Source organism: Caulobacter segnis, assembly GCF_019931575.1.
GTDB classification, from domain to species: domain Bacteria; phylum Pseudomonadota; class Alphaproteobacteria; order Caulobacterales; family Caulobacteraceae; genus Caulobacter; species Caulobacter segnis_C.
Genome location: NZ_CP082923.1, coordinates 620,449 through 730,141 on the forward strand (window position 1 = coordinate 620,449; position 109,693 = coordinate 730,141).

Here is a 109,693-nt window from a genome sequence, read left to right on the forward strand (position 1 = left end):
GACATCGCCGCGCCCAGCGGCGCGCTGGTCAAGGTCGCCGCCGACGGCGTGGTCAAGGCCACGGGGATCAGCCCGACCTACGGCCGCTACGTCCAGGTGCTGCACAAGGGCGGCCTGACCACCCTCTACGCCCACCTCGCCAAGCCGGCCAAGAACGTCAAGCGCGGGACCTATCTGCATCGCGGCGACACCGTCGCCTTCGTCGGCAATTCGGGTCGCTCGACCGGCTCGCACCTGCATTTCGAGATCCGCAAGGGCGACAAGGCCCTGAACCCCACCTTCTTCCTGGGGCGCAGCTTCGCCGAGGCTTCGGATCTTCCGCTCAAGGCCGCCGGCCGGGTTCCGCGCAAGGTTCATGTGGCCACGGTCTCGAAATGGCCGCCCGGCATGACCGCCAAGGGCGGCGTCAAGGTCGCGCGGCTGAAGAACGGCCGCGTCCGCGCCAGTATTCCGGTCGCCTCTACGCCGGTCGCCACGGTTCCGGCGCCGGCCGCCCAACCGGCGATCGGATCGAACGGCCTGGCGATTTAAAACGCCGTCCTCGGCGCAACGCGCCTCGACGCGTCACGAAGCCTCACTACATTGAACGCCATGATCCAGTTCCTCGGTCGTGGCGTCGCGGGCCTCACGCTCCTTCTTGTGTCCTATATCGCCGTCGGCGGGCTGATGAGCGCCGCCGGGGCGCCCAAGCCCCGAGGCCAGATGGTCGAGATCGAGCCGGGGCGAAAGCTGCGGCTGGTCTGCGAGGGGCCCAGGAGCGACCGGCCGGTGATCTGGCTGGAGGCCGGGGCCTTCGGCTTCGCCGCCGACTGGGGCGGAACCCAGGAGGCCCTGACCGCCGCCGGCTGGCGCTCGTGCGCCTACGACCGGGCCGGCATGGGCTATTCGCCCAAGGGGCCCAGCCCGCGCGACGGGATCGCCATCGTCACCGACTTCGAGAAGCTGGTCGCCGCCTCGGGCGAGCCGGGCCCCTACATCCTGGTGGGCCACTCGATGGCCGGCCTGCGCCTGCGCGAATACGCCGGGCGCAATCCGGACAAGGTGGCGGGCATCGTCCTGGTCGACGCCGCCACGCCCGAGACCGCCCAGAACCCTCAGATGCAGGGCTTCATCAAGACCTTCGCCAGCGTCTCCAAGTGGGCCGCGCGCGGGGCTTCGCTCGGGCTCTACAAGCCGCTGGTCCACACCCGCCTGGGCGACAAGATCGACCTGCCGCCGGCCGCCAAGGCCGAGAAGGGCTGGGCCTTCGCCAACGGCCGCCACAACCGCACGGCGGCCGAGGAGGTGGGGCTGTGGAAACAGGCCTCGGACCAGGCGGCCGCCCAGCCCCCGTTCGATCCCAAGTGGCCGGTGGCCGTGGTCACCGCCGGACCAGTGGCCGGCCGCGAGCTGCGCAAGGAGATGCAGGCCGCGCCCGCCCGGCGCTCGGAGCACGGCCTGGTCGACCATGTCGAGGCCGCCAGCCACACCCTGCTGATCGGCCGGCGCTTCGCCGACCACATCGTCCGGGCGGTGGCCTTCGTCGCCGACGCGTATAAAAAGGGCTGAGATAACGACGATCGGTCGGGAGGGCTCATGGTCAACGCGGTCAGCCTGGAGGGCGTCAGCAAGACCTATGATGACTTCCATGCCGTGCGGGACGTCAGTTTCGACGCGCCCGCCGGCCGGATCACCGGCTTCCTGGGCCCCAACGGCGCGGGCAAGACCTCGACCATCCGCATGATCCTGGGCCTGCTGCCGGTCAGCGCCGGGCGGATCACGGTGCTGGGCGGCGGCGACGCCACGCGGGTGCGCCAGCGGATCGGCTTCCTCCCCGAGGAGCGCGGCCTCTACAAGCGCATGACCCCGGTCGACGCCATCGCCTTCTTCGCGGGGCTGAAGGGCGTGCCCGAGGCCGAGGGACGCAGGCGGGCCAAGGCGATGCTGGAGGCCCAGGGCCTGGGTCACGTCCTGAAGAAGCCGATCAAGGACCTGTCCAAAGGCATGGCCCAGAAGGTCCAGTTGCTGTCGGCCCTGGCCCACGAGCCCGAGCTGGTGGTGCTGGACGAGCCGTTCTCGGGTCTGGACCCGGTCAACCAGCAGGCCCTGGAGACCATGATCCGCGAGATCGCCGCGCGCGGGGCCACGGTGCTGTTCTCGACCCACGTGATGCAGCACGCCGAGCGGCTGTGCGACAAGGTCGTGCTGATGGCCAAGGGCCGGAAGGTGTTCGACGGCGACGTCGCCACCGCCCGCTGCGCCGCGCCCCGAGTTTTGGTGCTGGAGGGCGACCTGTCGGCCGCCGACGTCGCGGCCCTGCCGGGCCTGGGCGTGGTGACCTCCGAGCCCTCGCCCGACGGCGGCTGGCGGCACGTGGCCGAGCTGCCGCAAGCCGGTGCGCGGGCCGGCGTGGGGCAGGACGCCCTGAAGGCCGCCTTCGCCCGCGACCTGGCGCTGCGACGGTTCGAGCTGAAGGAGCCCAGCCTGCACGACGCCTTCATCGTCCTGACGGGAGGCCAGGCATGAGCCGTCTCTTGAAGATCGCCCGCCGGGAATACCTGGCCTATGTCCGCACGGTGGGCTTCTGGCTGTCGATCGTCGCCCTGCCGGTGGTGATCGGGGTCAGCTTTCTGGCTCCGGTGATGATGATGAAGTCGGCCCATCCCGAGCGGCTGGCCATCGTCGACCTGACCGGCCAGGCCTTTGGTCCGGCCGTCGCCAAGGCCCTGGTCGAGGAGCAGAACCGGGCCAATGCCCGCGCCCTGCGCGCCGCCGCCCTGTCCGCCGCCGGGCCCCAGGCCCAGGAGGCGGTCCGCAAGGCCCAGGAACGGGCCGGGGACGCCGCCGGCCGCGAGGCCCTGGCCCGCTACAACCCCAACGCCGCCGCCCGCTTCAAGCCGCCCTCGGCCAAGGCCATCGTCCTGCCCGCGCCGTCCGAGGCGCTGGCCGCCGCCACGCCGCGCGAGGCCGGCCTGATCGCCCGGCGCGAGGTCGCCGAGAAGCGGCTGGATTCGGTGCTGGTCCTCAGCGGCCGCGACGAGGCGATCACCCTGGACCTCTGGAGCCGCAACCTGGCCGCCCCGGTGCTGGAGAACGACTTGAAGACCACGGTGGGCGAGATCATGCGCGAGCGGGCCCTGGCTCGCGCCGGCGTCTCGGCCGCGACCCTGAAGGCGGCCGACGACCTCAAGCCCGCCTTCAACAGCCTGTCGCCCAAGGCCGCCTCGGGCGAGAAGGTCAGCTTGCGCGACCGCCTGCCGGCCATCGTCGGCTTCGCGGCCGGCATGCTGCTGTGGTCGATGGTCCTGACCGGGGCCAGCATCCTGCTGAACAGCGTGATCGAGGAGAAGTCGAGCAAGATCCTCGAGGTGCTGCTGTCCTCGGCCTCGGTTCCGGAGATCCTGGGCGGCAAGGTCCTGGGCGTCGCCGGCCTGACCCTGACGGTGCTGAGCATCTGGGCCCTGGGCGGCTGGGTCGCCCTGATCAACGTCGCGCCGGGCCTGGCCGGCGACATCCTGGCCGTGCTGCTGGGCAAGGGCCTGGTGTTCTATTTCGGCGCCTATCTGGTCGGCGGCTACCTGATGTACGCGGCGCTGTTCGCCGGGATCGGGGCCTTCTGCGAGAGCCAGCGCGACGCCCAGACCCTGCTGGGGCCGATCATGATGGTGATGACGATCCCGGTGGTCTTCATGAGCCAGGCGATCCGCACGCCCGACGCGCCGATCCTGGCCGCGCTGTCGTGGATCCCGCCGTTCACGCCGTTCCTGATGCCGGTGCGCATCGCCGGCGACCCGCCGCTGGTCCAGGTGGTGGGCACGACCCTGCTGATGATCGTGACCATGATCGCGATCGTGACCTTCTCGACGCGGGCCTTCCACGTGGGGGCGCTGTCGACGGGGAAGGTGGACCTTCGCACTCTCATTGGGAGGATCACGCGGAAACAGGTCGGCTGACCTAATCCTGCCTTCCTAGGCCTTGCGCCTAGGACCCAGGGGGCGGCTTGGCTGCAAGACAGAGGGCAGAGCGCCGCCGGTGTGGGCGCGCATCCTGCGCTTCAATGGGAGCGGACGCATGGGTCCTGGGCACAAGGCCCAGGAAGGCCGGTATTCTAAGTCCAGACCCGAGGGCAGAATCGGGCCCAAACCCCAGACATGACAAAGGCCGCGCGGATCGCCGCGCGGCCTTCGAAAATCTTCAGCGATGTGAAGAGGCCTGGTTCTACCGGGCCGGCTTCTTCGGCATCGGCAGCAGGCCTTCGCGCTGAGCGCGCTTGCGGGCCAGCTTGCGAGCGCGACGGACCGCTTCGGCCTTTTGACGGGCGCGCTTTTCCGACGGCTTTTCATAGTGCACGTGCCGCTTCATTTCGCGGAACGAGCCTTCGCGTTGCATCTTCTTCTTCAGGGCCTTCAGCGCCTGATCGACGTTGTTGTCGCGGACGAAAATCTGGACCAGGGGTATCTCTCCATTCGACAGCCCGACCAATTTCCCAAGTCCCTCTTGAGGGGCCGGGCGGGCGAACAAAACCGGGTAACCTGGAAGGGGTGCTCCCAGGCGATGAGGCGGGGCTGATAGCAGAGCGAAGGCGCTCTGTCCATGCGCGACGCGGCCTAAACGCCGGTGTAGACTCGGATTTATGAGCCAAACCGCCCGTACCTTCAACGAGACCTCCGCTCAAGCTTCCGGCCAGCGGGAGGGAACCTGGGCCGACGACGCCGAACAGCGCGTCCTGGACGAGGCCGTGCGCCTGGCGCCCAAGGCCGGCTGGAACGCGGGCCTGGTCTCGCGCGCCCTGGCCGCGGCGGGCCTCACCGAAGCCGAGGGTCAATTGTTGCTGCCCGAAGGGGCCCGCGACCTGGCCGCGCTGCTGTCGCGACGCCATGACGCGGTCGCGCTGGAACGCCTGAAGGCCTTCGACGTCGCCGCCCTGAAGATTCGCCAGCGAATCCGCGAGGGGGTGATCGCCCGCCTCGACGCGGCCCAGCAGCACGCCGACGTCCTGCGCCCGCTGGCGGCGTTCCTGGCCTTTCCGACCAACCTGGCCCTGGCCCTGCGGCTGACCTGGGAATCGGCGGACGTCCTGTGGCGCTGGGCGGGTGACACGGCGACCGACGAGAACCACTATTCGAAGCGGGCGATCCTGTCGGGGGTCCTGGTCTCGACCCTGGCCGTCGACCTGGCCTCGGGCCGCGCCTCGGCGCTGTCGCACCTGGACGCGCGCATCGACAACGTCATGGCCTTCGAGAAGTGGAAGGCGGGCCTCAAGCCCATGGACCTGGCGGGCGAGGTGGTCTCGGCGTTGGCCAAGATGCGCTACGGGAAGTAGGGCGGTTCTGGTCCCCCGCTCGCGGGGGAGGGGAACGACTCAGCCCCCGAACGCGGCCGTCAGGCGGTCGAAGTGGGCCTGCACGGGACGCGGGGCCTCTTCGTTCGGCGATTCCACGTACATGCGGCGGTCCAGATGGCGAACGCGCTCGTACAGGCGCTCGCTGCGCGTCAGCAGATTGGTCAGGCCGAAGGGCAGTTCCTCGATGGCGGCCGGCTCGCCCGCGGCTTCCTCGCCCAGGCGATACGATTCGGCGCAGGCGGCTTCCGGCGGCATCTCGCCTTCGCGGACCGCGCGTTGGACCAGCAGCCACGAGGCCACCTGCATCAGGCGGGTGGTCAGGCGCATGCTCTCGGTGGCGTAGCCCAGGGCGGCGTTACGGGAGAGGATCTTGCTGTCGTGGCGGCCGGCCCCGTCGAGATAGGCGGCGGTCTCCTCGACCAGCTGCATGCCTTCCTCGAACGTGCGATCGAAGAGTTCCGATCGCGCGAAGTCCTGGATCACTCCGGCGCGCCAAGGCGTGTCCGCGAACGCGTTCACTTCGGTCATAGCTACCCAATGCCCCTTCGAAAGGCCGCGAGGACGTCCCGCTTGGCGACACAGCTGCAATGCCCGTGCCAGAACAAACCGTCCCGTTTCGCGACCCGCCCCCTTTCGAATCGACCGTACGTACTGAAAACGCGGCGTCCGAAAGCGGGTGAGCGCTTAAGACGCCAGTAACCTCACCGAAACCTTAAAAGAACCCTTAGTCGAGGCGACCAAACAGCGCATTGGCCGCGTCCCGGCCGGCCTTCTTCTTGGTCAGCTGGGCCTTGGTGCGTTCGATTTCGGCCTGCAGGGCGGCGATCCGCTCTTCCAGTTCCGCGACGCCATAGGCTTCCAGATCTTCGTGGGTCGTCTCGTTCAAGGCGCGTCCGCTGAAGGCGCGGGGTTCCGCAGGCTCTTCGAACATCGGCTTTTTCTCCCTTTTCCGTCGGATATCTGACGCCTACCTAGGCTTCAAGGCAAGCTTGACGAGGATCCGGACCCATGACCGAGACGATGACGGCGATCGCGATCGAAGACGGAAAAGGCCCGGCCGAGGCCCTGAAGGCGGTCCAGCTCGAGCGTCCCACGCCGGGACCGGGACAGATCCTGATCAAGGTCGCCGCCGCCGGGGTGAACCGTCCGGATCTGTTGCAGCGCCTGGGGTTCTACCCGCCGCCGCCCGGCGCGCCGACCACCCTGGGCCTGGAGGTCGCGGGTGAGGTCGTCGCCCTTGGGGAGAGCGCCGCGGGCCGCTGGAAGGCCGGCGACAAGGTCTGCGCCCTGCTGGGCGGCGGGGGCTATGCCGAATACGCCGTGGTCGACGCCCGCCACGCCCTGCCGATCCCGGGCGGCCTCGACCTGGTCCACGCCGCGGCCCTGCCCGAGACCGTCTTCACCGTCTTCGCCAACGTGTTCGAGCATGGCGCGCTCAAGGCCGGCGAGACCCTGCTGGTTCATGGTGGGACGTCCGGAATTGGGACGACCGCGATCGCCATGGCCAAGGCGGCGGGCGCCAGGGTGATCGCCACGGGACGCGGTCCCGACAAGAAGGCCAAGGCGCTGGCGCTGGGCGCCGACATCGCCATCGACGCCAAGGCCGAGGACTTCGCCGAGGTGGTCAAGGCCGCCGGCGGGGCCGACGTGGTGCTCGACATGGTGGGGGCCAGCTATTTCGAGAAGAACCTCGACGCCCTCAAGACCGGCGGCCGCATCGTCTACATCGCCAGCCTGGGCGGCGCGGTGCTGGAGGTCCCGGTGATGAAGATCATGCAGAAGCGCGCCGTCATCACCGGCTCGACCCTGCGTCCCCGCTCGGCCGACGAGAAGGCCCGCCTGGCCGCCGAGGTCGAGCGCGTGGCCTGGCCCTGGGTGGCGACCGGCCAGCTGAAGCCGATCGTCGACGCGACCTTCCCCCTGGCCGACGCCGCCAAGGCCCACGCGCACCTCGAGGCCGGAGAGCATGTGGGCAAGGTGGTGCTGGTGGTGTGAGGGAGACAAGAATAGAGACCGGCGACTCAAGACTCTGACACTGCTCTCCGTTGCTTGATCCCCGTTCCCTTTTCATGAGAACCGGATTATAGCGTTGACCAACATCCCGCCCGGCCGAAAGGCCGGGCGCCGTCATTTCTGGAGGACCGCATGTCCGACATCCTGATGCCCAAGGCGACCGCCGTCTGGTTGGTGGACAACACCTCGCTGAGCTTCGAGCAGATCGCCGACTTCTGTGGTCTGCACCCGCTGGAAGTGCGCGGCATCGCCGACGGCGAAGTGGCGCGCGACATCCGCGGCGCCGACCCGATCGGCAATGGCCAGCTGACCCGCGAGGAGCTGGACCGCGCCCAGGCCAATCCCGACTACCGCATGAAGGCCCAGGTCAGCCGTCACGCCGAACTGCTGAAGCCGCAGAAGAAGGCTCCGCGCTACACCCCCGTGTCGCGCCGCCAGGACCGTCCGGACGCCATCGCCTGGTTCCTGCGTCACCACCCCGAGGTGACCGACGCCCAGATCTCGAAGATCCTGGGCACCACCAAGGCCACGATCGAGCAGGTCCGCGCCCGCACGCACTGGAACGCCGCCAACATCAAGCCGATCGATCCGGTGACCCTGGGCCTGGTCGGCCAGCTGGAGCTGGACGCCCTGGTCAAGAAGGCCGCCGAGAAGAAGGCCAAGGACGACCTGAAGAAGGGCATCGTTCCGGAAGATCCGACCCTGCGCCCTGCTTCGGAAGCCGGTCAGTTCGAGCCGGAAGTCGAGGAAGAAGAAGATTTCCGCGCCCCGCGCGGCGACATCAAGGCCGAGGACGTGTTCGGCAAGTCGTCTGGCTATGTCGACGAGGAAGACGAGGACTAGTCCTCGGCTCCAGCGCCTGAAAAAGCAGAGGCCCCGCTCCTTGCCGGAACGGGGCCTCTCGTTTTTCGGCTGCTAATAGCAGCTAGTGAAGTCGCGCCCTCAGGCCCTCGATCTCCTCCTTCAGCCGAAGCTTCTGCCGCTTAAGCTCCCTAAGCATCGTTCCGTCGCTACCCGGTCGACTGGTCTCCTCCTGGATCTTGCGGTCGAGAGTCTCGTGACGGGACCCAAGCTCGCGGATACGGGATTCGATGGCCATGGCTGTCGGCTCCTTGCTGTTGGAGACGAAAGTGAACACCCGCTGCGCGAAGCTGTCAGATCACATATGATTGCAACCGGCCCCGCTTGACGTGGCTCCGCTTGCTCCCATGACGGACGAAAATTCACCATGACCGAGGCTTCGAAGACCGTTGATCGCCCAAGGGATCCGGCGCGATTGGTGGTCGGGATCACGGGCGCTTCGGGCGTGGTCTACGGGCTGCGGACGCTGGACGCGCTGCGCGAACTGGGCGTCGAGAGCCACCTGGTCGTGTCGAAATCGGCGGCGCTGACGCTCACGCAGGAGGCAGGGCTGAGCATCGCCGAGGTCAACGCCAAGGCCGACGTCGTGCACCGCGCGGCCGATGTCGGGGCCGCGATCGCCTCGGGCTCGTTCCGCACCCTGGGCATGATCGTCGCGCCCTGTTCGGTGCGGACGATGAGCGAGATCGCCACGGGCGTAACGTCCTCGCTGCTGACCCGGGCCGCCGACGTGACCCTGAAGGAGCGCCGCAACTTGGTGCTGATGGTGCGCGAGACGCCGCTGCACCTGGGCCACCTGCGCACCCTGACCAAGCTGGCCGAGATGGGCGCGATCATCGCCCCGCCGCTGCCGGCCTTCTACGCCAAGCCGGCCTCGATCGCCGAGATGGTCGACCAGTCGGTCGGCCGGGCGCTGGACCTGTTCGACCTGTCCTGGACGCCGGTGAAGCGCTGGGGCGAGGACCTCGAAACGATCGCCGGCAAGGGGGAAGGTTAACGCGCATGCGCCCCTCGAAGGGACTTTGGGACTGGGCCTTGGACGTCTATGCGCGACAACCTGTCGCGGAGGCCTGCCTGCACCTGCAGGACGCCCACGGCCAGAACGTGCCGTACCTGCTGTGGGCCGCCTGGATGGCCGGGGAGGGGCGCGCCGCCGACCTCAAGGACGCCGCCCGGATGATGCGCGTCTGGGACGCCGAGGTCGGCGCGCCCCTGCGCGGCGTGCGCCGGGCCTTGAAGCCTCCGCGCCCTCCGGTCGACGAGGCGGCCAAGGAAGCGCTGCGCGACGCGGTGAAGGCCGTCGAGCTGAAGGGCGAGCGGGTCCTGATGGAAAGTCTCGAGGCCTTGAGCGGCCCGCCAGGCGCGCCGATCGCGGTTCTGGACGGTCTGGTCGCCGCCGCCGAGGCCTCCGGCGATCCACCGCGCCGCGCCGCGTTGGAAAAGCTGGCCGCCGCCCTTGCAAAGCCGGCCGGGTGAGCGCCTTTACCGGTCGTCAGCCTTTGCTATCTATCACGCTGATTGGGGCCACCTGAGACCATGTCCATGAACGACGATGATCCGTCGGACGACACCGACATCGCGATCGAACGTCGCCTCGCCGACCTGCGCGAGGAGCACAAGGATCTCGACGACGCGATCCGGGCCCTGGAAGAGCGCTACCAGCCCGACATGCTGCAGATCGCCCGCCTGAAGAAGAAGAAGCTGGCCCTCAAGGACGAGATCGGCCGGCTGGAAGACCGGCTGACCCCGGACATCATCGCCTAGGATCCGGAAGGGTCAGGCCGCCTCGCGGGCGGCTTCCAGCGCGCGGACCGTCTGCAGCAGGCGGCCGGGGGTGATGGGCTTTTCCAGGCGCGCGTCGGCATGCTGGTCGGCCTTCAGGAGGCGCGGGTCGCAGGCCGAGGCCATCAGGGTGGCGGTGTCGGGGCGCGCCTTGCGCACGGCGCTGACCAGCTCGCCGCCGTTCATGCGCGGCATCGAGTGGTCGGTGATCACCAGGTCCGGCGCGAAGCTCTCCAGGGCCTCGAAGGCCTCCTGGCCGTCCAGGCACAACAGAACCTCGAACCCCGCCTCGGTCAGGGTGATTTCGTAGATCATCGAGAGGACGGGATCGTCCTCGGCGACCAGAATACGCTGCATGCGACCCGCCCAGTCATGCTTAACAGACCATGAACGTGTTACCGCACCCAACGGGTTCCAGTCGCCGTGCGATAAGGTCGCATGACCGGCGGTTGTGAGCTTAGCCTTTGAACGTGTTCGCGGTTTTCCGGGCGCCTCGAAGGCTCAGCCGGCCAGGGCCTTGCGCTTGCGCACGAACATGGCCGCGTCGGCCTCGGCCAGCGAGACCTCGGGATCGGCCCCAGGCTCGATCTCGCGCACGCCGAACGACACGTGCAGGGGCGCCGACCACTCGCCGAACTCGACCGGCTTGGAGCGGATGGCGTCGGCCAGGGTGTGGGCCTTGGCCATGGCCGTCTCCTTGTCGGCCTGAGACAGCAGCACGGCGAACTCGTCGCCGCCCATGCGGCCCACCAGGTCGCTCTCGCGGACATTGGCCAGCAGGCGCTTGGCCACCGCCTTCAGCGCCTCGTCGCCGGCGGCGTGGCCGAAGCGGTCGTTGACGCTCTTGAAGTTGTCCAGGTCGAAGAACACCAGGCTGGCGGATGAGCCGTAACGCTGGGCGAAGGCCGAGACGCGCTTGGTCTCGCGCAGGAACGCCCGGCGGTTGAGCACCGGGGTCAGGGCGTCCATGTCGGCCAGGCCCTGGGCCTCGTTCAGGCGCAGCTTCAGGACCGAGACCTCGTTTCGCAGATCCTCGATCTCGCTCATCAGGGTCGTGAGGGCCTCGACCACCTTCGGGGTCAGATCGGTCTCGCCGAGGCCGAGGAAGGCGGCGCTGTCGGGCGCGGAAACCTCGCGGGTGGCCACCTGGGCCCCGGCGCGGACCAGAGCGCGCTTGCGGATGGCGGCGAAGGGTTCGGTCCGGGCGCCGGTAATCTTCATGACCTTACGGGGAATCGATATGGCACAGCTTCAGCATGGTTAACGGGAACCGTGTTCGATGCAATTGGGGGCGCCGATAAGTCGCACGAGCATGGCGACGCTTGCCTGCTTATGACGCGACTTGTGTCGTTTTGGGCTTGCGCCGAGGGGACGGCGCGCATACGGGGCGGCTTTCCTTCGCCCAGCGCCGAGAGGAACGACGCCATGGCCGCCACCACCCCGCCTGTCGCCATCATCATGGGCAGCCGCTCGGACTGGCCGACCATGAAGGGCGCGGCCGACGCGCTGGACAGCCTGGGCGTGCCCTACGAGGCCAAGGTCGTCTCGGCCCACCGCACCCCGCAGCGCCTGTTCGACTTCGCCACGGGCGCCGAGAAGGCGGGCTACAAGGTGATCATCGCCGGGGCCGGCGGCGCGGCCCACCTGCCGGGCATGGCCGCCTCGATGACCAACCTGCCGGTGCTGGGCGTGCCGGTGCAGTCCAAGGCCCTCAGCGGCCTGGATTCCCTGCTCTCCATCGTCCAGATGCCGGGCGGCATTCCCGTGGCGACCCTGGCGATCGGCGAGGCCGGGGCCAAGAACGCCGGCCTTCTGGCCGCTCAGATCCTGGCGCTGTCGGATTCGGCCCTGGCCCAGCGCCTGTCGGCCTTCCGCGCCGCCCAGACCGACAGCGTCGCCGAGAGCGTCGAGGACTGACAGACATGCCTTCGTTCCCGCTCGTTCCCGGCTCGACCATCGGCATCCTCGGCGGGGGACAGCTGGGCCGCATGCTGGCCCTGGCCGCCGCCCGCCTGGGCTTCGACGTCGTCATCCAGGACCCGGAGGAGAACGCGCCCGCCGGCCGCGTCGCCGCCCGCCAGATCGTCGCGGCCTATGACGACCGCTGGGCCCTGAAGCGCCTGGCCGAGGCCTGCGACGTCGTCACCTACGAGTTTGAGAACGTCCCGGCCGACACGGTGTCGGAGCTGACCGCCCTGGGCGCGGTGGTCTCGCCTGGCGCCAAGGCCCTGGCCGCCGCCCAGGATCGCGTGGTCGAGAAGAGCTTCCTGGCCGAGATCGGCGTGCCGACCGTGGCCTTCGCCGCCGTCCACGACAGCGACAGCCTGGCTGCCGCCGTCGCCAAGATCGGCGCCCCGTCGCTGCTGAAGACCCGCCGCGAGGGCTATGACGGCAAGGGCCAGGCCTGGATCCAGAAGGCCAAGGACGCCGAGGCCGCCTTCGACAAGATCGGCCGCCAGGCCGCGATCCTCGAGGCCCCGGCCGACTTCGGGCGCGAGCTGTCGGTGATCGCCGCGCGCGGCCGCGACGGCGAGATCGCCTGCTATCCGGTCAGCGAGAACCATCACGAGGGCGGCGTCCTGCGTCGCACCGTGGCCCCGGCCAAGATCACGCCGACGACCCGCGACCAGGCCGAGTCGATCGCCGCCAAGATCCTGACCGCCCTGGACTATGTCGGCGTCATCGGCGTCGAGCTGTTCGAGCTCTCCGGCGGCAAGCTGCTGGTCAACGAGTTCGCCCCGCGCGTCCACAACACTGGCCACTGGACCCAGGACGGCTGCGAGGTCGACCAGTTCGAGCAGCACATCCGCGCCGTCGCCGGCTGGCCGCTGGGCCCGACCGCGCCGCACCACCATGTCGAGATGACCAACCTGCTGGGCGCCGACGTCGACGCCTGGAAGAAGCTGGCCGCCGAGCCCGAAACCCGCGTCCATCTCTACGGCAAGGGCCAGGCGCGCCCCGGCCGCAAGATGGGCCACGTCAATCGGTTGCGGTCCCTGAAGGACTAGCCAACGGACGGATCGCCGGCGCCTCGTCTCCACCCAGGCGGGCCTTGAGGCGCAGGGCCGGCTTCTCGACCAGGAACCAGGACAGGGCCGCGAACGGCAGGGTCAGGGCCAGCGAGGTCGCGAGGTTCAGCTGGCGCCCCTCGGCCAGCCATTGCTGCAGCGGGAAGCTGTAGATGTAGAGGCCGTACGACAGGTCGGCCGGCGGCTTGGGCAGGTCGACCTGGCCCAGTCGCAGCACCGCCAGCGGCAGGCCCAGGAACCAGGCGGGCGTGGCCAGCAGGACCAGCGAGGCCAGCACCATCCAGAGCCTGGGCCGAACCCGCCCGAGGTGCAGGGCCGCGCCGGTCAGGAATAGGAAGCCGTTCAGGGCGGCGAGGTGGGCGATGCGGAAGAGGTCGCCGCGCGCGTCCAGGCCGCTCAGGTGAAGCGCGGCCGCCACGATCGCCGCCAGGCCGGCCAACGCCGCCAGGGTCCGGGCGTTCACCTGGCGCGCCGCGCCAAGGACGGCCAGGGCGAGATAGGCGGTGAACTCCAGGCGCAGCGTCCAGAGCGAGCCGTTGACGATCCCGGCCACGGGCGCGGCCAGGAAGACCCCGGGCAACGCATAGGTCACCGCGTACAGCGACAGGTTCCTCAGCACATAGCCGGAGGGCTCGGGGTCCAGCAGATAGGCGCGGGGGCTCAGCGACGTAACAAGCGGCCCCAGGACGAAGGCGGTCAGGACCAGGGCGACCAGCAGGCCGGGAAAGATCCGCAAGGCCCGCTTGGCCAGGAAGGTCGAGGTCTTCGGCGCGCGCTCCAGGCTGCCGGCCACCAGGGCCCCGCTGATCACGAAGAAGATCCCGACCCCCAGCGCGCCGGGATCCAGGCCCGACCCCAGCATCAGCGGCGGCTGTCCGTTCAGGACGCGCGCGTGATGGGCGACCACCAGGATCGCCGCGATCAGCCGTAGATAATCGAAACCGCCCATCGTCCCCTTGGTCCCCGCTCCCGCTTAGATCGCGACGAGGGCGCGAGAGCAAGCTCGGCGGGAGGGGCGAACCCGTCGCCTCCCTACTCACCTTCAGCGGCCAGCCGCGTGAAGCGGCGGGCGTGCGTCCTCGCGAGCGGTCATGCTATGGCCGCCCTGGAAAGGCGGTACACCATGGCCGAACAGGCGCTCATCGGATTGATCGGCGGCATGAGCTGGGAAAGCTCGGCCCAGTACTATCGGCTGATCAACGAGGCCGTACGCGATCGCTTGGGCGGCGTGGCCTCGGCGCGGACCCTGATGTGGTCGTTCGACTTCGCCGAGATCGAGCGCCTGCAGCACGCCGGGCGCTGGCCCGAGCTGGCGCGCCGCCTGGCCGACGCGGCCCGGGCGCTGGAAGCCGGCGGGGCCGACTTCCTCGTGCTCTGCACCAACACCATGCACCGCGAGGCCGACGAGATCGAGGCGGCGGTCCATATTCCGCTGCTGCACATCGCCGACCCGACCGGCGCGGCGATCACGGCCGCGGGCCTGTCGACCGTCGGCCTGCTGGGCACGGCCTTCACCATGGAGCACGACTTCTACCGCGGCCGCCTGGAGAAGCGGCACGGCCTGACCGTGCTGACGCCCGAGGCCGAGGACCGCGCCGCCGTGCACCGGATCATCTACGAGGAGCTGGTCGCCGGCCGCGTCCTGGACGCCTCGCGCGAGGTCTACAAGGCGGTGATCCAGAGACTGGTGGAGCGCGGGGCCCAGGCGGTCATCCTGGGCTGCACCGAGATCATGCTGCTGATCTCGCAGGAGGACAGCCCCGTCCCGGTGTTCGACACCACGACCCTGCACGCCCTGGCGGCGGTGGACCGGGCGCTGGCCCAGGCCTAGTCGGGCGTCGTCGGCGGGCCGGGCTCGGGCTCCGGCGGCGGGGCTCCGGCGTCCTCCAGTTCGGCCGCGGCGCGGGCGAACTCGGCGGCCAGGGTCTCGTAATAGCCGTTGCGCGGGTCAGGCTGGGTCTCGACCACGGGGTCGGGCAGCAGCCAGTCGAAGTCGCGGATCGCCAGGGTCTGGTGGGCCGTGACCATGAAGCGCCGCCACAGGGTGGCCGGGATGTCGCCGCCGACAATCCGGTTCATCGGCTTCTCGTCGTCATTGCCGACCCAGACGCCGGTCACATAGTCGGGCGTGAAGCCGACGAACCAGGCGTCGCGCCAGTTCTGGCTGGTGCCGGTCTTGCCCGCCGCGGGGCGATCGAAGGCGGCGCGCTTGCCCGTGCCGTCGGTGATCACCTTCTGCATCATCCGCACCATGATGCTGGCGTTGCCGATGTCGTAGACCCGGCGCTCGCCGACCGGCGGCTGGTGGGCGTAGAGCGGGTGGCCGCCCTGGGTCGAGATCGACTCGATCAGATAGGGCTCCACCCGCACGCCACCCTGCTGGAAGACCTGGAAGCCCGAGGTCAGCTGCAGCAGGGTCACCTCGTACGAGCCCAGGGCCACCGACAGGTCGGGGGCGGGCGGCAGGGTGGTGATCCCGAAGCGGCGCACCAGGTCACCGATCGCCGCCCCGCCGACCTCCTGGCCCAGCTTGACGGCCACGGTGTTGGTCGAGGTGATCAGGGCCTGCTCGACGGTCATGGGTCCGGCGTAACCGCCGCCGTAGTTCTCGGGCGCCCAGTCGCCGATCTTGATCGGTTCGTCGACGCGGATGTCGGTCGGCAGCACGCCCCGCTCGACGGCGGCGGCGTAGATGAACGGCTTGAAGCTCGAGCCCGGCTGGCGGCGGGCCTGGACGGCGCGGTTGAACGGGCTTTCGCCATAGCCCGTACCGCCGACCATGGCGCGGATCGCCCCGTCGGTCCCCAGCGACAGCAGGGCCGCCTGGCTGGCGCCCGACCGCTGGGCCTCGGTGGTCATGGTCTGGCGCACGGCCTCGGCGCCCTCGCGCTGCAGGACCGGGTCGATGGTCAGGCGCACCACCAGGTCGGGGGCGTTCTGGCCGGCGACCTTGACCGCCTCGGCGGTGGCGTAGTCCAGCACCCAGCCGTAGTCGCCCTCGTCCTGCAGGGCGAGGCCGGAGAGCTGCGGGGTGTCTTCCAGGGCGAGCCGCTCCTGCTGGGCGGTGATCCAGCCTTCCTTGCGCATGTTGGCCAGGATCAGGCGGGAGCGGGCCAGGGCGCGCTGCATGTCCTTGTTCAGGGCCAGGCGCGAGGGGGCCTTGGGCAGGCTGGCCAGCAGCGCCGCCTCCGACAGCGTCAGCTGGCTGGCGGGCTTGTCGAAATAGGTCTGGGCCGCGCCGTCGATCCCATAGGTGCCGGCCCCGAAATAGATGCGGTTCAGATAGAGCTCGAGAATCTCGTCCTTGGAGAGGACCTGCTCCAGCCGCCAGGCCAGCAGCATCTCCTGCAGCTTGCGCTTCACGACCCGGTCCGGGGTTAGGAACAGGCCCTTGGCCAGTTGCTGGGTCAGGGTCGAGGCGCCCTGCACAGTGCGTCCGGCGCGCCAGTTGACCCAGGCGGCCCGGGCGATGCCCGGGACGTCGATCGGCCCGTGCTGGTAGAAGCGCCGGTCCTCGGCGGCCAGGAAGGCGCGGGGCACATGGGGCGGCAGCTCGCCGACGGTGATGCGCCGGCCATAGCGCGGACCGCGGGAGGCGATCACCTGGCCGTAGCGGTCCTCGAATCGGATGCCGGGCGCGCGGTTGACCGCGAACAGCGCCTGGCGCGAGGGCAGCTGCGGCGTATCCTTCAGATAGGTGTTCCAGACGTAGTACGCCCCCGCGCCGGCCGTGATCAGGCCCAGCAGCAGCGTGGCCGCCAGCACGCCCAGGATCCACGCCCAGACGCGCGAACGCTTGCGGGCGGCGGCCTGCTTCAGGTCGGCGCGGAACGGCGTCTCGGGCCCCTCTGGGGCCTCGAGCGGCGGCTTGTCTTCGGGGGCTGGCGTCCAGTCGGTCACGATCTCGAGTCAGGCTCCATTTGGTCGCCAACTAAATCGGGTTTAGGACGGCGCCATGACGCTGCGCAAACCTTTCTGGGAGACCAAGACGCTCTCCGAGATGACCGTCCCCGAATGGGAGAGCCTGTGCGACGGCTGTGGTCTCTGCTGCCTGGTCCGCTTCGAGGACGAGGACACCGGTGAGATCATCCCGACGCGGGTGCACTGCCAACTGTTCGACGAGCATCTCTGCCGCTGCAAGGACTATCCGAACCGCAAGAAGACGGTGCCGGACTGCATCAAGCTGACGCCGTACAACATCGAGGAGCTGGAGTGGATGCCGCCCTCCTGCGCCTATCGCCGGCTGTACGAGGGCAAGGACCTGCCCTTGTGGCATCCGTTGATCACCGGCGACCCGGAGAGCACCCACAAGGCCGGCGTCTCGGTGCGCGACCAGACGGTGTCGGAGCTCAGCTTCGACGACGCCGAGGACGCCCTGGACTTCACGGCGACCGACCTGATGCGCGATCGCGGGGACGATCCCTACGAGCCGGACGCGGAAGACTGACGGCGCCTTGCGCCGAACGTTGTTCTCCCCATCTCCGGTAGAGCTTCCCCGGAGCAACGCATGTCGCTGCTGATCGCCGCCCTGATCGGGCTGCTCGCCGTTCTCGTCTCACGAAATCCGGGCGGATGGCTCTGGCGAGTGCTGGTCGAGGCGCCGGCGCGCAAGCTGAGCGCGATGACCGGTCGCCAGATGCTGATCACCGCCATCGTCCTGGTCATGGCGATCGGCGCGTCCGAGCTGGTGCTGATGGACCTGGCGTGGGTTCTGGCCGCCGACATCGTGGCGTGGATCGAACTCTTCGCGAGCGTGCTGATCTTCACGCGGCTGTTGCCCGGCTGGCGGGCGTTCAAGGGGCGGGCGGGGCGGACCTTGCCGGTCATGTTGCGCGGCAGACCTCGAGCATCCCGCGCCCGGCGGGCTCGGCGTCCGGCCGCCAAGCCGTCCGACGATCCCGACTCCGCGGGCGCGTTTCTTGGGGGCCCGGCTTTCGCCTGATGTCCAGATACAGAAAAAGCCGGCCCGCGATGCGCGGAGCCGGCTTTCCGTCGCCCTTACGGCGAGAAGCGGAAAGCTTCTTACTTCTTGCCGGTGAAGCCGGCGAACTTGGCGTTGAAGCGCGAGACGCGGCCGCCACGGTCCATCAGCTGGGCGTTGCCGCCCGTCCACGCCGGATGGGTGCGCGGATCGATGTCCAGCGCCAGGGTCGCGCCTTCCTTGCCGTAGGTCGAGCGGGTTTGATAGCTCGAGCCATCCGTCAGGGTGACGTTGATGAAGTGATAGTCGGGGTGAATGTCTTGTTTCATGGCGGCGATCCAGACCGACTAAGCCGGCGAGAGTGAATTGGGTAAGCGCCATCCGCGCACGCGCGGGGTGGCCCTCGAAGACGCGCGGCTATAAAGAACCCGCGCGATTTTGGCAAGGGACTGTTGATGACCGACGTGAACGCCGGCGAGCAAAAGGCCGATGGCCGCCCCGGCGCGGGAGCCGAATTGGTCCAGGGCATGGCCGAGGCCAAGGCCCGGCGACCGCGCCGCAAGGACATCCGCCCGCTGGCGCATCTGCTGCCCTTCGTCGCCGCCCACAAGGGCGACGGCTTCGCGGCGGTCTTCTTTCTGCTGTTCTCGACGGGCGCCACCTTGGGCCTGACGGCGGCCTTCAAGGAAGTGATCGACCACGGATTCGCCCGAGGGGCGGAAGCCGAGATCAATAGCTCGTTTGTCGCGCTGGGCGCTGTGGCCATGGTGCTGGCGATCGCCACGGCCCTCCGATTCTTCTTCATCACCCGCCTGGGCGAGCGGGTCGTGGCCGACGTGCGGCGCGCGCTCTATGGCCACACCCTGGGCCTGGACCAGCAGTATTTCCTCAAGACCCGCACCGGCGAGGTGCTGTCGCGCCTGACCACCGACGTCAGCCTGATCGAGCAGCTGGTCGGCGCCTCGGCCTCGATCGCCCTGCGCAACATCCTCAGCCTGGTCGGCGGCCTGGGCTACATGGCGGTGGTCTCGCCCAAGCTGGCGGGCTTCATCGTGCTGATGGTGCCGGTGATCCTGGCCCCGATGTTCCTGGTCGGCCGCCGCGTGCGCAAGCTGACCGTCACGGCCCAGGACCGGTTCGCCGACGCGGTCGGCTACGCTGGCGAGAGCCTGGACGCCCTGGAGACCGTGCAGGCGTTCGGTCGCGAACAGGCCTCGTCGGCCCGCTTCGGCGGGGCGGTGGAGGCGGCCTACAAGGCCTCGGTCCGCCGGATCACCACGCGGGCCAGCATGACCGCCATGGTCATCGTCCTGGCCTTCGGCGGCATCACCCTGCTGCTGTGGACCGGCGCGCGCCTGGTGCTGTCGGGCGAGATGACCGGCGGCACCCTGGCCCAGTTCGCCATGCTGGCGGTGATGGCGGCCGGCTCGATCGGGGCCCTGGGCGAGGTCTGGGGCGACGTCCAGAAGGCCTCCGGCGCCATGGACCGCATCTCCGAACTGCTGAACGCCAGGCCCGACATCGCCGCCCCGCCGGCGCCGAAGGCCTTGCCGGTCCCGGCCAGGGGCGCGATCGCGTTCGAGAATGTCGTCTTCGCCTATCCCGGACGCCCGGACCTGCCCGCTCTGAACGGCTTCGACCTGGCCGTGAAGCCCGGCGAGACCGTGGCCCTGGTCGGCCCCTCGGGGGCGGGCAAGAGCACGGTGCTGCGGCTTCTCCTGCGGTTCTATGACCCGCAGGCCGGCGCTGTTCGGCTGGACGGCGTCGATCTGCGCGACGCCGCGCCGGAAGAGGTGCGCGCCCGCATGGCCCTGGTGGCCCAGGACTCGCCGCTGTTCTCCGGCTCGGCCCTGGACAACATCCGCTTCGGCCGCGAGGACGCCAGCGAGGCCGAGATCCGCGCCGCCGCCGAAGCCGCCCAGGCCGCGGGCTTCCTCTCGGCCCTGCCGCAGGGCTTCGACACCCCGGTCGGCGAGCGCGCCAAGACCCTGTCGGGCGGTCAGCGCCAGCGTCTGGCCATCGCCCGCGCCCTGGTCCGCGAGGCCCCGATCCTGCTGCTGGACGAGGCCACCAGCGCCCTGGACGCCGAGAGCGAGCGTCTGGTCCAGCAGGCCCTGACCGCCGCCATGGAAGGCCGCACCACCCTGGTCATCGCCCACCGCCTGGCCACCGTGCTCAAGGCCGACCGCATCGTGGTCATGGACGAGGGCCGCGTGGTCGAGCAGGGCACCCACGCCGAGCTCTTCGCCAAGGGCGGCCTCTACGCCCGCCTGGCCAGCCTGCAATTCGGGGGCGAGGCGGCTTAGGCGCCCTGCTCGCGCTTGATGACGTCGACGTGTTCCAGCTGCAGGCGCAGGGCCTTGATAGCCGGATCGTCCTTCGACGGACCTCCCGGCTGGGTCTGCGCCCAGTCCAGCAGGACCTCCAGCGCGTCGCCGATGCGTCCGATCTGGCGGCCGTAGCTGCCGACCTCCGCCAGCACCCGGCTCTCGACGTCGGGCGCGGCGGACTGGCCGAGGTTGACGGTGAACAGGCTGATGTCGCCGAAGGTCCAGCTCCACGGATTGATGGTCTGGCTCAGTTGACGCGGGGCGAGGGAGACTTGAAACGCGCTGGGCATGGGAAGTCCTCCGATGGGAGCCTCCAGCATGCGACCGGCGGCGCCAGGACCGCCGGCCAAAAACGCCGCTTTCAGCCAGAAAGACCTACTTCGCCAAATCCGCTGGCGTGGTCGGCTCGCTGATCACCCGCTCCATGGCCTTCCAGCGGGCGTCTTCGGTCTTGCCGGCGCGGTGGACATGGGCGCGGACCATGTCCTGGCCGATGTTGTAGTTGATGACGTACGAGCGGTAGGTCTCGATGAACGACACCCGCTTCTCGGCCGCGCCGCGCGAGTAGAGGCCGTACTTCATCAGCGCCAGGACGGCTTGCTCCTTGGTCATCCGGCCGCCCAGATACTCGGCCGCCACGGTGTTACCGCTGCTGGAGAGGGCCCCCTTGGCCTCCTGCAGCTCGCCATAGGCCTTGGCCGTCTTGGGATCCAGGCCGGCCAGCAAATAGAGCTTGTCGCGCTCGAACGCGGTCTTGGCCTGGCCGGGGAAGGCCAACTCGATGCCGAAATTGGCCGAACCTTCGGCGATCAACGACTGCGGCGAGAACAGCGGATAGACCGAGAACTCGACCCAGCCCTTGCCCTTGGTCAGCTTCTCTTCCAGCAGGGCGTTCAGCACGTGGTGGCCGGGGTAGCCCTCGTGGCAGCCCAGGTCGAGGGCGCGGCTGATATAGATCGGCAAGTCGGTGTTGATCTGGATCAGGCTGTGGGCGCCGCCCTTGTACCAGTTGTAGCCGCTCCAGGGCTTCTTGGTGACGAACTCCAGGTCGAAGCGCTCGCCGGCGGGCAGCTTGATGTGCTGCTCGGTCTTGGCCTTGCACGCGGCAATGCCGGCCTGCATCACGGCCTCGACCTTGTCGGTCGGGATCACGTACTGGTTCTGGAAGGCGTCGACGCGGGCGGCCAGGTCGCCCTTGCCGGGGACCAGCTTGTCGATGCGGGCCAGGATCGGGTCGTAGCTCTTCAGGGGCTTGATCACCGGGCGGACGCCGAACAGGCCCTGGGCCTCGTCCTCGAAGCTGAACTTGTCGCCGGCGATCATCGCCAGGCGCGTCTGGGCCGCGCGAAGCTGGCCCTTCAGGAACAGCTTGCGGCGGCGCTGGTCGGGGGTGAGTTGCTTGTCCGGCACGTGGGCCAGCAACTGCTGCAACCGGTCGGCCTCCTTGCGCAGCAGATAGACCGGACGCGGCGCGACCTTGGCGGCGGTCAGGTATTCACGCGGCCCGTAATAGGCGTCGACATAACCCGGCTCGCGCTCGCCGGCCTCCAGGGTCATGCGCACGAAGTCGCCGGCGATCTTGTCCAGAAGCTCCGATCCGGGGGAAGCGAAAGCGGGCGCGCCCAGCAACAGGGCGGCGGCGAGAGCGACTGCGGAAACGGCGTGGCGGATCTTCATGGGCTTCCCCAGCGAGCGTCGAAAGGCGGCACGCTGCACCGCCTCGCCCCGGTTCGGCAATATCGAGGAACGATTTTCCCCCGGTCAGCCGCGGGCGGTCGCCGCCAGGCCCGGGAAGTCGCTGAACACGCCATCGACGCCCGCTGCATACAGCGCCTTGAACACCGCCGCGACGTCGCCGTGCTGGGCCAGGAAAGCCGGGCTCTGGGCGTCGCCCCGCCGCAGCGCAGCGGGCAGGAAATAGTTCTCGGCGCGAACGGTCCACGGGTGGACGGCCAGGCCGGCGGCGTGGGCGTTCTTCACCAGGTCGGTGGCCGGCAGCAGGACCTGCTTGTCGTTGGGGACCACCAGGCTCCAGTTCGGGCCCAGGCCGTCGGCGTAGACGGCGACGTCCTTCAGGCCCTGGGCGGTGATCAGGTCGGCGTACTTGACGCCCGGCAGGTCGGCCGGGCCGCCCTCGCCATCGACCAGCAGGACGAGGCGCGCGGCGGTCTTGGCCTTCAGGCGCTTGAGCGGGCCGACCTCGAAGCATTGCACGAAGACCGGCGCGGTCGCCGCGTTCAGGTCCAGGGCCTTCAGCTTGGCCACCAGCCGATCCTCGGTCGGCAGGCCGATCGAGGCGAAATAGGTCGGGTGCTTCAGCTCGGGATAGACGCCGATCGTCCGGCCCGTGCGCTGGGTTCCGGCGCGGGCGATGGCGACCACCTCCTCAAAGGTCAGAACCTGGGCCTGGCCGTCGAAGGCGGCGCTGGCCGGACGCAGCTGCGGCAGCCGCTCGCGGGCCCGCAGGGTCTTGATCTCGGCCAGGGTGAAGTCCTCGGTGAACCAGCCGGTGATTGGCTGGCCGTCGATGGTCTTGGTCGCCTTGCGGTCAGCGAATTCGGCGCGCCCCGCCACATCGGTCGTGCCGCCGATCTCGTTCTCGTGGCGGGCGACGAGATGGCCGTCCTTGGTCGGGACCAGGTCCGGCTCGATGAAGTCCGCGCCCTGCTCGATGGCGCGCTCGTAGGCGAGGGCCGTATGCTCGGGCCGCTCGCCGCTGCAGCCCCGGTGGCCGATGACGATGGGCTTCCTGGCCTGGGCGCGGGCGAAGCCGGGCAGCAGTGTGCCGGCGAGCGCGGCGGTGGTCATGGCGCGACGGGTGAGCAGGGTCATGGGCGCGGATTTAGCGCCGGGATGTGACGGTTTGGCGAGGGTCTTTCGGCCCTCGCCATCACAAAAGACTACGCCGCGCGCAGGCGTTCCAGGATCAGCGGGTAGAGGTCCTGGTTGCTGGCCAGGATCGACTTGCCTTGCACCACATCGTGGTCGCTTTCGTCGATCGTCGAGACCTTGCCGCCCGATTCCTGGATCATCAGCACGCCGGCGGCGACGTCCCACGGATTGAGGTTGCGCTCCCAGTAGGCGTCGAAGCGGCCGGCGGCGACCCAGGCCAGGTCGAGGGCGGCGGAGCCGAAGCGGCGGACGCCGGCTACCTTCTGGCTGACCTGGTGCAGCTCCTTCAGGAACTGGCCGTGGCCCGGCTTGCCGGCGAACGGCACGCCGGTGGCCAGGACGCTCTCGTCCAGGTGACGGCGGGCGGCGACACGCAGGCGCTTCTCGGCGCCCAGGAACGCGCCCTTGCCCTTCTCGACCCAGAACAGGTCGTTGGTGATCGGATTGTAGGTGACGCCGGCGACGACGCCCTCGCCCTCGCGCTGCAGGGCGATGTTGACCGCGAAGTGCGGGATGGCGTGCATGAAGTTGGTGGTGCCGTCCAGCGGGTCGACGATCCAGGTGTGGGTCTTGTCGGTGCCCTCGATCATGCCGCGTTCCTCGCCCAGGAAGCTGTAGCCCGGGCGAGCCTTGGTCAGGATCTCGAACAGGGTCTGTTCGGCCTTGATGTCGGCGTTGGTGACGAAGTCGGCCGCGCCCTTCTTGGAGACCTGCAACTCTGTGACTTCGCCGAAGTCGCGAGCCAGGCCGCGGGCGGCTTTCCGAGCCGCGTCGATCATGACGTTCAGGAGGGCGGAAGGCGTGGCCACGGGCGGACTATCCTCAATGAAAGCCGTCGACGCCCGCCGGAAAGTCCGGCGGCGGAGCGGTAGGTCGACGGTGTGAAAGAACGGGCGCGGAACCTAGTCGTCCACAGGCGGGAAAGCAAGTTGGGCCTCCGCGCCCGCTCGGGCGCCTATGGCAGCTCGACCTTCGGCAGGGTGTCCTTGCTCTCGCAGACCAGCTTGCCCGCCTTGCCGACCGCGCCGGAGATGTCCTCGATCTTGGCCTCCTTGCGCCAGCCCTTGGGCAGGCCCTTGGTCCCGTCGAAGTCCATGCCCAGGTCCATCCATTTGTCCGCCGCGCAATCGAGGGCGAAGATCAGGATGGGACCCTTGTTGGCCGCCCAGTTCCTGTAGGGGCCGTTGGCCTTGCCTTCGGCGATGCGGGTGACGATCAGCCCGGTGGCCTGGTCGACGCGGGTGAAATCCTCGTCGTAGTAGGTCTTGGTCTCGCCGGGAGCGAGTTTCCAATTCTCCGCAGTCGCGGCCGTCGAGAAGGCCAGGACCGATACGCCAAGCAAACATACTATGAGCCGCTTCATGACGAGCGCCCTCCCCAGTTCTTGTTCGCTGGAGACGACGCTAGGCCTGTGTGCGGCGCGTCACAAGGCGCGGCGGTTACCTCGTTCTACTTACGGGCGGCCAAGCCTTCGGCGATCGCGGCGTTGAGGGCGGCGACGGCGGCGTCAGGACCTTCTGGATAGGCCCAGACCCCGGCCGAGACGGCCAGGAAGTCGGCCCCAGCCGTGGCCAGCGGCGCGGCGTTGGCGGCGGTGATCCCGCCGATGGCCACGCAGGGGACCTCCATCGTCTCCTGCCAGATGGTCAGGATCTCGGGATCGGCGGTGGTCGGGGCGTCCTTGGTCGTGGTCGGGAAGAAGGCCCCGAACGCCACGTAGTCGGCCCCGGCCTCGGCGGCCTCCATGGCCAGGTGCCGGCTGTCGTGGCAGGTGACGCCGACCATGCGTTCGCCCATCAGTTTGCGGGCGTCGCGATAGGCCATGTCCGACTGGCCGACATGGACGCCGTCGACCGGCAGGCGGGCGGCCAGATCGGGACGGTCGTTCAGGATCACCGCCACGTCGCGGGCCTGGGCGATCGGACCCAGGGCGTCGACGGCCGCCTTCACCACGTCGTCCGGGACGTCCTTCAGGCGGATCTGCAGGGCGGCCACGTCGCCGCCGTCCAGCGCCTTGGCCAATTGGCGGCCGAAACCGGTTAAGTCGTCCAGGGCGGGCGGGGTGATCAGGTAGAGGCGGCAGGGAAGCGTCATGAGCCGGGCTTTACTGGAAATCCTCTCCCTGTGGGAGAGGTGTCGGCGAAGCCGACGGAGAGGGGAGGGGCGGGTGTAACAGGACTTCCCCCTCCGGTCCTTCGGACCACCTCCCCCGTTTGGGGGAGGATCTGCGACCTCTGGCCGCTGCTAACCAGAGTGAGAGTCAGTTGCAAAGTCCGTCGAGACGAGCTAGATGAGAATGACACTCAATCGGGTAGGGCGTTCGTTCCTTGTACGTCTGCAACTGTAACGGCATCCGCGAGCGCGAAGTACGCGCCGCCATTGACGCTGGGGCGACCCGGCCCGCCGAGATCTTTCGCCACAAGGGTTGCCAGGCCCAGTGCGCCAAGTGTGTCTGCGAGATGCGCCAGATGATCCAGGAAAACCGCGAAGCGCTCGCATTCGCGGCCGAGTAACGGCCAAAACGTCGATCATTCCGGCGATCGCGAGGCACTCGCACGGATTTCTGTGAGAGCGCGAGACACTCGCACACATTCAGGTTGAAGCCCGTTTCGGCTTGCCTCAGGTTCCCGCCGAACAAGCGAACTTCGAGGAGGCCGCCATGCAGGGCGATCCCGGCATCATCCGACTGCTCAACGCGGTGCTCACCAACGAGCTGACGGCGGTCAACCAGTACTTCCTGCACGCGCGGATGTACGACAACTGGGGCTTCAAGCGCCTCGGCAAGATCACCTACGACGAATCCATCGGCGAGATGAAGCACGCCGACATGCTCATCAACCGCATCCTGTTCCTGGAAGGCCTGCCCAACCTGCAGGACCTGCACAAGCTCAAGATCGGCGAGACCGTTCCCGAGTGCCTGAACAGCGACCTGCAGGTCGAGCTGGCCGGCCGCGAGACCCTGATCCCGGGCATTGTCCAGTGCGAACAGGCCCGCGACTATGTCAGCCGCGAGCTGCTGCGCGTGATCCTCAGCGACACCGAGGAGCACATCGACTTCCTGGAGATGCAACTGGGCCTGGTGAAGTCGCTGGGCGAGCAGAACTACCTGCAGTCGGCGGTCGGCGAACTGCCGGCCTAAACCGCTCTTTCCATGAACACGCGGAGGCTCTCGTCGAGTCCCCGCGCCAGGTGCTCGCGCCGGATCTCCATGAGGTCCGGCGCTAGTTTTTGGTCGTCGAGGTCGACGAAGCCCAGGCGTCGGTACCAGGGCGCGTTCCAGGGCACGTCGCGGAAGGTCGACAGCGTCAGACGGGCCAGACCGTCCGACCGCGCCCGCTCGGCCACGGCCTCGATCAGGCGCGCGCCGATGCGCCGGCCCGCGAAGGCCGGCAGCACGTCGATCTGTTCGATATAGAGGCCGTCCCCGACCGGGCGGAACATCACGAAGGCCGCCAGTTCGCCGCCGACTTCCGCGACCAGCAGGCCGTCGGTCGCGATGCGCGCGGCCAGCACCGGGGCGGGCGAGGGCTCGTCGGCGGCCAAGGCGTCCATCAGGCCGATGAAGCGCTGGGCCGAGACGCGCTCGAGCGCGCGCACGGCCTCGATCTCGGACGTCAGGGCGGGGCGGATGGCGAGGGTCACGCGGCCATGCTGGCCCGGACCGCCCCCAAGGCCAAGGGGGCGGCCAAAAGGGGCGGGAGGATCAGGCGGCGCGCGAGGCGGGGCCGGACGCGGCGGAGGGGATGTCGAACCGCTTGACCAGCTCACCCAGGCGGGCAGCCTCGCCCTTCAGCGAGTGGGCGGCGGCCGTGGTCTGCTCCACCATGGCCGCGTTCTGCTGGGTCATCTGATCCATCTGGTTGACGGCGGTGTTGACCTCGCGAAGACCGGTCGCCTGTTCCTGCGCGGCCGTGGCGATCTCGGACACCAGCGTCGAGATCTCGCTGACGCGGGTGATGATGTTGCCCAGCGCGACGCCGGACTGGTCCACGAGGGTGACGCCGACATCGACCTTGGCCGTGGTCGCGTTGATCAGGACCTTGATCTCCTTGGCGGCGTCGGCCGAGCGCTGGGCGAGGGCGCGGACTTCCTGGGCGACGACCGCGAAGCCCCTGCCGCTCTCGCCGGCGCGGGCCGCCTCGACCCCCGCGTTCAGGGCCAGAAGGTTGGTCTGGAAGGCGATCTCGTCGATGACCCCGATGATCCGGCCGATCTGGGCCGAGGCCTCCTCGATCTCGCGCACGGCGGCGACGGCGTCGCGCACCGAGGCCTCGGTCGAGCGGGCCTCGTCGCGGGCCACGTCGACCATTTGGTTGGCCTTGACCGCGCCGTCGGCGGCCTGGCGCACCGCGCTGGTGATCTGGCCGAGCGCGGCGGCGGTCTCTTCCAGGCTGGCGGCCTGCTGCTCGGTGCGGCGCGACAGGTCGTCGGCGGCCTGGGCGATCTCGGCCGCCCCGCAATCTACGCCGCGCGAGGCGCCGCCGATGTCGCCCATGGTGGCGTTCAGGGTCTGGGCGGTGGTGTTGAAGTCCTGGCGCAGCCGCTCGTAGTCCGAGGCGAAGGCCTGGGTCAGGCGCACGCCCACCTGGCCGTCGGCCAGTCGGCGCAGGCCGTCGGCCAGGCCGTCCAGCGCCTCGCGACGACTTTCCTCTTCCGACAGCCTGTCGGCTTCGGCGGCGGCGCGTTGACGATCAGCGTCGGTGCGCGACTGCTCCTCGCGGTCGCGCAGAGACCGGCGCTCCAGCAGGCTCTCGCGGAAGACGGCGATGGCCTTGGCCATCTCGCCCAGTTCGTCCTTTCGGTCGGCGAACGGCACGGCGGCGGCGTAGTCGTCGCTGGCCAGGCCCGCCATATAGCGCGTGATCGCCTGCACCGGCCCCACCACGGCGCGGCGCATGGCCCAGACGCCGCCCAGGATCACCGCGCCCAGCAGCAGCGTGAGGCCGGCCATCAGCGACAGGTCGGTGACCTGGCGGCGATGGGCGTCGGCCTCGACGGCGGCGTTGCCGGCGGCGATCACCGGCACGGCCTTGTCGACGGCGGCGCGGTGCGTGGCGTAGGCGCTGGACATCTCGGCATAGGCGGCGTCGGCGGCGGTCTGGTCGTTGGCCTCCAGCGCCGTGACCAGCTTGCGGGCGGCGGCCCGCACCCGCAGGGCGGCGACGTCGGAGTCGTGAAGCAGGGTCTGGCTGATCTCGGGGGAGAGGGTCTGCTTGCGCCAGTAGACGAGACGGGCGTCGTACTCACCCGACAGCCGGTCGATCTCCTTGGCGGCCTCGGCGATCTTCTCCGGCGTGTGGGTCAGGTAGGCGGTCTGGGCGTCGAGATAGGTCTCGATGACGTACATCGGCGGGGGCAGGATGTCGGCCGTCAGGTCCTTGCCGGCGACGATCTCGTCATACAAAGGGCCGCCGATGCGCTGGCTGGAGATGGCTTTCCAAGAACCGGCGGCCAGCAGGATTAGGCCTACCGCCAGGGCGGCGCCGAACAGATTCATCGCCCCCGACAAATTCAAGCGCATGGCTTCCTCCCCCCAGCAAACCACTCGAACAAGAATCGTGCGCGAAGATGCGCTTCGCAGGTGAAGCACGCCTTAACCGCATTACTCGCTCTGCTCAGATCGGGGAGTCTGATCGCGATCAAACGCCTCGGAGAAACAGGATCCTTGTCATCGCGTTCAGGCCCGGTCAGGCCGCCCGCGCGCCTGGCCGTCCGTGGCCGCGCGTGCTGGTCTGGATCTCTCCGGTCTTGAAGCGCTTCATCAGGTCGGCCAGCTCGTGGGCCTCGGTGCGCAGGTTGGACGCGGCGGCGGTGGTTTCTTCGACCATGGCCGCGTTCTGCTGGGTCACCTGGTCCATCTGGTTGATGGCGCCGTTGACCTGGTTGAGGCCGGTGGCCTGTTCCTGCGACGAGCGGGCGATCTCGGCGATCAGGCCGTCGATCTCGCCGACCTTGCTGACGATGCCGTCCAGGGACGCGCCGCTTTCGCCGACCAGCTTCACGCCGCGATCGACCTGGGCGGTCGAGTTGGCGATCAGGGTCTTGATCTCCTTGGCCGCGTCCGCCGAGCGCTGGGCCAGAGCCCGCACTTCCTGCGCGACGACCGCGAAGCCGCGACCGGCGTCTCCGGCCCGCGCCGCCTCGACGCCCGCATTCAGGGCCAGCAGGTTGGTCTGGAAGGCGATCTCGTCGATCACGCCGATGATCTGGCCGATCTGGGCCGAGGACTTCTCGATCTCGCCCATGGCCGCGACGGCCTGCTGGACGACCTCGCCCGAGCGCCCGGCGTCGATCCGGGCGGCCGAGGCGGCTTCCGAGGCGCGGCGGGCGCCCTCGGCGCTGCGCACCACGGTGGCGGTGATCTCGTCCAGGGCGGCGGCGGTCTCCTCCAGGCTGGCGGCCTGCTGCTCGGTGCGGCGCGCCAGGTCGTCCGAGGCGTAGGAGATCTCGTCGACCCCGGCCTGCATGGTGTTGGTGCGCTGGGTGATGGTCGAGACGGTGTCGCGCAGGCAGTCGATGGCGGTGTTGAAGTCGGCCTTGATCTGCTGGTAGCGCGGATCCATCGCCGCCTCGATGTGCTCGCTTACATCGCCGCGGGACAGGCGCCCCAGGCCGTCCGCCAGCACGGCCACTACGTTGTTGTCCTGGTCGGCCTTTTTGCGGGCGGCCTCGGCGGCGGCGCGCTCCAGCTCGACCTGGGTGATGTCCGAGGCGAACTTGACGACCTTCACCGGCTTGCCGGCCTTGTCGAAGATCGGGTTGTAGGAGGCCTGGATCCAGATCTCCTTGCCGCCCTTGCCCAGCCGCTTGAACTTGTCGGAGAAGAACTCGCCGGCGTTCAGGCGATGCCAGAATTCACGATACTCGCCGCTCGATCCGTAGTCGCTTTCGACGAACAGGCTGTGGTGACGCCCCTGGATTTCCGAGAGGCCATAGCCCAGCGTCTTCAGGAAGTTGTCGTTGGCCGTGATGATCGTGCCGTCGAGGTTGAACTCGATGACGGCCTGGCTGCGATGGATGGCGGCGATGATCGCCTCCATCTCGGCGATCCGGCTGGCGGCCTTGGTGTCGTCCTGACGCGACCGGAACAAGGACATGGGTGGTTTCCCCTGGCGAAGGTCCCGACCGGCCCACCACCCTGGCGGTACCGCTTCTTCGCGTTTCTGCGGAAGGTTGCGTAGGGAACTGCCAAGGGAAGATTAACGCGCGACAACCTTGGCCATGAGCTTGAGTTTGATTTTCATCAATAAAAACAGAGACGGCGATTTTCCTCGCGCCAGGGGTGTTGTCGCGCGTCAACACGCCACAGGGGGCGGTCCGCTCGGGCCGCGCGTGTCGGGAGCGTGTGTTTTCGGCTGGCGCCGGGCGCGGATCACGCCATCATGGCCGGACGTCCTGCTCACGCTGGAACCAAGGCCCAGCTGGACTGTTTGACCTTGCGAGTTCACGAGGGAGTCCCGCCATGCATATCGCCAACGGAAAGTCGCGCGAGCGCGCCCTGGCCGGCCGCGAAGCTTTCGAGCTGGAACAGCGGGAGGGCTTCCATCCCGCGGCGCAGATCGCTGTCGGCGCGGCCCTGGCCGGCGGGACGATCATCGCGGCCCTCCTGATGGGTCGCCGCCACGAGCGGGCGCTGGACGACGAGATGTACGCCGTCGAGTTCGCCGAGATGCACGAGCCGGTCGCCCATCAGCCCAAGCCGCTGACCAGTCTGCTGCTGCCGCCGCTGTTCATCGCCATGACCCTGTCGGGTTTGCGCACCTGGAATGCGCCGTCCAGCCCGGCCCGCACTCGGGCCCTGACGATCTGGAGCCTGGTGCAGGGCTTCAACGCCCTGTGGCTGGGCCTGGGCGCCAAGCGGGTCGGCGGCCAGCTGGGCGCGGCGACGGCCTCGCTGGCGGCCTCGGCGGCGTATGCTCTGGAGGCGCGCAAGGTTGGTGGCGGGTCGGCGCCGGATTTCGGCTGGATCGGCATCGCCAACGCCCTGACGTCCCAGCTGTGGCGCCGTCCCGTGCCGCGCGCGCCGACGCTCCACTAAGGTTCAGGCGATCTTCAGCGCGCGGTCCAGGCTGAACTTGCCGCCGCCGCGTGCGATCAGGAACAGCAGCAGGCCCGCCCAGGACAGGTGGGTCGGCCAGGCGTCGGGATAGACGAAGATCTCGATAACCGCCGTCATGCCCAGGAACGCCAGGGCCGAGAGGCGGGTGAACAAGCCCAGCACCAGCAGGATCGAGAACAGGTGCTCGGCGTAGGTCGCCGCGTGCGCCGCCACGACCGGCGGCAAGAGCGGCACGTGGTACTCGCTCTCGAACAGCGCGTAGGTCCCGTCGGTGATGTGCAGCACGCCGTCGACCTTGGTGCGCCCCGACTGGAAGAAGATGGCGGCCACGCCGAGGCGGGTGACCAGGGCCAGGACGTCCTCGGTCAGGACCTTGCGGGCGGTCTGGGCGAACAGGTCGAAGGGCGCGCGGAGCGAGAGAGCGGTCATCGGTTGGTGTCCATGAAGGCGCCCTGGGCGATCAGGGCGGCGAAGAGGGGGGCAAGCGGCACATCGGGTTGGGCCACAGCCGCGCGCTCGGCGGCCTCCGCGGAGGTCTGGCCGTCGCGGCAGGCGCGCAGGAACTCGGTCTCGGCCGCGCCGACCACGCGGGCGGCGACGGTCCCGGCCTGGCGGACCAGCAGCAGGGTCTCGGGCGTCCCGGACAGGTCGAGATCCTCGCGCCCGTCGCGGGCGGCGGACCACAGGCTGGGCAGGCCGGCCTCGAAGGCGGCGAAGCGGGCGCTGGGATGCAGGGGCAGCGACGTCGCGGCCAGGGCCTCGGGCGACAGCGCCGCCAGCGCCTCGGCCGTCAGGACCGGCGCGTCGGCGGCGAACAGGGCCTCGGTCCACAGGCGGTCCAGATGGGCGATCCCGGCCAGATAGGGCAGGTCGCCGGCCGGCGGGAAGCGCTCCAGCCAGGCGGGAAAAGCCTCGCCATAGTCCAGCAAGGCGGCGCTGGTCGGCGGGGCCTCGCGGGCGAACAGGGCGGCGGCGGCCCGGAACCAGTCTTCGCCGACCATCGACAGCACGGTCGGGAAGTTGGCGGCCAGGGCGTCGACGCAGCCCTTGGCGATGGTGTTGCGGTAGACGGCCAGTCCAGCCTGGCCCTCGCCGGGCGTCAGCCACGGCGACAGGGCCGAGGGGCTGCCGGCCAGGGCGGCGACGAAGGCGTCCTGGAAGTCCAAGAGCTCAGGCATGGACGACCTCCAGCGCGGCCAACTCGCCGGCGGCGCGGTCGCGCTCGGCCATCAGCGTGGTGAAGGCGGGAATGTCATCGTCTCGCTCGATCAGCGTCGGACGCGGGCCGATGCGGCGGATCAGGCGACGATAGAGGGCCCAGACGGGCTCGGCCACCGGCGCGCCGTGGGTGTCGATCAGGAGGTCGGAACCGCCGGCGTCGGGGCCGTGACCCGCCAGGTGGATCTCCCCGACCGCCTCGGCCGGGATGGCGTCCAGATAGACCTCGGGCGAGTAGCCGAGGTTGCTGGCGCTGACGAAGACGTTGTTGACGTCGACCAGCAGGCCGCAGCCGGTCTTGGCGACCAGGGCCTTCAGGAACTCGACCTCGTCGAGGTCGTGGCCCTTCAGCGGCAGGTAGAGGGACGGGTTCTCGATCAGCACGCGGCGGGAAAGGGCGTCCTGCATGCGACCGATATTGGCGGCGATGCGGGCCAGGGCGGCGTTCGTGCGGGGGAAGGGCAGGAGGTCGGGCTGGTGCGCGCCGCGATGGGTCGACCAGGCCAGGTGCTCGGACACCACGAACGGCTCGAACCGGTCGACCAGGCGCTTCAGGGCGGCCAGGTGTTCGGCGTCCGGATCGGCGTCGGCGGCCAGGGACAGGCCCACGCCGTGCAGCGACAACGGGCGGCGGGCGCGGATCTGCTCGAGGGCGGCCAGACGCGGGCCGCCGGCCGACATGTAGTTCTCGGGATGGACCTCGAACCACAGGCCTTCGGCGTCGCACGCGAGGGCTTCGTCGTAGTGCTGGGACTTGAGGCCGAGGCCGGCGGTGGGGGTCATCATCGACACACCATCATTGTCATCCCGGCCGCAGCGAAGCGGAGAGCCGGGACCCAGGGGCGACTTCACTGCGCGTGGCCCCCGGGTCCCGGATAGCCTCTGCGAGGCTTCCGGGATGACACGGATTTTGGGAAACGGATCAGGCCTTCGGGGTCAGCGAGCCCATGCCGTTCGGCGTCTTGATCGTGACGCACGTGCCCTTCTTGACCATCTTCCAGGCGTCGCCCTGGTAGTCGACCTTCGAGGTGCCGGCGCACGAGGTGCCCGCGCCGGCCTTGCAGTCGTTCTCGCCGGCCTTGGCGACGCCGTAGCACTTTTCCTGGTCGCCCTTGCCCTTCATGTGCTCGTCGGCGGCGGCCATCGAGACGCCGGCCGAGAGGGCCAGGACGGCGGCGAGGGCGGCGGTGGTGGCGGTGCGGTTCATGGGGTTTCTCCTTGAAGTGTTTTCTCGCCGAAAACGGCGTCTCTCACCGCTCGGTCGAGGGGAAGTACGAAGCGACACCAGACAAGGTTACATCGGTCGGCGAACAAAATTTCGGCGTCGTTTCGCGGTTCAGGTTCCGGCGCGGCGCGCGGGCGTGTAACCATCCGCCCCTCGCGCGCGAATAGGGGCAGGCGTGACGGATACCGAAACCCGTTTGAAGGCGCTGATGCTGCGCGGGATGGATGGCGACGCCGCCGCCTATCGCGAGTGTCTGGCTGTCCTGGGGGGTCGGCTCCGCGCCTATTTCGCGCGGCGGATGTCCGGCGCGCCCGGCGATGTGGAGGATCTTGTGCAGGAGACGCTGCTGGCGGTGCATCTCAAGCGGTCGACCTGGGACTCGTCCCAGTCGTTCACCGCCTGGGCGCACGCGGTGGCGCGCTACAAGCTGATCGACCACTGGCGGCGGCGGAAGGTTCGCCAGACCTTGCCGATCGAGGACCACATCGAATTCCTGGCCGCCGACGAACCCGAGCCGGGTGTCGGGCTGGAGCTGGACCGCGCCCTGGCCAGTCTGCCCGAGCGGCAACGGATCCTGGTCTCCGACGTCAAGCTGACCGGGCTTTCCCTCGCCGAGGCGGGGGCGCGCGCGGGCATTTCCGAGGGCGCGGCCAAGGTCGCCCTGCACCGGGCGCTGAAGGCCCTGGCCGAAAGGATGCGCCGTGCGGACGGATGACCTGATCGACGCCCTGGCCAGCGATACGGGTGCGACCCGCCGGTCGCCGCCGCGCCGCCTGGTCCTGGTCGCGGGCCTGGGCGCCCTGGCGGCGCTGGCCTTGGTGCTGACCGTGCTGCACGTGCGCCACGACCTGATGCCGGCCATGCGCGGCGGCATGTTCTGGATGAAGGCGCTCTATACCGGCGCGCTGGGCGTGGCCGGCTACCTGGCGATCGAACGCCTGGCCAGGCCGGGTGGTTCGGGCCGTCGCGGCTGGATCCTGGGCCTGGCGGCGCTGGCCGTCTTCGCCGTGGCCGGAACGGTCCAGGCGATGGTCAGCCCCCACGTCGCCCATGCCCTGCACATGCTGCGCGGCCACTCCTGGACCCATTGCAGCCCCAACATCCTGTTCCTGGGCCTGCCGATGCTGGCGCTAGGGCTATGGGCCGTGCGCGGCATGGCGCCCACGCGTCCCATCGCGGCCGGCTTCGCCACCGGCCTGTTCGCCGGCGGGGTGGCGGCGACGGTCTATGGCCTGCATTGCGCCGAGAACACCTTCACCTTCGTGGCCATGTGGTACAGCCTGGGCGTGCTGATGGTCGCCGCGCTGGGCGCGATTATCGGGCGCTGGGCGCTGCGCTGGTAGGCGCCACACCCCAGAGATCCCCCGTCATGGGACCGCTAACGATCAAGTTTTGTTCCGTCGCCTTTCGGTCGATTGACAAACCGTCGTTCCGCCAATGAAGTGCCGTCCGCTTTTCGCGAATGAGACGCGATAGGCATTCCGGCAACCGCCATACGACTCTGTGGGGAGGGCGCATGACGATCGACGACACCCTCGCCGCGTCGGCGAGCGGCGGAGGGAATGGCGCGCCCATCTGGTCGGCGGCGACCCTGCCCTGGCGGCTGGCCGAGATCGCCGCCGCCGGCGCCCTTGCGGGCGTGCTGATGATCTTGCTGTGGCTGACGCCGAGGCCGGACCTGCCGATCGCGGTGACCGATTCCTTCTTCTGGATCAAGGCGGCCTATCCCGCTGCCGTGGGGGCCTGCGCCCTGGCGGCGGCCACCTGGCTGGCGCGCGGATGCCGAGGCGGCGTCGCGATGCTGGCCGTGGCCGGCGCGCTGGCCTGCGCCATGCTGCTCGCCGCCGCGATCCAGGCCTCGACCCTGACGCCGGCGGCCGCGGCGATCCTGCTCTGGCCCGGCGGCGCAACGTGCCTGGGCGATATCCTCGTCATCGCCGCGCCGATGCTGGTCCTGACCGTGGCCGGCCTGCGCGATGTCGATCTTCCGCGGCCGGCCCCCACGGGCTTCGCCTGCGGCCTTTTCTGCGGGGGCGTCGCGGCGACGGTCGACGGCTTGCACTGCTGGCAGGGGACCTACGCGTTTGTCGGTCCCTGGTTCACCCTGGCCATGCTGGCCAGCGGCGGACTCGGGGCCGGCGCCATCAAGCTGCTCGCCCGTCGCCGCCGCTTTCTCGCGGCCGAATAGTATGGGGGCGTAACGAAAGGGCCTCCCGGATCGCTCCGGGAGGCCCTCTCTGTCCTTCAGCCGACCGGTCGCCCTATTCGGCGGCGGCCTTGGCCGCGCCGGCGCCGAACTTGGCGTGCAGTTCGCCCGAGGCGTAGCGCTTGGCCATGGCGGCGGTCGAGATCGGCTTGATCTTGTCGGCCCAGCCGGCCGAGCCGAACTCGGTGAAGCGGGCCTGGCAGACCTTGCGCATGGCTTCCTTGGCGGGCTTGAGGTAGGCGCGCGGATCGAACTCCGCGGGCTTCTCCATCAGCACCTTGCGGATGGCGCCGGTGATGGCCAGACGGTTGTCGGTGTCGACATTGACCTTGCGCACGCCGTGCTTGATGCCGCGCTGGATCTCTTCCACCGGCACGCCCCAGGTCTGGGGCATGTCGCCACCGTACTGGTTGATGATGTCCTGCAGGTCCTGCGGAACGCTGGACGAGCCGTGCATCACCAGGTGGGTGTTGGGCAGGCGGCGGTGGATCTCCTCGATCACGTTCATGGCCAGGACGTCGCCGTCCGGCTTGCGCGTGAACTTGTAGGCGCCGTGGCTGGTGCCCATGGCGATGGCCAGGGCGTCGACGCCGGTCTGGGCGACGAAGTCGACCGCCTGATCGGGATCGGTCAGAAGCTCGTCATGCGACAGCTTGCCCTCGAAGCCGTGGCCGTCCTCGGCCTCGCCCATGCCGGTCTCCAGCGAGCCCAGCACGCCGAGCTCGCCTTCGACCGAGACGCCGCAGCTGTGGGCCATCTGGACCACCTTGCGGGTGACCTCGACATTGTACTCGTAGGTCGCCGGGGTCTTGGCGTCCTCCATCAGCGAGCCGTCCATCATCACCGAGGTGAAGCCGTACTGGATCGCCGTGGCGCAGGTCGCCGGGCCGTTGCCGTGGTCCTGGTGCATGCACACCGGGATGTTCGGATAGATGTCGACCAGGGCGTCGATCATCCTGGCCAGCATGATGTCGTTGGCGTAGCTGCGCGCGCCGCGCGAAGCCTGGATGATGACCGGCGAGTTGACGGCCTCGGCCGCCTCCATGATCGCCAGGCCCTGTTCCATATTGTTGATGTTGAAGGCCGGTAGTGCGTACTCATGCTCGGCGGCATGATCCAGCAACTGTCGCAACGTGATGCGAGCCACGTAATTCTCTCCTGCAAGCGTGAAGTGAGGTTGGGTCGTTTCTTGTTGTTGGGGCCGTGACGCTTGTGCGTTCTCTGCCCGGGTAGTCACTCTGACACAGGCTGAACGCGGATCTGCACGATCCGCGCCAGCAAAGTAGTTTTAGTTTTCGAGCGCCGCGACGCCGGGAAGCGTCTTGCCCTCCATCCATTCGAGGAACGCGCCGCCGGCGGTCGAGACGAAAGTAAAATCGGCCGACACGCCCGCGTGGTTCAATGCAGCGACAGTATCACCGCCGCCCGCGACAGCCACAAGTTTACCTGATTTGGCCAGGGACGCAGCGTGTTTCGCCGCCGAAACGGTCGCTTCATCGAACGGAGGGACCTCGAAAACACCAAGCGGGCCGTTCCAGATCAGGGTGATGCTTGCGTCCATGGCCGCCAGCAGGCGCTTGGCGCTTTCCGGGCCCGCGTCGAGGATCAGGTCGTCGGCTTGGACTTCGTTGAGTTGACGGACAGCGGTTTCCACGCCCGGCGCAACCTTCTTGGCCACCACCACGTCGACCGGCAGCAGCAGTTCGCAGCCGGCGGCGGCGGCCTTGGCGATGATCTCGCGGGCGGTGTCGGCCAGGTCCTTTTCGCAGAGCGAGCCGCCCACGTCGTGGCCCTGGGCGAACAGGAAGGTGTTGGCCATGCCGCCGCCGATAGCCAGGCGGTCCAGCTTCGAGACGAGGTTGTTCAGCAGGTCGAGCTTGGTCGAGACCTTGGAGCCGCCGACGATACCGATCACCGGCTTCTTCGGATTGCCTAGCGCGGCGTCCAGAGCCTCCAGTTCGCGCTGCATGGACAGGCCCGGATAGGCCGGCAGCAGCTTGGCCAGGCCTTCGGTGGAGGCGTGGGCGCGGTGAGCGGCGCTGAAGGCGTCATTGACATAGACATCGCCGTTGGCGGCCAGGGCCTTGGCGAAGTCGGCGTCGTTCTTCTCCTCGCCGGCGTGGAAGCGGACGTTTTCCAGCAGGGCGACGCCGCCGTTCTCCAGGCCGTCGACGACCTTGGCGGCCTCGGGACCGACGCAGTCGCTGGCGAAGGCGACCGGCTGCTCCAGCAGCTTGGACAGCGGCCCGGCCACGAAGCCCAGGCTCATCTCCGGCACGACCTTGCCCTTGGGGCGGTCGAAGTGGGCCAGCAGCACGACCTTGGCGCCTTGCTTGGACAGGTAGTGGATGGTCGGCAGCGCCGCGCGCAAGCGGGTGTCGTCGGTGATCTTGCCGCCGTCGACGGGGACGTTGAAGTCCACCCGGACCAGGGCGCGCTTGCCGGCGAGGTCGGCGGTGTCGAGGGTGCGGAAAGGCATGGAGCTTCCTGACGATGAGGAACAAGGAAAACCCCCGCTCCTTGCGGAGCGGGGGCTGGGTCTTTCAGTTCCTTAGAGGAACTTGGCCATCTCGAGGGCCGTGTCGCTCATGCGGGTCGCGAAGCCCCACTCGTTGTCGTACCACGACAGCACGCGGACCAGCTTGCCCTCGATGACCTGGGTCTGGGGCAGGGCGGCCGTCGAGCTGGCGGCGATGTGGTTCAGGTCCGTCGAGACCAGCGGATCGGTCGTCGTGAACAGCACGCCCTTCATCGGGCCGTCGGCGGCGGCCTGCAGGGCGGCGTTGACCTCGGCGACGTCGGTGTCGCGCGAGGGCACGACCTTCAGGTCGATGACCGAGACGTTCGGGGTCGGGACGCGGATCGACGAGCCATCCAGCTTGCCCTTCAGGGCCGGCAGGACCAGACCCAGGGCCTTGGCGGCGCCGGTCGAGGTCGGGATCATGCTCAGGGCCGCGGCGCGGGCGCGATAGAGGTCCTTGTGCATGGTGTCCAGCGTCGGCTGGTCGCCGGTGTAGCTGTGGATCGTGGTCATGTAGCCACGCTCGATGCCGACCAGGTCCTGCAGGACCTTGGCCACCGGGGCCAGGGCGTTGGTGGTGCACGAACCGTTCGAGACGATGATGTCGTCGGCGGTCAGGGTCTCGTGGTTGACCTTGTAGACGATGGTCTTGTCGGCCCCGTCCGCGGGAGCGGACACGAGCACGCGCTTGGCGCCGGCCTTCAGGTGGGCGGCGGCCTTATCCTTGGCGGTGAAGATGCCGGTGCACTCGAAGGCGATGTCGACGCCCAGGTCCTTGTGCGGCAGTTCTTCGGGGTTACGGATGGCCGTGACCTTGATCTTGCCCAGGCCCACGTCGATCCAGTCCTCGCCCGAGGTGACGACGCCGGGGAAGCGGCCGTGGACGCTGTCGTAGCGCAGCAGGTGGGCGTTGGTCTCGACCGGCCCGAGGTCGTTGATCGCGACGACCTCGATGTCGCGGCGGCCATGCTCGGCGATGGAGCGCAGGACCAGACGTCCGATGCGGCCGAAGCCGTTGATGGCGACGCGAATAGCCATGGGTCTTTCTCCTGATGTGGCCGCCGGATCGATGTCGACCGGCGTTCCCTATTTGGGTGCGCGTTTTGCGGGGGAAAGACGCGAAGTCAAGTCCGAGAAATTGAGACCGACCCCATGAATGCTGCTATGGGCTGCGCGTCGCCCAAATGTCGCCCCGTGCCGCTGGCTTACAGGGCCTCGATCTGTATGTTGCGTTGCATGATGGAAATCCGCCGATGATCCCGGCCGACGGTACGGCCCTAGACCTCGCCGTGCGCCGCCTGGAACGGGCGGTGAGCACGCTCGAACAGCGCCTGGCGGCCAAGGCGCTCGAAGCTGCGCGGGCGCCGTCGCCCGCCGCCGGCGCATCCGCGCCAAGCCTGTTCCCGGAAGCCTTTGGGGACGAGGAGCGCGCGCGCCTTATCGCCGATCTGGAGGCCGCTCACGAGCGGGAAAAGGCGCTGGAGGAGGCGGGCGAACAGGCCTCGGTGGCCCTGGGCCGCGCCATCGCCGAGATCCGCGCCGCCCTGGGCGAGGAGCCCGTGGCCAATGACGACCACGAGCACGACGAGCACGAACGCCGTGCTGGAAATGCCGTCTCGCCCGAGCAGGACGAGGACCTGTTCGACGATCCCAAGGAGGGCTGACCTATGGCGCAGGTGACCATCCACGTGAACGGCCGCCCCTACACGGTCGGCTGCGAGGACGGCCAGGAGCCGCATCTGAAGGAGCTGGCCCGCCTGTTCGACCGCCAGGTCCGCCAGGTCAGCAGCGACGTCGGCCAGCTGGGCGAGACCCGGCTCTTCCTGATGGGCGCCCTGCTGCTGGCCGACGAGCTGTCGGACATGAAGCTGCGCCTGGCCCACGCCAACGCCGAGATCGCCCGCCTGAACCAGGAAGGCACCAAGGCTGAAATCGCCGCCATCCGCGCCCTGGACGCGGCCGCCGAGAAGATCGAGAAGCTGGCGGCGGAGTAAGTCTTTCCAATAGGTAGGGGGAAGGTGCGACAGCCAGCCCCTGGCTTTCCGGCTCCCGAGTCCCTATCTTGATCCACGGCGGGTCATGCTGTGGCTCTCGTCGAAGATTTCTATTCCCAGGGACCTTAATCTCTCTATCGGGACCTGTTCCCTCCCGTGGCCGTGGCTGCGGGAATACGGGGCCCACCTGTTACTGACAGGTTCGAGTGGATTGAAACGTCTTCACGGTTCTTCGCGGCGCCGCCACCCTTTTCCCTCGAAAGCGCTATAGATGGTCGATGACCATCGCTGACCCCCTCGCGGCCAAGATCGCGCTGCGCGTCTTCCTGCGGAGCCAGCGCAAGCAACTGGCGCTCGACCACCCTGAAGCCGACTGGATGATCGCCGATGTGGCGCGCGAGCCGCTGGCCAGGCTGTTCCCGCACCCAGAGGGCAAGGTCGCCGCGCTCTATCACGGGCTTGGTTCGGAGGTGTCGCCGCGCATCTTGGCCGACCAACTGGCGGAGGCGGGCTGGATCCTGGCGCTGCCGGCGGTGCTGGACAAGGACGATGGCGAGATGGTGTTCCGGCGTTGGGACCGCGCGACGTCGCTGGTCCACGACGCCATCGGCCTGCGCAGTCCCCCGCTGGAAGCGCCGATAGTCCAGCCTGATCTGGTGATCACGCCGCTGCTGGCCTTCCAGCGCGATGGGCTGAGGTTGGGGCAGGGGGGCGGCTATTACGATCGGGCGTTGGAGGACCTGCGGGCGCGCAAGCCTGACGTCTTCGTCCTGGGCCTGGCCTACAGCGGCCAGCAGGTGGAAAATCTGCCGCACGAGCCGCACGATCAAAGGCTGGACGCCATTCTCACCGAAAAAGAGTATATGGCCGTCAACGACAGGGGCCGCTGAGGCCCGATCCAAGGACTTTCGATGCGTTTCGCCTTCTTCGGCGATGTCGTCGGCAAGTCGGGCCGCGACGGCCTGGCCGACCATCTGCCCGATCTTCGCCGCCGGCTCTCCCTCGAGTTCGTGATCATCAACGCCGAGAACGCCGCGGCCGGCTTCGGCATCACCGAGAACACGGCGCGCGAGCTGTTCGAGGCCGGGGCCGACTGCCTGACCCTGGGCAACCACAGCTGGGACCAGCGCGAGGCCCTGACCTACATCGTCCGCGAACCGCGCCTGATCCGCCCGGCCAACTATCCGATCCTGTCCGACGCCCCGGGACGCGGCAGCCACCTGTTCCAGACCGACAGCGGCAAGACGATCTACGTCGTGAACCTGCTCGGCCGCGTCCACATGGACGCCATGGACGATCCGTTCGCCGCCGTCGACCGCGAGCTGGACAAGGCCCCGCTGGCCCAGGTGGCCGACGCGGTGGTGGTCGACATGCACTGCGAAGCGACCTCCGAGAAGATGGCCATGGGCCACTATTGCGACGGCCGCGCCTCGCTGGTGGTCGGCACCCACACCCACGTCCCGACCGCCGACTGTCAGATCCTGCCGGGCGGCACCGCCTACCAGACCGACGCGGGCGCCTGCGCCGACTACGACAGCGTGATCGGCAACCAGAAGGACGAGCCGCTGCGCCGCTTCACGACCAAGATCAGCGGCGGGCGCTACCAGCCGGCCTCGGGTCCGGCGACGGTGTGTGGCGTGTTCGTCGAGACGGACGACCGCACCGGCCTGGCGACGCGGGTCGAGCCGATCCGCGTGGGCGGGCGGCTGAAGCCGACCATTCCCGAGGCCTGATCCAAAGCGCGATTGCTTTCGTCATGCGTTGGGCGTTGGCTGGGACCACCTCAAGAGGAGCCTCTCCACCATGACCGACGCCACCGTCTACACCGCTCACGCCCACGCCGTCGGCGGTCGCAATGGGACCGCCAAGGCCGATGACGGCCATCTGGACGTTAGGCTGGCGTTCCCCAAGTCGATGGGCGGCAGCGGCGACGGCACCAATCCGGAGTCGCTGTTCGCGGCTGGCTATTCGGCCTGCTTCCTGGGCGCGCTGGGCCTGGTGGCCCGCAACCAGGGCGTCAAGCTGGGCGAGCACAGCCTGGACGCCGAGGTCGACCTGATCAAGGACGACACCAGCTTCCACGTCGGCGTGCGCCTGAAGCTGACGGCGCCGGAGCTGGATCGCGACACCGCGCTGAAGCTGCTGCACGCGGCCCACGAGGTCTGCCCCTATTCCAAGGCCACGCGCGGCAATGTCGACGTGCAGCTGGACGTGGCCTGAACTAGCCCTCCGGGAAGTACTTGAAGAACGGCTCGGCCTCGGTCAGAACGCGCTGGACCGAGGGCCGGGTCTTCAGTCGCTCCAGATAGGCCAGGCTCAGTGGCCAGCGCTCGGCCAGGGCCTGGACCTTGTCTGCATAGAACAGCGCCGGCATGGCCGCGCAGTCGGCCAGGCCGAAGTCGCCGCTCATCCAGACGCGGCCGTCGGCCAGTACGTCTTCCAGGTGATCGCAGGCCTGGGCCAGCTGACCATAGGCCTCGTCGACGCCGAAGCCGTCCTTGGCCTCCGGCGGTCGCAGGCGGTCGGCGACGATCCGCTGCATCGGGTGGTGGATGTAGTGGTCGAAGAACCGATCCCAGAACCGCGTCCGCCAGGCGAGGTCCGCATCGGCCGGCGTGAACCGGACCGGGCCCGGATAGTGGAGGTCCAGATAGTCGAGGATGACGCTGGTCTCGTTGACCGTCTCGTCGCGGGCTTCGTCACGCAGGGCCGGCATCTTGCCCATCGGCGACAGCTTCCGGAACGCCTCTCGGACGGCCGGGTCGCCCAGATTGACCATCACGTTCTCGAAGGCGATGTCGTTCTCGTACAGGCCGATCAGCACCTTCCAGCAGAACGAGGACAGGGGGTGGGCGTGCAGCGTCAGGCTCATCGTGTCGGCTCTCAAACACTTAAGTCATTGCCTAACTATATCGCTGTGCACGGTGATGCAAGCCCCGCCGACAGGCCCTTGGGGGTGACAAAACCCGCCCCCGGACGCTAGAAGCGCGCACACTCCATTTTCAGACCAGAGACAGAGCCTCCGAATGGCCGGCCACTCGAAATTCAAGAACATCATGCACCGCAAGGGCCGCGCCGACGCCGCGCGCTCCAAGCTGTTCTCCAAGCTGTCGCGGGAAATCACCGTCGCCGCCAAGGCCGGCCTGCCCGACCCGGCCATGAACCCGCGCCTGCGCCTGGCCGTGAACAACGCCAAGGCCGAGAGCCTGCCCAAGGACGTCATCGACCGCGCGATCAAGAAGTCGCAGATGGGCGACGCGGCCGACTACTCGGAAATCCGCTATGAAGGCGTCGCCGCCGGCGGCGTCGGCATCGTTGTCGAGGTCCTGACCGACAACAAGAACCGCGCCGCCGCCAATGTCCGCTCGTACTTCACCAAGATGGGCGGCAACATGGGGGCCACCGGCTCGGTGACCTTCAACTTCGACCGCGTCGGCCAGATCAGCTATCCGGCCAAGGCCGCGTCGGAAGACGACATGATGGAAGCCGCCATCGAGGCCGGCGCCGACGACGTCACCTCGGACATGGACGAAGAAGGCGAAGGCCACACCGTCTACACCGCGTTCGAGAGCCTGAACGAGGTGGCCGCCGCCCTGGAGGCCAAGTTCGGCCCGGCGACCAACACCAAGATCGCCTGGCGTCCCAAGATGCAGGTGCCGGTCACGGGCGACAGCGTCGCCACCCTGATGAAGCTGCTCGACATGCTGGACGAGGACGACGACGTCCAGGCCGTCTATTCGAACGAGGACATCAGCGACGAAGACCTGGCCAAGCTGGGCTGACGCTTTTTCGAGGGAGGTCCGCTGGACCTCCCTTTCCTTTGTGCATTGCCTAGAGACCGAGGCCCTGGTGACCCTCTTCGCTCCGAACGCCCTGGCTGTCGTCGACCTGCCCGGCCTGCCCAACCACTATCGCGGCAAGGTGCGGGACAATTACGACCTGCCGGACGGCCGCCGGGTGATCGTCGCCTCGGACCGGCTCAGCGCCTTCGATCGGATCCTGTGCGCCGTGCCGTTCAAGGGCCAGGTGCTGACGGAGACGGCGCGCTACTGGTTCGACGCCACCGCCGACATCTGCCCCAACCACGTCCTGTCCTATCCCGACCCGAACGTGCTGATCGGCCGTCGGCTGGAGATGCTGCCGGTCGAGCTGGTGGTGCGCGGCTATCTGGCCGGGACCACCTCGACCTCGATCCTGACCCTGTACAACAAGGGCGAGCGCGAGATGTACGGCGTGACGCTGCCCGACGGCCTGCGCGCCAACCAGCGCCTGCCCCAGCCGATCCTCACGCCCACCAGCAAGGCCGCCGACGGCGACCATGACGCGCCGCTGTCGCCCGCCCAGATCCTGGAGCAGGGCCTGCTGACCGCACAGCAGTGGGACCAGCTCAGCGCCTACGCCCTGGCCCTGTTCGCGCGCGGCCAGAAGCTCGCCGCCGAGCGTGGGCTGATCCTGGCCGACACGAAGTACGAATTCGGCCTCGACTCCGACGGCCGCATCGTCCTGGCCGACGAGATCCACACGCCAGACAGCAGCCGCTTCTGGAAGGCCGCGACCTACGAGGCCAGGTTCGAGGCCGGCGAGCGTCCCGACAGCTTCGACAAGGATTTTGTCCGCGCTTGGGTCGCTGAACGCTGCGACCCCTACGGCGACGCGATTCCGGAGATCCCCGAGGCGCTGATCGCGCAGACCTCGGAGGTCTATATCGAGGCGTTCGAGACGATCACCGGCCAGGTGTTCCAGCGTCCTGACACGGCCGAGCCCGTCCTGGACCGCGTGCGGCGCAACCTGGACAGCTACCTGGCCGGCTAGGGGATCGCCCGAGCGCCCCGCCCGTTACAGCGGTCATGGACTGGCTGGCTCCCGGCGAACTTCTTCCCATCCTCGGCGCGGTGATCGCCGGCGGGGTGATCGGCTTCGAACGCGAGTACCGCAGCCGGCCCGCCGGCTTGCGCACCCACGTGCTGGTCAGCCTGGCCTCGGCCCTGCTGATGCTGGCCGCGGTGCACCAGGTGCGCTGGATGCCAGAGACCTCTTCCGAGGTGCTGCGCATCGACCCGGTCCGCATGGCCCACGGCGTGCTGACCGGCGTCGGCTTCCTGTGCGGCGGGGTGATCTTCCAGCAGGGGGTGTCGGTGCACGGCCTGACGACCGCGGCCTCCCTGTGGATAACTTCGGCGATCGGCACCCTGTTCGGCGTCGGCCTCTACGATCTGGCGATCCTGGGCACGCTGCTGGCGGTGGTCACGCTCAGCGCCGCCCGCTGGCTGGATCGCACCCTGCCGCAGAAGAACTTCACCGAGATCAGCGTCCGTTCCCGTCGCGAGACGCCGCTGGACGAACCGGAACTGCGGGCCCTGCTGGCCGACTACGACCTGAAGGGCGCGCGTCTGAACCACTGCCTGAGCGATGGCGGGACGGTGTTCGAGTTGGCCGGCGCGTTCTCGGGTAAGGGCGCGCTGCGCCTGCGCGAAGTGGCCCATCGCCTGCGCGACGACCCCCGCGTGATCGAGTTCGATATCCTGCCCAGGAAGGATTGAGGGCAAGGACCGAGCTTCTCGCCGTCACGCCGCCCGGCTAGACTGAACGCATGGTTCTGCGGGTTCACATCGACACCGATTGCGGCGTGGACGACGCCCTGGCGCTGGCCTTGCTGGCGCGCTCGCGCCAGGCCGTCGAGGTGGTCTCGGTCTCGGCCGTGTTCGGCAATACCTATGTCGACCAGGCGGCCGCCAACGCCCGCGGCGTGCTGCGGCTCGCCGGCTGCGGGGCGGAGGTCTATATCGGCGCCGGGGCGGGCCTGGCCAAGCGCCGGGTCGAGCGCATGCGCCCCGCCCACGGCGTCGACGGCCTGAACGGCAGCGGCTTCTCGCAGCGCTGGAAGCTGCCCGAGCTGGAGCGTGGCCATTCCGCCAATTTCCTGGCCTTCGCCGCGCGCCGCAAGCTGAGCGGCCTGTTCCTGGGGCCGCTGACCAATCTGGCCAAGGCCTCGCTGGAGGATCCCGCCGCCTTCCGCGACTGGCGCCCGACGATCATGGCCGGCGCCTTCGCGGTCGAGGGCAAGGCCGCCGGCGGCGCGGACTTCAACACCTGGAGCGATCCGGAGGCCTTGCAGCGCACGCTGGAGGCCGGCGCCACGCCCCGGCTGACGCCGCTGGACGTCACGTCGCGGGTGACGATCACCGCCGACGATCTTTCCAGGGGCGCGGTCTGCTGCGGCTCGCCGCTGTCGGCGCGGCTGACCAAGGCGGCGGGCCCCTATATCGCCTTTCACCAGCAGGTCTGGGGCGGCGAGGGCTGCCGGCCGCACGACGCGGTGGCCGCCGCCAGCCTGGTGGCGCCCGAACTCTTCACCTTCGAGCCCGCCCGCCTGCGGGTCATCGTCGATGGCGAGCGCCTGGGCCGGGTCGAACAGGTCGACGGAACCCCGAACGCCGAGGTCTGCACGGGACTGGATGTCGACGCGGTCAAGCGCCTGATCCTGGGCGGCCTGTTCGGCTGGAGCGCCGTCGAGGCGGCCTGAGGGCGATCAGTGCGGCTGGCCCCACTGGGCGGCGCGCTCGCGGACGAGGTCGCGCATGAACTGGTCGAGCTCGGCCAGGCGGCGGTCCATCTCAGCCACCGGCACGCCGTTCCAGACGGCATGGTCGTAGGCCGATCGCGCCTCCCGCACGTTCTCACCGGCTCGGTAGCGCTCGGATATGTAGAGGGTTTCGAGGAGCTTGGTCGGGCGGTCGATCTTCTCGTGCTTCATCGACCAGTAGCTGACCATGTACTCGGTCAGGATCCCATCGTCCGACGTACTCACCATCGTCCGTCTCCCTTGTCGTTGAAGGCAAGATAGGGAGACGGAGCGACGGTTCCAGACCCGGAAACGGAGGTTATTTTCCGCCCGCGTAGTCCTTGATCAGGGCGTAGAGGAAGTCGCGGCCGTCGTAGAGTGACTTGACCCGGACGCGCTCGTTCAGGCCGTGGATGCCGTCGCCGTCCGAGCTGCCGAAGATGCCGGAAACGCCGTAGGTCGGGATGCCGGCGGCGTTGGTGTGGACGCCATCGGTGGCGCCGGTCAGCAGGATCGGCACCACCGGCACGCCAGGCCACAGCTTGGCGGCTTCCTTCTCGATCGGGCCCATGATCGCCGGGGTGAGCGGCGGAGGCGGCGAGACGGTGTTGGGCTCGTGGGCCAGGGTCACGGCGACGGGATCGCCGGCCAGCTCGGCCAGCTTGGCCTTGATCTCCTCGACCGGCGAGCCGGGCAGGATGCGGCAATTGACGTTGGCCGTGGCGCGCTGGGGCAGGGCGTTGGGCGCGTGGCCGGCGTTGACCATGGTCGCCACGCAGGTCGTGCGCAGCATCGAGTTCCACATCGGATCGGCCGTGACGGCCTTCAGCGCCGCCGGATCGTTGATGTCGGCCACCAGCGCCTTCATCGCCGACGCCTGCTGGGGCGAGACGCGGGCCTGCATCTTGGTGAAATAGCCGCGCGTGGCGTCGTTGAAGCGTGGCGGGAAGCCATAGGCGCCGATGCGGTCCAGCGCCGCCGACAATTGATAGATAGCGTTGGCGGGCGTGGGACGGCTGGAGTGGCCACCGGGATTGGTCACGGTCAGGGTGAAGTCCTGATAGACCTTCTCGCCGCCCTGGACCTCCAGCACGACCGGCTTGTCGTGTTCGTCCAGCAGGCCGTCGGCGCCCTCGTTCAGGGCGAATTCGGCGTCCACCAGGGGGCGGTGGTTCTTCACCAGGTCCTCGATGCCGTTATAGGCCTCGCTCTCCTCGCCGCAGGTCAGGGCCAGCTTGATGTCGCGCCCCGGCTTATAGCCGGCCTGTTTCAGGCGGATCAGGCTGTCGACCCAGATGGCCGCCTGGGCCTTGTCGTCCGACGTGCCGCGCCCGAAGAAGTAGCCGTTCTCCTCGACCAGCTTGAACGGATCGCGGGTCCAGTCGGCGCGGTTGGCTTCCACGACGTCGATGTGGGCCAGCAGCAGCATCGGCTTCGATTTGGGATCGGTCCCGTGGAGGATGGCCACCAGGCTGCCCTCCTTGGGATGGCCGTCGGCGACGACCACCTTGATGTCGGCTTCCGGATAGCCCGCCGCCCTCAGCCGCGCGCCCATGGCCTGCGCCGCGGTGGTGCAGCTGCCGACCGACAGGGTGGTGTTGATCTCGACCAGCTCCTTGTAGAGATCGCGGAAGGCCAGCTGGTCCGGACGGACGGTCTTGGGGGGCTCGGCCGTCTGGGCCGCCGCTCCGGTCGCCAGCGCCATCAGCGCGCCCGCCGTCATCATCACCGCCCGCTTCATCCGCGCTCTCCCCATGAACTTGAGCGCAGAACAGAGCTTGCCTCGTCGACCGGCGCAAGGGGCGGCGTTTACCGCTCGTTAGCAATACAGGGGCTTTTCCTCGGGGGCGGATCAGACGATGTTGCGAGAACACATGATGAACGCCATTCGCATCCCCACCCGTATCTTGGGACTCGATCCAGGCCTCCGCCGCACCGGCTGGGGCGTCGTCAGCGTGCTCGGCTCGCGGGTGACGCACATCGCCCACGGCGTCATCGCGCCCGACGAGAAGGCCGCCTTTTCCGATCGTCTCCTGACCCTGTTCGAAGGGATCTGCGCGGTGATCGAGCAGCACAAGCCCGACGAGGCGGCGGTCGAGGAGACCTTCGTCAACACCAACGCCCAGTCGACCCTGAAGCTGGGCCACGCCCGCGCGGCCGCGATGATCGCCCCGGCCCGCGCCGGCCTGATCGTCGCCGAATATTCCGCGCCCGTGGTCAAGAAGGCGGTGGTCGGCACCGGCGCGGCCGACAAGAACCAGGTCGCCTTCATGATCGCGCGCCTGCTGCCCACCGCGGGCTCGCCGACGGCCGACGCCGCCGACGCCCTGGCCGTGGCCATCGCCCACGCCCACGCCCGCACCGCGCGCAACCTGTCCATCAGGGGCGCCGCATGATCGGCAGACTCCGCGGTGCCGTCGCCGAGGTCGGCGAGGAAGAGGCCCTGATCGACGTCATGGGCGTCGGCTACGTCGTCCGCTGTGGCCACCTCACCCTCCAGCGTCTGCCGGCCCTGGGCGAGGAGACGCTGCTGCACATCGAGAGCCAGTGGAGCGAGAGCGCGGGCCTGCGCCTCTACGGCTTCGCTACGCGCGAGGATCGCAAGGCCTTCGTGCTGCTGCAGGCCATCCAGGGCGTCGGGCCCAAGGCCGCCATGGCGGTGCTGGACGTTCTGTCGCCAGCCGAACTGGCCAGCGCCGTCGCCCGCGAGGACAAGGCCGCCGTCGGTCGCGCCAACGGCGTGGGGCCCAAGCTGGCTTTGCGCATTGTCACCGAGCTGAAGGACAAGCCGATCACCGACGGGCCGGTGCTGATGACCGCCCCGACCTCGACCTCGGCGTCGTCCGCTCCGGCCAAACCGGCGCCCACCGGCGACGCCGTCGCCGCCCTGATGGGCCTGGGCGTGGCCGAGGTGAACGCCCGTCGCGTCGTCGAGGCCGCCGCTGATCGCCTGGGTGAGGAAGCCACCGTCCAGGCGCTGATCAAGGCCGGTCTGCAGGAGCTGGGGCGGTGACCCGTATTATCTCCGGCGATCCGCAACACGGCGACCAGGTTCCCGCCACCGACCGTGCGCTGCGACCCCAGACCCTGGCCGAGTTCGTCGGCCAGGAGCAGGCCAAGGGCAACCTGCGGATCTTCATCGAGGCCGCGAAGGGCCGGGGCGAGTCGCTCGACCACGTGCTGCTGTTCGGCCCGCCGGGCCTGGGCAAGACCACCCTGGCCCAGATCGTCGCCCGCGAGCTGGGCGTGAACTTCCGCGCCACGTCGGGTCCGGTGCTGAACAAGCCCGGCGACCTGGCCGCGATCCTGACCAATCTCGAGCCGAACGACGTCCTGTTCATCGACGAGATCCACCGCCTGTCCTCGAACGTCGAGGAGATCCTCTATCCGGCCATGGAGGACCATGTGCTGGACCTGGTGATCGGCGAGGGGCCGTCGGCGCGCTCGATCCGCATCGATCTCGCCCCCTTCACCCTGGTGGCCGCGACGACGCGGGCTGGCATGCTGGCCACGCCCCTGCGCGACCGCTTCGGCATCCCGATCCGGCTGGAGTTCTACACCCCCGCCGAGCTGCGCCACGTGCTGCTGGGCGCCGCCCGCAAGATGGGCGCGCCGCTGTCCGACGACGGGGCCGACGAGATCGCCAAGCGCGCCCGGGGCACGCCGCGCGTCGCGGGCCGCTTGCTGCGCCGGGTTCGCGACTTCGCCACCGCCGACGGCGCGAGCGTCATCGACCGCAAGGCCGCCGGCCTGGCCCTGGCGCGTCTCGAAGTCGACGAGGTCGGCCTCGACAGCCTGGACCGCCGCTACCTGCGGGCCATGATCGAGCACTATGGCGGCGGCCCGGTGGGCGTGGAGACCATCGCCTACGCCATCGCCGAGGCCCGCGACGCCGTCGAAGACGTCATCGAGCCCTATCTGATGCAGCAGGGCTTCATCCAGCGCACGCCGCGCGGCCGCATGGCCTGCGGCAAGGCCTATCTGCACCTGGGCCTGACCCCGCCCGCCGCGCCGCCAGGGACGGCGCAGGGCGTGTTGTTCGACGAGTAAATGGCGACCGCCGCGCTCCGGACCATCGTCGCGCAGGTCGTGGGGACCGTGCTGGTCTCCACGCTCGCGATCCAATGCGCAGGCGGATCACGGTCAACCCTGGCGCTGCAGATCGCCGCCGCGGTGGTGGGCGGCTTCGTGGCCGTCGCGGCCGGACGCTGGGGCAGGTCGCCTGGTCTGGGCGCGGCTCGCGTCCTCCTGGGCGTGACGTTCGCCGTCGAGGTCTATGTGCTGCTGGTGGGCGTTCCGATGGAAGGCGTCCGGCGCTGGATCGCTTTGGGGCCGATCCAACTGCACCCGGCCTCGCTATTGGTCCCGCTGGCCGCCTGGATCGCGGCGCGGCGTCTGGACGGGATCGCCGCGGCGTTGCTCGCTGGGCTGTTTCTGGTTCTAGCCGCCCAGCCCGACGCGGCCTCGGTCCTGGCGCTCACCCTGGGCGTCGCGATCGGGATGATCACCACGCGCGAGACCCGACGCGGCGTCGCGGCGCTGGCGCTTCTGGGCGTGGCCTGCTCGGCCTACGCCTTCACGCGCCACGATCCTCTCCCGGCGGTGGCGCATGTCGAGCGGGTCATCGTCAACGCCTTCGCCGTCTCGCCTTCAGTCGGTATCCTGGCGGCCCTGGCCATGGCCGTCCTGCCGCTGGCCATGGTCTGGCGCCGTCGTTCCCCCGAGACCCTGGCCCTGGCCTGCGTCTGGACAGGCTTCGCGCTCGCCAACCTGTTGGGCAACTATCCCGCCCCGGTCATCGGCGCCGGCGCCTCGCCGATGCTGGGCTGGTTGCTGTCGATCGGGCTGGCGTATGTCGCGCGGGATAAGGCGGATTTGAGGGCTGACGCTCGTGACCGCAACGGCTAAGCATCCCCCATGACGACCCCGCCCGAACCCACCGCCGGCGTGTTCTCCGGCCGCGAGCATCAGTTGCCCGTGCGGATCTATTACGAGGACACCGACTTCTCGGGGATCGTCTATCACGCCAACTACCTGCGCTACCTGGAGCGCGGGCGCAGCGACTTCTTCCGGCTGGTCGGCATCTCGCACACCGAGCTGGCCGAGCAGGACACCGCCTTCGCGATTATCCACATGACGCTGGACTTCAAGCGCTCGGCGCGGGTCGACGACGCCCTGGTGGTGCGCACGACCTACGATCGGGTGAAGGGCGCGCGGCTCTATGTGACCCAGAGGATCACGCGCGGCGACGAGGTCGTGCTGGAGGCCAAGGGCGAGGCGGTGTGCATCAGCCTGAGCGGCCGTCCGCGCCGCCCGACCGCGCAGATGCTGGCCCAGCTTTCGCCCTGGCTGGTCGAGCAGCCGGGCGCCTGAGGCGCGAGCGCGGGCTTTTTTCGGATCCCTCTAAGTTTGTCATAGTTTCACCCAAGCGCCGCTTCATGCCATACGGCGCTTATCTGTTCTGATCAGACGCCCCAACGGAGCCATTCCCCGCATGGACGCCTCGGCCGCCGCCCCCAATTTCTCGTTTTTCGCGCTGTTCATGCAGGCCGACTGGGTCGTCAAGGGCGTGATGATCGGCCTGATCCTGGCCTCGCTGGGCTCCTGGGCCGTGATCCTCGACAAGCTGTTCCGCTTCCAGACCCTGAACCGCGCCGCCGACCGCTTCGAGGAGCAGGTCACGGGCGGCCGCTCGCTGGAGGATGTCGCGGGCGAGGCGGGCGCCAATCCGCGCCACGCCCTGCCGCGCATGCTGCAGGCGGCGCTGAAGGAATGGCGCGACGCCAAGGCCAAGGGTGCGATGAGCGAGAATCAGGCCGCCTTCCTCGTCGCCCGCATCGACCGGATCCTGGACACCCAGATCGCCCGTGAGACCAGCAAGGTCGAGGAAGGCCTGGGCAGCCTGGCCATCGTCGCCACCGCCAGCCCGTTCATCGGCCTGTTCGGCACGGTCTGGGGCATCATGCACGCCTTCCAGAACATCGCCCTGTCGAAGAACACCTCGCTGGCCGTCGTCGCCCCTTCGATCGCCGAGGCGCTGTTCGCCACCGCCGTCGGCCTGATCGCCGCCATCCCGGCCTATATCGCCTACAACAAGTTCTCGACCGACGCGGGCAAGTACGCCGGCCGCCTGGAAGGCTTCGCCGACGACCTGTCGACCGCGATCCAGCGCCGCCTGTCGGAACGGGTCTGATCCCATGTCGATGTCGTCGAGCGACGCCTTCGCCACCAACAGCGGTCGTGGCCGCCGCCGTCGCGGCCGCCGCTCGCGCGGGGCCCTGTCCGAGATCAACGTCACCCCGCTGGTCGACGTGATGCTAGTGCTGCTGATCATCTTCATGATCAGCGCCCCGTTGCTGACCGCCGGCGTGCCGCTGGAGCTGCCCAAGACCGAAGCGGCCGCTCTGCAGAACCAGGAGGAGCCGATCACCGTCTCGATCCGCAAGGACGGCGGCATCTTCGTCGGCGAGACCCAGATCCCGTTCGAGAATCTGGCGCCGCGCATCAGCGCCATCGCCGGTGACGGCTATGACAAGCCGATCTTCGTCCGCGCCGACGGCGGGGCGACCTATTCGGTCGTCGCCCAGGTGATGGCCGGCCTGTCGAACGCCGGCTTCAACAAGATCAACCTGATCACCGAGACGGGCGGCCCGTCCTCGGGCGCCTCGTCTTCCGGCGCGGCGCCGCGCGACGCCCGGCCGGAGGGCTCGGCCGACCTGCGTCCGGCGCAGTAGGGGCCTCATGAGCGCTCGCCGCGAACAACAGGTCTCCCCGGCGCTGCTGGGCTCGATCGCGCTGCACGGCGTCGTGGCGGCGCTGATCGCGTTCGGCCTGCCGTGGAAGTCGACCAAGCCGATCACGATCGGCGAGTCGGTGCCGGTGACCATTGTCACCAATGGTCCGACCAATGTCCGCCCGGCCGAGGAAGCTCCGGTCGAGCAGACGGCGCAGACGCCGGACCCGACGCCGGAAGCCACCCCACAGCCGCCGGCCCCGACGCCCGCGCCCACGCCGACCCCGGCGCCCGCGCCGCCGCCCAAGCCGACGCCGGTCCCCAAGCCCGCGCCGACCCCGACGCCGGCCAAGCCGACCCCGACCAAGAAGAACGACAACGACTTCTTCGCCTCGCTGGAGGCCTCGATCGCCAAGACCAAGAAGGCGACGGGCAAGCCGACGGCCAACGCGCCCAAGGGCCCGGCCCGCGCGGAGACCTCCGTCTCGGCCCGCCCGGCCATGGGCGCGGCCACCGGTCTCTCCGCCGCCGCGCTCGGCAGGTTGCAGGGCGAGGTGCAGGACCGCTGGAACCCCAACTGCGAGGTCGAGGGCGGGGCCAATGTCAATGTCCGCGTGGTGTTCGTGATCGGCCCGGGCGGCCGCGTCGTCGGCCAGCCGGAGTCGCCGGGCACCTCCTCGCCCGACCCCGTCACCAAAGCGGCCTCAGACCGCGCCATTCGCGCGCTGTTCGCCGCTTCGCCGTTCGCCTACCTGCCGTCCGACCTGTACGGTCAGAAAATCGCCCTCAACTTCAACGCAAAACAGGCCTGTTCGCGTTGATGTCGGGACAGAAGGAGAAGGAAACCCCGATGCGCCAGCAAGCCTTCAAGGGCATGAAAGCCTTGGTGCTCATGGCCGCCGTCCTGCTGGGCGGCGCGGCGTTCGCCGTTCCGGCCGCCGCGCAGATCGAGGTCGACATCAACGCCGGCGCGGTCAAGCCGCTGCCGATCGCCATTCCCGCCTTCTCGGGCGCCACGCGCGGCGCCGAGATCTCGCAGGTCATCTCGGGCAATCTGGAGCGCTCGGGCCTGTTCCAGCCGCTGAACGTCTCGGGCGTCGCCGACAAGCTGCAGGACGTCAACGTCCAGCCGCGTTTCCCCGACTGGCAGGCGACCGGGGCCCAGGCGCTGATCAACGGCCAAGTCACGGTCGGTCCCGACGGCGGGCTGCGCGTCGACTTCCGCCTGTGGGACGTGTTCAGCCAGCAGCAGCTCTTGGGCCTGCAATTCTCCTCTACGCCGGACAACTGGCGCCGCGTGGCCCACAAGATCAGCGACGCCGTCTATGAGCGCCTGACCGGCGAGAAGGGCTATTTCGACACCCGCGTGGCCTTCGTCGCCGAGAGCGGTCCGAAGCTCTCCCGCGTCAAGCGCCTGGCGATCATGGACCAGGACGGCGCCAACCCGCAGTACCTGACCGACGGCTCGTACATCGTGATGACGCCGCGCTTCAGCTCGACCAGCCAGGAACTGACCTACATGGCCCTACGGCCGACGGGGTCGTCGATCTACCTGTTGAACCTCGAGACGGGCCGCCAGGAGACGATCGGCAAGTTCCCGGGCATGGTCTTCGCGCCGCGCTTTTCGCCGGACGGCGGCAAGGTGGCGTTCTCGGTCGAGAAGGCCGGCAACAGCGACATCTACATGATGGACCTGCGCAGCCGGTCGTCGAACCGCATCACGACCGACCCGGCCATCGACACCTCGCCGTCGTTCTCGCCGGACGGGACCAAGATCGCCTTCAACTCCGACCGCGGCGGCCAGGCCCAGCTCTATGTGATGAACACCGACGGCTCGGGCGTGCGGCGCATCTCGTACGGCGGGGGCCGCTACACGACCCCGGTCTGGAGCCCGCGCGGCGATTTCATCGCTTTCACCAAGCAGACCGGCGGCGAGTTCCACATCGGCGTCATGCGTCCCGACGGCAGCGACGAGCGCCTGTTGACCACCAGCTATCTGGACGAAGGCCCGACCTGGGCCCCGAACGGCCGGGTTCTGATGTTCTTCCGCGAGGGCTCAAGCGGCAATCCCAAGCTCTGGACGGTGGACATCACCGGCCGGATCCTGCGGCCGGCGGCCTATAGCGGCTCGGGCTCCGACCCGGCCTGGTCGCCCCTGCTGGACTGATTGACACGAAGTCCCGGCAACCTGAGCCAAAGGTGAGCGTTGATGGCTCAGGTTCGGCGGCGCGGGTTCGCGCGCGCCGTAAGTGCTTTCGCATCATCTGACGAGCATCTGACATCATTGTGAGGTTTGCTCAGACATTTAGAGGGTCCATTCCCGGCGCTGCGCAGGTATGGATCAGGTCCAGAGTTTGTAGACTGAGGAGAAACTGGATGAGCTTCGACACCCAGCGCGCCGTTAGACTGGCGCTCGTCGGCGTGGCCGCCGCTTCGCTCGCCGCCTGCGCTTCGCGTCCGAAGCCCCAGCCTGTCGCGCCGACGCCGGAACCGCCGCCGGCCGCTCCGAGCACCCCCTACACCCCGCCGCCGGCCCCGCCGGTCTCGAGCGGCGTGCTCCCGGGCTCGGTGCAGGACTTCGTCGTCAATGTCGGCGACCGCGTCTATTTCGACACCGACGAATACTCGGTCCGCGCCGACGCCCAGCCGGTGCTGGCCGGCCAGGCCCAGTGGCTGAACCGCTATCCGGCGGTGAAGGTCCGTATCGAAGGCAACGCCGACGAACGCGGCACCCGCGAATACAACCTGGCCCTGGGCGCCCGTCGCTCCAACGCCATCCGCGACTTCCTGATCGGCCAAGGCGTGGCCGCGGCCCGCATCGAGACGATCTCGTTCGGCAAGGAAAAGCCGATCGATCCGGGCACGACCGAAGAGGCCTGGGCCAAGAACCGTAACGGCCACACGGCCATCACGGACGGCGCCCGCTAAGCGCTAAAGCTAAAATGGGGCGGCGTCTCGAACGAGATGCCGCCCTAGTTTTGTCCGCGTCCTATCGGTACATCACGGTCATGAAGCTGAAATCCGCCCTGCTCGCCGTCCTGTTCGCCTCGGCTGCCGCCGTGGCCGTGGCCCAGACTCCGCTGCCGCCCGCCGATCCGTTGGATGACCGCTCGGCCAAGCGCGTGGAGCGGATGGAGAAGGTGGTGCGCGAGCTGCGCGCGATCGTCTTCCAGGGGCGCGACACCGGCAAGCCGGTGGTGGTGCAGCCGGCGGAGACCGATGCTCAGATCGCCGCCCTGAACGACCGGGTCACCGATCTGGAACAGACGCTGACCAAGCTGAACGGTCAGAACGAGGCCGCCAATTTCGAGCTGACCAAGGCCAACCGGGCCGCGGCCGAGCAGAAGAACCGCGCCGACGCGCTGGAGCAGCGCCTGGCCGCCCTCGAGAAGACCGTGGCGGACCTGCAGGCCGCCAGCGCCGCCCAGGTCGCCGCGCCGCTGGCCGGCGGGGCCCCGCCGCCGCCCGTCCCGCCGGCCGATCCGGCCGTGGCCTTCAAGCAGGCCAAGGACCTATTGCTGGCCGGCGACTACGCCAACGCCGAGCAGGCGTTCTCGGCTTACGTCAACAACTACCCCGACGACGCCAAGACGCCCGAGGCTCGCTACTGGTGGGGCGAGACGCTGTTCGTGCGCGAGGCCTATGCCGACGCCGCTGGCGCCTATATCGGCGCGATCCGGGGTTGGCCGAAGACCACTTGGGCGCCCGACGCCACCTTGAAGCTGGCGCGTTCGATGGTGGCGCTGAAGAAGACCACCGAGGCCTGCCGCACCCTGGACGAACTCCCCAAGCGCTATCCCAAGGCTCCGGCCCAGGTCACCTCGCGCGCGGCCTCGACCCGCGTCGCGGCCAAGTGTTCCTAGATCCGGTCCGAGCCGTCTTCGACCGGCGGCTCGATCCGACCTGCGCCGCCCCGCTGGCCGTCGGCTTCTCGGGCGGCGGCGATTCCATGTTCCTGTTGAAGACGGTCCTGGACTGGGCGCGGCCGCGCGGCAGACCGGTGCTGGCCCTGGCCGTGGATCACGCGCTGCAGCCCGGCAGCGACCGCTGGACCGCCGAGGCTATCGCCAAGGCGCGGAAGCTGGGGGCCGAGGCGCAAGCCCTGACCTGGACCGGCGACAAGCCCAGCATGGGCCTGCCCGCCGCCGCCCGCCACGCCCGCCACGCCCTGCTGGCGCGGGCCGCCCGCGCGGCCGGGGCCAGGGTCCTGCTGCTGGGCCATACCGCCAGCGACCTGGCCGAAGGCGCGGCCATGCGGGCCGAGGGCTCCAGCGTCTCCGACCCGCGCGAATGGGCGCCGTCGCCGGTCTGGCCCGAGGGGCGGGGAGTCTTCCTGCTGAGGCCGCTGCTGTCGCTGACTCGCGAGACGATCCGCCAGGCCCTGACCGCCGACGGCGAGACCTGGCTGGACGACCCCGCCAACGCCGATCTCCGCTACGCCCGGGCGCGGGCCCGCGCCGCCGGGGCGGGCGAGGTCTCGTCGGCCGAGACGCCCGCGCTCGCGCCGCCGGCCTTCTCCGTCGACGCCGCGGGCGCCATCCGCCTGCCGCGCGACGTCGCCGCCGCGCACCTGGCCGCCGCCCTGCTGTGCGCCGCCGGAACCGAACGGCCGCCGCGCGGCGAGCGGCTCGAACGGCTCGTCCAGCGCCTGCGGTCGGGCGAGACCTTCGCCGCCACGCTCTGCGGCGCGCGGGTCGAGGCCGGGCGGGACGTCCTGGTCTGTCGCGACGCCGGCGAGACCGCGCGGGGCGGCCTTGCGCCGCTGGACCTGGCGCCCGGCGAAACCGGCGTCTGGGACGGGCGTTGGGAGATCACCGCCGGGAATGCGCCGCTGACCGTCATGGCCTTGAAGGGCCGGGCGGCGGGCCTGTCCCCGGACCAACGCGCGCGGCTGGCGGGCGTTGCGGCGCCCGCGCGCCCCGCCTCGCCGCTGATTTCGCGGCAAGGCGTCGCGCCGGTTTCGCCCGCGCTTGACGGCCCGGACCTTGCAGTCGAAGGAGGAGGGCGCGCGCGCTTGCTCGTTCTGGATCGTTTCAGGGCCGCTGTCGGCCTTTGCGACCAAGAATCCGTGACCTGATGTCACGCGCATGGCGTAAGCGCTCGCGACCCCTTATCTTGATGGGTCAAGACCTATCGTTGGGAAGACGAAGCGTATGAATTTCCGGAACCTGGCCATCTGGCTGGTGATCATCGCGGTGTTGGCGGGCGTCTTCGTCGTCAGCCAGAACCAGCGCACGCGCAATGGCGGCGAGATCAGCTATTCGCAGCTCCTCAAGGACGTCGACGCCGGCAAGGTCAAATCGGCCGAGATCGCGGGCCAGACGGTCGTCGCCAAGACCGCCGACAACAAGGTGCTGACGGTCAACGCGCCGCTGAACTCCGACGAGCTGGTCAACCGCATGGTGGCCAAGAACGCCGACGTGAAGTTCAAGAGCGGTTCGATCAGCCTGTTGGCCATCGTGGTCCAGCTGCTGCCGATCCTGCTGGTCGTGGGCGTCTGGCTGTTCTTCATGCGCCAGATGCAGGGCGGGGCGAAGGGCGCCATGGGCTTCGGCAAGTCCAAGGCCCGCCTGCTGACCGAGAACAAGAACCGCATCACCTTCGAGGACGTCGCGGGCGTCGACGAGGCCAAGGAAGAACTGCAGGAGGTCGTCGACTTCCTGAAGGATCCGGCCAAGTTCCAGCGCCTGGGCGGCAAGATCCCCAAGGGCGCCCTGCTGGTCGGCCCTCCCGGCACCGGTAAGACCCTGATCGCGCGCGCGGTCGCGGGCGAGGCCGGCGTGCCGTTCTTCACCATCTCGGGCTCCGACTTCGTCGAGATGTTCGTCGGCGTCGGCGCCAGCCGCGTGCGCGACATGTTCGAGCAGGCCAAGAAGAACGCGCCCTGCATCATCTTCATCGACGAAATCGACGCCGTCGGTCGCCATCGCGGCGCTGGCCTGGGCGGCGGCAACGACGAGCGCGAGCAGACCCTCAACCAGCTGCTGGTCGAGATGGACGGCTTCGAGGCCAACGAAGGCATCATCCTGATCGCCGCCACCAACCGTCCCGACGTTCTGGACCCCGCGCTGCTGCGTCCGGGCCGCTTCGACCGTCAGGTCGTGGTGCCGAACCCGGACGTCGCCGGTCGCGAGAAGATCATCCGCGTCCACATGAAGAACGTGCCGCTGGCCGCCGACGTCGACGTCAAGACGCTGGCGCGCGGCACCCCGGGCTTCTCGGGCGCCGACCTGGCCAACCTGGTCAACGAGGCCGCCCTGACGGCCGCGCGAAAGAACCGCCGCATGGTCACCATGCACGATTTCGAGCACGCCAAGGACAAGGTCATGATGGGCGCCGAGCGCCGCTCGATGGCCATGAGCGACGCCGAGAAGAAACTGACCGCCTACCACGAGGGCGGCCACGCCCTGGTGGCCCTGCGCGTCCCCGTCGCCGATCCGGTCCACAAGGCCACGATCGTGCCGCGCGGCCGAGCTCTGGGCATGGTCATGCAGCTGCCCGAAGGCGACCGCTACTCGATGAGCTACGACATGATGACCTCGCGCCTCGCGATCATGATGGCGGGCCGGGTCGCCGAGGAGCTGATCTTCGGCAAGGAAAAGATCACCTCGGGCGCGTCCAGCGACATCAGCGCCGCCACCAGCCTGGCCCGCAACATGGTCACCCGCTGGGGCTTCTCGGACGAGTTGGGCACCGTGGCCTATGGCGACAACCAGGACGAGGTGTTCCTCGGCCACTCGGTGGCCCGCACCCAGAACGTCTCGCCCGAGACCATGGTCAAGATCGACAGCGAAGTGCGTCGCTTGGTCAAGGGCGGCGAGGACGAGGCGCGCCGGATCCTGACCGAGGAACTGGACCACCTGCACTCGGTCGCCAAGGCCCTGCTGGAGTACGAGACCCTGAGCGGCGACGAGATCATCGGCGTCATGAAGGGCGAGCTGCCCAAGCGCGACGAGGAGGAGACCAAGGAAACGGTCGCGGCCCCGTCCCTGGTGCCCCTGTCGCCGGGCGCGGGCGCCAGCGTCACCGCCTAGCGCTCAGCACGACCAAAGGATCAAGCCGGCTCGCGAGGGCCGGCTTTTTTCTTGCCGGGAACTCGGGGACTGGTCGCGACATTTTCCAAGCGAGACAGGCAACCCCAAAGCGGGCCGATCGTTCAAGCTCGGCTGCTTATGCGGGCCTGGGGGCTTTGCTATTGGAAACCATGACCGCCGCCGACGAGCCCTCGGGCTCGCACCCGAACTCGCTCCCCGTTCCCGCGTTCCTGGTCGGCGGCGGTGAGATGGGCGCGGCCGTGGCGGCGCGGGACTGGTCCCACACGATGCTGGGCGCGCCCGACGCCTGGTCGCCGGCGCTGAAGGTCGCCGCCGGCCTGACCCTGGCCTCGCCGATCCCGTCTTTCCTGGCCTGGGGAGCGGACGGGGCGCTGCTGTTCAACGACGCGGCCCGCGCCCTGCTGGCCGCCAACACCGCCGCCCTGGACGCGCGGTTCGCCGACGTCTTCCCGATCGCCGCCGGCCTGCCGATGCTGGCCCGGGCCCAGGCGGGCGAGAGCGTCGTGCGCGAATATGTCGGCTTCACCCGCGCCAGCGGCGAGGCGGCCTGGTGCAACCTGATGTTCTCGCCGGTGCGCGACGAGACCGGCGCGATCGCCGGGGTCCATGTGCTGTGCAACGACATCACCGAGCGCGTCCGCCGCGAACAGGCTCACCATGAGGACGAGCGCCGCTATCGCGCCCTGTTCGAGTCGATGGACGAGGGCTTCTGCGTCATCGAGTTCTTCGATGGCCCCCACGGGCCGCTCAGCGACTATGTCCACGTGATGGCCAACGCCGCCTATGAGCGCCACGCCGGCATTCCGAACGTGGTCGGCCAGAAGCTGCGCGAGATGGTGCCGGACGAGGCCGACGCCTGGGTGGCGCGCTACGGCGCGGTGCTGCGCACGGGCGAGCCGATCCGCTTCGAGCAGGAGCTGGTCGCCACCGGCCGGCACCTGTCTCTGTCGTCGTTCCGCATCGAGCCGCCCGAGCTGCGCCAGGTGGCCGTGCTGTTCCAGGACGTCACGGCCCGCAAGCAGGCCGAGGCCGAGTTGCGCCAGCTGAACGAGACCCTCGAGGCGCGCGTCACCCAGGCCCTGGCCGAGCGCCGCCTGCTGGCCGACATCGTCGAGGGCGCCAGCGTCTTCGTCCAGGTCGCCGACATGGACCTGAACTGGCTGGCCATCAACGGCGCCTCGGCCGGCGAGTTCGCGCGGATCTTCGGCGTCCGGCCCCAGGTGGGCGACAACATGCTGGACCTGCTGAAGGACCAGCCCGAGCACCTGGAGGCCGTCCGCACCGTCTGGACGCGCGCGCTGGGCGGCGAGACCTTCGTCGAGGTCGGCGAATTCGGCGATTCCATGCGCGAGCGGCGCTTCTACGAGATGCGCTTCCATCCGCTGTACGACGCCGAGGGCCAGCAGATCGGCGCCTATCAGTTCGTCTATGACGTGACCGAGCGCCTGGCCGAGCAGGAGCGCCTGCTGGAGACGGAAGAGGCCCTGCGCCAGGCCCAGAAGATGGAAGCGGTCGGCCAGTTGACCGGCGGCCTGGCCCACGACTTCAACAACCTGCTGGCCGGTATTTCGGGTTCGTTCGAGATGATCGGCGCGCGGCTGGCCCAAGGGCGCTCGGCCGATGTCGAGCGCTATCTGGCGGCCGGCCAGGGCGCGGCGCGGCGGGCGGCGGCCCTGACCCACCGCCTGCTGGCCTTCTCGCGCCGTCAGACCCTGGCGCCCAAGTCGCTGGTCATCAACCGGCTGATGTCCGACTTCGTCGAGCTGGTGCGCCGGACGGTGGGCCCCGGCATCCAGGTCGAGAACATCGCCGCCGCGGGCCTGTGGCCGACCCTGGTCGACGCCAACCAGCTGGAGAATGCGCTTCTCAACCTGTGCATCAACGCCCGCGACGCCATGCCGGACGGCGGCACGGTGACCATCGAGACCGGCAATCGCTGGCTGGACGCCCGCACCGCCCGCGACCACGGCCTGGAGCCGGGGCAGTACGTCTCGGTCTGCGTCAGCGACACCGGCACGGGCATCGACAAGGCGACGCTGGAGCGGGTGTTCGATCCGTTCTTCACCACCAAGCCGATCGGCCAGGGCACGGGCCTGGGCCTGTCCATGGTCTATGGCTTCGCGCGGCAGTCGAACGGCCACGTGCGGATCTATTCCGAGGTCGGGCAGGGGACCATGGTCTGTCTCTACCTGCCCCGCTACCTGGGCGAGGAGGAGGCCGATGCGCCCGACCCCGTGCGGGGGCCGGCCCCGACCAAGGCGGACAAGACCGTTCTGGTGGTCGATGACGAGCCCACCGTGCGGATGCTGGTCGTCGACGCCCTGGCCGAGCTGGGCTACGCCTGCCTGGAGGCCCAGGACGGTTCGACCGGCCTGCGGATCCTGCAGTCGAACGGCGACGTCGACCTCCTGATCACCGATGTCGGCCTGCCGGGCGGGTTGAACGGACGCCAAGTCGCCGACGCCGCCCGCGCCCTGAGACCCGAGCTGAAGGTGCTGTTCATCACCGGCTACGCCGAGAACGCCGTGCTGAACCACGGCCACATCGAGCACGGCATGGAGGTTCTGACCAAGCCCTTCGCGGTCGGCGACCTGGCCGGCCGGGTCGACCGGATGCTGCGCGAGGGATAGAAGCCGGGGATGACCCAGGTCCTTCGCCCCCCCAGAGCCCGCCCGCGGGTCATGGGGATCGTCAACGTCACGCCCGACAGCTTCTCGGACGGCGGCCAGTTCCTGTCGGCGGCCGACGGGATCGAGCACGCCCGCCGGCTGATCGCCCAGGGCGCCGATATCCTGGACATTGGCGGCGAGAGCACCCGCCCGGGCGCGGCCCAGGTCTCGGAGTTCGACGAGATCCTGCGCGTGGTCCCGCTGATCGAGGCGATCCGCAAGGCTAGCGACATCCCGATCTCGATCGACACCATGAAGCCCGGCGTGGCCCGCGCGGCGGTCAAGGCCGGGGCGAGCATCTGGAACGACGTGGCGGCCCTGCGTTTCTCGCCCCAGGCGCCCGAGGTCGCGGCCGAGCTGGGCTGCGAGGTCGTGCTGATGCACATGCTGGGCGAGCCGGGGACCATGCAGGACGCCCCGCGCTATGACGACGTCGTGGCCGAGGTCGAGGCGTTCCTGCTGGCCAGGGCCTTAACGGCCATGGCCGCCGGGGTGGCCAAGGAGAAGATCTGGCTGGACCCGGGGATCGGCTTCGGCAAGACGGTCGAGCACAACCTGGCCCTCCTGGCGGCCCTGCCCCGGTTCGTGGCCCTCGGCTATCCAGTTCTGCTGGGCGCCAGCCGCAAGCGGTTCATCGCGGCGATAGATCCCTCGGCCGGCGAGGCCAGCGACCGGCTGGGCGGTTCATTGGCGGCGCACCTGCATGGCGGGGCGACGGGCGTGGCGGCGGTCCGCGTTCACGATGTTCGCGAGACGATCCAGGCGCTGGACGTCCAGGCGTCGATTTTAGGCGCCTGATGCAAACCCTTGTCTTGTCATCATTATGTGCGGTTGCGCGCGTGTCTGGGTTGAATTTGCTTGCCAGTCTCGCTTGCGAGGCGGAGAATCAATGCGTTTAGATGTCCGGGTCAGTTTTTCGAAAGCGTTTAACGATGCCCCCGCGCCACGCCCTAATCATCGAAGACGAGATTCTGATCGCCATTGAGATCGAGGCCCTGCTGAAATCGCAAGGCTTCACCAGCGTCGCCATCGCCGACAGCCCGACGGAGGCCCTGGATAGCGCCCTGAAGCGTAAGCCTGATCTGATCACCGCCGATTATCGCATCGTCGACGGCACGGGCGTCGAGGCGGTGAAGATGATCATGGCGCACCTGGGGCCCATTCCGGTCGTCTACATCACCGGCCACGCCAACGCCCTGGAAAACCAGGACGGCGGCCCCATCGTCCAGAAGCCGATCCGCCCCTACATTCTGGCGGGCGCCTGGCAGCACGCCCTGCAGCCGGCCTAGCGGGGGCCTCCCCATCGTTCCGATTCCCGCCTAAACACCGGGAATGTCCAACACCTCAAAAGGTCGCGTCCTCGTCATCGCCGGATCCGATTCCGGCGGCGGCGCGGGGATCCAGGCCGACATTAAGACCATCACCGCCCTGGGCGGCTACGCGGCCACGGCCATCACCGCCGTCACCGTGCAGAACACCCTGGGCGTCACCGGCGTCCATCCGATTCCGCTGGAGGTGATCGACGCCCAGGCGAGGGCGGTGCTGGACGACATCGGCGCCGACGCCATCAAGACCGGCATGCTGGGCGACGCGGCCGTGGTCGAGACCGTGGCCGCCGCCATCGATTACGCCAACAGGAATGGGGCGGGCGGCGCGCCCGCGGTCGTGGATCCCGTGATGATCGCCAAAGGCGGCGCGCCCTTGCTGGCGGAAGCCGCGATCGGCGCGGTCAAGCGCCTGATGATCCCGCGCGCGGCCCTGCTGACCCCCAACGCCCCGGAGGCCGCCGCCCTGACGGGCCTGGTGGTCGAGACCACCGACGACCTGCGCCGGGCCGGCGAGGCGCTGCTGGCCCTGGGCGCCAAGGCGGTGCTGATGAAGGGCGGTCATGTGCTCGTCGGAGAAGGGGGCGGCGACCGCGTCGTCGATGTCCTGATGACCGCCCAGGGCGAGACCACCTTCGAGGGCGAACGGATCGAGACCCGCCACACCCATGGCACGGGCTGCACCCTGGCCAGCGCCTGCGCCACGGGCCTGGCGCAGGGGCTGTCGCTGGAGGAAGCCGTCGCGCGCGCCTGGAACTACGTCCACGAGGCCATGCTGCGCGCGCCGGGCTTCGGCGGCGGCCACGGCCCCCTCGACCACGGCTGGACCCTGCGCCGATGACCCAGACCCTGGAAGCCCGACTGACCGAGATCGTCCGCGCCACGCCGACGACCTGGCGGGTGCTCGAGACCGTCCGCGACCTGGACCTTCCCGACTGGATGATCTTCTCGGGCGCCGTCTACCAGCCGGTCTGGAACCACCTGACGGGGCGCGACCTCGCCTATGGCATCAAGGACTACGACGTCGCCTATCACGACGACAGCGACACCTCGTACGAGGCCGAGGATGTCGTGATCAAGCGGGTCGCCGCCGCCTTCGAGCCGCCGCTGCGCGACCTCGTGGAGGTCCGCAACCAGGCCCGGGTGCACCTGTGGTTCGAGAAGAAGTTCGGCGCCGACGAGCCCTATCCGCCGCTGGAGGACAGCGCCGCGGCCCTGAAGCGCTTCGTCGCCACCGCCTTCTGCGTCGGGGTGCGGCTGGAGAGGGACGATACCTTGCGCGTCTGGGCGCCGTTCGGTCTGGAAGACCTCTTCGCTCTGCGCCTGCGGCCCAATCCATTGCGGCTCAAGGGCGCGGGCGGCTGGGAGCGGACGACGGGCTCGGCCAAGGCTCGCTGGCCCGAGATCTCGATCGAGCCTGACGCGATCTAGATTGTCACCGGGACAATAAAGGCTTTGCCCGCCGTCCCGGCCGCGCATAACAGCGATGTCCATCGGATTTCGGGGAGATCAGCCCGCATGCGCCAGTGGACCATCGACGCCTTCGCCAGCGGCCCGTTCAAGGGCAATCCCGCCTGCGTGGTCGAGCCATTCGACCCTGGAGAAGGCGGGGGCTGGCCCTCGGACGCCTGGATGCAGGCGCTCGCCGCCGAGAACAATCAGGCCGAAACGGCCTATCTGCTGAAGACCGGCGATCCGGCGCGCTTTGGCCTGCGCTGGTTCACGCCCGCGCGGGAAGCGCCGCTGTGCGGTCACGCCACCCTGGCGGCGGCTCATGCGCTGTTCCGCGAGATGGGCGTCGACGCGCCCCTGCTGACCTTCGACACCCTGTCGGGCCCGCTGACCGTGCGTCGCCTCGGCGGGGATGGAGACGAGCGGCTGGAGATGGACTTTCCGGCCGATCCGCCGCGCCAGACCCCGGTTCCGCAAGGGCTGTCCGCCGCGCTGGGCGTCGAGCCGGTCGAGGTGTGGGCCGGGGCCTATCTGATCGCGGTGCTGCGGGACGAGGCGACGGTGCGTGGCCTCCAGCCGGACCTGGCGGCGCTGAAGGCGATCGCCGGCGAGGCCAAGGACGGGCCGGGCCAGACCGTCGTGGTCGCCGAGGCGGACGCGGGGCGGCCCTATCAGGTGGTCAGCCGCTTCTTCGCGCCGGCCGCCGGCATTCCGGAGGATCCCACCACGGGATCGGCCCACTGCATCCTGACGCCGCTGTACGGCGACAAGCTGGGGCAGGGCGTCTTGAAGTTCCACCAGGCCTATCCCGGCCGGGGCGGGGACCTGGAATGCGAAAACCGCGGCGCGCGCGTTCTATTGCGCGGCCGCGGCTTCACGGTGCTGGAGGGCCGGCTCCGGGTGGAGCCGGCCTAGCTAGGCGCGGTTACCAGCGACGGTCGTCGCGGTGATCGCGGTAGTCACGGTCGTGGCCATAGCCATAGCCGTAGTCACGGTCGTGGCGCTCGTAGCGGATCTGGGCGCTGATGCGGTCGAAGCGACGGTCGAGGTCGGCGCGTTCCCAGCCGTTCAGGCCGCCGCGACGATAGCGGTCTTCCAGGCGGGCGGTTTCGCGCAGCTCGGCGCGCAGGCGATAGGCTTCACCGCGGGTCAACGTGCCGTTGCGCTGACCGATGTCGATGCGGCGCTCCAGCTGGTCCTGGCGCTGGTTGATCGACTGGGCCGAGGCCACGGCGGGAACGGTGGCGGCCGCCAGGGCCGAGACCGCAACGATCGGGATCAGGATCTTCTTCATCGGTTCGGTTCCTCTTCGAAGTGCTTCGTCGCGTCCCGGTGGGGGGAGGGGAGGGAAGCGACGTTGAGCTAAGAGAAACACGCTCAGCCTGAAGCGGTTCTGAGCCGCTCGTTATGTTCGGTTCATCTTCGAGCGGAGGAAGGGGCTAGGCCGCCTGGGCCAGCCGCGCGGCGGTCATGGCCGCTTCGATGGCGGCGTAGAGCTTGGTGACCTCGATCGGCTTGGCCACGTGGCCGTCCATGCCGGCGGCCAGATAACCCTCGACCTGATGGGCCAGGGCGTTGGCGGTCACGGCCACGATCGGGGTGCGCGGGCGATCCTCGGCGGCCTCCAGGGCGCGGATCGCCTGGGCGGCCTCGACGCCGTCCATGCCGGGCATGTGAATGTCCATCAGCACGATGTCGAACTGAGAGGCCTTCCAGGCCTCGATGCAGGCCTCGCCGTCGGCGACCAGCACCACCTCGGCGTTCAGCGGGGCGAGGACGGCCTTGACCACCTTCTGGTTGGTGGGATTGTCGTCGGCCGCCAGCACGCGCAGGCGAACGGTTCCGGCCGGCGCTTCGGCCTCGGCCTCGACTTGCGTCGCGGCCTCGGTCCCGGCGGCCAGCGGCGCGGGGGCGTGGCCGTCGTCGATATAGTGGACGTCGGTGATCGCCTCCTCGCGGGGCAGGGCGACCAGAACGGTGAAGGTCGAGCCGCGGCCCTCGCGGCTCTGCACCTTGATCGAGCCGTCCATCAGGTTGGCCAGCTCGCGGCAGATGGCCAGGCCCAGGCCCGAGCCACCGAAGCGGCGGGTGGTCGAGCTGTCGGCCTGCACGAACTTGTCGAACAGGCGCGGCAGGATGTCGGGCGACATGCCGATGCCGGTGTCGGCCACGTCGATGCGCAGGCCATCGCCGTCCTCGGCCGAGGCGAAGCGGACGGCGACGGCGCCTTCCAGGGTGAATTTCAGGGCGTTGGCGATCAGGTTGCCCAGGATCTGGCGCAGGCGGTCGACGTCGCCGCGCCACAGCCCCTGGGCCTCCGGCGCGATGGCGACCTCGAAGGCCAGGCCCTTGTCGCGGGCCTGGGGCGCGTAGGTCTCGCGGATGGTCTGGGCCAGCTGGGCGATGTCGAACGGACGGTCCTGGATCTCCAGGCGGCCGGCCTCGATCTTAGACAGGTCCAGCACGTCGTTGAGCACGCCCAGCAGCACGGCGCCGGACTCGCGGATCACCGACAGGCGCTCGCGCTGGGTTGGGGCCAGGTCGTCCATGGCCATGACCTCGGCCATGGCCAGCACGCCGTTCAGGGGCGTGCGGATCTCGTGGCTCATATTGGCCAGGAAGTGCGACTTCAGCACGTTGGCGGCGTTGGCGTCGTCGCGCGCCTTGACCAGTTCGGCCATGGCGCCGCGCAGGTCGTGGTCATTGGCCTCGAGGCGCGCGACCAGGTGGTTGAAGCTGTCGGTCAGGCTCTGGAAGACGTCGTCGTCGGCGGTCTGCTCGACCGCCTTGAACCGGCCGCCGACGGCGGTCTCGTGCATGGCTTCCGACAGGCGCTCCATCGGGCGGGCCAGGCGACGGGCCAGGCTGTTGGCCAGCAGAATGGCCAGGCCCGCCGCGCCGAAGAACAGGGCGCCTGTCAGGGCCAGGTCGCGGGCCAAGGTCTGGCCCAGGCCCGGATGCTGGGCCACCAGCACCAGGGCGCCGACCGTCTGCGAGGACAGCTTGATCGGACGCGTCAGGGTGTCGGCGTCGGTGGGATTGGCCTCACCCAACTGGGCGACGGTCCGCCCCTTGGTGTCGATGATGCGCACGGAGGCGACGCTGGGCGCCTTGGCCACTGCCTCCAGCGCCCGATAGACGCCGACCATGTTGTGGTCGGCCAGCGGGGCGGCGGCGCCGGCGGCGGCCATCTGGGCCAGGATCTCGTGATTGGCCCGCGCTTCCTGCCGCGCGACGCTCCATTGCTGCAGCATGAAGCACAGGCATGCGGCCACGAGCGCGAGCACGGTCGTGGCCAAGGCCACGCCCGCGATTCGCGCCTGGAGGGGCGCGTGCGTCGGCGCGCTGCTCGCGCTGTCGTTGTGCTGTTCGCCCATTAGCGTCCAGGAACTCAATCGTCACGACAGTGTGCCTGAAGGTTCCTAACGCTTCGCTTCCAAGGCCAGTGAGAGTCACGCGGCAAAACAACGCTAGGGCGCATTTTTGCGTTGCTTTCGCTTTAACATTCTATTTACCCTTTCCATTAGTGTTTCGTTAATGGAGGCGGGCGTGGAAAAGGTTTTTGTTGCGCAACGTGTGGCTAACAAGCTGTACGCGACCGAGGCGGCGGTCGATGCGGCGATGGTGGAAGTTGCTGAAATGATGGCTGAGTTGGTCCAGGCCCGTAAGGATCTGGGTCTGTCGGCCACGGTCGGACACGGCGTCACCGCTAAATTCGCCGAGGCCCTCCAGGCTCTGACCACCGCGCGTACGGCGGTCGTCGACGCTCATGCCGAGCTGGACGAGACCCGCCTGCGGGTCGGTATCCGCACGCGCCTGATCGGTGACATGAAGCCGCCGGCCGAGGGGCGCTTGACCGGCCTGCGCGAGGCCGTCTGAGGTTTCGACAAAATACATTGCAATAGTTTAATACCTTTGGGCCTCTAATCTGGGTTAGAGGCCCAAAGCATGTTTGCGTACCAGCAGCTGTTATTCTGGCTCAATTGGCTGCTGCTTGCCGCGGTCTGCGTTGGCGCGTGGCGATGGGGCGGGCGGGCCGAGCGCAGTTGCGCGATGCTGGTGTTGGCGGCCTTCACCATCGTCGTCCTCGTGAACCTCGTCCACGGCGGCAAGTTCGTTCAAGGCCTCTATCTCGCGCTGGACGGCTTGCTGGCGCTGGGCTTGCTGCTGCTGGCGCTCCGACACGCCACGCGCTGGCTAGGCGTCGCCGTGCTGCTGCAGGCGGTGCAGTTCAGCCTTCACGCCTACTACATAGTGGTCGGTAGGCGGTATGACGGCCTCTACGTTCTGGTGAACAACCTGGTCACGATGGGCGTGCTGATCTGCGTGCTGGCCGGCGTGATCCTGGCTAAGTGCAAGCGCCGAGCGTTCGGAAAATAATTGCCGCAGCCGGACGATCGGTCGCGGCTTTCGCAAAATCTCTCCTTGCCTTTTGCCCGCGAACAGGGTTTCTCGCCGGCGGGCCACGCCCTCCCAACGGGGCGCAGTCCATCTGTAAGGATGGGAGACATCGCTATGACCACGACCCTCGCCAAGCCGGCGATCCGCCCGGCTCGTCCCGAGTTCTCTTCCGGCCCCTGCGCCAAGCGCCCCGGCTGGACCCCCGAAAATCTCCGGAATGCCGTCCTCGGCCGCTCGCACCGCAGCAAGCTGGGCAAGGCGCGCCTGAAGGCCGCCATCGACCAGACGCGCGAAGTGCTGGAAGTTCCGGCCGACTTCCTGATCGGCATCGTCGCCGGTTCGGACACCGGCGCCGTCGAGATGGCCATGTGGTCGATGCTCGGCGCCCGCCCCGTGCAACTGCTGGCCTTCGAGTCCTTCGGCAAGGACTGGGTCACGGACGTCACCAAGCAACTGAAGCTGCCCGACGTCGAGGTGCTGAGCGCCTCGTACGGCCAGCTGCCCGACACGTCCAAGGTCGATCCGGCCAAGGACCTGGTCTTCACCTGGAACGGCACCACCTCGGGCGTGCGCGTCCCGAACGCCGACTTCATCTCGGCCGACCGTGAAGGCATCACCATCTGCGACGCCACCAGCGCCGCCTTCGCTCAGGAGCTGGACTGGGACAAGCTGGATGTCGTGACCTTCTCCTGGCAGAAGGCCCTCGGCGGCGAAGGCGCTCACGGGATCCTGATCCTGTCGCCGCGCGCTGTGGCCCGCCTAGAAAGCTACACGCCGGCCTGGCCGATGCCGAAGCTGTTCCGCATGACCAAGGCCGGCAAGATCGCCGCCGACATCTTCGAGGGCGCGACGATCAACACGCCGTCGATGCTGTGCGTCGAGGACGCGCTGGACGCCCTGAAGTGGGCCGCCTCGATCGGCGGTCTGGAAGCCATGCAGGGCCGCGCCGACCAGAACCTGGCCGTGCTGGCCGATTGGGTCGCCAAGACCCCGTGGGTGGACTTCCTGGCGGCGACGCCGGAAATCCGCTCCAACACCTCGGTGTGCCTGAAGGTCGTCGACCCGAAGATCACGGCCCTGCCGGAAGACGCTCAAGCCGACTTCGCCAAGAAGCTGGCCAGCCTGCTCGAGAAGGAGGGGGCGGCCCTCGACATCGGCGGCTATCGCGACGCCCCGGCCGGCCTGCGCATCTGGTGCGGCGCCACGGTGGAAGCCTCGGACCTCGAGGCCCTGACCCCGTGGCTCGACTGGGCCTTCGCCACCGTCTCGGCCGAACTGGCCGCCGCGTAACTCGCGCTCTCCCTCCCCCTCGGGGGAGGGACCAGCGGCCCAGCCGCTCCAGCACACACCCCAATTCCGTCCTTACCGGCGCAGCCGGAAGGCCCGAAAATCAGAGAGCTCCCATGACCGCTCCTCGCGTCCTCATCGCCGACAAACTGAGCCCCGCCGCCGTCGACATCTTCAAGAACCGCGGCGTCGCCTTCGACATCAAGACCGGCCTCTCCAAGGACGAGCTGATCGCCGTGATCGGCGACTATGATGGGGTCGCCATCCGTTCGGGCGCCAAGCTGGACAAGGACGTGATCGCCGCCGCCCACAAGCTGCGCGTCATCGCCCGCGCCGGCATCGGCGTCGACAACGTCGACATCCCGGCCGCCACGGCCAAGGGCATCGTCGTGATGAACACGCCCTTCGGCAACTCGATCACCACGGCCGAGCACGCCATCGCCATGATGTTCGCCCTGGCCCGCCAGATCCCCGCCGCCGACGTCTCGACCCAGGCCGGCAAGTGGGAGAAGAACCGCTTCATGGGCGTGGAGCTCTACGCCAAGACCCTGGGCCTGATCGGCGCCGGCAACATCGGCGGCATCGTCGCCGACCGGGCTCTGGGCCTGAAGATGAAGGTCGTGGCCTACGACCCCTTCCTGTCGCCGGAACGCGCCGTCGAGATCGGCGTCGAGAAGGTCGAGCTGGAAGACCTGCTGGCCCGCGCCGACGTCATCACCCTGCATACCCCGCTGACCGACAAGACCCGCAACATCCTGTCGGCCGAGAACCTGGCCAAGACCAAGAAGGGCGTGCTGATCGTCAACTGCGCCCGCGGCGGTCTGGTCGATGAAGCCGCCCTGCGCAAGCTGCTGGACGAGGGCCATGTCGGCGGCGCGGCCTTCGACGTGTTCGTCACCGAGCCGGCCAAGGAAAACCCGCTGTTCGGCTCGGACAAGGTCGTGGCCACCCCGCACCTGGGCGCCAGCACCAGCGAAGCCCAGGAGAACGTCGCCCTTCAGGTCGCCGAGCAGGTTTCGGACTATCTGCTGACCGGCGCGGTCACCAACGCCCTGAACAGCCCGTCGATCACGGCGGAAGAAGCCCCCAAGCTGAAGCCGTTCGTGGCCCTGGCCGAGAAGATCGGCGCCCTGGCCGGCCAGATGGTCGACTTCGGCATCAAGGCGATCGACATCGCCTACGAGGGCGAGGTGTCGAACCTCAACGTCAAGCCGATGACCTCGGCCGCCCTCGCCGGCGTGCTGAAGCCGATGCTGGCCGAGATCAACATGGTCTCCGCGCCGGCCGTGGCCAAGGAACGGGGCGTCACCGTCTCGGAAAGCCGCCAGGAAGTCAGCCCCACCTATGACAGCCTGATGCGCGTGACCATCACCACCGAGAAGGGCAAGCGCGCCTTCGCCGGCACGGTGATCGCCGGCGCCCCGCGCATCGTCGAGGTCAAGGGCATGGAGTTGGACGCGGGCTTCTCGACGGCCATGCTGTACATCAACAACCTGGACAAGCCGGGCTTCATCGGCGCGTTGGGCATGCTGCTGGGCGAGGCGGGCGTTAACATCGCCACCTTCAACCTGGGCCGCCTGGCCGCCGACGAGGACGCCATCGCCCTGGTCGGTGTCGACCAGGCGCCGAGCCCCGAACTGCTGGCCAAGATCCAGGCCCTGCCGCACGTGAAGGAAGCGCGCGCGCTGACGTTCTGAGGAACGTGATCCTTCTCCCCTTGCGGGAGAAGGTGTCATCCGAAGGATGACGGATGAGGGGTTGTACGGTATCGCCGACGCGACCCCTCACCCGGCCCTTCGGGCCACCCTCTCCCGCATGGGGAGAGGGAAGCGAAAGGCCCTCATGTCCCTGCTCGTTCCCCGCAAGATCAGCTGGCCGGGCCTGCTGGTCTTCATCGCCGCCTCGATCTTCACCCTCTACGCGGCGCTGGCGCCCGGTGACGACACCGCCGGCCTGATCCCGTGGGACAAGGCCAAGCACTTCATCGTCTTCTACGGCCTGACCTTCCTGGCGACGCTGGCCTTGCCCAAGAGCCGGTTCTGGAAGATCGGCGTGGTGCTGCTGGCGTTCGGGATCGGCATCGAGATCCTGCAGGGCCTGCCGATCGTCGGCCGCGACGCCGACATCTTCGACATCGTGGCGGACGGCCTGGGCGTGGGCTTCTTCTTCGGCCCGATGGTGGTGCGCGACTGGCTGGACGGCGTCGCGCGCCGCTAGCCCGGCGCTAGACGTATTGCAGGTGCTGGGGCCGGAAATAGAACAGCCACTCCAGCTTCAGCACGTTCTGTAGCTCGCGAAAGCTGGGCGGCTCGTAGCGCGAGACCACGTGCAGCGGCACGCCCCGGATCTTCAGGACCTCGACCAGCAGCACCAGAGAGGTGTCGACCGAGGCGATCCGCGCGGCCCGCTCGATCACCGTGCTCCAGTCGACCAGGCTGTAGCCCTCGACGAACCGCAGGCGGACTTCCTTCTCGGGCGCCTTGTGCGGGAAGGGCAGGGTCTTGCTGCTGCACGTCTCGTTGATCAGGCAGTAGGGGACGCCGTCGTCCAGGCCCAGCTCGCGGAACAGGCGCTCTTCCTTTTCGCGATCGCGCTTCAGCTCGACATGGTCGGCCCAGTCGTCCATCGGCACGTCGGCGACCTGGTACTTCAGGTCCATCGTCTGCTCGGGGGCGTAACGCCAACTGAAGAACAGCGACAGATAGGTGTAGTTCGGCCCCTCGATCGGGCTCATCGCGATCTTGTCGCTCAGGAACATCACCTCGTCGCGGAAGTCGAAGTCCTGGGTGTCGAGTATGGGCGTCTCGACATTGGGGGGCATGACCAGCGTGTCGTAGACCCAGCTGTGCTTCTGGAGCACCGGCATGATCACGCGACGGCCGGTCGCGGCATAGGTCTTGACGATCTTCTGGATGAAGAACAGGTCGCCGACCATGCCGGGCTGAAAGATGATGACCGGCTTCATGCCGCTCCGCCGAATCTCTTGAACACGTCAGTCTTGCACGACTTGGCCGGCTAGGCCGAGGTCCCGCCGCGACCCGCGCCATCCCGGAACCGCGCCGCGCCCGCTCGGGCTTCCTGACGCAGGGGCGCGAGGCCGCCGCGCCCCTCGACCTTGAGCGCCTCGGGGAGGTCGGCGTCCCACTGGGCGAAGGCCGAGGCGCGGTCGGCGCGCAGGCACACCTGCGGGAAGGCGGCGATCCGCCCAGCCAGTTCGTAAGCCGCCGCCAGGGCCATGCCCCGGGGGACCACCCGGTCGGCCAGGCCCCAGGCATGCGCCTCGGCGGCCCCGACCGCCCGGCCGGTCAGGATCATGTCCAGCGCCCGGCCCTGGCCGACGATGCGCGGCAGCCGCACCGTGCCGCCGTCGATCAGCGGCACGCCCCAGCGCCGGCAGAACACCCCGAAGGTGGCGTCCTCGGCCGCCACCCGCAGGTCGCACCACAGGGCCAGCTCCAGCCCGCCCGCCACGGCGTAGCCCTCGACGGCGGCGATCACCGGCTTGGACAGGAGCCGCCGCGTCGGCCCCATCGGGCCCTCGCCCTCGGGCTCGTAGCGCTCACCCTCGCCCGAGGCCGCCACGGCCAGGTCGAAACCGGCGCAGAAGGTCCCGCCGCGCCCGGTCAGTATGGCCACGGCCGCCGTCTCGTCGGCTTCGAAGGCGTCGAACGCCGCCCGCAAGGCGACGGCGGTCGCTGGATCGACGGCGTTGCGCTTGTCCGGCCGATTGATCGCGACGGTCCAGACAGAGCCGTCCTTCGTCAGGTCCACGGTGGTCATGAGGCGTTCTCCCAATTCCGTTCAGACATTCAGCCCTCTCGGGCCGCTGACGAACGGGTTGCCACGGAGATAGAACCGTAAGGGGCGGTCGGCGTCCTTGGTGATGCCGATCCGGACGCCCACGCCGATCTCGTCGGGTTCGTGGTCGTCATGCGCCAGCCAGAGCGGGCCTTCCGCGCAAAGATCCAGTCCGTCGGCCCAGGGGCCGATCCGCAGCGCCTGGGCCAGGCGGCCAGGACCTCGGGCCAGGTCGCGCAGCGTCTCGGTCCCGCGGTTGGCCCGCATCAGCGCGATCCCCTCCAGCGGTTCCAGCGCCCGGATCAGGACGCCCGCCCCGGTCCCGGCCGCTTCGCTGGATACGTTGAGCATCCAGGAGGTCCCGTAGGCCAGATAGACGTAGGCGTGGCCGGGCTCGCCGAACATCGAGCGCGTGCGCGGCGTCATGCCCCGGAAGGCATGGCTGGCTGCGTCGCCGACGACATAGGCCTCGGTCTCGACGATCCGGCCGCTGATCACGCCCTCGGGCGTCTCGCGCACCACCTGCTTGCCGATCAGGAAGCGGGCGAGGGCGGCCGTGTCGACCGGCAGCTCGGCGCGGGCCAGGGGTGTCACCAGCTGTCCACCCTGACCGACCAGGGCTTCGACACCCCCACCGCCGCGTCCAGTCCGCCGAGGATCCAGCGTCGCGTGTCGGCCGGGTCGATGACGGCGTCGATCTCCAGGGCGGCGGCCATGCTGGTCGCCTTGCCGGCGGCGTACAGCCGGGCGACCAACTGGTCGTAGAGCGCCTTCTGTTTCGTGGGATCGGTCTCGGCCTCCAGTTCCTTGCGATAGCCCAGCTTGACCGCCCCCTCGAGGCCCATACCGCCGAACTCGCCGGTCGGCCAGGCGGCGATGAAGGCCGGCGCGTGGAAGCTGCCGCCCGCCATGGCCTGGGCCCCCAGGCCATAGCCCTTGCGGGTCACCACCGTGAACAGCGGCGAGCGCAGCTTGGCCCCGGCGATGAACTGGCGGCTGACCCGACGGACGGCGGCGGCGTCCTCACTGTCGGGACCGACCATGAAGCCGGGCGTGTCGCACAGGCTCAAGACCGGCAGAGCGAAGGCGTCGCACAGCTGCAGGAACCGCGCGGCCTTCTCGGCCCCCTCGCAGTCGATGGCTCCGCCCAGGTGGCGCGGGTCGTTGGCGATCAGGCCCATCGGCCGGCCCTCGATCCGGATCAGCCCGGTGACCATGCCCGCCGCGAAGCCGCCGCGCAGCTCCAGGAACGTGCCCTCGTCGATTAGGCCGACGATCAGGGCCCGGACGTCGTAGACCCGCAGGCGGTTCTCCGGGATCGCGCCCCGCAGCCGCCGCTGATCCGGCGCGGTCCAGGTCGGCAACGCCCCCTGGAAGTAGGACAGGGCCTGCTTGGCCAGCCGCGTGGCGTGGGCTTCGTCATCCGCGAGAATGTCGATGACCCCATTGGCCCACTGGTGCGCCGAGGGGCCGATCTGCTCGGGCCGGAAGACGCCCAGCCCGCCGCCCTCGATCATCGCCGGCCCGCCCATGCCCAGGTTGCTGCCCTGGGTGGCGATGATGATCTCCGACAGGCCGGCGATGGCCGCGTTGCCGGCGAAGCAGCGGCCGGCGACGATGGCGATCTTGGGGACCAGGCCCGACAGCTGGGCGAAGCCGCGGAACGTCGGCACGTCCAGCCCCGCCACCGCCGTGGTGTCGGTGTCGCCTGGCCGCCCGCCACCACCCTCGGCGAACCAGACGACCGGCAGGCGCTGGTCGGCGATCAAGCTCATCAGCCGGTCGGACTTGCGGTGGTTCATTGCTCCTTGGGTCCCGGCCAGAACCGTGAAGTCGTAGGCCAGGGCCGCCGTCCGCGCCTTGTCCGGCGGGAAGAGGTCGCCGTTGACCGTGCCGATGCCGGTGATCAGTCCGTCGGCCGGGGTGCTGACGATCAGGTCCTCGGTCGAGCGCCGGCGCTTCTGGGCCGCAATGGCCAGGGCGCCGTATTCCAGGAAGCTGCCGGGGTCGACCAGGTCGTCGATGTTCTCCCGGGCCGTGCGGTGGCCGGTCTTGCGCCGCCTGGCGACGGCGTCGGGGCGGGCCTCGTCCAGAGTGTAGCGATGGCGGGCGATGACCTCGGCCAGGTCGGGGCGGATCGTGTCGAGATCCTCCGGGGCGGTCTCGACGGTCTCGCCGCCGGCGACCTCCATTGGCTCGAGGAACACCAGCGGCTGGCCCTCGGCGACGGTGCGGCCGGGCTCGGCGGCGACCCGCAGGACTCGGCCGCCCACCTTGCTATGAACGAGGTGCTCCATCTTCATCGCTTCCAGCACCGCCAGGGCCTGGCCAGGACGGACGAGGTCGCCTGCGGCCACGGCGATCGAGCCGACCGTGGCGGCCAGGGGCGCGGCGATGGCGATCGCGCCGTCCAGCGTCTCGAAGGACCGTGCATCGCCCTCCGCAGGCAAGGGCAGGTCCGCCACCAGCTCGGCGGCATGGTCCTCGATGAAGCGCGTGGTCGGCGTCTCGGGCGCGGCCGCCAGGATCGCCCGGACCAGTGGGGCGGTGGTCGCCACGCCGGCGATGGCGAACTCCGCCAGCGCCCGGTCCAGCCGCGCCGAGGCCTCGGCGTATGTCCGGCCGCGCGCGATCACCTTGGCCAGCAGGCTGTCATAGGCCGCGCCGATGCCCAGTCCCACCGCGCCGGCCGCGTCGACCCGCACGCCCGGACCGCCCGGCGGGTCCCAGGCGCTGATCGTGCCGATGGAGGGCCTCACCTGGCCTTCGGCGGTCAGGGTCTCGGCGTTGACCCGCGCCTGGATGGCGACGCCGAAGGCGGGCGGGGCGGCGGCCAGGTCCAGCGGCTTGCCCGCCGCCAAGTCGAACTGCAGCCGCACCAGGTCCAGGCCCGTGACCTCCTCGGTGACCGTGTGTTCGACCTGCAGGCGCGGATTGACCTCCAGGAAGAAGGCCGCTCCGCTATCAGCGTCGATCAGGAACTCGACCGTGGCCAGGCCCCGGTAGCCGGCGCACAGCGCCTCGGCATATCGCCAGAGTTCGGCTCGAAGCGGTGCGTCCAGGATGGCCGGGGCGATCTCGACCAGCTTCTGGTTCCGCCGTTGCAGCGAGCAGTCGCGGTCGCCGATCGCCAGCACGCGGGTCCCGTCGCCGGCGACCTGCACCTCGACATGCCGGGCGCGCTCGATCCGCTTCTCGGCATAGAGCCCGCCGTCGCCGAACGCCGCCATGGCCTCGCGTTCGCAAGCCGCGTAGGCCGCGTCCAGTTCGCCGGGGTCCAGCACCGCCCGCAGGCCGCGCCCGCCGCCGCCGGCCCGCGCCTTCAGCATGATCGCGCCGTGCTCGGCCTGGAAGGCCCGCGCGCCCTCCGGCGAGATCGCGCCCGTCCCGGGGATCAGCGGAACGCCGCGCTCGGCGGCCAGCGCCCGGGCGGCGGCCTTGTCGCCGAAGGTCTCCAGGTGCTCGGGCGAGGGGCCCACGAAGATGATCCCCGCCTCGGCGCAGGCGCACGCCAGGGCGGGATTTTCGGACAGGAAGCCGTAGCCGGGATGCAGGGCGTCGCAGCCCTGGGCCCTGGCGGCGGCGACGATGGCGGCGATGTCCAGATAGGCCCGCGCCCCCGCGCCGGGCAGGGCGACCGCGTGGTCGGCGGCGGCTGCGTGGGGGCTCGTCGCATCGTCGGTCGCGTAGATCGCCACGCTCTCGATCCCGACCTCCGCCGCCGCGCGGGCGATGCGGATGGCGATCTCGCCGCGGTTGGCGATCAGGACGCGGGACAAGGGCATGGGCATTCCTCGGGGCTCCCCGAAATGGGCGGGCTTCATACGGCCGTTTGACGCACCATCGCCCGTCACGCTTGACTCTCCAACCCTAGAAGATCAGAACAAAACTAGAACATGGAGTTGACGATGGCCGGATCGCGCGAGGCGCGTCTTGCGGCCCTGAGAGGCCGGATCGCCGCCATTGAAGCGGGGACTCGGACTCCGACTCCGGTCCTGCCGTTCGGCGATCCGGCCATCGACGGCTGCTTCCCGGGCGGCGGCCTGCCGCTGGGCGGCTGGCACGAGGTGACGGGCGCGGGGCTGGAGGACGAGACTGGCGCGGCCCCCGCCGCCTTCGTCGGCCTGTTGCTGCGTCCGCTGGTCAAGACGGGCGCGATCGTCTGGGTCGCCCGGCGCAGCGACCTGTTCGCGCCCGGCCTGTTCGGCCTCGGCTTCCCGGCCGAACGGCTGATCCAGGTGCGGACCCGCGACGAGGCCGAGACCCTGTCGGTGCTGGAGGACGCTCTGTCCACCCAAGGCGTCGCCGCCGCTGTCGGCGAGGCCGAGGCTCCGGACCTGACCGCCGGCCGCCGGCTGCAGCTGGCCTGCGAGAAGCGCGGCGGTTTCGGCGTGCTGCTGCACCGGCGGCCCTATGGCGGCCGAGCAGGGAAGGGCGGGGCGGTGTCGGGCTCGGCCTCGTTCAGCCGCTGGCGGATCGGACCCGCGCCCAGCCCGCCGCCGCCGGACGACATCGGCCTGGGTCCGCCACGCTGGCGGGTCGAACTGGAGCGCTGCCGGGGCGGACGTCCGGGCGGCTGGATCTTGCAAGCACAGGAGGCCGGCCATGGCCCGCATCCTTTCCGTCTGGTGTCCCAACTGGCCGATCACGACGTGGCGGCGGCGGAATCCTGGCGGAAAGCTGGCTGATACTGGCCCCCTCCGCGCCTGCGGCGCTCCTCCCCCGGGGGGGGAAGAAGACGGCCGCAGCCCTTCTTCCCCCTCCGGGGGAGGAGGATGCGTAGCATCCGGAGGGGGCAAGTCGGATCGAGATCTCCCCTTCGCCTTGCTGATCTCCGAGCACGGAACCCGCCGCCTCGCCGCCGTGGATGAGAAGGCCCGCGCCCTCGCCCTCTCCCCCGGCCAGAAGGCCGCCGACGCCCTGGCCCTGGTTCCCGACCTCGTCACCGCCGACCACGACCCGGCCGCCGACCGCGCGGCGCTGGAGGCCTTGAGCGACTGGTGCGTCCGCTTCTCGCCGGCCGTGGCCATCGACGGCCACGACGGCCTCTTCCTCGACATCACCGGGACCGACCACCTGTGGGGCGGGGAGGCGGCCATGCTGGGCGACCTTCTGGCGCGGCTGGCGCGCTGGGGCGTGCCGGCGCGGGCGGCGATCGCCGACACGGCCGGGGCGGCCTGGGGGCTGGCGCGATTTGGAACCCATGGGGGCGACGACCTGGCCATCGCCCCGCCGGGCCAGCAGCGGGCGGCGATCCAGGACCTGCCCGTCGCGGCCCTGCGCCTGGAGGACGCCGCCGAGGCCCAGTTGCCGCGCCTGGGTCTGCACCGCGTCGGGCAGCTGCTGGCCCTGCCGCGCGCCCAGCTGGCCAAGCGCTTCGGCCTTTCCACGACGCTTCGTCTCGATCAAGCTTTGGGCCAGGCGGCCGAGGCCCTGACCTTTCGCCGGCCCGCCACGCCCTGGTTCGACCGCCTGGCCTTCTTCGAGCCGATCAGCGCTCCCGAGGACCTTGCCCGCGTGGCCGGCGACGCGCTGGCGCTGATCTGCGCCCGGCTGGAGGCCGAGGGGCGCGGGGCCAAGCGGTTCGAGGTCGTGTTCCATCGGCTGGACGGCAAGGCCTATCCTGTCCGCGCCGGTCTGGCCCGTATCGGCCGCGACGCCAAGCGGCTGACCCGGTTGATCGTCCCCAAGCTGGACAAGGTCGACCCCGGCTTCGGCGTCGAGGTGGTCACCGTCCACGCCGGCGCGGTCGAACCCCTGGCCGCCGCCCAGGACCGGCTCGACGCCGAAAGCGGAACCAGCCTGGACGAGACCCTGGCTCCGCTGATCGACCGCCTGGTCAATCGCCTGGGCGAGAACCGGGTCTGGCGGGCCGACCCGTATCAGAGCCATGTGCCGGAACGCTCGCAGGTCCGCGTCGCGCCGCTGGATCCGCCCGCCGCGACGGGCTGGGATCCCGCCCGCCCGCGCCCGGTGCGCCTGTTCAAGCGGCCGGAGGCGATTACCGCCCTAGCCAAGGTCCCCGACGATCCGCCGATCCAGTTCACCTGGCGCGGCCGCTCGCACCGCGTCCGCCGCGCCGAAGGGCCCGAACGCATCGGCCAGGAATGGTGGCGCGCCGGCGTGGGCGAGACCGACACGGGGCCGGGCAGGATCCGCGACTACTACCGCGTCGAGGACGACGCCGGCGGCCGGTTCTGGATCTTCCGGCAAGGGCTTTTCGGGACTGAGGACGCGCCGAAGTGGTGGATCCATGGGCTGTTCGGATGACCGCCTACGCCGAGCTGCAAACCACCACCAACTTCTCGTTCCTGCGCGGCGCTTCGCACGCGGAGGAGCTGGCGATCGCGGCCGAGGCCCTGGGCCTTGCCGCCATCGGGATTACCGACCGCAACAGTCTGGCCGGCATCGTGCGCGGCTGGACGGCGGCCAAGACGCGGAACGTCCGGGTGCTGAGCGGCTGCCGGTTGGACTTCATGGACGGGACGCCCAGCCTGCTGTGCTACCCGACCAACCGCGAGGCGTTCGGCCGACTGACGCGCCTGCTGACCTTGGGCCAGCGACGGGCCGAGAAGGGTGCGTGCCACCTGACCTGGGCGGACTTCCTGGAGCAGTCCGACGGCCAGATCGGCCTGATCGTGCCGCCGAAGGACCTGGACGAGGCTTTTGAACGTGATCTGGTCCGCATGGCCGGCGACCTCTCCGGCCGGTCGTGGCTGGCGGCCAGCCGGGCCTATGCGGCCCAGGACCTCAAGCGGCTCTCACGCCTGGACACGCTGGGCCGGAACGCCGGCGCGCCGATCGTGGCCACCAACGACGTGCTCTATCACGGCCCCGAGCGGCGACCGCTGCAGGACGTCATCACCTGCGTGCGCGAGCACTGCACGATCCAGGAGGCCGGCTTTCGGCTGGAGGCCAACGCCGAGCGCCACATCAAGTCGCCGGCCGAGATGGCCCGCCTGTTCGAGCGGTGGCCGCGCGCGGTCGAGCGCACGGGCGAGATCGTCGACCGGATCGGCTTCGACCTCGGCGACCTGAAGGAGGAGTATCCCGACGAGCCCGTGCCGCCCGGCAAGACCGCCATGCAGCACCTGACCGACCTGACCTGGTCCGGCGCGGCCTGGCGCTATCCCGCTGGCGTACCCGAGAAGGTGAAGGCCCAGCTGACCGAGGAGCTGCGGCTGATCGGCAAGATGGACTACCCCAACTACTTCATCACCGTGCACGACATCGTGGGCAAGGCGCGGGAGATGGGCATCCTGTGCCAGGGGCGCGGCTCGGCGGCCAATTCCTCGGTCTGCTACTGCCTGGGCGTGACGGCGATCGACCCGACCGAGCACCGTCTGCTGTTCACCCGCTTCATCTCCGAGAACCGCGGCGAGCCGCCCGACATCGACGTCGACTTCGAGCACGAGCATCGCGAGCGGGTCATGCAGTACGTCTACGAACGCTATGGCCGGGAATACGCGGCGATCTGCGGGACGGTGATCCACTACCGCCCACGCAGCGCCATCCGCGACGTCGGCAAGGCCCTGGGCCTGACCGAGGACGTGACCAGCCTGCTGGCCGGGACGGTCTGGGGCAGCTGGGGCGACGGCCTGCCCGAGGAGCACCTGCGCAACGCCGGCCTGGACCCCACGGCGCCGGAGATCGCCCGCGCCGTGGCGCTGGCCACCGAACTGATGGGCTTTCCCCGCCACCTGTCGCAGCACGTCGGCGGCTTCGTCCTGACCAAGCGGCGGCTGGACGAGACCGTGCCGATCGGCAACGCGGCCATGGCCGACCGCACCTTCATCGAGTGGGACAAGGACGACATCGACAGCCTGGGCCTGATGAAGGTCGACGTGCTGGCCTTGGGGATGCTGACGGCGATCCAGCGGGCGTTCGGCATGCTGCGCGCCGACCATGGCGAACCGATCGTCGACCTGGCCGACGTGCCCAAGGAGCTGCCGGGCGTCTACGACATGCTGTGCGTCGCCGACAGCGTGGGTGTCTTCCAGGTCGAGAGCCGGGCCCAGATGTCGATGCTGCCCAGGCTGAAGCCCCGCAAGTTCTACGACCTGGTCATCGAGGTGGCGATCGTCCGTCCCGGCCCGATCCAGGGCGACATGGTGCATCCCTATCTGAAGCGCCGGAACGGGATCGAGCCGGTCGACTGGCCCGCGCCGTCGCCGGAGCATGGACCCGAGGACGAGCTGAAGGAGATCCTCGGCAACACCTACGGCGTGCCGCTCTTCCAGGAGCAGGCCATGAGCCTGGCCATCGAGGCGGCCAAGTTCACGCCCGACGAGGCCGACGGCCTGCGCAAGGCCATGGCCACCTTCCGCAACCTGGGCACGCCGGACGAATATCGCGACCGGTTCGTCGAGGGCATGGTGGAGCGCGGCTACCAGCGCGACTTCGCCGAGCGGTGCTTCAAGCAGATCGAGGGCTTCGGCCACTACGGCTTTCCGGAAAGCCACGCGGCCAGCTTCGCCAAGCTGGTCTATGTCTCGGCCTGGATCAAATGGGCCTGGCCGGACGTGTTCTGCGCGGCCCTGATCAACTCCCAGCCGATGGGCTTCTACCAGCCGTCGCAGCTGGTCCGCGACGCGCGCGAGCACGGGGTCGAGGTGCTGGCCCCCGACATCCTGGCCAGCGACTGGGACTGCACCCTGGAAAGTCCTTCCTCCCCCTTCATGGGGGAGGTGGCGGCGAAGCCGACGGAGGGGGCTCGCCGCTTCAAGCCGCGCGCCGACAAGGTCGCCGATTACGGGAACCGACACCGCTGGAAGGCTGTCCGCCTAGGCTTCCGCCAGATCAAGGGGCTGAAGGAGAAGATCGACATCCCGCCGCTCCTCAAGGCGCGCGCCGAGGGCGCCCGCACCCCGGCCGAGTTCGCCCAAGGTGGTGTTTCCCAACGCGCGCTGGAACTGCTGGCCGAGGCCGACGCCTTCGCCCGCGTGGGGCTCTCGCGCCGCGAGGCGCTATGGGCGGTCAAGGGTCTGAAGGGCGAGCACAAGGCGCCGGTCCAAGCCCCACTGCTGGCTGGCCTACCGCTGTTCGAGGACAAGGTGGCGCTGCCGACCATGCCCCGGACCCAGGAGGTGGCCGAGGACTACCGCACCACCAGCCTGTCGCTGAAGGCCCATCCCGTGGGCTTCTACCGGCCGATGCTGACGCGACGCGGGGTGATCACCGCCGAGCAGCTGCTGGGCGTCAAGGACGGCCGCAAGGTCTCGGTGGCGGGGCTCGTGCTGATCCGCCAACGGCCGGGCACGGCCAAGGGCGTGGTGTTCGTGACCCTCGAGGACGAGACGGGCGTGGCCAACGCCGTGGTCTGGAAGGACCGCTTCGAGGCCGACCGCAATGTGGTGATGACCGCCTCGTTCCTGGTCGTCCACGGCCGGGTTCAGCGGGCCGAGAACGTCATCCACATCGTGGCCGAGGGTTTCACCGACCTCTCGGCCCACCTGTCGACCCTGCGGGACGAGCCTGGCGCGCCAGCGCCACGCGTGCGGCAGAAGGTGTCGGGGCGGTTGTTAAGGAGCCGGGACTTCCACTGAGGGAATATTCGACCGGTATCCGATATCGCGATCCTCCACTACTTGTTCACCGTGTGGGGGGGCGTAGGGCCAAAACGGGGAATGGAACATTTGAGCGAAGCAGCGTCCCTCAACCTGGGAAGACCTTCCCCTCTTCGGTTTCTGGGACTGTTGCTGGGAGGGTCTGTCGCTCTAATCGCTGGGATAGCGCTGATAGGGATCTTCGTCCCCCACGCCGCTGGAAGCGGGGGCAAGCTCATAGGAATCTCGCCCGGCGCCCTGGCGGCGAGAGGCTATTTCGTCATGGCGCTGGAAGCGATCGTCTACACCGTGGCGCCTGTTGAAATCGCCGGGCGATTTTGGAAGCGCCCTCGGCTAGGCGCTTTGGCCGGCGCCGCCACATACATCGGCATTCACTGGGACAACGGTTGGAGAGGACTTGCTGCAGCGACGTGGATCATCGCCGTCGTCAGCGGCGGCCATTTGTTAGAGCGGGGGACTTCGCCCGCCCAAGCCGCCGCTCTGGCCGTTTCGCTGAAGTTCGCATTCTGGACGTTCGCGCTCGTCGCGCTCGCGGCTTGATCTGAACTCAAGTCATGCTGCCCGGCTAACCCGCCTCCCGGCCCCACATCCGCTTCAGCCCCCAGTACACCGCCCCCGCCGCGACGAAGCTGGGCAGGGTCGCGCCGAGGTCCGGGGCCAGGCGGCTCAGGGCCTGGTAGACGGCGACGCCGGCGGCCCAGGCCAGCAGGGCCGGGAGGTAGAGGCCGACGCGGGCCTCGGCCGTCGCGCGGCGGCGGATGACGAAGTGGTCGGTCAGCAGCACGCCGAACAATGGCGCGAACACCGAGCCGATCAGCAGCAGGAAGCCCTCGTACTGGGCGATGGGCGCGAAGAGGGCGATGGTCGTGCAGACGCCGCCGAAGATCAGGGCCAGGTTGGCGGGCTTCACGGGGACAAGCGTCGCGGTCGAGACGGCGGCCGAGTGGATGTCGGCGAAGGTGTTGTCGGTCTCGTCGATGACGATCAGCAGCAGGGCGATCCCGCCGCCGCTGGCCGCCAGGGCCGACAGCAGCAGGGGCTCGCTCCCACTTCCCCCATGGGCGCCGGCCACCAGGGCGTAGGCCGCGCCCAGGCTCATGAACCAGATGTTGGCCAGGCCGTAGCCCAGGGCGCTGCCCCGGAACATGCCGCCGCCGGTGCGGCCGAAGCGCGTGTAGTCGGCGATCAGCGGCAGCCAGGACAGCGGCATGGCGATCACCAGGTCGACGCCGGCGCCGAAGCTGATCTCGCCCGTGCCGGCCTTGGCCAGCAGGGCGGCCAGGTCGTGCTCGGCCAGCAGTCGCCAGCTCAGCCAGCCGGCCCCCGCCAGCAGCAGCCACAGGCCGAAGGCGCGCAGGAAACGGCGGACGAACGACACCGGCCCGACGATGGCCAGCCAGGTCGCCAGCAGCCCGAAGGCCAGTGTCCAGAGCATCGCGCTGGAGACGCCGAAGGTCTGGCGGGTCAAGGCGTCGGCGGCGTCGCGCATGGCGATGATCTCGAACGCGCCCCAGCCGGTCAGTTGCACGGCGTTCAGCGCCGCCGGAACCGCCGCGCCGCGCGCGCCCAGGGTCAGGCGCAGCGCGCCCATGGCCGAGAGGCCAGTGTCGGTTCCCACCACCCCGGCGGCGGCCAGCAGCAGGGCCCCCAGGATCGAGCCCGTGACGATCGCCGCCAGGGCCGCGCCCAGGCTCAGGCCCGGGACCAGAAAGGCGCCCGCCTGCAGGACCAAGAGGCCGATGCCCAGGCTGAACCACAGCGAGAACGCGTCGCGGGCGCCGAAGGCCCGGCGCTCTTCCGGCACGGGCGTCAGGGGAGCGTAGGTGTCGTCGAGCTGGGCCATCGGTCAGCTTTAGCAGGCGTTCGCGCACGGAAAAGCCCCGCGCCTTGCGACGCGGGGCTTTCGAAAGCTTCGAGCCTGGATCGTTGCTTAGGCGATCTTCTCGACTTGATTGTATTCCAGCTCCACCGGGGTGGCGCGGCCGAAGATCGAGACGGTGACGCGCAGGCGGGCCTTTTCCTCGTCGACATATTCGACCGAGCCGTTGAAGCTGGCGAACGGGCCGTCGGTGACGCGGACGTTCTCGCCCACCTCGTACAGGACCACGGCCTTCGGGGCGGCGACGCCTTCTTCGATCGTGCCGATGATGCGCTGGACTTCCTTTTCGGAGACCGGCATCGGCTTGGAGCCGCTGCCGAGGAAGCCCGTGACCTTCGGGGTGTTCTTGATCAGGTGGTAGGCTTCGTCCGAGAGGTTCATCTTCACCAGGACATAGCCCGGGAAGAACTTGCGCTCGGCGTTGACCTTACGGCCGCGACGGATCTCGACGACCTCTTCGGTCGGCACCAGGATCTCGGAGAAGTTCTCCTCCAGGCCCTGGTTCTTGGCCTGCTCGCGGATGCTCTCGGCCACCTTCTTCTCGAAGTTCGAGTAGGCGTGGACGATGTACCACTTGTGGTTCGGGTTGGACGCGGTTTCGGTGCTCATCGTCTCTATCTTATCCCGAGGTGGCCAGCTTCAGAAGCTGGTTGATCGCGAAGCCGATGCCGCCGTCGACGGCGGTGAAGAACAGCGACGCCAACACCACCATGATGAAGACCATCACCGAGGTGATCCAGGTCTCCTTGCGGGAGGTCCAGGTGATCTTGCGGGCTTCGGCGCGCACTTCGCGGGCGAACTGGGCCGGGCTGGTGCGCTTCTTGGGGGCGGCGGGAGCGGCGGCCGACGTCGCGCCGGCGCCGGCGGGCGCCATCGCCGCGGCCGTTTTTGCGGCGCGGTTCTTCATCGCGGACGGGCTGGATCCCGGTTTCCTGGCCATGCTCTTGAGGCTCACGACTTTCAAATACGACCGGCCGAAATGGCGGCCCGTCGGAAACATATAGTGGCAGGAGTGGGGGGACTCGAACCCACGACTTTCGGTTTTGGAGACCGACGCTCTACCAGCTGAGCTACACTCCTGCAGACCGACCACCCTTTCGGGCCGACGGACATCCGGAGACAGACAGCGCGCCGGGAGGCTTTGAGCCTCGGCGCGCCATGTCTTGTCGCCAGAGCCGCGCCATTTAGCAGGGTCGCATGCGGCGGGCAAGCGGGGCGCAACGGTTTGACGGGTTTGGGCGCGTTCAGCCCCGTGCTTCAAGGGGCGGCGCGGGGCGGGAAGGGGATCGGAAGTCCGCTTTCCGGCGTTGTTTCGCCATGCCCACGATCTCTTCGTCCCAATCGCAACCCTCATCGACCGACCGCCCGTCGAATCGGGAGGTCGAGCACGAAAACCAGCGTCCCGCGCCCCGGGATGGCCAACCGCCCAGGCCGGCCACCGAGCCGCGTGGCGCGGCCGACAGCACCCGTTCGCCGAAGACCCGGACCGATCCGGGCTCCGGCGAGGGTTGAGAGCAGGGTCCCGAGCGCGACGGGCGTTTCTCCGTCACGCTCCGGACGGAATCAACCGGCCTTTTCCTTGGCCTTGTCGGTCTTGCCGGCGTCGTTGGCCGCGCTGGACGGCAGGGTCGCGCCGCACTGGATGCCCAGGTAGGACCACTTCACGTCCGTCAGCTGACGACCGCACTGGGTGTTCTTGCCGAGATCCTTGCCGCGCAGCGATACCGCCACGCCCTTGGACATGTCCGGGGCGGGACTGGCGCTGCTGATGTCGTAGTAACCGCCGCCTCGGCCCTTCACGACCAGGCAGTTGGTGTTCTCGACGGGCCTCACGCAGCCCGAAGCGGTGACAGGGGTGCCTTCCACGACGACTTGCTGGGCCTGCGCGACTTTCGTCTTCGCGCCGCCCTCGCTGCAGCCGGCCAAACCAAACGCTAACAGACCAGCCGCCGCGGCGGCCCCTACGAACCTAACCCGCATACGTTCCTCCGTATCGTTGGCTCCGCGAACGAAGCAAAGGGAAGTCTGCGCCTCGTTCGAGGGGCCGGCAATCACATTTTTGACGTTTTCGAAAAACCGGTGCGGATGTTTCACGGAATAGGAAAAAGATTGTCCTTAACCTGACGACTCGCGCACGGCCTCGCGAAACTGAGAACGGTCAAGCGCAATCTCATGCCGGTTGAGCTTGATACCTCTTCTCATCTGAACAACTGTTCGCGAACCGAGACGCCGCTTTCTCATCCTCCGTGAATACTGCGGCTGATCTTTCGGGCAGTCGACACAGGCGAGCGTGGTCAGCGCGAGCGGCGAAGTTTTTCCAAAGCCGGCTTTAGACAACCGGCGTTGACATGGGGACGGCGGTGCTCAAATGAGACAGGCAGCCGCCTCAGGGCCGTGGCGGCGTCCCACCCGCGCCGCGCCGACCGGCGCCCCGCTCTCTCGCGCCGTGCGCGCCAAGGATTCAAAGAGTTCAGATGACGGCCACCGCGACCGCTCCTGTCCCCGCCTCTCCTCCCGTGAAGGAAGCCCCGTACTTCGTCGAGAAAGTATTGTGGGTGAAGCACTGGACCGATCGTCTGTTCAGCTTCGCCATCACCCGTCCGGCCAGCTTCCGCTTCCGCTCGGGCGAGTTCGTGATGATCGGCCTGCCGCCCCGCGAGGAACTGGGCGAGAAGAAGCCGATCCTGCGCGCCTATTCGATCGGCTCCCCGCACTTCGCCGAGGAACTGGAATTCTTCTCGATCAAGGTTCCGGACGGGCCGCTGACCTCGCGTCTGCAGCAGATCCAGGAAGGCGACGAGATCCTGCTGGGCAAGAAGCCGACCGGCACCCTGGTGCTGGACGCCGTCCGCCCGGGCAAGCGCCTCTTCCTGTTCGGCACGGGCACGGGCCTGGCCCCGTGGCTGTCGGTCGCCCGCGATCCCGACGCCTACGCCCGCTTCGAGCGGGTCATCGTCGCCCACGGCGTGCGCGAGGTGAAGGAGCTGGCCTATCGCGAGCTCTTCACCCACGAGATCCACGACGATCCGCTGGTCGGGGACGAGGCCAAGGCCCAGCTGACCTATTATCCGACCGTGACCCGCGAGCCGTTCGAGCGCCAGGGCCGCTTCACCGACCTGATCGAGAGCGGCAAGCTGTTCGCCGACCTCGGCCTGGACCAGGTCAAGTTCGATCCCGAGCACGACCGCGCCATGCTGTGCGGCTCGATGGCCATGATCAAGGACACCGCCGCCCTGCTGGAGGCCCATGGCCTGAAGGAAGGCTCGAACGCCGAACCGGGCGACTTCGTGATCGAGCGGGCGTTCGTCGGCTGATTTGGGGGTGATCCCGTGACCTCCGTCGCGCGCCCGCTCAAGAACCTCACGGTCGAAGAGGCGCGCGGCCGGATCCTGGACGGCGCCGTCCGCCTGGGCGTCGAGACCGTTCCCCTGGCCGACAGCCTGGGCCGCGTCCTGGCCGCGCCGGTCGTCGCCGACCGCCATCAGCCGCCGTTCGACGCCTCGGCCATGGACGGCTGGGCGATCCGCCGCGCGGACTACGCGCCGGGCGGGGCCTTCGCGGTCGCCGGCGAGAGCGCGGCGGGCAAGGCGTTCGAGCGCGAGATCCGGGCGGGCGAGGCCGTCCGCATCTTCACCGGCGCCCCGGTTCCGGCCGGCGCCGACCTCGTCATCATTCAGGAAGAAGCCGTTCGCGACGGCCAAACGGTCCGCTTCGAGGCCGGTGAGAATCCCAAGTCCAACATCCGCGCCGCCGGCGGCGATTTCCGGGCGGGCGACGTCCTGCTGGAGGCCGGACTCGTCATCGATCCCTGGCGGCTGTGTCTGGTCGCCTCGGCGGGCCTCGCCCAAGTCCCGGTGGCCCGCCGGCCGCGCGTGGCGATCCTGGCCACCGGCGACGAGCTGGTCCCGCCAGGCCAGGCGCCGCGTCCCGACCAGATCTACGAGAGCGGTTCGTTCAGCCTGGCGGCCCTGATCGGAGCCTGGGGCGGCGAGGCCTTCCGACTGACCGCTCAGGCCGACGACGCGGCGGCGATCGCCGCCGCCATTGCGCCAGAGGGCGTTTCTGGCGAGGCCGACCTGATCGTCACCATCGGCGGCGCCTCGGTCGGCGACCACGACCTGGTCAAGCCGGCCCTGAAGACACTGGGTCTCGAGCTCGCCGTCGAGACGGTCGCGGTGCGACCCGGCAAGCCGACCTGGTTCGGACGTCTCGCGGACGCCAAGGGGCAGGATGGCCGTCGCGTGCTGGGCCTGCCCGGCAATCCCGCCTCGGCCCTGGTCTGCGCCGAGCTGTTCCTGCGCCCGCTGCTGTCGGCCTTGGCCGGCGGCGATCCCGAGGTCCGCCTGGTTCCCGCCCGCCTCGCCGCGCCGCTGCCCGCCGGCGGTCCGCGCGAGCACTGGATGCGCGCGGCGCTGTCGGTCGATCCCGAGGGACGGACCGTGGCCACGGCCTTCCCGGACCAGGATTCCTCGCTGGTCGGCGTGTTCTCGCGAGCCGACGCCCTGTTGCGCCGCCGGGCCGGCGCCGCGGCTGTCTCGGCGAACGATGTCATCGAAGTTCTGCCGCTCCGCCGCGGCTGAAACCGCGACGGCGACGAATTGGCGTGCTACTTCGGGTCCGACTCTCGTCCGGGCGCGTCCCGGCCTTCAGGCTCAAGAGGTTTGTTTCATGGGGCATGCGGGCAAGATCGCGACACACGTCCTGCTGGCTTTCCTGGCCCTGCTCTTGGGCCGCTACCTCGTCATCGACATGCCCTTCACGCCGGACACGCTCCTGCAGGCGGGCTACTATGCGCTGGCCTCGCTGCTGGTCGAGCTGGCGTTCCGGGTCGAGCGCGCGCCCTGGCGCTTCGTGTCGGCCAGCGACCACCTGCGCCTGTTCCGCTCGGCGGTGCTGACGGCCGCGACCTTCATGGTCATCACCCGCTTCGCCCATCCCGGCATCGACGGCGGCCTGCGCACGGTGGCGGGCGCGGCCCTGTTCCAGGGCACCTTCCTGTCCGCCCTGCGCGTCATCCGCCGCAGCCTGCATGAGCGCCAACTGCTGGACTCGGTGCTGCGCCTGGGTCCGGCCTCGATGCATCCGGCCCTGCCGCGCCTGCTGATCATCGGTTCGGCGAACGAGGCGGAGGCCTTCCTGCGCGCCCCGGCCGGCCTGGGCGAACGCTACGCCCCGATCGGCGTCGTCTCGCCGCTGGACCGCGAGACCGGCGACGAACTGCGCGGCGTCTGCGTGCTGGGCGCCATCGCCGACTTCGACCGCGTGTTGGCCCGCCTGCGCGACAGCGGCCTGCCGCCTTCGGCGATCCTTTTCCTGACTGACAGCGCCATGAGCACCTTCGGCGCTGAGCGCCTGGGCCGGCTGAAGACCGAGGGCGTGCGCCTGCTGCGCCGCCACGGCGTGGTCGAGATGGGCGCGACGGCCAGCGCCGGTCCGGTCCTGCGCGAGATCAGCCTGGAAGAACTGCTGAGCCGCCCGCCCGTGCGCCTGGATCCCGAACCGGTCCGCGCCCTGGTCTCGGGCCGCCGCGTGCTGGTCACTGGGGCCGGCGGCAGCATCGGTTCGGAGCTGTGCCGCCAGATCGCCGCCAGCGGCTGCGTGCAGCTGACCATGGTCGACACCTCGGAATACAACCTATTCCATATCGACCGCGAGATCGCCGACAGCCACCCGCTGCTGGCGCGCCGCGAGGTGCTGTGCGACGTGCGCGACACCGCGCGCGTCCATCGGGTGTTCGCCGAGCAGGCGCCCGACATCATCTTCCACGCCGCGGCGCTGAAGCATGTCACCCTGGTCGAGAACCACCCTTGCGAGGGCGTGCGGACCAATGTGCTGGGCACGCGCAACGTCGCCGCCGCCGCCAAGGCCTGCGGCGCGGCGCACCTGGCCCTGATCTCGACCGACAAGGCCGTGGCGCCGACCAGCGTGATGGGCGCGGCCAAGCGCGTGGCCGAGGCCGTGGCGCGTCAGTACGGCGGCGGCGGCGAGATGCGCGTCAGCATCGTGCGGTTCGGCAACGTGCTGGGCTCGGCCGGCTCGGTCGTGCCGATCTTCCAGCAGCAGATCGCCCGCGGCGGCCCGGTCACCCTGACCGACGCCGAGGTCGAGCGCTACTTCATGACCATTCCCGAGGCGGTGCAACTGGTGCTGCGCGCGGTGGCCCTGTCGATGATCGCTTCCGACGGCGACGAGGATGGGGTCCTGACGCTGGAGATGGGCGAGCCGGTCAAGATCATCGACCTGGCCCGGCGGATGATCGAGCTGCAGGGGCTGGTCCCCGGCCGCGATATCGACATCAAGATCACCGGCCTGCGTCCCGGCGAGAAGCTGACCGAGACCCTTGTCGACGTGAACGAGGTCGCCCGGCCCAAGGCCCCCGGCATCATGGAGGCCCTGCGCCTCTCGGCCGCGCCGATCATCGAGGACGAGCGCCTGGAAGCCCTCGACGCCCTGGCCGAGGCCGGCGACGAGGCGGCCGTCCGCGCGCACCTGTTCGACCTGGTCGAGGACCTGCGCCAGGTGGGCCCGTCCAAGGTGGTGAAGATCCGGGCGTCGTAAGGGCGTCCGCGCCTAGAACTGCTTGCGCAGGCCCAGCTTGACCGACCGTCCGCTGCCCCGGTTCATCAGCGGCTTCTGATAGGCCTCGGGCGTGCGGCCCTGGCTGTCGCGCACGTGCATGTAGCCGTCGAAGACGTTCTCCACGCTGGCGGTCAGCTTCGCGCCCTTCAGCCAGGGGCGGCCCTTGGCGAACTTCTGCGCGCCCAGGTCCAGCGAGCCGCCCAGGATCAGGATGGGCGAGTTCTTGAAGGACAGGTCTCCGGTCAGCGCGCCCGCGTTGACGCGTGTCGGGGAGAACCAGAAGCCGGCGGCGTTGAGGGTGTAGCCGGACCTGCTCAGATAGACATTGAGCCCCACGCTGTGGCGCGAGCTGTTGCCGAACTGGCCCAACGACGCGCCCTTCAACCTGTCCAGCGGGGCCATGCCCTCGTGGATCGTCACCTCGTCGCGCAGCCGCCAGCGATCGTTCAGCCCCACGAGCAGCGTGGTGGAGCTGGCGCCCGCCTTGGAGGCTCGCCAGGTCTTGGAATAGTTCAGCCCCAGGCGCAGATCCTCGGTGTCGGCATGGGCGAAATTCACGGCCCGGCTGTCGAAGGCCGTCAGGCGGCCCTGGGCGTCGCGGGTGAACCGGGTCGGGAAGGCCGCTTCCAGCTCGGGCGAAGGCGCGGGGAAGGTGGCGATCATGTCGTCGATGCGGGTGGCCGTGTAGTTGGCCGACAGCCGCAGCTCCTGCTTCTGGAACGGCCTGTAGTTGATGTTCAGCTTGATCAGTTGGCGACTGTCGGGCCGCAGGCCCGGATTGCCGCCCGAGGTCACGGTGACGAACGCGGTCTGGCCGGTGGCGTAGTCGTAGATCAGGCTGTTGGCGATCTGCTGGACGGGATCGTTCACCTGCTGGGGCGTCGGCTCGCCTTCCTCCCAGCTGTAGTCGGCGCTGACGTTGAGGCCCCGCACGGGCGTCCAGGCCAGGCCGCCGCCGACCGTGGCCAGGCCGCCGATGTCCGAGAAGTCCTCGAAGCGGCCGTTGGCGTTCAGCGATAGCTTGCCCAGGAAGCCCAGCGGGCCGTCGTTGCTGATCAGCGGCGCCTGGAGGTTGGCCGCCACGGTCGCGCGGTCGCGTTCCAGGACGCGGTCGACGCGAACGCCGGACCGCACGCTTTCGGCCTCGTACCGGCGGCTGTCGTAACCGCCGCTGAAGGTGGCGCGCAGGTCGCCCGTCGGCAGCCGGGCCAGGACGCCGTTCACGACCAGGTCGACCTTGGCGCTGGTGGCGGTCGCGTCTGTCGTGTCCCGGGGCGCCAGGCGCAGCAGGTCGGTCGGGATCGGCGCGAACGGATTGACCTGGCCGGCCGCGATCGCCGTACGAAGGGCTAGGACGTCCAGGCCGCGGCCGGTGCGCGAGGCGGTGTCGGTGCGGTCGAGCTCGCCGTTCAGGGTCCATCGCCACCCGGCCTTGCGGCCCGTCACGCCCAGGGCCGCTCCAACCTTGTGGGTGTCGTTGCGCGCCTTCAGGGCCTCTGGCGCGTCGAGATAGCGGTAGAGCGTGACGTCATTGGCGAAGGGCGAGAAGGGACTGCTGCTCGGAACCGGCAGGGTCACGCCGGGCAGGCCCCGGTAGCTGACGCTGTTGTTGGCCATCAGGTTGCCGCTCAGCGTCGCCGTCGTATCGCCGCCCAGGCTGCGCGTGTAGGTCGCGTCCAGCTTGGCCTGCTCGGTGCGCGGCATCAGGGTGCGGCTGGCGGTCAGGCCGTCGCCCGCCACGCGCCCGGCGCCGGCGACGAAATCGTCAAGGTCCGGCGCGCCGTCGGCGGCCGAGGCCGGGACGGCGGCCAGGGTCACGGTCTCGCCGGCCAGGACGGAAAGCGCCGGATCGATCTCGCCGCCTCCGGGGCCGACGACCGCGCCCAAGAGGTCGTAGGGCGCGCCGGCCAGGGGCGTGCGCACAACGCCGCGCTCGGTCTCGAACAGCGGCGAGTCGCGGTGGTAGCGGGCGGTCACGTTCGTGCGGCCCGCGCCCTGGATGCGGAAGAGGTTGTACTGGTGGTCGCTGGACGCCCTCCCACCCTCGACCGGCCACTGGCCCTCGTTGGTCACGGTGGTGGCGTTGAAGCGCTTCTTGAGGGTGTAGTTGAGCACCGTCTGGTCGGCGCGGAAGCCGTGAGCCAAGGCCTCTTCCTCGCGCAGGGCCGCACCCTTCAGGATCGCTTCGCGCGGGATGCTGGACATATCTCCCGTGACACGTTGACCATTGATCAGGATGATCGGGGGCTCGTCGTTTCGCCCGCGAGCGTTGGGCGCGCTCTTCATCATCTCCCTGACCAGGTCGCCCAGGGTGTTGACTCCCAGGGCCTGGATCTCTTCCTCGTTCAGTTCGAACTCGGGCTCGAGCTCGCTTTCGGTCTGGCCGCGCTGCTTGCCCTCAATGGTGAGGCTCTCGACGGCGTTAGGGTCGGGCTTGCAGACCCGCCTGCCATGCTTGTCCCCCATCTTCTTGTCCGAGGCGGGCTCGACCTGTTCGCAGGCGGTGGCGTCATCGGAGGGGGCGGTGGGCTCCGGATCAGGCGAGGCGTCCAGCGCCATCGCGGCCGCCAGGCTTCCCAGCAGCGCCAGGCTCAAGTCCATCGCACGTTCCCCCGTCAGTCCGACTTCAACCTGGACAACATGCGCGCAACCAGACATTGATTCGACTGAATGGTGACGCTTTCAAGGCGAAGCTTCCGCGGGCGCGCGGTCCGCCGGGCCCTTTGACTCCCCCGGTCCCACCTGCTAAACGCCGCGCCTCGCTCCAGGACCCCGTCCCGGGGCGTGCTTGTCGTTAAGGCGATGAGATCAAATCCGTGGAAGGGCCGCCAAACCCGCACCACGGCTCACCAGCGAGGGCCCCGGCCCTCACGAGAGGACACTATGGCTAAGAAGATCCTGGGCTACATCAAGCTCCAGGTGAAGGCTGGCTCGGCCACGCCTTCGCCCCCCATCGGCCCGGCTCTGGGTCAGCGCGGCGTTAACATCATGGGCTTCTGTAAGGAGTTCAACGCGCGCACCGAGAACGTCGAAAAGGGCACCCCCCTGCCGACCGTCATCACGGTCTATCAGGACAAGTCGTTCACCTTCGTCACCAAGACGCCCCCGGCCACCTTCTTCCTGAAGCAGGCGACCAAGATCCAGTCGGGCGCCAAGCTGACCGGTCGTGAGACCGTCGGCTCGATCACCCGCGCCCAGCTGCGCGAGATCGCCGAAAAGAAGATGAAGGACCTGAACGCCAACGATATCGAGGCCGCGGCCCGCATCATCGAAGGCTCCGCCAAGGCCATGGGCCTGAAGATCGTGGAGGCCTAGGACCATGGCTAAGCAACCCAAGCGCATCAAGGCCTGGACCGGCGACCGCGACGCGGCCCACTCGGTCGAAGCCGCCATCAAGCTGGTCAAGGAAAACGCCAAGGCCAAGTTCGACGAGACCATCGAGATCTCGGTGAACCTGGGCGTCGACCCGCGTCACGCCGACCAACAGGTCCGTGGCGTCGTGAACCTGCCGTCGGGCACCGGCCGTGACGTCCGCGTCGCCGTGTTCGCCAAGGACGCCAAGGCGGCCGAAGCGACCGCCGCCGGCGCCGAGCACGTCGGCGCCGACGACCTGTACGAAAAGATCGCCGGCGGCTTCATGGACTTCGATCGCGTCATCGCGACCCCGGACATGATGGCCCTGGTCGGTCGCCTCGGTAAGGTGCTGGGCCCGCGCGGCCTGATGCCGAACCCGAAGGTCGGCACCGTGACCCCGAACGTCGGTCAAGCCGTGAAGGACGCCAAGGGCGGCGCCGTCGAGTTCCGCGTCGAGAAGGCCGGTATCGTCCATGCTGGCATCGGCAAGGCCTCGTTCACCGAGGAAGCCCTGCTGGTCAACGTCAAGGCTCTGATCGAAGCCCTGAACCGCGCGAAGCCGTCGGGCGCCAAGGGTGTCTTCGTGAAGCGCGTTGGTCTGTCGTCGACGATGGGCCCGGGCTTCAAGGTCGACATCGCCTCGATCGGCTAATCGCCTTTCGAAGTTTGAGTTAGCGGACGGGCGTCGGAGCGATCCGACGCCCGTTTTGCGTTTGGGCGTCGCATTGTGATGTCGGCTAGCCGATGCTATCTTTCGTCTAGACGGAGGTTCCGATGCCCTTCCACGTTCGCGATCCCGAGACCGACGCCCTGGTGCGTGAACTGGCCGACAAGACCAAGCTCGGCATCACGGAGGCTGTGAAACTGGCCGCCACGGAAGCCTTGGCCGCGCGCGAAAAGTCGAGGGCGGAGAAGTTGGCGAGGATCGACGCTATCCTGGCGGAGTTCGATGCGTTGCCGCGGACGGGTCTGAAGGCCGACAAGGCCTTCATGGACATGATCAACGGCGACTGATGTTCGTCGACGCCTCGGCCTGGACGGCTATCATCCTCAAGGAGCCGGAACGTGAGCGGCTGCGGACCACCCTAGCCGATGCGGAAGTGGTTTTGACTTCTTCCATCGCAACCTGGGAAACCATCCGCGCCGTCGTGCGCGAAACCAAGGATACGGTGAAAGACGCGAGCATTCGTCTTGCGGCCCTGCAGGCCAATATCGGCGCGCGGGTCGTCGAGATCGGGGTCGTCGAAGGCCAGCTCGCCCTCGAAGCCCATGCCCGTTTCGGCAAGGGCGTTCATCCCGCTCGGCTCAACATGGGCGACTGCTTCGCCTATGCCTGCGCCAAGGTTCACGGCGTGCCGCTGCTCTACAAGGGCGAGGACTTCGCCCTGACCGACATCGAGGCGGCCTGAGGTGAGCGACGAAACTTTCGACGTGGCGGTGATCGGCGGCGGGCCGGCCGGGCTGATGGCGGCGGAGGCCATCGCCAAGGCGGGACGGTCCGTGGCCGTGTTCGAGAAGATGCCGACCTTCGGGCGCAAGTTCCTGATGGCCGGGCGCGGGGGCTTGAACCTCACCCATTCCGAGGATTTCGAGCGGTTCGTGGGCCGCTACGGCGCGCGGGCCGCGGCGCTGCGGCCGATGCTGGAGGCGTTTGCGCCCGACGATCTGGTCGCCTGGGCCGAGGCCCTGGGCCAGCCGACCTTCGTCGGGGCCAGCGGCCGGGTGTTTCCCAAGGCGATGAAGGCCTCGCCGCTGCTGCGGGCCTGGCTGGCGCGGCTGGAGGGGCTGGGCGTCGGCTTGCGGACGCGGGCCGAGTGGAGCGGCTGGAGCGCGGACGGTGGCTTGCTGATCAATGGCCAGGTCGTGCGCGCCCGGGCGGTGGTCCTGGCCCTGGGCGGCGCCAGCTGGGCCAGGCTGGGTTCGGACGCGGCCTGGGTTCCGATGCTGGAAGGGCAGGGCTGCGCCGTCGCCCCGTTCCGCGCCGCCAACTGCGGCTTCGACGTCGCCTGGAGCGCGGTGTTCCGCGAGCGCTTCGCCGGCGAGCCCTTGAAGAACGTCGGCCTGCGCCATGGCGAGAGGCGCGCGCGCGGCGACGCCATGGTCGCTGGCTACGGCCTGGAGGGCGGGGCGATCTACGCCCTGGCCTCGGCCCTGCGCGACGCGATCGAGGTGGACGGCGAGGCGGTCCTGACGATCGACCTGCGCCCCGACATTCCGGTCGAGACCCTGGAGCGGCGGCTGCTGTCGCCGCGTGGCGGCCAGAGCCTGGCCAACTTCCTGCGCAAGGCCGTCAAGCTGTCGCCGGTCGAGGTCAATCTGCTGCGCGAGGCGCATGGCCTGGATCTGCCCGACGCGCCTGCGGCTCTGGCGGCGGCGATCAAGGCGGCGCCGATCACCCTGACCGGCGTCCAACCCCTGGACCGCGCCATCTCGGCGGCTGGCGGCGCACGGTTCGAGAGCCTGGACGGCCTGGCGCTGAAGGATCGTCCGGACGTGATCCTGGCCGGCGAGATGCTGGACTGGGAGGCGCCGACGGGCGGCTATCTGCTGCAGGCCTGCTTCGCCAGCGGCGTGGCGGCGGGCAAGCAGGCGCTGGCGAGGCTCTAGGGCTTCATCGCCGCGCGGATCCTGGCCGCCATCGCCTCCAGGTCTTTCGGATCGGCCGGCGCGTTCTCCACCAGATAGACCGGCTTGCCGGCCACGCGCGGGATCACGTGGACGTGCAGGTGCGGCACGCTCTGGCCGACGCCGTTGTTCTGCAGGACCAGGAAGCCTTCCAGGCCCAGGGCGTCGACCTCGGCTTGGCCGACCTTCTGGACCACGGCCATGACGCGGGCGATGTCCTTGGGACCCATCTCCAGCAGGTTGCGGGCCTTGGATGTCTTGGAGATCACCAGCACGTGGCCGGGCTCCAGCGGCGCGCGGTCCATGAAGGCCAGGACGTCGGCGTCCTCGTAGACCTTGTAGCTGGGCAGCTCGCCCCGGATGATCCGGGCGAAGACGTTGCCCTCGTCATAGGCGCCCTTCAGCGGCGGGAAGGGCGCGGTCGCCGCGCTCTTCGGCTCGAACCGGGCCAGCCAGCGGATCACCTCGCCCTCCAGCGCGATGCGGGCGTCCGAGAAGCTGTGGTCGGTGGCCATGTAGGTTTCGGTGAGGTCCCTGGCCCCGGCCGCGCGGGCGGCGGCGGCCAGCTTGCGCGTGGTGGGCGCCCCGGCGAACTCGGCGCCGATCAGCAGCACGGGGCGATCGGCGATCCGGGCGGTGAGCTTTTCGAGATCCAGCTTAGCGGCGTCGCGTTCGATCTCGGCGACCAAGGCCTCTGGCGTGGTCGCCAGCGGGGCGGTGTCGGGGCGCATAGCCTCGACCACGGCTTTGCGGTCCTTGGCGATCTCAGCCGCGCGCCCGCCGATGTTCCAGGAATCGATCAGCACCGCACCGGCGACGCGCGTCGAGGCGGCGACGGCGTCGGCGGCCATGAACCCGCCCATGCTGTGGCCGGCCACGACGATGCGGGCGGGATCGACGTGGTATTTGGCGGCGTTGGCGGGATCCAGCAGGAAGGCCACCGCCGCCTCGCCGTCGGCGCGGGCGCTCTCGAAGCTGAACTTGCCCTGGCTGCCCCACGAGCCGCGATAGTTGATCCGCAGGGCGTTCCAGCCGGCGCGGCGCACCGCCTGCAAGAGGTCGATATTGGTTTCGTTGCCGGGAAAGCCGTGCAGGAACAGCAGGGTCGGATGCGGCTGGTCGCCGGAGGCCAGGTACATCATGGCGTTGACCTTCGCGCCCTGGATGTCGAGCTGGAAGGCGGCCATGTCGGCCGGGTGATCCTTGTCGCGCGGCGGATCGGCGACGACCGCGCGAGGCGTCGGCGGAACCTTGGGCTCGGCGAAGGCTGGAGCGGTCCCCGTCGAGACGGCAAGGGCCAGCAGGAACGCGGTCAGGATGGCGGCGGCGCGGCGCATGGAAGGTCCCCTCGAAGCTTGGCCCAATAGAGCACGAGTTCGGTGCTCGTCGACATGCTGACATGCGCCGGCGCGCCGGGCGTTACGACCGGGGCGACGAGAGAAAAGGGAGGCCGTCATGGCGTCGGTCCACAAGGAAATCCTGATCGAGGCGAGCCCGGAAGCGGTCTGGGACGCGGTGCGCGACGTAGGACGGATCCACGAGCGGCTGTGCCCAGGCTTCGTGGTGAACACCGAGATGGTCGACGACGGGGCGGCCCGCCTGGTCACTTTCGGCAACGGCATGGTGGTCAAGGAGGTCATCGTCGACAGCGACGACGCTCGCCGCCGCCTGGTCTGGACCGTGCGGAGCGAGCGCCTGGCCCACCACAATGGCGTCATGCGGATCGAGGACGCCGGTCAGGGCCGCTCGCGCGCCCTCTGGACCGCCGACGTCCTGCCGCATGCGGCGGCCGACGCCGTCGGGCCGATGATGCAGCAGGGGCTGGAGGCGATGAAGCGCCGCCTGGACGAGGCGGGTTGAAATCCTCGCCGTCTTCGTCTATACGCCGCGCCTTCTCCGACGGACTCCGGTCCGCCAGAGAACCTGTTTGAGAACAACGGGGCGTGGGGTCACCAACGCCGTAATCGAGGAAGAGCCCTTCCTCGCCGTCGGGAGACAGGGATAGAGACGCCAAGTCTTCCTGCTCGTGACTCCCCTTCCTTGGTGTTGGGATGGTCCGAGACCGGAACGCGGCCGACTTTCCTTGGAACAGGCATATGCGACTCGCACGCGGGAGCGATCCCGCTTGGGACGAGCATCTGGCTGCCGGAATGGTCCGGCTGCTGTTATTGAGTAGGAGACCGCAATGGACCGCGCTCAAAAGCAGGAATCGATCGAGACGCTCAAGGGCGTCTTCGCCGATGCCGGCGCTGTCGTCGTGACCCACTATACGGGTCTGACCGTTGCGGAAATGACCGACCTTCGTCTTCGCCTCCGCAAGGAAGGCGCCGCGATCAAGGTTGTGAAGAACACCCTGGCCCTCAAGGCTCTGGACGGCAAGCTCGGTGACAAGGGCGACAAGCTCTTCACCGGCCCGGTCGCCATCGCCTACGGCCCGGACGCTGTCTCGGCCGCGAAGATCGCGGTGCAGTTCGCCAAGGAAAACGACAAGCTCAAGGTTGTCGGTGGCGTCCTGGACCAGACCAACGTGCTGGACGAGAACGCGGTGCGCGCTCTGGCGACCCTGCCGTCGCTGGACGAACTGCGTGGCAAGCTCATCGGCCTCATCCAGGCTCCGGCGACCAAGATCGCTGGCGTCCTGCAGGCTCCGGCCGGCCAGCTGGCTCGCGTCTTCAACGCCTACGCGACCAAAGACGCCGCGTAACGGTCATCCCCGCAAATCTATCCCAATCTCTCTAAGGAACTGACACATGTCGAAGCTCGAAAAGCTGGTCGAAGAACTGTCCACCCTGTCGGTGCTGGAAGCCGCTGAACTGTCGAAGCTGCTGGAAGAAAAGTGGGGCGTCTCGGCCGCCGCTCCGGTCGCCGTCGCCGCCGCTGGTGGCGCCGCCGCCGCTCCGGCCGAAGCCGCTGAAGAGCAAACCGAGTTCACCGTCGTCCTGACGGACGGTGGCGACAAGAAGATCAACGTGATCAAGGAAGTCCGCGGCGTCCGTCCGGACCTCGGCCTGAAGGAAGCCAAGGACCTGGTCGAAGGCGCTCCGCAGAACGTCGTCGAGAACGTCTCGAAGCAACAAGCCGACGAAGTCGCCAAGAAGCTGACCGAAGCCGGCGCCAAGGTCCAAATCAAGTAATCCGCTCCCCACGTTCGTGGGGACTGGGTTCCTTTTGGAACTGGTGGAACGGGCCCGGGGGGAAACCTCCGGGCCCGTTTTCTTTTTGGGGCGATCGCGCGTGTCGGCGGGGTGTCTGACTTGAAGGCGGCGGCCGCTCCTCCTTAAGCTGCTCCCCTGATCGAAGGGGCGAAGCATGGCCATCCGACCTACCCGTCGCGACTTGGTTGCGGGCGTGACCGCGGGCCTCGCCGCCGGGCCCGCCCTGGCGGGTGATGGTCTCGGCGGGATCCGCATGCCCGCGTCCGTCGCCGACAGCGAGCTAAGGGGCCTGTCGCCGACCGGGGGCAAGACCTACTGGGCCTCGGGCTCCAGAGGCTGGCTGATCCGGGGCAAGGGTGAGCGCCAGGATCCGATGCGGATCATCGGGGCCGAAGACCTGGACTTCCGGGGGCTGCACGCCTTCGACGACCATCACGTGCTGGCGATGAGCGCCGGACCGGGCGGCGCGTCTCAGCTGTGGCGCACGAAGGACGGCGGCAAGACCTGGAAGCGGCTGGCGGCCAACCAGGATCCGGAGGGCTTCTGGGACTCGATCGCCTTCGTCGACCAGCGGCGCGGCTTCATCCTGGGCGATCCGACCCAGGGGCGCTTCACCGTGCTCTACACGGCCGACGGCGGCGAGACCTGGGCGCGGCTGCCGCCGGAGGGCGTGCCGCCGGCCGCCGACGGGGAGGGGGCCTTCGCCGCCAGCAACGGCTGCATCGCCATCGGCCGCCACGGCCAGGTGGCGTTCTGCACCGGCGGGGCGGGCAAGGCGCGGGTCTATCTGTCGTTGGGCGGCGGCGGTGTGTTCGTGGCGCTGGACACGCCGATCCTCGCCGACGCGCCTTCGCGCGGGGCGTTCGCCATCGCCTTCGGCCGGCGCGGCGAGCTGTGGGTCTGCGGCGGCGACTACAAGAACCCCAGGGCCGAGGGCGTGAACCTGGCCTGGCGACCGCCGGGCAGCCTCGACTTTCAGCCGGTGGCCGCGCCGGCCGGCTACCTGTCGGGGATCTCGGTCGAGGGCGAGACGGTGATGGCCACGGGCCTGGCCGGCACGATCCTGGCCCGCGACGGCCGCCACTTCGAGCGCGTGTCGTCCGCGCCGATGAACAGCGTGCGCCTGACCTCGCCCAAGTCCGGCGTGCTATGCGGTCCGATGGGATCGATCGGCCTCTGGCGGGCGTGACATCGGGTCTGGCGGAACGCTTCGTCCCGTCCTACGTTCACCCCGCATGCTCAAGCTCGCCGGTGTCCTGCTCGTCCTCATGATCCTGTTCGGGATCCTCGGCTTCGTCGTCGACGTGGCCGGCGCGCTGACCAAGGCGGCGTTCTTCGTCTGCCTGATCGCCCTGGCGGTTTCCCTGGTGACGAAGGCGATACGGAAGTCCTGACGCGCGATTCACACGCGCTGACGAATCCCCCTTTTCTTCCGCGTTCGCATCCCCTATATCCCCCCGTTCACGATTACATCGGCGGAGCGCTTCCGCGCGTCCGTGTAACGCCCCGAGGCGCGGTCAGCCGCCCTCCGATCTGCGCGAAGGGGCGCCCGTCAGGCTTCCGATCCCGGTCGCCCGGCAGGGGAATTCCAGCGTCCGCAGCTTCCTGAACAGGGAGCAGCGAGGGTGGACGCTAAGGACATTCGAATTTCACACGCGGAGTCCGTCCGCGTTCAGGGAAACAACATGGCGCAATCCTTCACCGGCAAGAAGCGGATCCGGAAGTCGTTCGGCCGCATCCCCGAAGCTGTGCAGATGCCGAACCTCATCGAGGTTCAGCGCTCCTCCTACGAGCAGTTCCTCCAGCGCGAGGTCCGTCCGGGCCAGCGCCGCGACGAAGGCGTCGAGGCGGTCTTCAAGTCGGTGTTCCCGATCAAGGATTTCAACGAGCGCGCGGTGCTCGAATACGTCTCGTACGAATTCGAAGAGCCCAAGTACGACGTTGAAGAGTGCATCCAGCGCGACATGACCTTCGCTGCGCCGCTGAAGGTCAAGCTGCGCCTGATCGTGTTCGAGACGGAAGAAGAAACCGGCGCCCGCTCGGTCAAGGACATCAAGGAGCAGGACGTCTACATGGGCGACATCCCGCTCATGACGGACAAGGGCACCTTCATCGTCAACGGCACCGAGCGCGTCATCGTCTCGCAGATGCACCGCTCGCCGGGCGTGTTCTTCGACCACGACAAGGGCAAGACCCACGCCTCGGGCAAGCTGCTGTTCGCCGCCCGCGTGATCCCGTACCGCGGCTCGTGGCTGGACTTCGAGTTCGACGCCAAGGACATCGTCTATGTCCGCATCGACCGCCGCCGCAAGCTGCCGGCCACCACCTTCCTCTATGCCCTGGGCATGGACGGCGAAGAGATCCTGACCACGTTCTACGACGTCGTCCCGTTCGAGAAGCGCGCGGGCGGCTGGGCCACCCCGTACAAGGCCGAGCGCTGGCGCGGCGTGAAGCCGGAATTCCCGCTGATCGACGCCGACACCGGCGAGGAAGTGGCTCCGGCCGGCACCAAGATCACCGCCCGCCAGGCCAAGAAGTTCGCCGATGGCGGCCTGAAGACCCTGCTGCTGGCTCCGGAAGCCCTGACGGGCCGCTACCTGGCCCGCGACGCGGTCAACTTCTCGACCGGTGAAATCTACGCCGAAGCCGGCGACGAGCTGGACGTCACGGCGATCCAGGCCCTGGCCGACCAGGGCTTCGACACCATCGACGTGCTGGACATCGACCACGTCACGGTCGGCGCCTACATGCGCAACACCCTGCGCGTGGACAAGAACGCCATCCGCGAGGACGCGCTGTTCGACATCTATCGCGTCATGCGTCCGGGCGAGCCGCCGACGGTGGAAGCCGCCGAGGCCATGTTCAAGTCGCTGTTCTTCGACGCCGAGCGCTACGACCTGTCGTCGGTGGGCCGCGTGAAGATGAACATGCGTCTGGAGCAGGAAGTTTCGGACGAGGTCCGCATCCTGCGCAAGGACGACGTCCTGGCCGTGCTGAAGGTCCTGGTGGGCCTGCGCGACGGTCGCGGCGAAATCGACGACATCGACAACCTGGGCAACCGCCGCGTCCGCTCGGTGGGCGAACTGCTGGAAAACCAGTACCGCGTCGGCCTGCTGCGCATGGAACGCGCGATCAAGGAACGCATGAGCTCGGTCGATATCGACACGGTCATGCCGCACGACCTGATCAACGCCAAGCCGGCCGCCGCCGCCGTGCGTGAATTCTTCGGCTCCTCGCAGCTGTCGCAGTTCATGGACCAGACGAACCCGCTGTCGGAAATCACCCACAAGCGTCGTCTCTCGGCCCTCGGCCCGGGCGGTCTGACCCGCGAACGCGCTGGCTTCGAAGTCCGCGACGTGCACCCGACCCACTACGGCCGGATCTGCCCGATCGAGACGCCGGAAGGTCCGAACATCGGCCTGATCAACTCGCTGGCCACCCACGCCCGCGTGAACAAGTACGGCTTCATCGAGAGCCCCTACCGTCGCGTGAAGGACGGTAAGCCGATGGACGAGGTCGTCTACATGTCGGCCATGGAAGAGTCGAAGCACGTCATCGCCCAGTCGAACATCAAGGTCGACGCCGGCGAGATCGTGGACGACCTGGTTCCGGGCCGGATCAACGGCGAACCGACCCTCCTGCAAAAGGAGACGGTAGACCTGATGGACGTGTCGCCGCGCCAAGTCGTGTCGGTGGCCGCCGCCCTGATCCCGTTCCTGGAAAACGACGACGCCAACCGCGCCCTCATGGGTTCGAACATGCAACGTCAGGCCGTGCCGCTGGTGCAGTCGGACGCCCCCCTGGTCGGCACCGGCATGGAAGCCGTCGTCGCCCGTGACTCGGGCGCCGTCGTCATCGCCAAGCGCACCGGCGTGGTCGAGCAGATCGACGGTACGCGTATCGTCATCCGCGCCACCGAGGAAACCGACGCGGCCCGCTCGGGCGTCGACATCTACCGGATGTCGAAGTTCCAGCGTTCGAACCAGTCGACCTGCATCAACCAGCGCCCGCTGGTGAAGGTGGGCGACCGGATCAGCGCCGGCGACATCATCGCCGACGGTCCGTCGACCGAACTGGGCGAACTGGCCCTGGGCCGCAACGCGCTCGTCGCGTTCATGCCCTGGAACGGCTACAACTTCGAAGACTCGATCCTGATCTCCGAACGCATCGTCCGCGACGACGTCTTCACCTCGATCCACATCGAGGAATTCGAAGTCATGGCCCGCGACACGAAGCTGGGTCCGGAAGAAATCACCCGCGACATCCCGAACGTCGGCGAGGAAGCCCTGCGCAACCTCGACGAAGCCGGCATCGTGGCGATCGGCGCCGAAGTCCAGCCGGGCGACATCCTGGTCGGCAAGGTCACGCCGAAGGGCGAAAGCCCGATGACGCCGGAAGAAAAGCTGCTGCGCGCCATCTTCGGTGAAAAGGCCTCGGACGTCCGCGACACCAGCCTGCGCCTGCCCCCGGGCGTCGCCGGCACGATCGTCGACGTTCGCGTCTTCAACCGTCACGGCGTCGACAAGGACGAGCGCGCGCTCGCCATCGAACGCGCCGAGATCGACCGCCTGGGCAAGGACCGCGACGATGAGTTCGCGATCCTGAACCGCAACATCTCGGGTCGTCTGAAGGAACTGCTGGTCGGCAAGGTCGCCGTGTCGGGTCCCAAGGGCCTGTCGCGCGGCGAGATCACGGCCGATGGTCTCTCGCAGATCGCCTCGGGCCTGTGGTGGCAGATCGCCCTGGAAGACGAGAAGGCGATGGGCGAACTCGAGTCGCTCCGCCGCCTGTTCGACGAGAACCGCAAGCGCCTCGACCGTCGTTTCGAAGACAAGGTCGACAAGCTGCAGCGCGGCGACGAACTGCCTCCGGGCGTCATGAAGATGGTCAAGGTCTTCGTGGCCGTGAAGCGCAAGCTGCAGCCGGGCGACAAGATGGCCGGCCGTCACGGCAACAAGGGCGTCATCTCGCGCATCCTGCCGATCGAGGACATGCCGTTCCTCGCCGACGGGACGCACGTCGACGTCGTTCTGAACCCGCTGGGCGTGCCTTCGCGCATGAACGTCGGCCAGATCTTCGAAACCCACCTGGGCTGGGCCTGCGCCAACCTCGGCAAGCAGATCACCAACCTGCTGGAAGACTGGCAGCACGGCGGTCAGAAGGACGCCCTGGTGACGCGCCTGCGCGACATCTACGGCCCCGACGAAGAACTGCCCGACACCGAAGAGGGCCTGGTGGAACTGGCGCGCAACCTGGGCAAGGGCGTTCCGATCGCCACCCCGGTGTTCGACGGCGCGCGCATGGACGACATCGAGGGCCACCTCGAAATGGCCGGCGTCAACAAGTCGGGCCAGTCGATCCTGTTCGACGGCCTGACCGGCGAGCAGTTCAAGCGTCCGGTCACGGTCGGCTACATCTACATGCTGAAGCTGCACCACCTGGTCGACGACAAGATCCACGCCCGTTCGATCGGTCCGTACTCGCTGGTCACCCAGCAGCCGCTGGGCGGCAAGGCCCAGTTCGGCGGTCAGCGCTTCGGGGAAATGGAAGTGTGGGCCCTGGAAGCCTACGGCGCGGCCTACACCCTGCAGGAAATGCTGACGGTGAAGTCCGACGACGTGGCCGGCCGTACGAAGGTCTACGAGTCGATCGTCCGCGGCGACGACACGTTCGAAGCCGGTATCCCGGAAAGCTTCAACGTGCTGGTCAAGGAAATGCGCTCGCTCGGCCTGAACGTCGAGCTGGAGAACAGCTGATCCGGATCTCCCTCCCCGGCCTGACCGCCGGGGAGGGGCCTCCTTTCAGCCCGCTCTCCCTCAAGAATTTTCGCGGGTAGTCCCCGCAGAAGGAACCAAGATGAACCAGGAAGTCCTGAACATCTTCAATCCGGTCCAGGCCGCTCCGACCTTCGACCAGATCCGTATCTCGCTGGCCTCGCCGGAAAAGATCCGTTCGTGGTCGTTCGGCGAGATCAAGAAGCCCGAGACCATCAACTACCGCACGTTCAAGCCCGAGCGTGACGGCCTGTTCTGCGCCCGTATCTTTGGCCCGACCAAGGACTACGAATGCCTGTGCGGCAAGTACAAGCGCATGAAGTACAAGGGCATCATCTGCGAAAAGTGCGGTGTTGAAGTCACCCTCGCCCGCGTCCGTCGCGAGCGCATGGGCCACATCGAACTGGCCTCGCCGGTCGCCCATATCTGGTTCCTGAAGTCGCTGCCCTCGCGCATCGCCATGATGCTCGACATGCCGCTGAAGGACATCGAGCGCGTCCTGTACTTCGAATACTACATCGTCACCGAGCCGGGCCTGACGCCTCTGAAGCAGCACCAGCTGCTGTCGGAAGACGACTACATGCGCGCCCAGGAAGAGTACGGCGACGACAGCTTCACCGCCGAGATCGGCGCGGAAGCCATCCAGAACCTGCTGAAGGCCATCGACCTCGAGAAAGAGGCCGAGCGTCTGCGCGAGGAACTGTCCGGCACCGTCTCGGACATGAAGCAGAAGAAGTTTTCGAAGCGCCTGAAGATCCTGGAAGCCTTCCAGGAGTCGGGCAACCGTCCCGAGTGGATGGTGCTGACGGTCGTTCCGGTCATCCCGCCGGAACTGCGTCCGCTGGTGCCGCTGGACGGCGGCCGCTTCGCGACCTCGGACCTGAACGACCTGTATCGCCGGGTCATCAACCGTAACAACCGCCTGAAGCGCCTGATCGAGCTGCGCGCGCCCGACATCATCATCCGCAACGAAAAGCGGATGCTGCAGGAGTCGGTCGACGCCCTGTTCGACAACGGCCGTCGCGGTCGCGTCATCACGGGCGCCAACAAGCGTCCGCTGAAGTCGCTGGCCGACATGCTGAAGGGCAAGCAAGGTCGCTTCCGT

111 protein-coding genes, 1 tRNA gene and 3 pseudogenes (2 of these 115 running past the window's edge) are annotated in these 109,693 nt (G+C 68.9%); 74 read left to right on the forward strand and 41 right to left on the reverse strand.

The window, feature by feature from the left end:
- The 4 genes in view from K8940_RS02920 to K8940_RS02935 are tightly spaced (at most 60 nt apart) and all read left to right on the forward strand, a layout consistent with a single transcriptional unit that may run on beyond the window.
- On the forward strand, positions 1-531 hold the 3' portion of the coding sequence (locus K8940_RS02920; RefSeq protein ID WP_223393048.1) for a M23 family metallopeptidase. The gene continues 312 nt to the left of window position 1, outside the view; the window shows 531 of its 843 coding nt (coding positions 313-843); its start codon lies beyond the left edge, outside the window; its stop codon occupies positions 529-531.
- A gap of 60 nt (positions 532-591) precedes the next feature.
- Positions 592-1,548, forward strand: coding sequence for an alpha/beta fold hydrolase (locus K8940_RS02925; RefSeq protein ID WP_223393049.1), 957 nt, complete (start codon positions 592-594; stop codon positions 1,546-1,548).
- A gap of 27 nt (positions 1,549-1,575) precedes the next feature.
- Entirely contained in the window at positions 1,576-2,505 is a 930-nt protein-coding gene (locus K8940_RS02930) for an ABC transporter ATP-binding protein (protein ID WP_223393050.1), read from the forward strand.
- Entirely contained in the window at positions 2,502-3,932 is a 1,431-nt protein-coding gene (locus K8940_RS02935) for an ABC transporter permease (protein ID WP_223393051.1), read from the forward strand. Before K8940_RS02930 ends, K8940_RS02935 begins: the two co-directional genes overlap by 4 nt.
- Positions 3,933-4,197: 265 nt before the next feature.
- Here the strand turns inward: K8940_RS02935 and rpsU are convergent, their stop codons facing one another.
- Positions 4,198-4,431, reverse strand: a complete 234-nt coding sequence (rpsU, locus tag K8940_RS02940; protein WP_198576648.1) for a 30S ribosomal protein S21 — start codon at positions 4,429-4,431, stop codon at positions 4,198-4,200.
- Positions 4,432-4,612: 181 nt separating this feature from the next.
- Between rpsU and K8940_RS02945 the strand changes: the two genes are divergently transcribed.
- Positions 4,613-5,302 carry a COQ9 family protein gene (locus tag K8940_RS02945; RefSeq protein WP_223393052.1) on the forward strand — a complete coding sequence of 230 codons (690 nt, stop codon included), beginning with the start codon at positions 4,613-4,615 and terminating at the stop codon, positions 5,300-5,302.
- 39 nt (positions 5,303-5,341) lie between these two features.
- Here the strand turns inward: K8940_RS02945 and K8940_RS02950 are convergent, their stop codons facing one another.
- Both K8940_RS02950 and K8940_RS02955 read right to left on the reverse strand, forming a co-directional pair.
- Positions 5,342-5,851, reverse strand: coding sequence for a DUF1465 family protein (locus K8940_RS02950; RefSeq protein ID WP_223393053.1), 510 nt, complete (start codon positions 5,849-5,851; stop codon positions 5,342-5,344).
- A gap of 196 nt (positions 5,852-6,047) precedes the next feature.
- Entirely contained in the window at positions 6,048-6,254 is a 207-nt protein-coding gene (locus tag K8940_RS02955) for a DUF1192 domain-containing protein (protein WP_223393054.1), read from the reverse strand.
- A 77-nt stretch (positions 6,255-6,331) separates the two neighbouring features.
- Here K8940_RS02955 and K8940_RS02960 point away from each other — a divergent pair, with 77 nt between their 5' ends.
- Both K8940_RS02960 and K8940_RS02965 read left to right on the forward strand, forming a co-directional pair.
- The gene (locus K8940_RS02960; protein ID WP_223393055.1) at positions 6,332-7,318 is read left to right on the forward strand and encodes an NAD(P)H-quinone oxidoreductase; all 987 of its coding nucleotides are present in this window, start codon (positions 6,332-6,334) and stop codon (positions 7,316-7,318) included.
- Between the two features lie 150 nt (positions 7,319-7,468).
- Positions 7,469-8,179 (forward strand): DUF1013 domain-containing protein, encoded by a 711-nt coding sequence (locus K8940_RS02965; RefSeq protein ID WP_223393056.1) that lies wholly within the window; start codon positions 7,469-7,471, stop codon positions 8,177-8,179.
- 82 nt (positions 8,180-8,261) lie between these two features.
- Here K8940_RS02965 and K8940_RS02970 read toward each other — a convergent pair whose 3' ends face one another.
- Positions 8,262-8,435: a YdcH family protein gene (locus K8940_RS02970; protein ID WP_223393057.1), complete on the reverse strand. Its 174-nt coding sequence runs from the start codon at positions 8,433-8,435 to the stop codon at positions 8,262-8,264.
- Between the two features lie 129 nt (positions 8,436-8,564).
- On the opposite strand from K8940_RS02970, the gene K8940_RS02975 reads away from it, so the two are divergent.
- The 3 genes and pseudogenes from K8940_RS02975 (at position 8,565) to K8940_RS02985 (ending at position 9,961) form a co-directional block, all read left to right on the forward strand.
- Entirely contained in the window at positions 8,565-9,194 is a 630-nt protein-coding gene (locus K8940_RS02975) for a UbiX family flavin prenyltransferase (protein ID WP_223393058.1), read from the forward strand.
- Positions 9,145-9,673, forward strand: a pseudogene (locus K8940_RS02980) (TIGR02444 family protein); the annotation flags it as partial. The gene K8940_RS02975 and the pseudogene K8940_RS02980, both read left to right, overlap by 50 nt.
- 60 nt (positions 9,674-9,733) lie before the next feature.
- Positions 9,734-9,961 carry a YdcH family protein gene (locus K8940_RS02985; RefSeq protein ID WP_223393059.1) on the forward strand — a complete coding sequence of 76 codons (228 nt, stop codon included), beginning with the start codon at positions 9,734-9,736 and terminating at the stop codon, positions 9,959-9,961.
- A 12-nt stretch (positions 9,962-9,973) separates the two neighbouring features.
- On the opposite strand, the gene K8940_RS02990 is transcribed toward K8940_RS02985, so the two are convergent.
- Positions 9,974-10,336 (reverse strand): response regulator, encoded by a 363-nt coding sequence (locus K8940_RS02990; protein ID WP_223393060.1) that lies wholly within the window; start codon positions 10,334-10,336, stop codon positions 9,974-9,976.
- Between the two features lie 144 nt (positions 10,337-10,480).
- Positions 10,481-11,200 carry a GGDEF domain-containing protein gene (locus tag K8940_RS02995; protein ID WP_223393061.1) on the reverse strand — a complete coding sequence of 240 codons (720 nt, stop codon included), beginning with the start codon at positions 11,198-11,200 and terminating at the stop codon, positions 10,481-10,483.
- A gap of 204 nt (positions 11,201-11,404) precedes the next feature.
- On the opposite strand from K8940_RS02995, the gene purE reads away from it, so the two are divergent.
- Positions 11,405-11,896 (forward strand): 5-(carboxyamino)imidazole ribonucleotide mutase, encoded by a 492-nt coding sequence (purE, locus tag K8940_RS03000; RefSeq protein WP_223393062.1) that lies wholly within the window; start codon positions 11,405-11,407, stop codon positions 11,894-11,896.
- Positions 11,897-11,901: 5 nt separating this feature from the next.
- The gene (locus K8940_RS03005; protein ID WP_223393063.1) at positions 11,902-12,987 is read left to right on the forward strand and encodes a 5-(carboxyamino)imidazole ribonucleotide synthase; all 1,086 of its coding nucleotides are present in this window, start codon (positions 11,902-11,904) and stop codon (positions 12,985-12,987) included.
- Here the strand turns inward: K8940_RS03005 and K8940_RS03010 are convergent.
- Positions 12,959-13,957, reverse strand: coding sequence for an acyltransferase family protein (locus K8940_RS03010; RefSeq protein ID WP_223393064.1), 999 nt, complete (start codon positions 13,955-13,957; stop codon positions 12,959-12,961). The two genes, K8940_RS03005 and K8940_RS03010, sit on opposite strands and share 29 nt — an antisense overlap.
- Before the next feature lie 174 nt (positions 13,958-14,131).
- Between K8940_RS03010 and K8940_RS03015 the strand changes: the two genes are divergently transcribed.
- Complete coding sequence (locus K8940_RS03015; RefSeq protein WP_223393065.1) at positions 14,132-14,839, forward strand: aspartate/glutamate racemase family protein; 708 nt, start codon at positions 14,132-14,134, stop codon at positions 14,837-14,839.
- Here the strand turns inward: K8940_RS03015 and K8940_RS03020 are convergent.
- Positions 14,836-16,908 (reverse strand): transglycosylase domain-containing protein, encoded by a 2,073-nt coding sequence (locus K8940_RS03020; RefSeq protein WP_411675578.1) that lies wholly within the window; start codon positions 16,906-16,908, stop codon positions 14,836-14,838. The two genes, K8940_RS03015 and K8940_RS03020, sit on opposite strands and share 4 nt — an antisense overlap.
- A gap of 55 nt (positions 16,909-16,963) precedes the next feature.
- Here K8940_RS03020 and K8940_RS03025 point away from each other — a divergent pair, with 55 nt between their 5' ends.
- Together K8940_RS03025 and K8940_RS03030 are read left to right on the forward strand one after the other, a co-directional pair.
- The gene (locus K8940_RS03025; protein WP_223393066.1) at positions 16,964-17,455 is read left to right on the forward strand and encodes a YcgN family cysteine cluster protein; all 492 of its coding nucleotides are present in this window, start codon (positions 16,964-16,966) and stop codon (positions 17,453-17,455) included.
- A 60-nt stretch (positions 17,456-17,515) separates the two neighbouring features.
- Positions 17,516-17,950 (forward strand): hypothetical protein, encoded by a 435-nt coding sequence (locus tag K8940_RS03030; protein WP_223393067.1) that lies wholly within the window; start codon positions 17,516-17,518, stop codon positions 17,948-17,950.
- 80 nt (positions 17,951-18,030) lie between these two features.
- Here the strand turns inward: K8940_RS03030 and rpmE are convergent, their stop codons facing one another.
- Positions 18,031-18,258 carry a 50S ribosomal protein L31 gene (rpmE, locus tag K8940_RS03035; RefSeq protein WP_223393068.1) on the reverse strand — a complete coding sequence of 76 codons (228 nt, stop codon included), beginning with the start codon at positions 18,256-18,258 and terminating at the stop codon, positions 18,031-18,033.
- Positions 18,259-18,381: 123 nt separating this feature from the next.
- On the opposite strand from rpmE, the gene K8940_RS03040 reads away from it, so the two are divergent.
- Positions 18,382-20,235, forward strand: coding sequence for an ABC transporter transmembrane domain-containing protein (locus tag K8940_RS03040; protein ID WP_223393069.1), 1,854 nt, complete (start codon positions 18,382-18,384; stop codon positions 20,233-20,235).
- On the opposite strand, the gene K8940_RS03045 is transcribed toward K8940_RS03040, so the two are convergent.
- The 6 genes from K8940_RS03045 to thiE all read right to left on the reverse strand — a co-directional run bounded on the left by K8940_RS03045 (position 20,232) and on the right by thiE (position 25,245).
- Positions 20,232-20,549, reverse strand: coding sequence for a hypothetical protein (locus K8940_RS03045; RefSeq protein ID WP_223393070.1), 318 nt, complete (start codon positions 20,547-20,549; stop codon positions 20,232-20,234). The two genes, K8940_RS03040 and K8940_RS03045, sit on opposite strands and share 4 nt — an antisense overlap.
- 85 nt (positions 20,550-20,634) lie before the next feature.
- Complete coding sequence (locus K8940_RS03050; protein WP_223393071.1) at positions 20,635-21,936, reverse strand: hypothetical protein; 1,302 nt, start codon at positions 21,934-21,936, stop codon at positions 20,635-20,637.
- 84 nt (positions 21,937-22,020) lie between these two features.
- Entirely contained in the window at positions 22,021-23,091 is a 1,071-nt protein-coding gene (locus tag K8940_RS03055; RefSeq protein ID WP_223393072.1) for a glycerophosphodiester phosphodiesterase, read from the reverse strand.
- Between the two features lie 68 nt (positions 23,092-23,159).
- Positions 23,160-23,960 carry an inositol monophosphatase family protein gene (locus K8940_RS03060; RefSeq protein WP_223393073.1) on the reverse strand — a complete coding sequence of 267 codons (801 nt, stop codon included), beginning with the start codon at positions 23,958-23,960 and terminating at the stop codon, positions 23,160-23,162.
- A gap of 146 nt (positions 23,961-24,106) precedes the next feature.
- Positions 24,107-24,514, reverse strand: a complete 408-nt coding sequence (locus K8940_RS03065) for a hypothetical protein (protein WP_223393074.1) — start codon at positions 24,512-24,514, stop codon at positions 24,107-24,109.
- 86 nt (positions 24,515-24,600) lie between these two features.
- On the reverse strand, positions 24,601-25,245 hold the full coding sequence (thiE, locus tag K8940_RS03070; RefSeq protein WP_223393075.1) for a thiamine phosphate synthase: 645 nt from the start codon (positions 25,243-25,245) through the stop codon (positions 24,601-24,603).
- Between the two features lie 233 nt (positions 25,246-25,478).
- Here thiE and K8940_RS03075 point away from each other — a divergent pair, with 233 nt between their 5' ends.
- Both K8940_RS03075 and bfr read left to right on the forward strand, forming a co-directional pair.
- The gene (locus K8940_RS03075) at positions 25,479-25,664 is read left to right on the forward strand and encodes a bacterioferritin-associated ferredoxin (RefSeq protein ID WP_223393076.1); all 186 of its coding nucleotides are present in this window, start codon (positions 25,479-25,481) and stop codon (positions 25,662-25,664) included.
- Positions 25,665-25,810: 146 nt separating this feature from the next.
- Entirely contained in the window at positions 25,811-26,290 is a 480-nt protein-coding gene (gene bfr, locus K8940_RS03080) for a bacterioferritin (protein WP_223393077.1), read from the forward strand.
- Here the strand turns inward: bfr and K8940_RS03085 are convergent.
- The 3 genes from K8940_RS03085 to K8940_RS03095 form a co-directional block, all read right to left on the reverse strand.
- Positions 26,287-26,793, reverse strand: a complete 507-nt coding sequence (locus K8940_RS03085) for a GNAT family N-acetyltransferase (protein ID WP_223393078.1) — start codon at positions 26,791-26,793, stop codon at positions 26,287-26,289. The genes bfr and K8940_RS03085 overlap by 4 nt on opposite strands.
- 61 nt (positions 26,794-26,854) lie before the next feature.
- Positions 26,855-28,672: a methyl-accepting chemotaxis protein gene (locus K8940_RS03090; RefSeq protein ID WP_223393079.1), complete on the reverse strand. Its 1,818-nt coding sequence runs from the start codon at positions 28,670-28,672 to the stop codon at positions 26,855-26,857.
- 166 nt (positions 28,673-28,838) lie between these two features.
- Positions 28,839-30,248 carry a methyl-accepting chemotaxis protein gene (locus K8940_RS03095; protein WP_223393080.1) on the reverse strand — a complete coding sequence of 470 codons (1,410 nt, stop codon included), beginning with the start codon at positions 30,246-30,248 and terminating at the stop codon, positions 28,839-28,841.
- A gap of 365 nt (positions 30,249-30,613) precedes the next feature.
- On the opposite strand from K8940_RS03095, the gene K8940_RS03100 reads away from it, so the two are divergent.
- Entirely contained in the window at positions 30,614-31,189 is a 576-nt protein-coding gene (locus K8940_RS03100) for a tryptophan-rich sensory protein (RefSeq protein ID WP_223393081.1), read from the forward strand.
- A 3-nt stretch (positions 31,190-31,192) separates the two neighbouring features.
- Here the strand turns inward: K8940_RS03100 and K8940_RS03105 are convergent, their stop codons facing one another.
- The 4 genes from K8940_RS03105 to K8940_RS03125 all read right to left on the reverse strand — a co-directional run bounded on the left by K8940_RS03105 (position 31,193) and on the right by K8940_RS03125 (position 33,635).
- Positions 31,193-31,639 (reverse strand): DoxX family protein, encoded by a 447-nt coding sequence (locus tag K8940_RS03105; RefSeq protein ID WP_223393082.1) that lies wholly within the window; start codon positions 31,637-31,639, stop codon positions 31,193-31,195.
- On the reverse strand, positions 31,636-32,388 hold the full coding sequence (locus K8940_RS03110) for a DNA-binding domain-containing protein (protein ID WP_223393083.1): 753 nt from the start codon (positions 32,386-32,388) through the stop codon (positions 31,636-31,638). The genes K8940_RS03105 and K8940_RS03110 overlap by 4 nt, the downstream gene beginning before the upstream one ends.
- Positions 32,381-33,211 (reverse strand): DUF692 domain-containing protein, encoded by an 831-nt coding sequence (locus K8940_RS03115; protein WP_223395748.1) that lies wholly within the window; start codon positions 33,209-33,211, stop codon positions 32,381-32,383. The genes K8940_RS03110 and K8940_RS03115 overlap by 8 nt, the downstream gene beginning before the upstream one ends.
- A 139-nt stretch (positions 33,212-33,350) precedes the next feature.
- Positions 33,351-33,635 carry a DUF2282 domain-containing protein gene (locus tag K8940_RS03125; protein WP_223393084.1) on the reverse strand — a complete coding sequence of 95 codons (285 nt, stop codon included), beginning with the start codon at positions 33,633-33,635 and terminating at the stop codon, positions 33,351-33,353.
- A gap of 193 nt (positions 33,636-33,828) precedes the next feature.
- Between K8940_RS03125 and K8940_RS03130 the strand changes: the two genes are divergently transcribed.
- The 3 genes from K8940_RS03130 (at position 33,829) to K8940_RS03140 (ending at position 35,841) form a co-directional block, all read left to right on the forward strand.
- Entirely contained in the window at positions 33,829-34,368 is a 540-nt protein-coding gene (locus K8940_RS03130) for a sigma-70 family RNA polymerase sigma factor (protein WP_223393085.1), read from the forward strand.
- Positions 34,355-34,996, forward strand: a complete 642-nt coding sequence (gene nrsF, locus K8940_RS03135) for an anti-sigma-F factor NrsF (protein WP_223393086.1) — start codon at positions 34,355-34,357, stop codon at positions 34,994-34,996. Before K8940_RS03130 ends, nrsF begins: the two co-directional genes overlap by 14 nt.
- Before the next feature lie 173 nt (positions 34,997-35,169).
- Complete coding sequence (locus tag K8940_RS03140) at positions 35,170-35,841, forward strand: NrsF family protein (protein WP_223393087.1); 672 nt, start codon at positions 35,170-35,172, stop codon at positions 35,839-35,841.
- A gap of 73 nt (positions 35,842-35,914) precedes the next feature.
- On the opposite strand, the gene fba is transcribed toward K8940_RS03140, so the two are convergent.
- The 3 genes from fba to gap all read right to left on the reverse strand — a co-directional run bounded on the left by fba (position 35,915) and on the right by gap (position 39,418).
- A complete protein-coding gene (gene fba / locus K8940_RS03145) occupies positions 35,915-37,006 on the reverse strand; it encodes a class II fructose-bisphosphate aldolase (RefSeq protein ID WP_223393088.1) in 1,092 nt (363 codons plus the stop codon).
- Positions 37,007-37,147: 141 nt separating this feature from the next.
- Entirely contained in the window at positions 37,148-38,338 is a 1,191-nt protein-coding gene (locus tag K8940_RS03150; protein WP_223393089.1) for a phosphoglycerate kinase, read from the reverse strand.
- 72 nt (positions 38,339-38,410) lie between these two features.
- On the reverse strand, positions 38,411-39,418 hold the full coding sequence (gap, locus tag K8940_RS03155; RefSeq protein ID WP_223393090.1) for a type I glyceraldehyde-3-phosphate dehydrogenase: 1,008 nt from the start codon (positions 39,416-39,418) through the stop codon (positions 38,411-38,413).
- A gap of 215 nt (positions 39,419-39,633) precedes the next feature.
- Here gap and K8940_RS03160 point away from each other — a divergent pair, with 215 nt between their 5' ends.
- The 5 genes from K8940_RS03160 to K8940_RS03180 all read left to right on the forward strand — a co-directional run bounded on the left by K8940_RS03160 (position 39,634) and on the right by K8940_RS03180 (position 42,594).
- On the forward strand, positions 39,634-40,044 hold the full coding sequence (locus tag K8940_RS03160) for a hypothetical protein (protein ID WP_223393091.1): 411 nt from the start codon (positions 39,634-39,636) through the stop codon (positions 40,042-40,044).
- Positions 40,045-40,047: 3 nt separating this feature from the next.
- Positions 40,048-40,374 (forward strand): cell division protein ZapA, encoded by a 327-nt coding sequence (locus K8940_RS03165; protein ID WP_223393092.1) that lies wholly within the window; start codon positions 40,048-40,050, stop codon positions 40,372-40,374.
- 278 nt (positions 40,375-40,652) lie between these two features.
- Positions 40,653-41,264 (forward strand): 5-formyltetrahydrofolate cyclo-ligase, encoded by a 612-nt coding sequence (locus K8940_RS03170; RefSeq protein WP_223393093.1) that lies wholly within the window; start codon positions 40,653-40,655, stop codon positions 41,262-41,264.
- Positions 41,265-41,285: 21 nt separating this feature from the next.
- Positions 41,286-42,107: a YmdB family metallophosphoesterase gene (locus tag K8940_RS03175; RefSeq protein WP_223393094.1), complete on the forward strand. Its 822-nt coding sequence runs from the start codon at positions 41,286-41,288 to the stop codon at positions 42,105-42,107.
- Between the two features lie 70 nt (positions 42,108-42,177).
- Positions 42,178-42,594 carry an organic hydroperoxide resistance protein gene (locus tag K8940_RS03180; RefSeq protein WP_223393095.1) on the forward strand — a complete coding sequence of 139 codons (417 nt, stop codon included), beginning with the start codon at positions 42,178-42,180 and terminating at the stop codon, positions 42,592-42,594.
- A gap of 1 nt (position 42,595) precedes the next feature.
- Here the strand turns inward: K8940_RS03180 and K8940_RS03185 are convergent, their stop codons facing one another.
- Positions 42,596-43,246, reverse strand: a complete 651-nt coding sequence (locus K8940_RS03185; RefSeq protein ID WP_223393096.1) for a glutathione S-transferase family protein — start codon at positions 43,244-43,246, stop codon at positions 42,596-42,598.
- A 154-nt stretch (positions 43,247-43,400) separates the two neighbouring features.
- Between K8940_RS03185 and K8940_RS03190 the strand changes: the two genes are divergently transcribed.
- The 4 genes from K8940_RS03190 to K8940_RS03205 all read left to right on the forward strand — a co-directional run bounded on the left by K8940_RS03190 (position 43,401) and on the right by K8940_RS03205 (position 46,897).
- Positions 43,401-44,156 carry a YebC/PmpR family DNA-binding transcriptional regulator gene (locus K8940_RS03190; protein WP_223393097.1) on the forward strand — a complete coding sequence of 252 codons (756 nt, stop codon included), beginning with the start codon at positions 43,401-43,403 and terminating at the stop codon, positions 44,154-44,156.
- 67 nt (positions 44,157-44,223) lie between these two features.
- Positions 44,224-45,186: a phosphoribosylaminoimidazolesuccinocarboxamide synthase gene (locus K8940_RS03195; RefSeq protein WP_223393098.1), complete on the forward strand. Its 963-nt coding sequence runs from the start codon at positions 44,224-44,226 to the stop codon at positions 45,184-45,186.
- A gap of 35 nt (positions 45,187-45,221) precedes the next feature.
- Positions 45,222-45,914: an MgtC/SapB family protein gene (locus K8940_RS03200; RefSeq protein WP_223393099.1), complete on the forward strand. Its 693-nt coding sequence runs from the start codon at positions 45,222-45,224 to the stop codon at positions 45,912-45,914.
- A 50-nt stretch (positions 45,915-45,964) separates the two neighbouring features.
- A complete protein-coding gene (locus K8940_RS03205; RefSeq protein WP_223393100.1) occupies positions 45,965-46,897 on the forward strand; it encodes a nucleoside hydrolase in 933 nt (310 codons plus the stop codon).
- A 6-nt stretch (positions 46,898-46,903) separates the two neighbouring features.
- On the opposite strand, the gene K8940_RS03210 is transcribed toward K8940_RS03205, so the two are convergent.
- Both K8940_RS03210 and K8940_RS03215 read right to left on the reverse strand, forming a co-directional pair.
- Positions 46,904-47,185: a hypothetical protein gene (locus tag K8940_RS03210; protein WP_223393101.1), complete on the reverse strand. Its 282-nt coding sequence runs from the start codon at positions 47,183-47,185 to the stop codon at positions 46,904-46,906.
- Positions 47,186-47,255: 70 nt separating this feature from the next.
- On the reverse strand, positions 47,256-48,677 hold the full coding sequence (locus K8940_RS03215; RefSeq protein WP_223393102.1) for a M20/M25/M40 family metallo-hydrolase: 1,422 nt from the start codon (positions 48,675-48,677) through the stop codon (positions 47,256-47,258).
- Between the two features lie 121 nt (positions 48,678-48,798).
- On the opposite strand from K8940_RS03215, the gene ruvC reads away from it, so the two are divergent.
- From ruvC to K8940_RS03310, 19 genes are all read left to right on the forward strand, one after another.
- Entirely contained in the window at positions 48,799-49,332 is a 534-nt protein-coding gene (ruvC, locus tag K8940_RS03220; RefSeq protein ID WP_223395749.1) for a crossover junction endodeoxyribonuclease RuvC, read from the forward strand.
- On the forward strand, positions 49,329-49,949 hold the full coding sequence (ruvA, locus tag K8940_RS03225) for a Holliday junction branch migration protein RuvA (protein ID WP_223393103.1): 621 nt from the start codon (positions 49,329-49,331) through the stop codon (positions 49,947-49,949). Before ruvC ends, ruvA begins: the two co-directional genes overlap by 4 nt.
- On the forward strand, positions 49,946-50,986 hold the full coding sequence (gene ruvB / locus K8940_RS03230; protein WP_223393104.1) for a Holliday junction branch migration DNA helicase RuvB: 1,041 nt from the start codon (positions 49,946-49,948) through the stop codon (positions 50,984-50,986). The genes ruvA and ruvB overlap by 4 nt, the downstream gene beginning before the upstream one ends.
- A complete protein-coding gene (locus K8940_RS03235) occupies positions 50,987-51,844 on the forward strand; it encodes an FtsW/RodA/SpoVE family cell cycle protein (protein ID WP_223393105.1) in 858 nt (285 codons plus the stop codon). It begins immediately after the preceding gene.
- A 9-nt stretch (positions 51,845-51,853) separates the two neighbouring features.
- Positions 51,854-52,309: a tol-pal system-associated acyl-CoA thioesterase gene (ybgC, locus tag K8940_RS03240; RefSeq protein ID WP_223393106.1), complete on the forward strand. Its 456-nt coding sequence runs from the start codon at positions 51,854-51,856 to the stop codon at positions 52,307-52,309.
- A gap of 121 nt (positions 52,310-52,430) precedes the next feature.
- Positions 52,431-53,129 carry a protein TolQ gene (gene tolQ, locus K8940_RS03245; protein WP_223393107.1) on the forward strand — a complete coding sequence of 233 codons (699 nt, stop codon included), beginning with the start codon at positions 52,431-52,433 and terminating at the stop codon, positions 53,127-53,129.
- Positions 53,130-53,133: 4 nt separating this feature from the next.
- Positions 53,134-53,670, forward strand: coding sequence for an ExbD/TolR family protein (locus tag K8940_RS03250; protein ID WP_223393108.1), 537 nt, complete (start codon positions 53,134-53,136; stop codon positions 53,668-53,670).
- A gap of 7 nt (positions 53,671-53,677) precedes the next feature.
- Positions 53,678-54,490: an energy transducer TonB gene (locus tag K8940_RS03255; RefSeq protein WP_223393109.1), complete on the forward strand. Its 813-nt coding sequence runs from the start codon at positions 53,678-53,680 to the stop codon at positions 54,488-54,490.
- Positions 54,490-55,836 carry a Tol-Pal system beta propeller repeat protein TolB gene (gene tolB / locus K8940_RS03260; protein ID WP_223393110.1) on the forward strand — a complete coding sequence of 449 codons (1,347 nt, stop codon included), beginning with the start codon at positions 54,490-54,492 and terminating at the stop codon, positions 55,834-55,836. The genes K8940_RS03255 and tolB overlap by 1 nt, the downstream gene beginning before the upstream one ends.
- Before the next feature lie 194 nt (positions 55,837-56,030).
- Complete coding sequence (pal, locus tag K8940_RS03265; protein WP_223395750.1) at positions 56,031-56,597, forward strand: peptidoglycan-associated lipoprotein Pal; 567 nt, start codon at positions 56,031-56,033, stop codon at positions 56,595-56,597.
- 80 nt (positions 56,598-56,677) lie between these two features.
- Entirely contained in the window at positions 56,678-57,532 is an 855-nt protein-coding gene (ybgF, locus tag K8940_RS03270) for a tol-pal system protein YbgF (RefSeq protein WP_223393111.1), read from the forward strand.
- Positions 57,523-58,746 carry a tRNA lysidine(34) synthetase TilS gene (gene tilS, locus K8940_RS03275; protein WP_223393112.1) on the forward strand — a complete coding sequence of 408 codons (1,224 nt, stop codon included), beginning with the start codon at positions 57,523-57,525 and terminating at the stop codon, positions 58,744-58,746. Before ybgF ends, tilS begins: the two co-directional genes overlap by 10 nt.
- A 76-nt stretch (positions 58,747-58,822) precedes the next feature.
- Positions 58,823-60,703: an ATP-dependent zinc metalloprotease FtsH gene (gene ftsH, locus K8940_RS03280; RefSeq protein ID WP_223393113.1), complete on the forward strand. Its 1,881-nt coding sequence runs from the start codon at positions 58,823-58,825 to the stop codon at positions 60,701-60,703.
- Positions 60,704-60,873: 170 nt separating this feature from the next.
- Entirely contained in the window at positions 60,874-63,354 is a 2,481-nt protein-coding gene (locus tag K8940_RS03285; protein ID WP_223393114.1) for a PAS domain-containing protein, read from the forward strand.
- Positions 63,355-63,363: 9 nt separating this feature from the next.
- On the forward strand, positions 63,364-64,191 hold the full coding sequence (gene folP / locus K8940_RS03290) for a dihydropteroate synthase (protein ID WP_223393115.1): 828 nt from the start codon (positions 63,364-63,366) through the stop codon (positions 64,189-64,191).
- 134 nt (positions 64,192-64,325) lie between these two features.
- The gene (locus K8940_RS03295) at positions 64,326-64,682 is read left to right on the forward strand and encodes a response regulator (protein ID WP_223393116.1); all 357 of its coding nucleotides are present in this window, start codon (positions 64,326-64,328) and stop codon (positions 64,680-64,682) included.
- 43 nt (positions 64,683-64,725) lie between these two features.
- Positions 64,726-65,559, forward strand: coding sequence for a bifunctional hydroxymethylpyrimidine kinase/phosphomethylpyrimidine kinase (gene thiD / locus K8940_RS03300; RefSeq protein ID WP_223393117.1), 834 nt, complete (start codon positions 64,726-64,728; stop codon positions 65,557-65,559).
- Positions 65,556-66,149, forward strand: a complete 594-nt coding sequence (locus tag K8940_RS03305) for a nucleotidyltransferase family protein (RefSeq protein WP_223393118.1) — start codon at positions 65,556-65,558, stop codon at positions 66,147-66,149. Before thiD ends, K8940_RS03305 begins: the two co-directional genes overlap by 4 nt.
- 87 nt (positions 66,150-66,236) lie before the next feature.
- Positions 66,237-67,085 (forward strand): PhzF family phenazine biosynthesis protein, encoded by an 849-nt coding sequence (locus tag K8940_RS03310; RefSeq protein WP_223393119.1) that lies wholly within the window; start codon positions 66,237-66,239, stop codon positions 67,083-67,085.
- A 10-nt stretch (positions 67,086-67,095) separates the two neighbouring features.
- On the opposite strand, the gene K8940_RS03315 is transcribed toward K8940_RS03310, so the two are convergent.
- Positions 67,096-67,464 (reverse strand): hypothetical protein, encoded by a 369-nt coding sequence (locus K8940_RS03315; RefSeq protein WP_223393120.1) that lies wholly within the window; start codon positions 67,462-67,464, stop codon positions 67,096-67,098.
- Positions 67,465-67,609: 145 nt separating this feature from the next.
- Positions 67,610-69,638, reverse strand: a pseudogene (locus K8940_RS03320) (ATP-binding protein).
- An 81-nt stretch (positions 69,639-69,719) separates the two neighbouring features.
- Between K8940_RS03320 and K8940_RS03325 the strand changes: the two are divergent.
- The 5 genes from K8940_RS03325 (at position 69,720) to K8940_RS03345 (ending at position 74,075) form a co-directional block, all read left to right on the forward strand.
- The gene (locus K8940_RS03325; RefSeq protein ID WP_223393121.1) at positions 69,720-70,049 is read left to right on the forward strand and encodes a hypothetical protein; all 330 of its coding nucleotides are present in this window, start codon (positions 69,720-69,722) and stop codon (positions 70,047-70,049) included.
- 174 nt (positions 70,050-70,223) lie between these two features.
- Entirely contained in the window at positions 70,224-70,550 is a 327-nt protein-coding gene (locus K8940_RS03330; RefSeq protein ID WP_223393122.1) for a hypothetical protein, read from the forward strand.
- Between the two features lie 135 nt (positions 70,551-70,685).
- On the forward strand, positions 70,686-71,861 hold the full coding sequence (locus tag K8940_RS03335; protein WP_223393123.1) for a phosphoserine transaminase: 1,176 nt from the start codon (positions 70,686-70,688) through the stop codon (positions 71,859-71,861).
- Between the two features lie 113 nt (positions 71,862-71,974).
- The gene (gene serA, locus K8940_RS03340) at positions 71,975-73,555 is read left to right on the forward strand and encodes a phosphoglycerate dehydrogenase (protein WP_223393124.1); all 1,581 of its coding nucleotides are present in this window, start codon (positions 71,975-71,977) and stop codon (positions 73,553-73,555) included.
- Between the two features lie 145 nt (positions 73,556-73,700).
- Entirely contained in the window at positions 73,701-74,075 is a 375-nt protein-coding gene (locus K8940_RS03345; protein WP_223393125.1) for a hypothetical protein, read from the forward strand.
- Between the two features lie 7 nt (positions 74,076-74,082).
- On the opposite strand, the gene K8940_RS03350 is transcribed toward K8940_RS03345, so the two are convergent.
- The 4 genes from K8940_RS03350 to K8940_RS03365 are packed head-to-tail and all read right to left on the reverse strand — an operon-like array spanning position 74,083 to position 79,441.
- Positions 74,083-74,823, reverse strand: a complete 741-nt coding sequence (locus K8940_RS03350; RefSeq protein WP_223393126.1) for a hypothetical protein — start codon at positions 74,821-74,823, stop codon at positions 74,083-74,085.
- Positions 74,824-74,873: 50 nt separating this feature from the next.
- Positions 74,874-75,638 (reverse strand): crotonase/enoyl-CoA hydratase family protein, encoded by a 765-nt coding sequence (locus tag K8940_RS03355; protein ID WP_223393127.1) that lies wholly within the window; start codon positions 75,636-75,638, stop codon positions 74,874-74,876.
- A 21-nt stretch (positions 75,639-75,659) separates the two neighbouring features.
- A complete protein-coding gene (locus tag K8940_RS03360) occupies positions 75,660-76,250 on the reverse strand; it encodes a DNA-3-methyladenine glycosylase (protein ID WP_223393128.1) in 591 nt (196 codons plus the stop codon).
- Positions 76,247-79,441 (reverse strand): acetyl-CoA carboxylase family protein, encoded by a 3,195-nt coding sequence (locus tag K8940_RS03365; protein WP_223393129.1) that lies wholly within the window; start codon positions 79,439-79,441, stop codon positions 76,247-76,249. Before K8940_RS03365 ends, K8940_RS03360 begins: the two co-directional genes overlap by 4 nt.
- Before the next feature lie 111 nt (positions 79,442-79,552).
- Here K8940_RS03365 and K8940_RS03370 point away from each other — a divergent pair, with 111 nt between their 5' ends.
- The 4 genes from K8940_RS03370 to K8940_RS03385 all read left to right on the forward strand — a co-directional run bounded on the left by K8940_RS03370 (position 79,553) and on the right by K8940_RS03385 (position 85,762).
- On the forward strand, positions 79,553-80,344 hold the full coding sequence (locus K8940_RS03370; RefSeq protein WP_223393130.1) for an ImuA family protein: 792 nt from the start codon (positions 79,553-79,555) through the stop codon (positions 80,342-80,344).
- Positions 80,262-81,926: a Y-family DNA polymerase gene (locus K8940_RS03375; RefSeq protein WP_223393131.1), complete on the forward strand. Its 1,665-nt coding sequence runs from the start codon at positions 80,262-80,264 to the stop codon at positions 81,924-81,926. The genes K8940_RS03370 and K8940_RS03375 overlap by 83 nt, the downstream gene beginning before the upstream one ends.
- Positions 81,923-85,201, forward strand: coding sequence for an error-prone DNA polymerase (locus K8940_RS03380; RefSeq protein ID WP_223393132.1), 3,279 nt, complete (start codon positions 81,923-81,925; stop codon positions 85,199-85,201). Before K8940_RS03375 ends, K8940_RS03380 begins: the two co-directional genes overlap by 4 nt.
- Positions 85,202-85,483: 282 nt before the next feature.
- A complete protein-coding gene (locus K8940_RS03385; RefSeq protein ID WP_223393133.1) occupies positions 85,484-85,762 on the forward strand; it encodes a hypothetical protein in 279 nt (92 codons plus the stop codon).
- Positions 85,763-85,787: 25 nt separating this feature from the next.
- Here K8940_RS03385 and cytX read toward each other — a convergent pair whose 3' ends face one another.
- The 5 genes from cytX to K8940_RS03415 form a co-directional block, all read right to left on the reverse strand.
- Positions 85,788-87,065 (reverse strand): putative hydroxymethylpyrimidine transporter CytX, encoded by a 1,278-nt coding sequence (gene cytX / locus K8940_RS03390; RefSeq protein ID WP_223393134.1) that lies wholly within the window; start codon positions 87,063-87,065, stop codon positions 85,788-85,790.
- A gap of 87 nt (positions 87,066-87,152) precedes the next feature.
- A complete protein-coding gene (nusG, locus tag K8940_RS03395; RefSeq protein ID WP_223393135.1) occupies positions 87,153-87,710 on the reverse strand; it encodes a transcription termination/antitermination protein NusG in 558 nt (185 codons plus the stop codon).
- A gap of 10 nt (positions 87,711-87,720) precedes the next feature.
- Entirely contained in the window at positions 87,721-88,041 is a 321-nt protein-coding gene (gene secE, locus K8940_RS03400) for a preprotein translocase subunit SecE (protein ID WP_223393136.1), read from the reverse strand.
- Between the two features lie 64 nt (positions 88,042-88,105).
- Positions 88,106-88,181: transfer RNA gene (locus K8940_RS03405), tRNA-Trp, on the reverse strand.
- A gap of 483 nt (positions 88,182-88,664) precedes the next feature.
- On the reverse strand, positions 88,665-89,081 hold the full coding sequence (locus K8940_RS03415; protein WP_223393138.1) for a hypothetical protein: 417 nt from the start codon (positions 89,079-89,081) through the stop codon (positions 88,665-88,667).
- Between the two features lie 388 nt (positions 89,082-89,469).
- Between K8940_RS03415 and K8940_RS03420 the strand changes: the two are divergent.
- The 3 genes and pseudogenes from K8940_RS03420 (at position 89,470) to K8940_RS03430 (ending at position 93,659) form a co-directional block, all read left to right on the forward strand.
- Positions 89,470-90,415 (forward strand): annotated as a pseudogene (locus tag K8940_RS03420) (ferredoxin--NADP reductase).
- A gap of 15 nt (positions 90,416-90,430) precedes the next feature.
- Complete coding sequence (glp, locus tag K8940_RS03425; protein WP_223393140.1) at positions 90,431-91,681, forward strand: gephyrin-like molybdotransferase Glp; 1,251 nt, start codon at positions 90,431-90,433, stop codon at positions 91,679-91,681.
- Positions 91,682-91,769: 88 nt separating this feature from the next.
- Entirely contained in the window at positions 91,770-93,659 is a 1,890-nt protein-coding gene (locus tag K8940_RS03430; RefSeq protein WP_223393141.1) for a nucleoside-diphosphate sugar epimerase/dehydratase, read from the forward strand.
- A gap of 12 nt (positions 93,660-93,671) precedes the next feature.
- On the opposite strand, the gene K8940_RS03435 is transcribed toward K8940_RS03430, so the two are convergent.
- Positions 93,672-96,281: a TonB-dependent receptor gene (locus K8940_RS03435; RefSeq protein ID WP_223393142.1), complete on the reverse strand. Its 2,610-nt coding sequence runs from the start codon at positions 96,279-96,281 to the stop codon at positions 93,672-93,674.
- A gap of 282 nt (positions 96,282-96,563) precedes the next feature.
- Between K8940_RS03435 and rplK the strand changes: the two genes are divergently transcribed.
- The 5 genes from rplK to K8940_RS03460 all read left to right on the forward strand — a co-directional run bounded on the left by rplK (position 96,564) and on the right by K8940_RS03460 (position 99,641).
- On the forward strand, positions 96,564-96,995 hold the full coding sequence (rplK, locus tag K8940_RS03440; protein ID WP_223393143.1) for a 50S ribosomal protein L11: 432 nt from the start codon (positions 96,564-96,566) through the stop codon (positions 96,993-96,995).
- A 4-nt stretch (positions 96,996-96,999) separates the two neighbouring features.
- Complete coding sequence (gene rplA / locus K8940_RS03445; RefSeq protein WP_223393144.1) at positions 97,000-97,686, forward strand: 50S ribosomal protein L1; 687 nt, start codon at positions 97,000-97,002, stop codon at positions 97,684-97,686.
- Between the two features lie 122 nt (positions 97,687-97,808).
- A complete protein-coding gene (locus K8940_RS03450) occupies positions 97,809-98,048 on the forward strand; it encodes a type II toxin-antitoxin system VapB family antitoxin (protein ID WP_223393145.1) in 240 nt (79 codons plus the stop codon).
- A complete protein-coding gene (locus tag K8940_RS03455) occupies positions 98,048-98,443 on the forward strand; it encodes a type II toxin-antitoxin system VapC family toxin (RefSeq protein ID WP_223393146.1) in 396 nt (131 codons plus the stop codon). The genes K8940_RS03450 and K8940_RS03455 overlap by 1 nt, the downstream gene beginning before the upstream one ends.
- Position 98,444: 1 nt before the next feature.
- Entirely contained in the window at positions 98,445-99,641 is a 1,197-nt protein-coding gene (locus K8940_RS03460) for an NAD(P)/FAD-dependent oxidoreductase (RefSeq protein WP_263285789.1), read from the forward strand.
- Here the strand turns inward: K8940_RS03460 and K8940_RS03465 are convergent.
- Entirely contained in the window at positions 99,638-100,996 is a 1,359-nt protein-coding gene (locus K8940_RS03465; protein ID WP_223393147.1) for an alpha/beta fold hydrolase, read from the reverse strand. The genes K8940_RS03460 and K8940_RS03465 overlap by 4 nt on opposite strands.
- A 118-nt stretch (positions 100,997-101,114) precedes the next feature.
- On the opposite strand from K8940_RS03465, the gene K8940_RS03470 reads away from it, so the two are divergent.
- The 7 genes from K8940_RS03470 to rpoC form a co-directional block, all read left to right on the forward strand.
- Entirely contained in the window at positions 101,115-101,519 is a 405-nt protein-coding gene (locus tag K8940_RS03470) for an SRPBCC family protein (protein ID WP_223393148.1), read from the forward strand.
- A 325-nt stretch (positions 101,520-101,844) separates the two neighbouring features.
- Positions 101,845-102,363 carry a 50S ribosomal protein L10 gene (gene rplJ, locus K8940_RS03475; protein WP_223393149.1) on the forward strand — a complete coding sequence of 173 codons (519 nt, stop codon included), beginning with the start codon at positions 101,845-101,847 and terminating at the stop codon, positions 102,361-102,363.
- 46 nt (positions 102,364-102,409) lie between these two features.
- Positions 102,410-102,793: a 50S ribosomal protein L7/L12 gene (gene rplL, locus K8940_RS03480; RefSeq protein ID WP_223393150.1), complete on the forward strand. Its 384-nt coding sequence runs from the start codon at positions 102,410-102,412 to the stop codon at positions 102,791-102,793.
- 175 nt (positions 102,794-102,968) lie between these two features.
- On the forward strand, positions 102,969-104,003 hold the full coding sequence (locus K8940_RS03485) for a WD40/YVTN/BNR-like repeat-containing protein (protein WP_223393151.1): 1,035 nt from the start codon (positions 102,969-102,971) through the stop codon (positions 104,001-104,003).
- A 46-nt stretch (positions 104,004-104,049) separates the two neighbouring features.
- The gene (locus tag K8940_RS03490; protein ID WP_223393152.1) at positions 104,050-104,208 is read left to right on the forward strand and encodes a hypothetical protein; all 159 of its coding nucleotides are present in this window, start codon (positions 104,050-104,052) and stop codon (positions 104,206-104,208) included.
- A gap of 291 nt (positions 104,209-104,499) precedes the next feature.
- A complete protein-coding gene (gene rpoB, locus K8940_RS03495) occupies positions 104,500-108,570 on the forward strand; it encodes a DNA-directed RNA polymerase subunit beta (RefSeq protein WP_223393153.1) in 4,071 nt (1,356 codons plus the stop codon).
- 100 nt (positions 108,571-108,670) lie between these two features.
- Positions 108,671-109,693, forward strand: partial view of a DNA-directed RNA polymerase subunit beta' gene (gene rpoC / locus K8940_RS03500; protein ID WP_223393154.1) — the start only. The gene runs 3,168 nt beyond the window's last position; the window shows 1,023 of its 4,191 coding nt (coding positions 1-1,023); it begins with the start codon at positions 108,671-108,673; its stop codon lies beyond the right edge, outside the window.

What these genes read in the sequence shown, in the direction of transcription:
- K8940_RS02925 (WP_223393049.1), top strand. Translation starts at nt 592, where the DNA reads ATGATCCAGTTCCTCGGTCGTGGCGTCGCGGGCCTCACGCTCCTTCTT.
- K8940_RS02930 (WP_223393050.1), top strand. Translation starts at nt 1,576, where the DNA reads ATGGTCAACGCGGTCAGCCTGGAGGGCGTCAGCAAGACCTATGATGAC.
- K8940_RS02935 (WP_223393051.1), top strand. Translation starts at nt 2,502, where the DNA reads ATGAGCCGTCTCTTGAAGATCGCCCGCCGGGAATACCTGGCCTATGTC.
- K8940_RS02945 (WP_223393052.1), top strand. Translation starts at nt 4,613, where the DNA reads ATGAGCCAAACCGCCCGTACCTTCAACGAGACCTCCGCTCAAGCTTCC.
- K8940_RS02950 (WP_223393053.1), bottom strand. Translation starts at nt 5,851, where the DNA reads ATGACCGAAGTGAACGCGTTCGCGGACACGCCTTGGCGCGCCGGAGTG.
- K8940_RS02955 (WP_223393054.1), bottom strand. Translation starts at nt 6,254, where the DNA reads ATGTTCGAAGAGCCTGCGGAACCCCGCGCCTTCAGCGGACGCGCCTTG.
- K8940_RS02960 (WP_223393055.1), top strand. Translation starts at nt 6,332, where the DNA reads ATGACCGAGACGATGACGGCGATCGCGATCGAAGACGGAAAAGGCCCG.
- K8940_RS02965 (WP_223393056.1), top strand. Translation starts at nt 7,469, where the DNA reads ATGTCCGACATCCTGATGCCCAAGGCGACCGCCGTCTGGTTGGTGGAC.
- K8940_RS02970 (WP_223393057.1), bottom strand. Translation starts at nt 8,435, where the DNA reads ATGGCCATCGAATCCCGTATCCGCGAGCTTGGGTCCCGTCACGAGACT.
- K8940_RS02975 (WP_223393058.1), top strand. Translation starts at nt 8,565, where the DNA reads ATGACCGAGGCTTCGAAGACCGTTGATCGCCCAAGGGATCCGGCGCGA.
- K8940_RS02985 (WP_223393059.1), top strand. Translation starts at nt 9,734, where the DNA reads ATGTCCATGAACGACGATGATCCGTCGGACGACACCGACATCGCGATC.
- K8940_RS02990 (WP_223393060.1), bottom strand. Translation starts at nt 10,336, where the DNA reads ATGCAGCGTATTCTGGTCGCCGAGGACGATCCCGTCCTCTCGATGATC.
- K8940_RS02995 (WP_223393061.1), bottom strand. Translation starts at nt 11,200, where the DNA reads ATGAAGATTACCGGCGCCCGGACCGAACCCTTCGCCGCCATCCGCAAG.
- purE (WP_223393062.1), top strand. Translation starts at nt 11,405, where the DNA reads ATGGCCGCCACCACCCCGCCTGTCGCCATCATCATGGGCAGCCGCTCG.
- K8940_RS03005 (WP_223393063.1), top strand. Translation starts at nt 11,902, where the DNA reads ATGCCTTCGTTCCCGCTCGTTCCCGGCTCGACCATCGGCATCCTCGGC.
- K8940_RS03010 (WP_223393064.1), bottom strand. Translation starts at nt 13,957, where the DNA reads ATGGGCGGTTTCGATTATCTACGGCTGATCGCGGCGATCCTGGTGGTC.
- K8940_RS03015 (WP_223393065.1), top strand. Translation starts at nt 14,132, where the DNA reads ATGGCCGAACAGGCGCTCATCGGATTGATCGGCGGCATGAGCTGGGAA.
- K8940_RS03025 (WP_223393066.1), top strand. Translation starts at nt 16,964, where the DNA reads ATGACGCTGCGCAAACCTTTCTGGGAGACCAAGACGCTCTCCGAGATG.
- K8940_RS03030 (WP_223393067.1), top strand. Translation starts at nt 17,516, where the DNA reads ATGTCGCTGCTGATCGCCGCCCTGATCGGGCTGCTCGCCGTTCTCGTC.
- rpmE (WP_223393068.1), bottom strand. Translation starts at nt 18,258, where the DNA reads ATGAAACAAGACATTCACCCCGACTATCACTTCATCAACGTCACCCTG.
- K8940_RS03045 (WP_223393070.1), bottom strand. Translation starts at nt 20,549, where the DNA reads ATGCCCAGCGCGTTTCAAGTCTCCCTCGCCCCGCGTCAACTGAGCCAG.
- K8940_RS03050 (WP_223393071.1), bottom strand. Translation starts at nt 21,936, where the DNA reads ATGAAGATCCGCCACGCCGTTTCCGCAGTCGCTCTCGCCGCCGCCCTG.
- K8940_RS03055 (WP_223393072.1), bottom strand. Translation starts at nt 23,091, where the DNA reads ATGACCCTGCTCACCCGTCGCGCCATGACCACCGCCGCGCTCGCCGGC.
- K8940_RS03065 (WP_223393074.1), bottom strand. Translation starts at nt 24,514, where the DNA reads ATGAAGCGGCTCATAGTATGTTTGCTTGGCGTATCGGTCCTGGCCTTC.
- thiE (WP_223393075.1), bottom strand. Translation starts at nt 25,245, where the DNA reads ATGACGCTTCCCTGCCGCCTCTACCTGATCACCCCGCCCGCCCTGGAC.
- bfr (WP_223393077.1), top strand. Translation starts at nt 25,811, where the DNA reads ATGCAGGGCGATCCCGGCATCATCCGACTGCTCAACGCGGTGCTCACC.
- K8940_RS03090 (WP_223393079.1), bottom strand. Translation starts at nt 28,672, where the DNA reads ATGCGCTTGAATTTGTCGGGGGCGATGAATCTGTTCGGCGCCGCCCTG.
- K8940_RS03095 (WP_223393080.1), bottom strand. Translation starts at nt 30,248, where the DNA reads ATGTCCTTGTTCCGGTCGCGTCAGGACGACACCAAGGCCGCCAGCCGG.
- K8940_RS03100 (WP_223393081.1), top strand. Translation starts at nt 30,614, where the DNA reads ATGCATATCGCCAACGGAAAGTCGCGCGAGCGCGCCCTGGCCGGCCGC.
- K8940_RS03105 (WP_223393082.1), bottom strand. Translation starts at nt 31,639, where the DNA reads ATGACCGCTCTCTCGCTCCGCGCGCCCTTCGACCTGTTCGCCCAGACC.
- K8940_RS03110 (WP_223393083.1), bottom strand. Translation starts at nt 32,388, where the DNA reads ATGCCTGAGCTCTTGGACTTCCAGGACGCCTTCGTCGCCGCCCTGGCC.
- K8940_RS03115 (WP_223395748.1), bottom strand. Translation starts at nt 33,211, where the DNA reads ATGACCCCCACCGCCGGCCTCGGCCTCAAGTCCCAGCACTACGACGAA.
- K8940_RS03125 (WP_223393084.1), bottom strand. Translation starts at nt 33,635, where the DNA reads ATGAACCGCACCGCCACCACCGCCGCCCTCGCCGCCGTCCTGGCCCTC.
- K8940_RS03140 (WP_223393087.1), top strand. Translation starts at nt 35,170, where the DNA reads ATGACGATCGACGACACCCTCGCCGCGTCGGCGAGCGGCGGAGGGAAT.
- K8940_RS03150 (WP_223393089.1), bottom strand. Translation starts at nt 38,338, where the DNA reads ATGCCTTTCCGCACCCTCGACACCGCCGACCTCGCCGGCAAGCGCGCC.
- gap (WP_223393090.1), bottom strand. Translation starts at nt 39,418, where the DNA reads ATGGCTATTCGCGTCGCCATCAACGGCTTCGGCCGCATCGGACGTCTG.
- K8940_RS03160 (WP_223393091.1), top strand. Translation starts at nt 39,634, where the DNA reads ATGATCCCGGCCGACGGTACGGCCCTAGACCTCGCCGTGCGCCGCCTG.
- K8940_RS03165 (WP_223393092.1), top strand. Translation starts at nt 40,048, where the DNA reads ATGGCGCAGGTGACCATCCACGTGAACGGCCGCCCCTACACGGTCGGC.
- K8940_RS03170 (WP_223393093.1), top strand. Translation starts at nt 40,653, where the DNA reads ATGACCATCGCTGACCCCCTCGCGGCCAAGATCGCGCTGCGCGTCTTC.
- K8940_RS03175 (WP_223393094.1), top strand. Translation starts at nt 41,286, where the DNA reads ATGCGTTTCGCCTTCTTCGGCGATGTCGTCGGCAAGTCGGGCCGCGAC.
- K8940_RS03180 (WP_223393095.1), top strand. Translation starts at nt 42,178, where the DNA reads ATGACCGACGCCACCGTCTACACCGCTCACGCCCACGCCGTCGGCGGT.
- K8940_RS03185 (WP_223393096.1), bottom strand. Translation starts at nt 43,246, where the DNA reads ATGAGCCTGACGCTGCACGCCCACCCCCTGTCCTCGTTCTGCTGGAAG.
- K8940_RS03190 (WP_223393097.1), top strand. Translation starts at nt 43,401, where the DNA reads ATGGCCGGCCACTCGAAATTCAAGAACATCATGCACCGCAAGGGCCGC.
- K8940_RS03200 (WP_223393099.1), top strand. Translation starts at nt 45,222, where the DNA reads ATGGACTGGCTGGCTCCCGGCGAACTTCTTCCCATCCTCGGCGCGGTG.
- K8940_RS03205 (WP_223393100.1), top strand. Translation starts at nt 45,965, where the DNA reads ATGGTTCTGCGGGTTCACATCGACACCGATTGCGGCGTGGACGACGCC.
- K8940_RS03210 (WP_223393101.1), bottom strand. Translation starts at nt 47,185, where the DNA reads ATGGTGAGTACGTCGGACGATGGGATCCTGACCGAGTACATGGTCAGC.
- K8940_RS03215 (WP_223393102.1), bottom strand. Translation starts at nt 48,677, where the DNA reads ATGAAGCGGGCGGTGATGATGACGGCGGGCGCGCTGATGGCGCTGGCG.
- ruvA (WP_223393103.1), top strand. Translation starts at nt 49,329, where the DNA reads ATGATCGGCAGACTCCGCGGTGCCGTCGCCGAGGTCGGCGAGGAAGAG.
- K8940_RS03235 (WP_223393105.1), top strand. Translation starts at nt 50,987, where the DNA reads ATGGCGACCGCCGCGCTCCGGACCATCGTCGCGCAGGTCGTGGGGACC.
- ybgC (WP_223393106.1), top strand. Translation starts at nt 51,854, where the DNA reads ATGACGACCCCGCCCGAACCCACCGCCGGCGTGTTCTCCGGCCGCGAG.
- tolQ (WP_223393107.1), top strand. Translation starts at nt 52,431, where the DNA reads ATGGACGCCTCGGCCGCCGCCCCCAATTTCTCGTTTTTCGCGCTGTTC.
- K8940_RS03250 (WP_223393108.1), top strand. Translation starts at nt 53,134, where the DNA reads ATGTCGATGTCGTCGAGCGACGCCTTCGCCACCAACAGCGGTCGTGGC.
- K8940_RS03255 (WP_223393109.1), top strand. Translation starts at nt 53,678, where the DNA reads ATGAGCGCTCGCCGCGAACAACAGGTCTCCCCGGCGCTGCTGGGCTCG.
- tolB (WP_223393110.1), top strand. Translation starts at nt 54,490, where the DNA reads ATGTCGGGACAGAAGGAGAAGGAAACCCCGATGCGCCAGCAAGCCTTC.
- ybgF (WP_223393111.1), top strand. Translation starts at nt 56,678, where the DNA reads ATGAAGCTGAAATCCGCCCTGCTCGCCGTCCTGTTCGCCTCGGCTGCC.
- ftsH (WP_223393113.1), top strand. Translation starts at nt 58,823, where the DNA reads ATGAATTTCCGGAACCTGGCCATCTGGCTGGTGATCATCGCGGTGTTG.
- K8940_RS03285 (WP_223393114.1), top strand. Translation starts at nt 60,874, where the DNA reads ATGACCGCCGCCGACGAGCCCTCGGGCTCGCACCCGAACTCGCTCCCC.
- folP (WP_223393115.1), top strand. Translation starts at nt 63,364, where the DNA reads ATGACCCAGGTCCTTCGCCCCCCCAGAGCCCGCCCGCGGGTCATGGGG.
- K8940_RS03295 (WP_223393116.1), top strand. Translation starts at nt 64,326, where the DNA reads ATGCCCCCGCGCCACGCCCTAATCATCGAAGACGAGATTCTGATCGCC.
- thiD (WP_223393117.1), top strand. Translation starts at nt 64,726, where the DNA reads ATGTCCAACACCTCAAAAGGTCGCGTCCTCGTCATCGCCGGATCCGAT.
- K8940_RS03305 (WP_223393118.1), top strand. Translation starts at nt 65,556, where the DNA reads ATGACCCAGACCCTGGAAGCCCGACTGACCGAGATCGTCCGCGCCACG.
- K8940_RS03310 (WP_223393119.1), top strand. Translation starts at nt 66,237, where the DNA reads ATGCGCCAGTGGACCATCGACGCCTTCGCCAGCGGCCCGTTCAAGGGC.
- K8940_RS03315 (WP_223393120.1), bottom strand. Translation starts at nt 67,464, where the DNA reads ATGAAGAAGATCCTGATCCCGATCGTTGCGGTCTCGGCCCTGGCGGCC.
- K8940_RS03330 (WP_223393122.1), top strand. Translation starts at nt 70,224, where the DNA reads ATGCTGGTGTTGGCGGCCTTCACCATCGTCGTCCTCGTGAACCTCGTC.
- K8940_RS03335 (WP_223393123.1), top strand. Translation starts at nt 70,686, where the DNA reads ATGACCACGACCCTCGCCAAGCCGGCGATCCGCCCGGCTCGTCCCGAG.
- serA (WP_223393124.1), top strand. Translation starts at nt 71,975, where the DNA reads ATGACCGCTCCTCGCGTCCTCATCGCCGACAAACTGAGCCCCGCCGCC.
- K8940_RS03345 (WP_223393125.1), top strand. Translation starts at nt 73,701, where the DNA reads ATGTCCCTGCTCGTTCCCCGCAAGATCAGCTGGCCGGGCCTGCTGGTC.
- K8940_RS03350 (WP_223393126.1), bottom strand. Translation starts at nt 74,823, where the DNA reads ATGAAGCCGGTCATCATCTTTCAGCCCGGCATGGTCGGCGACCTGTTC.
- K8940_RS03355 (WP_223393127.1), bottom strand. Translation starts at nt 75,638, where the DNA reads ATGACCACCGTGGACCTGACGAAGGACGGCTCTGTCTGGACCGTCGCG.
- K8940_RS03365 (WP_223393129.1), bottom strand. Translation starts at nt 79,441, where the DNA reads ATGCCCTTGTCCCGCGTCCTGATCGCCAACCGCGGCGAGATCGCCATC.
- K8940_RS03370 (WP_223393130.1), top strand. Translation starts at nt 79,553, where the DNA reads ATGGAGTTGACGATGGCCGGATCGCGCGAGGCGCGTCTTGCGGCCCTG.
- K8940_RS03375 (WP_223393131.1), top strand. Translation starts at nt 80,262, where the DNA reads ATGGCCCGCATCCTTTCCGTCTGGTGTCCCAACTGGCCGATCACGACG.
- K8940_RS03380 (WP_223393132.1), top strand. Translation starts at nt 81,923, where the DNA reads ATGACCGCCTACGCCGAGCTGCAAACCACCACCAACTTCTCGTTCCTG.
- K8940_RS03385 (WP_223393133.1), top strand. Translation starts at nt 85,484, where the DNA reads ATGGCGCTGGAAGCGATCGTCTACACCGTGGCGCCTGTTGAAATCGCC.
- cytX (WP_223393134.1), bottom strand. Translation starts at nt 87,065, where the DNA reads ATGGCCCAGCTCGACGACACCTACGCTCCCCTGACGCCCGTGCCGGAA.
- nusG (WP_223393135.1), bottom strand. Translation starts at nt 87,710, where the DNA reads ATGAGCACCGAAACCGCGTCCAACCCGAACCACAAGTGGTACATCGTC.
- secE (WP_223393136.1), bottom strand. Translation starts at nt 88,041, where the DNA reads ATGGCCAGGAAACCGGGATCCAGCCCGTCCGCGATGAAGAACCGCGCC.
- K8940_RS03415 (WP_223393138.1), bottom strand. Translation starts at nt 89,081, where the DNA reads ATGCGGGTTAGGTTCGTAGGGGCCGCCGCGGCGGCTGGTCTGTTAGCG.
- K8940_RS03430 (WP_223393141.1), top strand. Translation starts at nt 91,770, where the DNA reads ATGGGGCATGCGGGCAAGATCGCGACACACGTCCTGCTGGCTTTCCTG.
- K8940_RS03435 (WP_223393142.1), bottom strand. Translation starts at nt 96,281, where the DNA reads ATGGACTTGAGCCTGGCGCTGCTGGGAAGCCTGGCGGCCGCGATGGCG.
- rplK (WP_223393143.1), top strand. Translation starts at nt 96,564, where the DNA reads ATGGCTAAGAAGATCCTGGGCTACATCAAGCTCCAGGTGAAGGCTGGC.
- rplA (WP_223393144.1), top strand. Translation starts at nt 97,000, where the DNA reads ATGGCTAAGCAACCCAAGCGCATCAAGGCCTGGACCGGCGACCGCGAC.
- K8940_RS03450 (WP_223393145.1), top strand. Translation starts at nt 97,809, where the DNA reads ATGCCCTTCCACGTTCGCGATCCCGAGACCGACGCCCTGGTGCGTGAA.
- K8940_RS03455 (WP_223393146.1), top strand. Translation starts at nt 98,048, where the DNA reads ATGTTCGTCGACGCCTCGGCCTGGACGGCTATCATCCTCAAGGAGCCG.
- K8940_RS03465 (WP_223393147.1), bottom strand. Translation starts at nt 100,996, where the DNA reads ATGCGCCGCGCCGCCGCCATCCTGACCGCGTTCCTGCTGGCCCTTGCC.
- K8940_RS03470 (WP_223393148.1), top strand. Translation starts at nt 101,115, where the DNA reads ATGGCGTCGGTCCACAAGGAAATCCTGATCGAGGCGAGCCCGGAAGCG.
- rplJ (WP_223393149.1), top strand. Translation starts at nt 101,845, where the DNA reads ATGGACCGCGCTCAAAAGCAGGAATCGATCGAGACGCTCAAGGGCGTC.
- rplL (WP_223393150.1), top strand. Translation starts at nt 102,410, where the DNA reads ATGTCGAAGCTCGAAAAGCTGGTCGAAGAACTGTCCACCCTGTCGGTG.
- K8940_RS03485 (WP_223393151.1), top strand. Translation starts at nt 102,969, where the DNA reads ATGGCCATCCGACCTACCCGTCGCGACTTGGTTGCGGGCGTGACCGCG.
- K8940_RS03490 (WP_223393152.1), top strand. Translation starts at nt 104,050, where the DNA reads ATGCTCAAGCTCGCCGGTGTCCTGCTCGTCCTCATGATCCTGTTCGGG.
- rpoB (WP_223393153.1), top strand. Translation starts at nt 104,500, where the DNA reads ATGGCGCAATCCTTCACCGGCAAGAAGCGGATCCGGAAGTCGTTCGGC.